Annotated in this window: 118 protein-coding genes, 1 tRNA gene and 2 pseudogenes (1 of these 121 running past the window's edge); 75 read left to right on the top strand and 46 right to left on the bottom strand. The window is 62.2% G+C overall.

Annotation, left to right across the window (positions count from 1 at the left end; genetic code table 11):
• Positions 1-19 precede the first annotated feature (19 nt).
• The 6 genes and pseudogenes from SSPSH_RS06165 to SSPSH_RS19845 all read left to right on the top strand — a co-directional run bounded on the left by SSPSH_RS06165 (position 20) and on the right by SSPSH_RS19845 (position 4953).
• Positions 20-988, top strand: a complete 969-nt coding sequence (locus SSPSH_RS06165) for a TRAP transporter substrate-binding protein (RefSeq protein WP_040607639.1) — start codon at positions 20-22, stop codon at positions 986-988.
• A gap of 90 nt (positions 989-1078) precedes the next feature.
• The gene (locus SSPSH_RS19155) at positions 1079-1477 is read left to right on the top strand and encodes a TRAP transporter small permease (protein ID WP_006912806.1); all 399 of its coding nucleotides are present in this window, start codon (positions 1079-1081) and stop codon (positions 1475-1477) included.
• Positions 1478-1663, top strand: coding sequence for a hypothetical protein (locus tag SSPSH_RS19160; protein ID WP_006912807.1), 186 nt, complete (start codon positions 1478-1480; stop codon positions 1661-1663).
• 1 nt (position 1664) lies between these two features.
• Positions 1665-2951 carry a TRAP transporter large permease gene (locus tag SSPSH_RS06175; RefSeq protein ID WP_006912808.1) on the top strand — a complete coding sequence of 429 codons (1287 nt, stop codon included), beginning with the start codon at positions 1665-1667 and terminating at the stop codon, positions 2949-2951.
• Between the two features lie 13 nt (positions 2952-2964).
• Positions 2965-3750 carry an enoyl-CoA hydratase/isomerase family protein gene (locus SSPSH_RS06180; protein ID WP_006912809.1) on the top strand — a complete coding sequence of 262 codons (786 nt, stop codon included), beginning with the start codon at positions 2965-2967 and terminating at the stop codon, positions 3748-3750.
• 17 nt (positions 3751-3767) lie between these two features.
• Positions 3768-4953: pseudogene (locus tag SSPSH_RS19845) on the top strand (CaiB/BaiF CoA transferase family protein).
• A 58-nt stretch (positions 4954-5011) separates the two neighbouring features.
• On the opposite strand, the gene SSPSH_RS06190 reads toward SSPSH_RS19845, so the two are convergent.
• The 7 genes from SSPSH_RS06190 to SSPSH_RS06220 form a co-directional block, all read right to left on the bottom strand.
• Positions 5012-6127, bottom strand: coding sequence for a DSD1 family PLP-dependent enzyme (locus SSPSH_RS06190; protein WP_040607640.1), 1116 nt, complete (start codon positions 6125-6127; stop codon positions 5012-5014).
• 13 nt (positions 6128-6140) lie between these two features.
• Positions 6141-6824 (bottom strand): GntR family transcriptional regulator, encoded by a 684-nt coding sequence (locus SSPSH_RS06195; protein ID WP_021031497.1) that lies wholly within the window; start codon positions 6822-6824, stop codon positions 6141-6143.
• A 102-nt stretch (positions 6825-6926) separates the two neighbouring features.
• Complete coding sequence (locus SSPSH_RS06200; protein WP_006912812.1) at positions 6927-9914, bottom strand: FAD-binding and (Fe-S)-binding domain-containing protein; 2988 nt, start codon at positions 9912-9914, stop codon at positions 6927-6929.
• Between the two features lie 227 nt (positions 9915-10141).
• Positions 10142-10948 carry an SDR family NAD(P)-dependent oxidoreductase gene (locus tag SSPSH_RS06205; protein WP_006912813.1) on the bottom strand — a complete coding sequence of 269 codons (807 nt, stop codon included), beginning with the start codon at positions 10946-10948 and terminating at the stop codon, positions 10142-10144.
• Between the two features lie 56 nt (positions 10949-11004).
• The gene (locus SSPSH_RS06210) at positions 11005-11466 is read right to left on the bottom strand and encodes a TspO/MBR family protein (protein WP_006912814.1); all 462 of its coding nucleotides are present in this window, start codon (positions 11464-11466) and stop codon (positions 11005-11007) included.
• Positions 11459-11740, bottom strand: coding sequence for a hypothetical protein (locus SSPSH_RS06215; RefSeq protein ID WP_006912815.1), 282 nt, complete (start codon positions 11738-11740; stop codon positions 11459-11461). The genes SSPSH_RS06210 and SSPSH_RS06215 overlap by 8 nt, the downstream gene beginning before the upstream one ends.
• Positions 11741-12124, bottom strand: a complete 384-nt coding sequence (locus tag SSPSH_RS06220; RefSeq protein WP_006912816.1) for a sirohydrochlorin chelatase — start codon at positions 12122-12124, stop codon at positions 11741-11743.
• A 100-nt stretch (positions 12125-12224) separates the two neighbouring features.
• Between SSPSH_RS06220 and sufT the strand changes: the two genes are divergently transcribed.
• The gene (gene sufT / locus SSPSH_RS06225; protein WP_006912817.1) at positions 12225-12776 is read left to right on the top strand and encodes a putative Fe-S cluster assembly protein SufT; all 552 of its coding nucleotides are present in this window, start codon (positions 12225-12227) and stop codon (positions 12774-12776) included.
• 95 nt (positions 12777-12871) lie between these two features.
• Positions 12872-14032: an MFS transporter gene (locus SSPSH_RS06230; protein ID WP_006912818.1), complete on the top strand. Its 1161-nt coding sequence runs from the start codon at positions 12872-12874 to the stop codon at positions 14030-14032.
• Between the two features lie 23 nt (positions 14033-14055).
• Here SSPSH_RS06230 and SSPSH_RS18365 read toward each other — a convergent pair whose 3' ends face one another.
• The 3 genes from SSPSH_RS18365 to SSPSH_RS06240 are packed head-to-tail and all read right to left on the bottom strand — an operon-like array spanning position 14056 to position 16095.
• Complete coding sequence (locus SSPSH_RS18365; RefSeq protein ID WP_006912819.1) at positions 14056-14202, bottom strand: DUF3096 domain-containing protein; 147 nt, start codon at positions 14200-14202, stop codon at positions 14056-14058.
• A gap of 58 nt (positions 14203-14260) precedes the next feature.
• On the bottom strand, positions 14261-14950 hold the full coding sequence (locus SSPSH_RS06235; protein ID WP_006912820.1) for an FFLEELY motif protein: 690 nt from the start codon (positions 14948-14950) through the stop codon (positions 14261-14263).
• Complete coding sequence (locus SSPSH_RS06240; RefSeq protein ID WP_006912821.1) at positions 14947-16095, bottom strand: SMP-30/gluconolactonase/LRE family protein; 1149 nt, start codon at positions 16093-16095, stop codon at positions 14947-14949. Before SSPSH_RS06240 ends, SSPSH_RS06235 begins: the two co-directional genes overlap by 4 nt.
• Positions 16096-16187: 92 nt before the next feature.
• Here SSPSH_RS06240 and SSPSH_RS06245 point away from each other — a divergent pair, with 92 nt between their 5' ends.
• Together SSPSH_RS06245 and SSPSH_RS06250 are read left to right on the top strand one after the other, a co-directional pair.
• Positions 16188-16664, top strand: a complete 477-nt coding sequence (locus tag SSPSH_RS06245) for a DUF4112 domain-containing protein (RefSeq protein WP_006912822.1) — start codon at positions 16188-16190, stop codon at positions 16662-16664.
• A 5-nt stretch (positions 16665-16669) separates the two neighbouring features.
• Positions 16670-17131: a peroxiredoxin gene (locus tag SSPSH_RS06250; RefSeq protein WP_006912823.1), complete on the top strand. Its 462-nt coding sequence runs from the start codon at positions 16670-16672 to the stop codon at positions 17129-17131.
• A gap of 19 nt (positions 17132-17150) precedes the next feature.
• Here SSPSH_RS06250 and SSPSH_RS06255 read toward each other — a convergent pair whose 3' ends face one another.
• Positions 17151-17522 (bottom strand): DUF423 domain-containing protein, encoded by a 372-nt coding sequence (locus SSPSH_RS06255; RefSeq protein WP_006912824.1) that lies wholly within the window; start codon positions 17520-17522, stop codon positions 17151-17153.
• Entirely contained in the window at positions 17519-18355 is an 837-nt protein-coding gene (locus SSPSH_RS06260) for a PhzF family phenazine biosynthesis protein (protein WP_021031498.1), read from the bottom strand. Before SSPSH_RS06260 ends, SSPSH_RS06255 begins: the two co-directional genes overlap by 4 nt.
• Positions 18356-18430: 75 nt before the next feature.
• On the opposite strand from SSPSH_RS06260, the gene ppk1 reads away from it, so the two are divergent.
• The 6 genes from ppk1 to SSPSH_RS06290 all read left to right on the top strand — a co-directional run bounded on the left by ppk1 (position 18431) and on the right by SSPSH_RS06290 (position 25601).
• Entirely contained in the window at positions 18431-20518 is a 2088-nt protein-coding gene (gene ppk1, locus SSPSH_RS06265; protein ID WP_006912826.1) for a polyphosphate kinase 1, read from the top strand.
• A 117-nt stretch (positions 20519-20635) separates the two neighbouring features.
• Positions 20636-21598 carry a lipid-binding SYLF domain-containing protein gene (locus SSPSH_RS17820; protein WP_006912827.1) on the top strand — a complete coding sequence of 321 codons (963 nt, stop codon included), beginning with the start codon at positions 20636-20638 and terminating at the stop codon, positions 21596-21598.
• A complete protein-coding gene (gene mtgA, locus SSPSH_RS06275) occupies positions 21595-22302 on the top strand; it encodes a monofunctional biosynthetic peptidoglycan transglycosylase (protein ID WP_006912828.1) in 708 nt (235 codons plus the stop codon). The genes SSPSH_RS17820 and mtgA overlap by 4 nt, the downstream gene beginning before the upstream one ends.
• A gap of 47 nt (positions 22303-22349) precedes the next feature.
• Complete coding sequence (locus SSPSH_RS06280) at positions 22350-23366, top strand: hydrolase (protein WP_006912829.1); 1017 nt, start codon at positions 22350-22352, stop codon at positions 23364-23366.
• Between the two features lie 5 nt (positions 23367-23371).
• Positions 23372-24397: a TIGR04283 family arsenosugar biosynthesis glycosyltransferase gene (locus SSPSH_RS17825; RefSeq protein WP_006912830.1), complete on the top strand. Its 1026-nt coding sequence runs from the start codon at positions 23372-23374 to the stop codon at positions 24395-24397.
• Positions 24398-24410: 13 nt separating this feature from the next.
• A complete protein-coding gene (locus tag SSPSH_RS06290) occupies positions 24411-25601 on the top strand; it encodes a phospholipase D-like domain-containing protein (protein WP_006912831.1) in 1191 nt (396 codons plus the stop codon).
• A gap of 17 nt (positions 25602-25618) precedes the next feature.
• Here SSPSH_RS06290 and SSPSH_RS06295 read toward each other — a convergent pair whose 3' ends face one another.
• From SSPSH_RS06295 to glnK, 7 genes are all read right to left on the bottom strand, one after another.
• Positions 25619-26416: an ABC transporter permease gene (locus tag SSPSH_RS06295; protein WP_006912832.1), complete on the bottom strand. Its 798-nt coding sequence runs from the start codon at positions 26414-26416 to the stop codon at positions 25619-25621.
• Positions 26407-27018, bottom strand: coding sequence for an ABC transporter ATP-binding protein (locus SSPSH_RS06300; RefSeq protein WP_006912833.1), 612 nt, complete (start codon positions 27016-27018; stop codon positions 26407-26409). The genes SSPSH_RS06295 and SSPSH_RS06300 overlap by 10 nt, the downstream gene beginning before the upstream one ends.
• Before the next feature lie 46 nt (positions 27019-27064).
• Positions 27065-27403: a P-II family nitrogen regulator gene (locus tag SSPSH_RS06305; RefSeq protein WP_006912834.1), complete on the bottom strand. Its 339-nt coding sequence runs from the start codon at positions 27401-27403 to the stop codon at positions 27065-27067.
• A gap of 69 nt (positions 27404-27472) precedes the next feature.
• Positions 27473-27589, bottom strand: coding sequence for an ammonium transporter (locus SSPSH_RS19660; protein ID WP_161627810.1), 117 nt, complete (start codon positions 27587-27589; stop codon positions 27473-27475).
• The gene (locus SSPSH_RS18970) at positions 27586-27735 is read right to left on the bottom strand and encodes a hypothetical protein (RefSeq protein ID WP_006912835.1); all 150 of its coding nucleotides are present in this window, start codon (positions 27733-27735) and stop codon (positions 27586-27588) included. The genes SSPSH_RS19660 and SSPSH_RS18970 overlap by 4 nt, the downstream gene beginning before the upstream one ends.
• Before the next feature lie 130 nt (positions 27736-27865).
• On the bottom strand, positions 27866-29152 hold the full coding sequence (locus SSPSH_RS06310; protein WP_006912836.1) for an ammonium transporter: 1287 nt from the start codon (positions 29150-29152) through the stop codon (positions 27866-27868).
• Positions 29153-29197: 45 nt separating this feature from the next.
• Entirely contained in the window at positions 29198-29536 is a 339-nt protein-coding gene (gene glnK, locus SSPSH_RS06315) for a P-II family nitrogen regulator (RefSeq protein WP_006912837.1), read from the bottom strand.
• A gap of 267 nt (positions 29537-29803) precedes the next feature.
• Between glnK and SSPSH_RS06320 the strand changes: the two genes are divergently transcribed.
• The 4 genes from SSPSH_RS06320 (at position 29804) to SSPSH_RS06335 (ending at position 34667) form a co-directional block, all read left to right on the top strand.
• Positions 29804-30049 (top strand): accessory factor UbiK family protein, encoded by a 246-nt coding sequence (locus SSPSH_RS06320; RefSeq protein ID WP_021031499.1) that lies wholly within the window; start codon positions 29804-29806, stop codon positions 30047-30049.
• A gap of 14 nt (positions 30050-30063) precedes the next feature.
• Positions 30064-31581: a YifB family Mg chelatase-like AAA ATPase gene (locus SSPSH_RS06325; protein ID WP_006912839.1), complete on the top strand. Its 1518-nt coding sequence runs from the start codon at positions 30064-30066 to the stop codon at positions 31579-31581.
• A gap of 229 nt (positions 31582-31810) precedes the next feature.
• Complete coding sequence (locus tag SSPSH_RS06330) at positions 31811-32548, top strand: TorF family putative porin (protein ID WP_021031500.1); 738 nt, start codon at positions 31811-31813, stop codon at positions 32546-32548.
• 115 nt (positions 32549-32663) lie between these two features.
• Positions 32664-34667 carry a UvrD-helicase domain-containing protein gene (locus tag SSPSH_RS06335; RefSeq protein ID WP_006912843.1) on the top strand — a complete coding sequence of 668 codons (2004 nt, stop codon included), beginning with the start codon at positions 32664-32666 and terminating at the stop codon, positions 34665-34667.
• 75 nt (positions 34668-34742) lie between these two features.
• Here SSPSH_RS06335 and SSPSH_RS06340 read toward each other — a convergent pair whose 3' ends face one another.
• Positions 34743-35210, bottom strand: a complete 468-nt coding sequence (locus SSPSH_RS06340) for a nuclear transport factor 2 family protein (RefSeq protein ID WP_006912844.1) — start codon at positions 35208-35210, stop codon at positions 34743-34745.
• An 83-nt stretch (positions 35211-35293) separates the two neighbouring features.
• Between SSPSH_RS06340 and SSPSH_RS06345 the strand changes: the two genes are divergently transcribed.
• A complete protein-coding gene (locus SSPSH_RS06345; protein ID WP_021031501.1) occupies positions 35294-35956 on the top strand; it encodes a TetR/AcrR family transcriptional regulator in 663 nt (220 codons plus the stop codon).
• Here the strand turns inward: SSPSH_RS06345 and SSPSH_RS06350 are convergent.
• Positions 35926-36417, bottom strand: a complete 492-nt coding sequence (locus SSPSH_RS06350; protein WP_006912846.1) for a c-type cytochrome — start codon at positions 36415-36417, stop codon at positions 35926-35928. The genes SSPSH_RS06345 and SSPSH_RS06350 overlap by 31 nt on opposite strands.
• A gap of 136 nt (positions 36418-36553) precedes the next feature.
• Between SSPSH_RS06350 and SSPSH_RS06355 the strand changes: the two genes are divergently transcribed.
• Positions 36554-36630: transfer RNA gene (locus SSPSH_RS06355), tRNA-Arg, on the top strand.
• A gap of 207 nt (positions 36631-36837) precedes the next feature.
• Here the strand turns inward: SSPSH_RS06355 and SSPSH_RS06360 are convergent.
• From SSPSH_RS06360 to SSPSH_RS06400, 9 genes are all read right to left on the bottom strand, one after another.
• On the bottom strand, positions 36838-38244 hold the full coding sequence (locus tag SSPSH_RS06360; RefSeq protein ID WP_021031502.1) for an OprD family outer membrane porin: 1407 nt from the start codon (positions 38242-38244) through the stop codon (positions 36838-36840).
• A 316-nt stretch (positions 38245-38560) separates the two neighbouring features.
• Positions 38561-40000 (bottom strand): amidohydrolase family protein, encoded by a 1440-nt coding sequence (locus SSPSH_RS06365; RefSeq protein ID WP_006912848.1) that lies wholly within the window; start codon positions 39998-40000, stop codon positions 38561-38563.
• A 12-nt stretch (positions 40001-40012) separates the two neighbouring features.
• Entirely contained in the window at positions 40013-41041 is a 1029-nt protein-coding gene (locus SSPSH_RS06370) for an ABC transporter substrate-binding protein (RefSeq protein WP_006912849.1), read from the bottom strand.
• A gap of 23 nt (positions 41042-41064) precedes the next feature.
• Positions 41065-41853: an ABC transporter permease gene (locus SSPSH_RS06375; RefSeq protein WP_006912850.1), complete on the bottom strand. Its 789-nt coding sequence runs from the start codon at positions 41851-41853 to the stop codon at positions 41065-41067.
• Positions 41850-42698: an ABC transporter ATP-binding protein gene (locus tag SSPSH_RS06380; protein ID WP_006912851.1), complete on the bottom strand. Its 849-nt coding sequence runs from the start codon at positions 42696-42698 to the stop codon at positions 41850-41852. The genes SSPSH_RS06375 and SSPSH_RS06380 overlap by 4 nt, the downstream gene beginning before the upstream one ends.
• The gene (gene allB / locus SSPSH_RS06385) at positions 42695-44137 is read right to left on the bottom strand and encodes an allantoinase AllB (RefSeq protein WP_006912852.1); all 1443 of its coding nucleotides are present in this window, start codon (positions 44135-44137) and stop codon (positions 42695-42697) included. Before allB ends, SSPSH_RS06380 begins: the two co-directional genes overlap by 4 nt.
• Before the next feature lie 12 nt (positions 44138-44149).
• A complete protein-coding gene (locus SSPSH_RS06390) occupies positions 44150-44944 on the bottom strand; it encodes an SDR family NAD(P)-dependent oxidoreductase (protein WP_021031503.1) in 795 nt (264 codons plus the stop codon).
• A 125-nt stretch (positions 44945-45069) separates the two neighbouring features.
• Entirely contained in the window at positions 45070-46128 is a 1059-nt protein-coding gene (locus tag SSPSH_RS06395; protein WP_021031504.1) for an ABC transporter substrate-binding protein, read from the bottom strand.
• Between the two features lie 22 nt (positions 46129-46150).
• Positions 46151-46921, bottom strand: coding sequence for a cysteine hydrolase family protein (locus SSPSH_RS06400; protein WP_006912855.1), 771 nt, complete (start codon positions 46919-46921; stop codon positions 46151-46153).
• A 210-nt stretch (positions 46922-47131) separates the two neighbouring features.
• On the opposite strand from SSPSH_RS06400, the gene SSPSH_RS19170 reads away from it, so the two are divergent.
• Both SSPSH_RS19170 and SSPSH_RS06405 read left to right on the top strand, forming a co-directional pair.
• The gene (locus SSPSH_RS19170; RefSeq protein ID WP_021031505.1) at positions 47132-47398 is read left to right on the top strand and encodes a LysR family transcriptional regulator; all 267 of its coding nucleotides are present in this window, start codon (positions 47132-47134) and stop codon (positions 47396-47398) included.
• Between the two features lie 35 nt (positions 47399-47433).
• The gene (locus tag SSPSH_RS06405; protein ID WP_021031506.1) at positions 47434-48033 is read left to right on the top strand and encodes a LysR substrate-binding domain-containing protein; all 600 of its coding nucleotides are present in this window, start codon (positions 47434-47436) and stop codon (positions 48031-48033) included.
• Between the two features lie 218 nt (positions 48034-48251).
• On the opposite strand, the gene SSPSH_RS06410 is transcribed toward SSPSH_RS06405, so the two are convergent.
• Positions 48252-48827: an LOG family protein gene (locus SSPSH_RS06410; protein ID WP_006912857.1), complete on the bottom strand. Its 576-nt coding sequence runs from the start codon at positions 48825-48827 to the stop codon at positions 48252-48254.
• A 326-nt stretch (positions 48828-49153) separates the two neighbouring features.
• On the opposite strand from SSPSH_RS06410, the gene SSPSH_RS06415 reads away from it, so the two are divergent.
• The 12 genes from SSPSH_RS06415 to SSPSH_RS06470 all read left to right on the top strand — a co-directional run bounded on the left by SSPSH_RS06415 (position 49154) and on the right by SSPSH_RS06470 (position 61781).
• A complete protein-coding gene (locus tag SSPSH_RS06415) occupies positions 49154-50284 on the top strand; it encodes a BMP family ABC transporter substrate-binding protein (RefSeq protein WP_021031507.1) in 1131 nt (376 codons plus the stop codon).
• A gap of 79 nt (positions 50285-50363) precedes the next feature.
• The gene (locus tag SSPSH_RS06420; protein ID WP_006912859.1) at positions 50364-51422 is read left to right on the top strand and encodes an ABC transporter permease; all 1059 of its coding nucleotides are present in this window, start codon (positions 50364-50366) and stop codon (positions 51420-51422) included.
• A gap of 1 nt (position 51423) precedes the next feature.
• Positions 51424-52359, top strand: coding sequence for an ABC transporter permease (locus tag SSPSH_RS06425; protein ID WP_006912860.1), 936 nt, complete (start codon positions 51424-51426; stop codon positions 52357-52359).
• On the top strand, positions 52356-53903 hold the full coding sequence (locus SSPSH_RS06430; RefSeq protein WP_006912861.1) for an ABC transporter ATP-binding protein: 1548 nt from the start codon (positions 52356-52358) through the stop codon (positions 53901-53903). The genes SSPSH_RS06425 and SSPSH_RS06430 overlap by 4 nt, the downstream gene beginning before the upstream one ends.
• 9 nt (positions 53904-53912) lie before the next feature.
• On the top strand, positions 53913-54257 hold the full coding sequence (locus SSPSH_RS06435) for a cupin domain-containing protein (protein ID WP_006912862.1): 345 nt from the start codon (positions 53913-53915) through the stop codon (positions 54255-54257).
• Entirely contained in the window at positions 54254-54922 is a 669-nt protein-coding gene (locus SSPSH_RS06440) for a cysteine hydrolase family protein (protein ID WP_021031509.1), read from the top strand. The genes SSPSH_RS06435 and SSPSH_RS06440 overlap by 4 nt, the downstream gene beginning before the upstream one ends.
• A 46-nt stretch (positions 54923-54968) precedes the next feature.
• Entirely contained in the window at positions 54969-55961 is a 993-nt protein-coding gene (locus SSPSH_RS06445) for a formamidase (protein ID WP_006912864.1), read from the top strand.
• Between the two features lie 58 nt (positions 55962-56019).
• Positions 56020-56670 (top strand): NAD(P)H:quinone oxidoreductase, encoded by a 651-nt coding sequence (gene wrbA / locus SSPSH_RS06450; protein ID WP_006912865.1) that lies wholly within the window; start codon positions 56020-56022, stop codon positions 56668-56670.
• Between the two features lie 418 nt (positions 56671-57088).
• Positions 57089-58021, top strand: a complete 933-nt coding sequence (locus tag SSPSH_RS06455) for an ABC transporter substrate-binding protein (RefSeq protein WP_006912867.1) — start codon at positions 57089-57091, stop codon at positions 58019-58021.
• A gap of 58 nt (positions 58022-58079) precedes the next feature.
• Entirely contained in the window at positions 58080-59171 is a 1092-nt protein-coding gene (locus SSPSH_RS06460) for an ABC transporter substrate-binding protein (RefSeq protein ID WP_244263495.1), read from the top strand.
• A 122-nt stretch (positions 59172-59293) separates the two neighbouring features.
• Positions 59294-60319, top strand: a complete 1026-nt coding sequence (locus SSPSH_RS06465; RefSeq protein ID WP_006912869.1) for an aromatic ring-hydroxylating dioxygenase subunit alpha — start codon at positions 59294-59296, stop codon at positions 60317-60319.
• A 112-nt stretch (positions 60320-60431) separates the two neighbouring features.
• On the top strand, positions 60432-61781 hold the full coding sequence (locus tag SSPSH_RS06470; protein WP_006912870.1) for an 8-oxoguanine deaminase: 1350 nt from the start codon (positions 60432-60434) through the stop codon (positions 61779-61781).
• A gap of 42 nt (positions 61782-61823) precedes the next feature.
• On the opposite strand, the gene atzD is transcribed toward SSPSH_RS06470, so the two are convergent.
• Positions 61824-62903: a cyanuric acid amidohydrolase gene (gene atzD / locus SSPSH_RS06475; protein WP_006912871.1), complete on the bottom strand. Its 1080-nt coding sequence runs from the start codon at positions 62901-62903 to the stop codon at positions 61824-61826.
• 388 nt (positions 62904-63291) lie between these two features.
• Here atzD and uraD point away from each other — a divergent pair, with 388 nt between their 5' ends.
• The 24 genes and pseudogenes from uraD to SSPSH_RS06590 all read left to right on the top strand — a co-directional run bounded on the left by uraD (position 63292) and on the right by SSPSH_RS06590 (position 86811).
• Positions 63292-63789: a 2-oxo-4-hydroxy-4-carboxy-5-ureidoimidazoline decarboxylase gene (gene uraD / locus SSPSH_RS06480; protein ID WP_161627811.1), complete on the top strand. Its 498-nt coding sequence runs from the start codon at positions 63292-63294 to the stop codon at positions 63787-63789.
• Positions 63786-64715, top strand: a complete 930-nt coding sequence (gene pucL, locus SSPSH_RS06485) for a factor-independent urate hydroxylase (protein WP_006912873.1) — start codon at positions 63786-63788, stop codon at positions 64713-64715. The genes uraD and pucL overlap by 4 nt, the downstream gene beginning before the upstream one ends.
• A gap of 3 nt (positions 64716-64718) precedes the next feature.
• Complete coding sequence (gene uraH / locus SSPSH_RS06490; protein ID WP_006912874.1) at positions 64719-65066, top strand: hydroxyisourate hydrolase; 348 nt, start codon at positions 64719-64721, stop codon at positions 65064-65066.
• Between the two features lie 96 nt (positions 65067-65162).
• Positions 65163-65588, top strand: coding sequence for an allophanate hydrolase-related protein (locus SSPSH_RS06495; RefSeq protein WP_006912875.1), 426 nt, complete (start codon positions 65163-65165; stop codon positions 65586-65588).
• Entirely contained in the window at positions 65585-67018 is a 1434-nt protein-coding gene (locus SSPSH_RS06500; protein WP_006912876.1) for an FAD binding domain-containing protein, read from the top strand. The genes SSPSH_RS06495 and SSPSH_RS06500 overlap by 4 nt, the downstream gene beginning before the upstream one ends.
• Positions 67015-69327: a molybdopterin cofactor-binding domain-containing protein gene (locus tag SSPSH_RS06505; protein WP_006912877.1), complete on the top strand. Its 2313-nt coding sequence runs from the start codon at positions 67015-67017 to the stop codon at positions 69325-69327. The genes SSPSH_RS06500 and SSPSH_RS06505 overlap by 4 nt, the downstream gene beginning before the upstream one ends.
• Positions 69328-69330: 3 nt before the next feature.
• Positions 69331-70299: an XdhC family protein gene (locus tag SSPSH_RS06510; protein ID WP_006912878.1), complete on the top strand. Its 969-nt coding sequence runs from the start codon at positions 69331-69333 to the stop codon at positions 70297-70299.
• Positions 70299-70739: an NUDIX hydrolase gene (locus SSPSH_RS06515; protein ID WP_006912879.1), complete on the top strand. Its 441-nt coding sequence runs from the start codon at positions 70299-70301 to the stop codon at positions 70737-70739. Before SSPSH_RS06510 ends, SSPSH_RS06515 begins: the two co-directional genes overlap by 1 nt.
• A 164-nt stretch (positions 70740-70903) precedes the next feature.
• Positions 70904-71599: a biuret amidohydrolase gene (gene biuH, locus SSPSH_RS06520; protein WP_006912880.1), complete on the top strand. Its 696-nt coding sequence runs from the start codon at positions 70904-70906 to the stop codon at positions 71597-71599.
• A gap of 31 nt (positions 71600-71630) precedes the next feature.
• On the top strand, positions 71631-73256 hold the full coding sequence (locus tag SSPSH_RS06525) for a gamma-glutamyltransferase family protein (protein ID WP_006912881.1): 1626 nt from the start codon (positions 71631-71633) through the stop codon (positions 73254-73256).
• A 233-nt stretch (positions 73257-73489) separates the two neighbouring features.
• Positions 73490-74287 carry a cysteine hydrolase family protein gene (locus tag SSPSH_RS06530; RefSeq protein ID WP_006912882.1) on the top strand — a complete coding sequence of 266 codons (798 nt, stop codon included), beginning with the start codon at positions 73490-73492 and terminating at the stop codon, positions 74285-74287.
• Positions 74284-74715 carry a cupin domain-containing protein gene (locus SSPSH_RS06535; protein WP_006912883.1) on the top strand — a complete coding sequence of 144 codons (432 nt, stop codon included), beginning with the start codon at positions 74284-74286 and terminating at the stop codon, positions 74713-74715. The genes SSPSH_RS06530 and SSPSH_RS06535 overlap by 4 nt, the downstream gene beginning before the upstream one ends.
• The gene (locus SSPSH_RS06540; protein WP_021031512.1) at positions 74669-76345 is read left to right on the top strand and encodes a CocE/NonD family hydrolase; all 1677 of its coding nucleotides are present in this window, start codon (positions 74669-74671) and stop codon (positions 76343-76345) included. Before SSPSH_RS06535 ends, SSPSH_RS06540 begins: the two co-directional genes overlap by 47 nt.
• Positions 76346-76404: 59 nt before the next feature.
• Positions 76405-77238 (top strand): ABC transporter ATP-binding protein, encoded by an 834-nt coding sequence (locus tag SSPSH_RS06545; RefSeq protein ID WP_006912885.1) that lies wholly within the window; start codon positions 76405-76407, stop codon positions 77236-77238.
• A 23-nt stretch (positions 77239-77261) separates the two neighbouring features.
• Positions 77262-78065, top strand: a complete 804-nt coding sequence (locus tag SSPSH_RS06550) for an ABC transporter permease (protein ID WP_006912886.1) — start codon at positions 77262-77264, stop codon at positions 78063-78065.
• A 46-nt stretch (positions 78066-78111) separates the two neighbouring features.
• Positions 78112-79482, top strand: coding sequence for an FAD-binding oxidoreductase (locus SSPSH_RS06555; RefSeq protein WP_006912887.1), 1371 nt, complete (start codon positions 78112-78114; stop codon positions 79480-79482).
• Positions 79479-80288, top strand: coding sequence for a creatininase family protein (locus SSPSH_RS06560; protein WP_006912888.1), 810 nt, complete (start codon positions 79479-79481; stop codon positions 80286-80288). Before SSPSH_RS06555 ends, SSPSH_RS06560 begins: the two co-directional genes overlap by 4 nt.
• 108 nt (positions 80289-80396) lie before the next feature.
• The gene (locus tag SSPSH_RS06565) at positions 80397-81758 is read left to right on the top strand and encodes an amidohydrolase family protein (RefSeq protein WP_006912889.1); all 1362 of its coding nucleotides are present in this window, start codon (positions 80397-80399) and stop codon (positions 81756-81758) included.
• A complete protein-coding gene (locus SSPSH_RS06570) occupies positions 81745-82950 on the top strand; it encodes an MFS transporter (protein WP_006912890.1) in 1206 nt (401 codons plus the stop codon). The genes SSPSH_RS06565 and SSPSH_RS06570 overlap by 14 nt, the downstream gene beginning before the upstream one ends.
• A 76-nt stretch (positions 82951-83026) precedes the next feature.
• Entirely contained in the window at positions 83027-84085 is a 1059-nt protein-coding gene (locus tag SSPSH_RS06575; protein WP_202962132.1) for an ABC transporter substrate-binding protein, read from the top strand.
• 197 nt (positions 84086-84282) lie between these two features.
• A complete protein-coding gene (locus tag SSPSH_RS06580; protein WP_006912892.1) occupies positions 84283-85302 on the top strand; it encodes an isopenicillin N synthase family dioxygenase in 1020 nt (339 codons plus the stop codon).
• Between the two features lie 230 nt (positions 85303-85532).
• Positions 85533-85877, top strand: a pseudogene (locus tag SSPSH_RS19850) (2-oxoglutarate and iron-dependent oxygenase domain-containing protein); the annotation flags it as partial.
• Between the two features lie 12 nt (positions 85878-85889).
• The gene (locus SSPSH_RS19410; RefSeq protein WP_244263497.1) at positions 85890-86516 is read left to right on the top strand and encodes an isopenicillin N synthase family dioxygenase; all 627 of its coding nucleotides are present in this window, start codon (positions 85890-85892) and stop codon (positions 86514-86516) included.
• A gap of 103 nt (positions 86517-86619) precedes the next feature.
• The gene (locus tag SSPSH_RS06590; protein ID WP_006912894.1) at positions 86620-86811 is read left to right on the top strand and encodes a rubredoxin; all 192 of its coding nucleotides are present in this window, start codon (positions 86620-86622) and stop codon (positions 86809-86811) included.
• A gap of 181 nt (positions 86812-86992) precedes the next feature.
• Here the strand turns inward: SSPSH_RS06590 and SSPSH_RS06595 are convergent, their stop codons facing one another.
• Positions 86993-89086: a putative bifunctional diguanylate cyclase/phosphodiesterase gene (locus SSPSH_RS06595; RefSeq protein WP_006912896.1), complete on the bottom strand. Its 2094-nt coding sequence runs from the start codon at positions 89084-89086 to the stop codon at positions 86993-86995.
• A 182-nt stretch (positions 89087-89268) separates the two neighbouring features.
• On the bottom strand, positions 89269-90129 hold the full coding sequence (locus SSPSH_RS06600; RefSeq protein ID WP_006912897.1) for a crotonase/enoyl-CoA hydratase family protein: 861 nt from the start codon (positions 90127-90129) through the stop codon (positions 89269-89271).
• 201 nt (positions 90130-90330) lie between these two features.
• Between SSPSH_RS06600 and SSPSH_RS06605 the strand changes: the two genes are divergently transcribed.
• The 3 genes from SSPSH_RS06605 (at position 90331) to SSPSH_RS06615 (ending at position 93924) form a co-directional block, all read left to right on the top strand.
• On the top strand, positions 90331-91239 hold the full coding sequence (locus SSPSH_RS06605) for an acyl-CoA thioesterase (protein ID WP_021031517.1): 909 nt from the start codon (positions 90331-90333) through the stop codon (positions 91237-91239).
• A 313-nt stretch (positions 91240-91552) separates the two neighbouring features.
• Positions 91553-93040, top strand: a complete 1488-nt coding sequence (locus SSPSH_RS06610; protein WP_006912899.1) for a SulP family inorganic anion transporter — start codon at positions 91553-91555, stop codon at positions 93038-93040.
• Positions 93041-93066: 26 nt separating this feature from the next.
• Positions 93067-93924, top strand: a complete 858-nt coding sequence (locus SSPSH_RS06615) for a universal stress protein (RefSeq protein ID WP_006912900.1) — start codon at positions 93067-93069, stop codon at positions 93922-93924.
• A 92-nt stretch (positions 93925-94016) separates the two neighbouring features.
• On the opposite strand, the gene SSPSH_RS06620 is transcribed toward SSPSH_RS06615, so the two are convergent.
• On the bottom strand, positions 94017-95180 hold the full coding sequence (locus tag SSPSH_RS06620; protein ID WP_006912901.1) for a zinc-dependent alcohol dehydrogenase: 1164 nt from the start codon (positions 95178-95180) through the stop codon (positions 94017-94019).
• Positions 95181-95354: 174 nt separating this feature from the next.
• Complete coding sequence (gene gfa / locus SSPSH_RS06625; protein ID WP_006912902.1) at positions 95355-95921, bottom strand: S-(hydroxymethyl)glutathione synthase; 567 nt, start codon at positions 95919-95921, stop codon at positions 95355-95357.
• Between the two features lie 192 nt (positions 95922-96113).
• Here gfa and SSPSH_RS17830 point away from each other — a divergent pair, with 192 nt between their 5' ends.
• Genes SSPSH_RS17830 through SSPSH_RS06640 form a run of 3 tightly spaced genes read left to right on the top strand, consistent with a single transcriptional unit; the run spans position 96114 to position 99056 of the window.
• Positions 96114-97298 (top strand): M48 family metalloprotease, encoded by a 1185-nt coding sequence (locus SSPSH_RS17830; protein WP_006912903.1) that lies wholly within the window; start codon positions 96114-96116, stop codon positions 97296-97298.
• Positions 97299-97326: 28 nt separating this feature from the next.
• Positions 97327-98112 carry a thiosulfate oxidation carrier protein SoxY gene (locus tag SSPSH_RS06635; protein WP_161627812.1) on the top strand — a complete coding sequence of 262 codons (786 nt, stop codon included), beginning with the start codon at positions 97327-97329 and terminating at the stop codon, positions 98110-98112.
• Entirely contained in the window at positions 98112-99056 is a 945-nt protein-coding gene (locus SSPSH_RS06640; RefSeq protein WP_006912905.1) for a quinoprotein relay system zinc metallohydrolase 1, read from the top strand. The genes SSPSH_RS06635 and SSPSH_RS06640 overlap by 1 nt, the downstream gene beginning before the upstream one ends.
• A 21-nt stretch (positions 99057-99077) precedes the next feature.
• Here SSPSH_RS06640 and SSPSH_RS06645 read toward each other — a convergent pair whose 3' ends face one another.
• The 7 genes from SSPSH_RS06645 to SSPSH_RS06670 all read right to left on the bottom strand — a co-directional run bounded on the left by SSPSH_RS06645 (position 99078) and on the right by SSPSH_RS06670 (position 103400).
• Positions 99078-99809 (bottom strand): hypothetical protein, encoded by a 732-nt coding sequence (locus tag SSPSH_RS06645; protein ID WP_021031519.1) that lies wholly within the window; start codon positions 99807-99809, stop codon positions 99078-99080.
• A gap of 2 nt (positions 99810-99811) precedes the next feature.
• Positions 99812-100324: a hypothetical protein gene (locus tag SSPSH_RS06650; RefSeq protein ID WP_006912907.1), complete on the bottom strand. Its 513-nt coding sequence runs from the start codon at positions 100322-100324 to the stop codon at positions 99812-99814.
• A 40-nt stretch (positions 100325-100364) separates the two neighbouring features.
• Entirely contained in the window at positions 100365-100961 is a 597-nt protein-coding gene (locus tag SSPSH_RS06655) for a hypothetical protein (protein WP_006912908.1), read from the bottom strand.
• A gap of 7 nt (positions 100962-100968) precedes the next feature.
• Entirely contained in the window at positions 100969-101712 is a 744-nt protein-coding gene (locus SSPSH_RS06660; protein ID WP_006912909.1) for a MotA/TolQ/ExbB proton channel family protein, read from the bottom strand.
• A gap of 86 nt (positions 101713-101798) precedes the next feature.
• Complete coding sequence (locus SSPSH_RS17835; protein WP_006912910.1) at positions 101799-102254, bottom strand: FCSD flavin-binding domain-containing protein; 456 nt, start codon at positions 102252-102254, stop codon at positions 101799-101801.
• On the bottom strand, positions 102197-103087 hold the full coding sequence (locus tag SSPSH_RS06665) for an FAD-dependent oxidoreductase (RefSeq protein WP_021031520.1): 891 nt from the start codon (positions 103085-103087) through the stop codon (positions 102197-102199). Before SSPSH_RS06665 ends, SSPSH_RS17835 begins: the two co-directional genes overlap by 58 nt.
• Positions 103077-103400 (bottom strand): c-type cytochrome, encoded by a 324-nt coding sequence (locus SSPSH_RS06670; RefSeq protein WP_051339773.1) that lies wholly within the window; start codon positions 103398-103400, stop codon positions 103077-103079. Before SSPSH_RS06670 ends, SSPSH_RS06665 begins: the two co-directional genes overlap by 11 nt.
• 303 nt (positions 103401-103703) lie before the next feature.
• Here SSPSH_RS06670 and SSPSH_RS06675 point away from each other — a divergent pair, with 303 nt between their 5' ends.
• Genes SSPSH_RS06675 through SSPSH_RS06705 form a run of 7 tightly spaced genes read left to right on the top strand, consistent with a single transcriptional unit; the run spans position 103704 to position 110087 of the window.
• On the top strand, positions 103704-104717 hold the full coding sequence (locus SSPSH_RS06675; protein WP_021031521.1) for an ABC transporter substrate-binding protein: 1014 nt from the start codon (positions 103704-103706) through the stop codon (positions 104715-104717).
• Complete coding sequence (locus SSPSH_RS06680) at positions 104698-105486, top strand: ABC transporter permease (RefSeq protein ID WP_006912914.1); 789 nt, start codon at positions 104698-104700, stop codon at positions 105484-105486. Before SSPSH_RS06675 ends, SSPSH_RS06680 begins: the two co-directional genes overlap by 20 nt.
• Positions 105483-106280 (top strand): ABC transporter ATP-binding protein, encoded by a 798-nt coding sequence (locus tag SSPSH_RS06685; RefSeq protein ID WP_006912915.1) that lies wholly within the window; start codon positions 105483-105485, stop codon positions 106278-106280. Before SSPSH_RS06680 ends, SSPSH_RS06685 begins: the two co-directional genes overlap by 4 nt.
• Positions 106277-107029, top strand: a complete 753-nt coding sequence (locus SSPSH_RS06690) for an ABC transporter ATP-binding protein (protein WP_006912916.1) — start codon at positions 106277-106279, stop codon at positions 107027-107029. Before SSPSH_RS06685 ends, SSPSH_RS06690 begins: the two co-directional genes overlap by 4 nt.
• Positions 107029-108027: a PQQ-dependent catabolism-associated beta-propeller protein gene (locus SSPSH_RS06695; protein WP_006912917.1), complete on the top strand. Its 999-nt coding sequence runs from the start codon at positions 107029-107031 to the stop codon at positions 108025-108027. The genes SSPSH_RS06690 and SSPSH_RS06695 overlap by 1 nt, the downstream gene beginning before the upstream one ends.
• A 2-nt stretch (positions 108028-108029) precedes the next feature.
• Complete coding sequence (locus tag SSPSH_RS06700) at positions 108030-109277, top strand: type 1 periplasmic-binding domain-containing protein (protein WP_006912918.1); 1248 nt, start codon at positions 108030-108032, stop codon at positions 109275-109277.
• A gap of 3 nt (positions 109278-109280) precedes the next feature.
• Positions 109281-110087, top strand: coding sequence for an ABC transporter permease (locus SSPSH_RS06705; RefSeq protein WP_006912919.1), 807 nt, complete (start codon positions 109281-109283; stop codon positions 110085-110087).
• Here SSPSH_RS06705 and SSPSH_RS06710 read toward each other — a convergent pair.
• Positions 110084-110710 (bottom strand): TetR/AcrR family transcriptional regulator, encoded by a 627-nt coding sequence (locus SSPSH_RS06710; RefSeq protein ID WP_021031522.1) that lies wholly within the window; start codon positions 110708-110710, stop codon positions 110084-110086. The two genes, SSPSH_RS06705 and SSPSH_RS06710, sit on opposite strands and share 4 nt — an antisense overlap.
• An 81-nt stretch (positions 110711-110791) precedes the next feature.
• On the opposite strand from SSPSH_RS06710, the gene SSPSH_RS06715 reads away from it, so the two are divergent.
• The gene (locus SSPSH_RS06715; protein WP_006912921.1) at positions 110792-111271 is read left to right on the top strand and encodes a hotdog fold domain-containing protein; all 480 of its coding nucleotides are present in this window, start codon (positions 110792-110794) and stop codon (positions 111269-111271) included.
• Between the two features lie 75 nt (positions 111272-111346).
• Positions 111347-111820: a DUF4442 domain-containing protein gene (locus SSPSH_RS06720; RefSeq protein WP_006912922.1), complete on the top strand. Its 474-nt coding sequence runs from the start codon at positions 111347-111349 to the stop codon at positions 111818-111820.
• A gap of 20 nt (positions 111821-111840) precedes the next feature.
• Here SSPSH_RS06720 and SSPSH_RS06725 read toward each other — a convergent pair whose 3' ends face one another.
• Both SSPSH_RS06725 and SSPSH_RS06730 read right to left on the bottom strand, forming a co-directional pair.
• Positions 111841-112158 carry a hypothetical protein gene (locus tag SSPSH_RS06725; protein ID WP_006912923.1) on the bottom strand — a complete coding sequence of 106 codons (318 nt, stop codon included), beginning with the start codon at positions 112156-112158 and terminating at the stop codon, positions 111841-111843.
• Between the two features lie 230 nt (positions 112159-112388).
• Positions 112389-112775: the 3' end of a TonB-dependent receptor domain-containing protein gene (locus tag SSPSH_RS06730; protein WP_006912924.1), read on the bottom strand. It continues 1683 nt past the right edge of the window; the window shows 387 of its 2070 coding nt (coding positions 1684-2070); the start codon falls outside the window, past its right edge — the gene reads right to left on this strand; its stop codon occupies positions 112389-112391.

Consider the following 112775-nt stretch of genomic DNA (forward strand, 5'->3'; position numbering starts at 1 on the left):
GAAACGGCAACACGCCCTAGTGGGCGTGGTTGCGGCATTGGGTGTTGCAACCGCGTCCATCGGTAACGCGCGGGCCGCCGAGACGATTAAGTTCGGGCATGTGGGCCAGCCTGGGTCGCTGATGGACAAGGTGGCCACCGAATTCGCCAAGCGCGCCAATGAAAAGCTCGGCGATAAGGCCGAAGTGCGGGTCTACGGCTCCAGCCAGCTCGGCAGCGATACCCAGATGCTGCGCAAACTCAAGTTGGGTACGATCGATATGTCACTGCCGTCTACCGTGATGAGTTCGGTGGCGCCGTCGTTCGCGCTGTTCGAAATGCCGTTCATGGTTGCCGATCGCGAGCACATGTCGCGTATCCGCGAAAGCGAGCTGATTCGCGGCAAGCTCGACGAGGCCGCCGAGTCCCAGAATTACAAGATCATTGGCATCTGGGAAAACGGTTTCCGCAACATCACGAACAACGAGCGTGCGATCAACACGCCGCAAGACCTGCGCGGCATCAAGCTACGCACGCCGAACGGCCAGTGGCGCGTGCGCATGTTCAAGTCCTACGGCGCCAATCCGACGCCCATGCCGTACTCCGAGACGTTCGTCGGACTGCAGACCGGCGCGGTCGACGGTCAGGAAAATCCCTTGGCCCAAATCTATCCGGCACGCTTCTACGAGGTGCAGGATTATCTGTCCCTGTCGCGCCACGTCTATACGCCGGCCTATGTGCTCACCGGCGCCAGCTGGCAGCGCCTGCCCGATGACGTACGCCAGATTCTGGCGCAGACCGCCGAAGATATGCAGCCGGTCGCACTCGAGATGGGCGCCCAGCTCGACGATGAGTTGCTCACCAAGCTCAAGGACGAGGGCATGAAGGTCAACGATATCGACCGTCAGGCGTTCGTCGATGCCTCGAAGCCGATCTATCAGGCGTTCGAGGAGGAGGTCGAAGACGGCGCGGCGATGATCGAAGAGGTCCGCAGCCTGAAGGACGAGTAGTCCGACTACGCTACACCGCGGCCTCGGCCCCACGGCCGGCCGCGGTGTGAGCCCCGCTGTGAATCGATCATCTGTTATGGAGTATTTCTCGTGAAGACACTAGCGGTCATTCGGGCGAGTCTCGACCGGGTGCTGGAAGCGATTGTCGTCGTGCTCATGATAGCGCTTGCGCTCGTGGTCACCGCCGGCTTTGCGTCCCGGTTGATGAATATGCCCATGTCATGGACGGGCGAAGTCGCCGCCACCGGCCTGGCGTGGCTGACGTACTATGGCGGCGCGCTTGCGGCGAGCAAGGGCGCGCATATCACCTGCCCCAATATCGTCAACATGATGCCACCGGCCCTGCGGGTACCGGTGATCGTCGTCGCTGAAGTTTTCACGATCGCGTTCTTCGTGCTGCTGGCCTGGACCGGCTATCAGGTGATGGTGATCCTCGAAGGAAGTTCGTTGGTCAGCCTGCCGTCGGTGTCGCAACAGTTGACCCAGTAGGTGATTCCGATCGCCTCCGTGCTGTTCATTGTGGCCGAGCTGCTGCGTTTCCCGGAAACGCTTGCCTGTGCTCGTGGCAACGGCTTCGTGCATGAGCCCGACCTCGAAGAGGAAATGCCGGAGTCCGCCGAGGCGATAGAAGAGAACAGCGCAATCGCGCGCCGCGACGCGACGCAGGAGCGCTGACATGGCGATTACTTTCATGCTGCTGGGCCTGTTGGCCCTCATTTTGATCAATGTGCCGATTGGCGTGGCGCTTGCCGTGGTCGGCGCCGCGGGCATGTACCTGAGCTACGGGGCGATGGCGCTGCCGAACGTGGCGCTGACCATGTACGACGGTGCGACCTCGTTCCCGCTGCTCGCGATCCCGCTGTTCGTGTTCGCCGGCGCGATCATGAATGCTTCGAGTATCGCGCGCCGGCTGATCGATCTGGCCTCGGCCATGGTCGGCTTTATTCGCGGCGGGCTGTCGCTGGTGACCATCGGTTCGTCAATCTTCTTTGCCGAGATCTCGGGCTCGGCGGTGGCCGGCGTGGCCGCGCTCGGCAGCGTACTGATCCCGGCGATGCGCAAGCGCGGTTACTCGCGCGAATTCTCGGCGGCGATCTCGTCGTCGGCGGCGAGCCTGGCCATCATCCTGCCGCCATCGATCCCGATGATTCTCTATGCCGTGATGGCGCAGGAGTCGGTGGTGAAGATGTTCATCGCCGGCGTTTTTCCGGGTCTGCTCGGCGCGCTCGGCCTGGCGTTGATGGCGTATTACCTGGCACGCAAGAACAATTATCCGGTCGAGGACAAGTTCCGCCTGTCACGGTTGCTGGAAGCGTTCAAGCACGCGTTCTGGGCGCTGACCATTCCGGTGATCGTGCTCGGCGGGATCTTCGGCGGTTTCGTGACCGCCACCGAAGGCGCCGCACTGGCCGTGGTCGCCGCGTTGCTCATCAGTGGTCTGATTTATCGCGAACTGAATCTGAGCAAGCTCTACAAGGCCTGCCTCGAGGGCGGCGTTCAGACCGCGGTTGTGATGCTTCTGGTCGCGGCCTCCGCGCTGGTTGGCGACTATTTCACCGAAGCCCAGCTGCCGCAGCAGCTCGCTGCCGGTATCGAGGGCATTACCACCAATACCTACGCGGTGCTGGCACTGCTGAATGTGTTCTTCCTGATTCTGGGCATGTTCCTGCACTCGGCCGCGGCGATCATCCTGGTCGTGCCGATCGTCATGCCGCTGATCCACGCGGTGGGTATCGATCCGGTGCACTTCGGCCTGATCGTGACGCTCAATCTCGCCATCGGCCAGCAGACGCCGCCGGTGGCCAGCGTGCTGATCACCTCCTGCTCGATCGCCAAGGCCGACGTCTGGCGTACCAGCCGCGTGAACCTGTGGTTCATCGGCGTGTTGTTCGCGCTGCTGATGATCAACACCTATGTGCCGACCATTGCGCTCGCGCTGGTGCACCTGGTCTATGGCTACTGATCGGGAGAAGATCATGGCAACCGACGAACTGCTGTTCGAGAAATCCGGCGCCAAGGCGTCGATCGTGTTCAACCGGCCCGACGTACACAACGCCATGAACTGGGCGATGTACGACCGGCTCGAATCGGTCTGTGACGAGATCGACGCCGACGACGATATCCGCGTGGTCACGCTGCGCGGCGCCGGCAGCAAGGCCTTCGTGGCCGGCACCGATATCGGCCAGTTCCGCGACTTCGAGTCGGGCGACGATGCCGTGGCCTACGAACAGCGCATCGATCGCGTGGTCGGCCGGCTCGAACGGCTCAAGCGCCCGACGATCGCGTTGCTGCAGGGCGTATGCGTGGGCGGCGGCGCGGCCATCGCACTGGCCTGCGATTTTCGCTATGCGGACCAGAACCTCAAGCTCGGCATCCCCATCGCCAAGACGCTCGGCAACTGTCTGTCGATGGCCAACTTCGCGCGGCTGGTCGATTTGCTCGGCACGCCCAAGGCCAAGGAGATGCTCATGCTCGCGCGGCTGTTCAAGGCCGACGAGTGCGTTGCCGCGGGCGTGGTCAACGATGTATTCGATGCTCGCGAAATCGAGGCCGAGGTCGACGCCATCGCCGAGCGCCTCACACAGATGGCGCCATTGACCGTGGCCGCCACCAAGGCCGCGATTCAGCGTATCCACGAAGCCCGACGTATCGCGCCGGAAGACGGCGAAGATCTGATTCGGTCCTGCTACACGAGCGCGGATTTTCACGGCGCAGTCGACGCATTCATGCAAAAGCGGCAGTACACCTGGCAAGGCCGCTAGATACGGAGAAACTTAAGATGAGTCTACCGCTGGACGGGCTGCGCGTGCTCGACATTTCGCAGATCATGGCCGGACCCTACTGCACGATGGTGCTCGCCGATATGGGCGCCGACGTCACCAAGATCGAAAAGATCAAGGGCGGCGACGATTCGCGCCAGATGGGTCCCTACATCGAGGACGAGTCGGCCTGCTTCATGCAGATCAACCGCAACAAGCGCAGTGTGGCGCTCAACCTCAAGGACCCGGCGGCGCGCGAGCTGTTCTATGACATGGCGCGCCAGGCCGACGTCATCATCGAGAACTACCGCCCCGGCGTGACCCAGTCGCTCGAGGTCGACTACGAAAGCATCAAGCAGATCAACCCGGGCATCATCTATGCGTCCATCTCCGGCTATGGTCAGACCGGGCCCTACGCCAACAAGGGCGGCTTCGACCTGGTCGCCCAGGGCGCAACCGGGCTGATGTCGATGACCGGCGAGCCGGGGCGGCGACCGCTCAAGACCGGCGTAGCGGTCTACGACATCGGCGCCGGCATCACTGCGGTCTACTCGATCCTGGCGGCTTATATCCATCGGCAGAAGACCGGCGAAGGCCAGCAGGTGGATGTGGCTATCGGCGAGTGCGGCATCCCGTGGTTCACCTGGGAGGCGGCCGCCTATTTCGGCGAGGGCCGCGAGCCGCAGCCCACCGGCTGGCGTCATCGAGTCTCCGCGCCGTACCAGGCGCTGGCCACGCGCGACGGCTATTTCATGCTCGGCTGCGCCAACCAGCGTACCTGGGAGCGCTTCTGCAACGATGTGGTGAACAAGCCGGAATGGATCGACGATTCGCGCTTTGCCACGAACAGCGATCGCGGACGTAACGTCGAGGAACTTGAAGCGCTCATCGAAGAGGCCTTTGCGGACGAGGACACGGATACCTGGCGCCAGCGCTGCGACGCCGCGGGCGTACCGACCGATCAACACCTTTTCGCAGGCCTTGTCGGACCCGCACTATATCGAGCGCGGTATGGTCCAGGAATTCGAACATCCGACGGCCGGCAATGTGAAGACGCTGGGCTTTGCGAGCAAGTTCTCGTCCACGCCGCAGCAGATCCGTCGCCCGAGCCCGTTGCTCGGCGAACATACCGAGGAAGTGCTGGCCGATATGGGTATCGACGCCGGGCGTCTGGCCGAACTGCGCGAGCGCGGGGCGGTCGGCTAGGCTCGTTGACTGGGCGGTGCGGCTCAATCCGGGCCGCGCTTGCCCGGTTCGGATTGCGCTACAGACTCATGCCGCGCGCGGTCACCGGCCAGAGTGCAACCACGCGGTCGCCGCGAAAGCCGACGAGCCAGTCGTGCATGTTGACCGTCGGGTCGCAGTGCCCGGGTACGAGGCGCAGCGTATCGCCGAGCGTGAGCGTGTCCCGTGGATCGTCGAGCTGGCCGTGCTCGTCGGAGGCGCCGGTGTAAGTCACGCCTGGCCTGTCGAAGACGGTCGGCAAGCCCGAATCCACGCTGTGCGATTTCAGCCCGGCATCGCAAACCGCGCGACCGGCGCGCGTCTTGCTGATCACCCGGGCCAGGACGAACAGGCTGTGTCGGAAGGGCAGGCCGGCGCCGTTGGTGGCGGCTACGCGCGCGTAGTCGGCGTCGAGAAAGACATAGGAACCGCATTGCAACTCGTTGTAGACGCCGCTGGCGGCTTCCATGTCGAAACTGCCGGTGCCGGCGCCCGCAACGATCTCGCAAGTCAGCCCTTCGCGCGCCAGGCGCTCGACGGTGTCGCGCGTGAGGCCGACCACCGCATCGATGGCCGCGCGTCGTTCGGCGTGGTCGCGGATGTGCTGGGCGGGGCCGTGGTAGGCCTGCAGGCCGGCGAAGCGCAGGTTCGTACAGGCCGCGATCGAGCGGGCGAGCTTACAGGCCGGCTCGCCCGGTGCGAGGCCGCAGCGTCCGGCACCGACATCCATTTCCACCAGCAAGTCGAGCCGGGTTGCGAAGCGGGCCGCGGCGGCCTCGAGAGCGGCCACGTTGTCGGCATCGTCGGCACAGACGATCACCCGCGCGTCACCGGCGAGTGCGGCCAGTCGATCGATCATGCGCGGCGCGACCACTTCGTTGGATACGAGTACATCACGCACGCCGGCGTGCACCATGGCTTCGGCCTCGCTCACGGTCTGGCAGCACAGGCCGACCGCGCCTTGGGCGAGTTGGCGCGCGGCGATATCCGCGCTCTTGTGGCTTTTCGCATGCGGGCGCAGGCGTACCCCGGCCCTTTGTGCGAAGTCGGCGAGATACGCGATATTGGCCTCCAGCGCATCGATATCGACCAGCAGACACGGCGTATCGACCGCGGTGATATGCATGCCGACCTCGGCCGGTATATTGAACGCCATGCTACGACCGCGCTCAGTTGGCGAGTGCGTCGGCGCTCGGATTGTCGTCGTCCACCGTGTCCGCGTCCACGCGGTCCAGCTTGTGCTTGAGATGGCCGCGCAGAATATTGCCCATCGCTCGGCTGTCGCGATTTTCAAGGGCGACGACGATCTGTTCGTGTTCGTCGACCACCTGGGCCCAGAGCTCGGGTGACATACGTTCGGAAAACCGAAAACGGCGAACGCGCTCGTTGAGGTTGTGGTACGTCTCCGCCAGCACCGGATTGCGTGCGCCGGCGACCAGGGCCTCGTGGATTTGCTGGTTTATCTCGAAATAGGCGGTTAGATCGCCGGCTTCGTAGTGGGCAATCATGCGCGCGTGTAGCTGGCGTACGGTTTCGATCTCTTCGGTGCTCACGTGCTGGCAGGCGAGTTCGCCAGACAGACCCTCGAGCGCGCTCATTACGTCGAGCGTGTCCTTGAGCATGCGACGCGTGAGCTTGACCACGCGCGCGCCGCGGTTGGGCAGTAGTTCCACAAAGCCTTCCGAGGCCAGCACCTTGAGCGCCTCGCGCAGCGGCGTACGCGAAATGCCGAACTGTTCGCAGAGCTGCTTCTCGGGCACCCGCGTACCGGGTTTCAGCTGGCCATCCTTGATCATCGCCCGGATGCGATGGGCCGCTTCACCGTAGAGAGAACCCTGTCTGATCTTGTCCATGCCGTAACTGCCAATACCGACCCTCGGCGCATATCTGCACCGAGGGTCGCGGGTGATTGTTTCAATTAGCGAGACGGTAACAGACCGTCGCCGCGCGGGCGTTCAGCTTGTTGCCCGCCGCTTGAGCTGGCGGGCGAGCAGTACCGCCACGTGTTCGGCCTCGCGCGCGGCGCCATCGCGGATCTGATGCCGGCAGCTGGTGCCGTCGGCCACCAGATGCACATCGTTGCCGGCTTCGCGGACGGCCGGCAGCACGCCCAGTTCGCCGATCGCCATCGAGGTATCGTAGTTCTCGGCCTGGTAGCCGAACGCACCGGCCATGTCGCAGCAGGTCGAGGCGATGGTTTCGATCTGCGCATCGGGGATGCGCTTGAGCAGCCGCTCGACATGGGATACGGCATTGAACGCTTTCTGATGGCAGTGCCCGTGCAGCAGCACGCGCTCGCCGCCCAGACTTTCCAGTTCGAGCGTGGCGCGCTCGGCGGCGCATTCGCGTTCCAGGAATTCCTCGAACAGCAAGGCGTTGTCGGCCAGGCGGGCGGCATCCGGCCCGGGTAGCAGCGAGTGGAATTCGTCGCGCAGTGTCAGCAGGCACGAGGGTTCCAGGCCGACCACCGGCACGCCGCGTTCGACATACGGCATGAGCGCGGCCATCGTGCGTTCGGCTTCGGCGCGCGCGTTGTCGGTATCGCCGGTCGAGAGATAGGTGCGGCCGCAGCACAGCGGTCGGCCGCCGTTCTCGGGCTGGGCCATATGCACGCGATAGCCGGCAGCGACCAGTACCTCGATCGCCGCGCGCAGATTGTCCGATTCCTGCCAGCGGTTGAAAGTGTCGGCGAAGAGTACGACCTCGCCGGCGGTGGCGTCGCCGACCGAATTCGTATCGCGAAACGGGCGAGCATGCCAGACCGGCAACGGGCGGCGTGCCGACATACCCATGATCTTTTCGCTGAGCTTGGCCAGCCCCGGAATACGATCGCGCAGATTCAGCAGCCAGCCGAGCCAGGCGATCTTGGGTGCATAGCGTGGCAGGTGGGCGATGAGTTTGTCGCGCAGGCTACGGCCGTGGCGGGCGTGATAGTGGTGAAGGAATTCCACCTTCATCTTGGCCATGTCGACGCCGGTCGGGCATTCGCGCTTGCAGCCCTTGCAGCTCACGCATTTGGATAGCGTGTCGTACATCTCGTGCGAGGTCAGCGCGTCGTCGCCGAGTTGGCCGGACAGGGCCAGACGCAGCGAGTTGGCGCGCCCGCGGGTCACGTCGCGTTCGTTCTTGGTCGCACGATAGGACGGGCACATCACCGCAGCGTCGAACTTGCGGCACGCCCCGTTGTTGTTGCACATCTCCACCGCCGAGGCGAAGCTGCCGTGCGCCGACCAGTCGAGCGCGGTCTTGATCGGAATGGTCTTGTAGTCGGGATTGAAGCGCATGAGTCGGGTGTCGTCCATGCGCAGCGGGTGCACGATCTTGTGCGGATTGAACAGCCCGGTCGGATCGAAAGTCTGCTTGACTTCTTCAAAGGCCGTGATCAGGCGCTTGCCGTACATCGACTCGTGGAATTCGGAACGGGAGATACCGTCGCCGTGCTCGCCCGAATGCGAGCCCTTGTACTCGCGCACCATAGCGAAGGCTTCTTCGGCGATCGCGCGCATCTTCGGCGCGCCTTCCGGGTCCTTGAGGTTGATGATCGGGCGCACGTGCAGGCAGCCCTCGGAGGCATGGGCGTACCAGGTGCCTTCGGTGCCGTGCTTGTGAAAAACCTCGGTCAGCCGCTCGGTATAGTCCGGCAGATCGGCGAGCGGTACCGCACAGTCCTCGATGAAGGACACCGGCTTACCGTCGCCCTTCATCGACATCATGATGTTGAGCCCGGCCTTGCGCACGCCCCAGATCTCGGTTTGCTGAGCCGGCGTAAGCGCTTCGACCACGCCGTCGGGATAGCCCAGGTCGCCCATCAGTTCGACCAGCTTCGCGAGATGCGCCTTCTGTTCGTCAAAGTTCTCGCCAGAAAATTCCACCAGGAGCACGGCTTCGGGGCGGCCACGGATATAACGCTCCATGACCGGGCGGAAGATATCGATTTCGCGCCCGAGCTCGATGAGCGTGGCGTCGACCAGTTCCACTGCGGCCGGATGGAGCGCCACGATCGGCGCCGCGGCTTCCATGGCGGCCCGGAAAGTCGGGAAATGACATACGCCCAGCACCTTGTGCTTGACCGTGGGCTGCAGGTCGATCTCGATCTGCTGGAAAAAGCCGAGCGTGCCCTCGGAGCCCACCAACAGCCGGGCCAGATTGGGCGCGCGATCCGGCCGGTTCGGGGCCAGCTCGTTGAGGTTGTAGCCGCCCACGCGGCGATTCACCTCGGGAAAATACTTCGCCAGCTCGTCGGCCTCGCGTGCGTAGAGCGCGCTCATCCTCTCGGCGAGCGCGCGGTAGGCGGGCTCGGCCTTGGCCATGGCCTCGGCGTCGTCGATACGCCCGAAGTGGTAGGCGCTGCCGTCGGCCAGCACCGCATCCAGCGCGCGCGTGTTGTGAACCATGTTGCCGTAGCGCAGGCTGCGCGTGCCGCAACTGTTGTTGCCCGCCATGCCGCCGAGCGTGGCGCGGGCGCTGGTGGACACATCCACCGGATACATCAGCCCGTGCGGGGCGAGTTTGGCGTTGAGCGCATCGAGGGTGATGCCCGGCTCGACCGTGGCGATGCGGTTTTCGACGTCGAGCGAGACCAGCGAATCCAGATACTTGCTGGTGTCGAGAACAAGCGCTTCATTGACGGTCTGGCCGTTCTGCGACGTGCCGCCGCCGCGGGGCAGCACCGGCACGCCTTCGCCACGCGCGATCCCCAGGGCACCGACGATGTCGGCCTGGGTGCGCGGCACGACCACGCCGAAGGGGCGCATCTGGTATATCGACGCATCGGTGCTGTAGCGCCCGCGCGAGAAATCGTCGAACAGCACCTCCGCCTGCAGTTCGTTGCGCAGGCGTCGTTCCAGCGGCGATTGCCGGTTGGGCTGCGATATGCGTGCGTTCCCGCGCTTGCGGACTGGAGTATCGGCGGCGTGTTCGCGCGCCAGTGTCTGTTCGGCCATTGTCGCTCTCGTTATGCTGCACTCCTCATTTTGAATTATGCATTCATAATTACGTTGAGCTCAATTCGATTTATGGCGTAGCCACTGGAATGCTTGGTCGAGGTAAGTCCGTGCGTGGGCGCGCTTTTGTCGCCTGAACGCGCACACGTTGCGGCAATTCGTTGCCGCACAATGGATTTGCGTTAAACGCACGGCCGCTTAATGCGGCCGTCGCGGGCGGTGCCCTGTCAGGACTTGGGCAGCGCGAAACGCATGACGCGATCGATCATCCACGGCGTGAGCGAGCCGGGAGACAGTCGCGACAGCCGCATGAGCATGCGATAAGACAGGCCGGGCACGACCTGCGAGTGTTTGCCAAGCCCTTTGAGTGCGGCCTTGACCACGTCTTCGGCGCTCATGATCGTGGCCCGCATGGGCGCGGGCCAGTTGCTCGGGTCGACGTTGACATGTTCGAAGAACTCACTCTGCGTTAGACCGGGGCACAGCGATACGACATCGACGCCGTCGCGTGCCAGTTCTTCATGCAGACCTTCGCCGAGAAAGCGGTTCCAGGCCTTGGTGGCGCTGTAGTTGGCGAACATCGGGGTGGGTACGATGCCGGCCACCGAGGCAAGCATGATGATGCCGCCACGCCGGTCGTCGCGCATACGCCGTCCGAAATGATGGGCAAGTACCAACGGCGCACGGCAGTTGAGCGCCAGCATCTGTAGTTCGTCGTCTAGATCGTGATCCAGAAATTCGCCGGTCATGCCGGAACCGGCATTGTTGACCAGCAGCCCGACATGGCGGGTACCCAGTGCCTCGGTGATCGTGCTCAGGAAATCGTCGCTACAGAGATCGGCGCCAATGGCCAGGCTGCGCACGCCGTATTCTGATTCGAGTTCTTCGCCGAGTGCTTCCAGGCGCTCGCGTCGCCGGGCGACCAGAGCCACGTTCAAACCCTTGGCGGCGATCTGGCGTGCGAATTCCGCACCGATGCCGGCCGATGCGCCGGTAATCAGAGCCCAGGGGCCGTATTTGTCGACAAAAGCCATGAACAACTCCTAGGTCGGTGAAAAGAACGACGCCAATAGGCGGTTTACAAGCTGTTTCAGTTCAAGAACAACAGTCCGGCGTTGAGATAGACGGCATAGCTGACCCAAGCCAGATAGGGCACGAGCAGCATGCCGGCGAGCCGGTCAATACGCCAGAATGCGGCGAGCGTGGCGGCGAGTACCAGCCACAGGGCGACGATCACTATCAGCGCCCAGACCAGCGCATGGGCACCGAATGCCACCGGCATCCAGAGTGCGTTGAGCAACAGCTGTGCCACGAACAGCGCCAGCGCACGGCCGATGCCGGCGGCGCGCCAGACCCGCCAGGCGGCGACGGCCATGGCGATATAGAGCAGCGTCCAGGCGATCGGGAAGGCGATATCGGGTGGCGTGCCGGCAGGCTGGTTGAGCTGTTCGTACCAGAGGCCGGGCGGAAAAACGGCGCCGGTCAGCGATACGAGAGCGACGGCGACGCCGCAAACCAGCGCGGCGCGTGTGGCATTGAACGACTCACGCATGAAAGACACCCCGTCGCGTGGGTACCCACCAGGTAAAGCCGAATATGAACGTCGCCATGATGGTGGTACCCCAGCCGACCTTGCGGCCCTGTACCGCAATGAAGGCCAGTGGGAATTCGAGGATATGAATCAGCAGTACGATGGCCCACAGCTGGGTAACCGGGTGGGCAAAGCCTGCGGCGACGTAGCAATACACGCCAAAGCCGTGCAGAACCAGCAGCAGCAGATTGAGCAACAACCAGAAACGACGGTTATCGGCGATACGATCCATCATCTAGACGCTGGTGGCCGCGCTATCGGCCAGCATGGTGAGCAACAGCCGCGGCATGGTTTCCGACGTACCCAGATAGGGCGCGATCTCGATATGCACATCCGGATGCTTGCTTTGGGTCGTGGACACTTCTTCGGGAATATCCTCGATCACGTGACGGCCGGCGGCCAGAAAATAAGGCAGCACCGTGATATGCGCGGCGCCGTCGGCGATCAGACGTTCCAGCCCATCCGGAATGGACGGTTCCGCCAGTTCCAGAAACGCGCACTCGATCGCCGCGAAGCGTTCGTTGGATTCCGCGCGCACGCGTTCGGTAAGCGCGCGTACTTCATCATTGGAGGCCTGACGGCGACTGCCGTGTGCCACGACCAGCAAGGATTTCTTCATAAGCGCAATCGTATCAGAGCAAACCGCGCTACAGGCTTTCGGACAGGTACCAATGCGGTTGGTAGACTATGTTGATATACATCAACGCAGGTATCGTGCCATGCAGATGCCCTCCAATGAACCTGTAACCTTCCAGCGCGACTGCGAGGCGGTGCTGATTCCCGCCGGCGATACGGTCGAAATCCCGGTGGGCACACACGGCAATATCACGCAGGCGCTCGGCGGCTCGTTTACGGTCTATATTGCCGGTAACCTGATTCGTATTGCCGGTGAAAACGCCGACGCCATCGGCCAGGAGCCCCCGGAACCGTTGCGCCTGCCTGAAGGTGCCGGCAACGATGATGTCGAAGCCATGGTCTGGGAACAGATGCGCACCGTGTTCGACCCCGAGATCCCGATCAATCTGGTCGACCTCGGCCTGGTCTATCAGTGTGATTTCGACCACAGCGACCCGCAGGCGCGGATCGTGGATATCGACATGACGCTGACCGCGCCCGGCTGCGGCATGGGCGATATCCTTGTCGACGACGTGCGCAACAAGGTGAAGATGGTGCCCACCATTGCCCAGGTGCGTGTCGAACTCGTATTCGATCCGCCGTGGACCATGGAAATGATGAGCGACGCGGCCAAGCTCCAGGTTGGCATGCTCTAACAAGCGCGCCCATGCGCGGGTCCTGGCCGTGGTTGCCTGAGGGCGCCGGCAAACGTAGGCTTCGCTGCATCATGCATTGGTAAAAGGCAGCGAGGGTGGCGTATACCATTGGCAGCGGCGATAGTGCCGATCGCCGCCTGTTGGGTTTGAGCTGGTCGCACTTTCTCAACGACGGTGCGGCGACTTTTCTACCCGGCATTCTGCCTGCATTGCTGATTCAGATGCAGCTGTCCGTGAGTCTGGCGGGCACCATCATGGCGGCCTTGCTGGTTGGTCAGGGATTGCAGCCTCTGGTCGGACTGCTTGGCGATCGATTCGGTGGGCGCACCTTCGTTGTGCTCGGCCTGTTGGGTTCGTCTGCCGGCGGCGCGATGATCGGTTTCGTCGAGACGCCGAGCGCCTTGATCGGCGTGCTCGTGCTCATCGGCATTTCCAACTCGCTGTTTCATCCGCAAGCGCTTGCCGGTGTGCGCCTACTCGCGCACGAGCGCCAAGGCAGCGCGATGTCATTTTTTCTGGTGGGCGGCGAAATCGGACGGGGCGTTTGGCCCGCACTGGCCAGCCTGGTAGTGGTTCATATCGGCATGGGCTACCTCTGGCTGCTATCGATACCCGCGCTATTCACCCTGCCTTTGCTGTGGCACTGGGCGCCGAGTCTGGCGCGGCGCCAGGCCGACACCACGCCGATCGCCTGGCGTGCACACGCCGGCCCGCTCACCGGGCTGGTGCTGTTCTGTGCGCTGCGCGCGCTGATCATCTTCACCGTCATCACGTTCGTGCCGGTGCTGTGGTCCCAGGCGGGCGGCGGCCTCACGGCGGGTGCGAGTTTCATTACCGTGCTCATGGTCGTGGGCGTGATCGGTAATCTCGGCGGCGGCCGCCTGGCCGATTCCAAGCCGACGCGCCCGATCCTCGTCGCCGCCATGCTCATATCGAGCGCGTTGCTTGTCGCGTTTGTCCTGCTCGACGGCGTTTGGCTGTGGCTGGTATTGGCGGCGCTGGGTGTTGCGCTGTTTTCGACCCTGCCGCTGACCATCCTAATCGCCCAGGATATATTGCCGGAGAATCGCTCTTTCGGTTCGGGCTTGGCCCTGGGGTTGGCGAACGCGATCGGTGCGCTTGCGGTCATCGCGCTGGGCCCGGTCGCGGCGCACTGCGGCGCCGCGGCGCCGCTAGAGGTGGCCGCCGTCTGTGGCGTGATCGCTGGTTTGCTCGCGCTTTGGTTGCCGCAACACAAGACGTCGGCAGCTATCTGAAAACGCGGGCGGCCCCGGATTGGCTAGAAGTGCACCAGCCCGAGTACGCCGATCAGGATCAGATAGCCGGCCACGATGTAGTTGAGCAGCCGCGGCACGACGAGAATGGCGACGCCGGCAGCCAGCGAGATGATCGGCACAAGACTGGCGTCGGAAATAGTGATGGTCATCGAATAGATGCGGTGATGAGTTTGTCGTGAGAATGCGGCAAGCTGCAGCCGAGCGCAATCACGCGCCCGAGGCGCTTCGGCCGGTCAGCCGATCGAGCTCGCGATGTTGAAGCGCAACCGCCTCGCGGGTCGCGCTTTCCAGGTCGCGGGTGCTGCGCATGGCCGAAAAACCTTCTGCGAGCAGGGCGTAGGTATGACCCATACCCAGCGCTTTCGCCGGCGAGCCGGCCAGCTTGAACGCCCAGTATGCCGCCCGATTGTCGGCAAAGCCGCCCAGCAGATCGACCAGCTCGCGTACCCAGCTGATCTGTTGTTCGCGGATATCGAACTGGCCGACGTCGCGAAAGGCACGAACGTAGCGCGTGGGCGTGATCGGCGCCTGCGGCGCCCGCGCGTCGAGTGCATCCGCGAGTTCGGCGTCGAGCGTGTCGGCGGTATGCTGTAGCCGAACGGCGATCACAAGCGGGCGGTCATCCTCGATGATACGGCCGATACGCGAGGCGATCTTGGCCGGGTCGGCGGTGAGTTCCGACCAGTCGGCTTCGAGATAGAAGCTGCGCGTGAGAAAGTGCAGCAGTTGCTCGCCGTTGTAGCGTTGCGCCAACCCCTTGTGCAGTTCGGCCGTGCAGGTCGATTGCCATTCGCGCACTGCCTGCAGGCGCGCATCGAAGGCTGGCGTACTGCGGCGCGCCAGTACATTCTGTGCCTCGCGCAGTTCGACGAGGGCGTCTTCCAGGCCCGAACTCACGGCGCGGTCTCGGGTTCGGGACGCGGAATACGGGCGAAAGAATCGGCGTTCAGACTACCCAGGTAGAGGGTGTCGCCGTCTTCCTCGACGCTGGTGATCGGCGCGAAGGCGTTCGTGGCATCGTCGCGTAAATCGGTGACGACCGTACCATCCGACTTAATGCCCAACAGGCTGCCCACATGGGCCGGCGCAGGCTGCAGTGCCTCGGGCAGACGAAACACGATCCGGCGCAGCCACGGCTTGTCCGCCGCGAAATCGAGCATCTGATTGCGGGGTGCAAACAACGCTACCCAGAAGGTATCGCTGTCGGCGCCGTGCGAAATGCCATCGGGAAAGCCGGGTAGCCGGTCGATGAAAATATCGCTCTGGCCGGCCTTGTCGCCGGTTAGCCAGTAGCGCAGCACACGGTAGCTGCCGGTTTCGGTGACCAGGACATATGAATCATCGGCACTGAGGGCGACACCGTTGGCAAACTGCAGGCCGCCAAGCAGTACCGTTACGGTGCCGGTGTTCGGGTCGTATTCCATCAATCGTCCGTGGCCGCCGTGTTCGAGAATATCGGTGCGGTAGGCGTTCTGGCCGTATTTGCTCGAGGCATCGGTGAAATAGATCGTACCGTTTTCCGCAACGTCGACATCGTCCGTGAACTTGAAAGGCAGGCCTTCGGCGCCGCTGGCCAGCATCTTGATATCGCCTTCGCCGTTGATCGCAAGCAGACCCTTGTCGGCATCCGCCACGATCAGCGTCTGGCCTTGCGGCGCATCGCTTTCGGCGGGCACGCCGTTTTGTGCTGTATTGTCAGGCGGCGCCACGGCTTTATCGGTGAAGGCCAGGCCCAGCGGACGGCCGTTGGTCGTGGCAAAGACCTCGCCGTTGCGCCCGTTTGCATCGAAACGGCGGATCGTTCCGTCGTCGTAACCGGCATACAGGTGACCTTCGTTATCCACTGCGACGTCCTCGGGGCCCGTGGCCACGCCTTGGGCCAAGCGCTCGGCTTGCCCCAGCGGCGCGCTTTTGACCGGCGCCGCGCCGGTCACCGCCGGCGGCGCGCTCCACGGCTGCGGCATGAAATCGCTGGGCCAGAACAGCGCAAAAGCCACGAAGGCCACGAGCGCGAGCAGCAGCAGGGTAAGCAGGTTCTTCATGTCATTCCTTGGCCCGAAAACGGGTTCGGGCGCCGATGATCATATGAATCGGCATACAATGATCGCAAATATCGTGGCCGCATTATCCATATATGAACGACGCCGTCTCGCCCACGCTGTTAGCAAAGCGCCGCGCCAGCCTCAGTCGTATCGATCGCATCGCGTGGTGGCTCGATGATGCGTTTGAAATTCCGGTTATCCGCAAGCGCGTCGGTATCGACGGTATTGCGGGTATCGTGCCGTTCGCAGGCGATCTGGTGGGGGCCGGGCTGTCGAGCCTGCTGGTAATCGAAGCATTGCGACTTGGGGCGCCTAAACGTGTCTGGATGCGCATGGGCGCGAACGCCGGCGTGGATTTCGTGGTGGGGCTGGTGCCGTTGTTCGGCGATATCTTCGATATGGCGTGGAAGGCCAATCGCCGCAACGAGCGCGTGCTACGACGTTGGCTTGAACAGGAGACCGCCGCTGAAAAAAAGCCGTCTCGCTGGGGCGGCCTCATAGGCGTTAGCCTCGGCCTGGCCGCTGCATTCATTGTCACCGTCGTGCTCTGGCGGGCGCTGTTCGGGTAAGTCGCATGAGTCATAAAGTCGATAAGGGCGATCGAGCGCCCACGATAGAGCGAAAAGCGCATGATGGTCGCGAGATCGATACCCGGGCGCGGATCGGCGCACGGCCGCTGGTGATCTATTTCTATCCGCGCGATGGAACGCCGGTGTGTACGCGTCAGGCCTGCAGCTTTCGCGATCAGCTCGAGGCCTTTAACTCGCTGGATGCCGAGGTGATCGGCATCAGCGCGGACGACGACGACAGTCATCGTGCCTTTGCCGAAAAATACGATCTGGACTTTGCGCTGGTCTCGGACCACGACGGTACGTTGTCCAAAGCGTTCGGCGTCGGTCGTGCGCTAGGCGTGCTCGGCAACCGGGTGACGTTCGTGATCGATTGTGATGGCATCGTGCGCTTGCGTTATCAGGCGCAGATGGCGGCCTCCCGGCATGTCGACAAGGCGTTGGCCACGCTGCGCGAACTGGGCTAAGCCAAGCGCCGGTCCTGGGTTAGCTGCGCACGATCGGCCAGAGCAAAGCCGCCCAGCCCACGATCAGCAATACGCCGCCGATGGGTGTGATCGCCCCGAGCCAGCGAATGCCTGAGAAGGCGAGCACATACAGACTGCCCGAAAAGATCAGCGTGCCCAGCGCAAAGCAGACGGTGGCGGTCATCATGCTGGCGCCGGCCATGCCTTGCCGGGCCAGCAGTCCGACCGCCAGCAGTGCGAGCGCGTGGTAGAACTGATACTGCACCGCGGTATGCCAGATCGCCTGCAGGTCGGCCGAGAGCTTGGATGCCAGTGCATGGGCGCCAAAAGCCCCGAGCAGTACGCCGATCAGCCCATAAAGACTGCCGGCTGCGAGCGCGAACTGGGTCATGGTTTGGCATCCTCGAGATCGATGAAAATACGGCTTTCGGCATAGCGTACGGCGTGCCCGCCCAGATGTACGCGTTCGCCGGCCAGACGACACATTACGGTGCCGCCGCGCTGCGAGATCTGGCGCCCGGCCAGTTCGGTCTTGTTCAGACGCGCGCCCCAATAGGGCGCTGACGTGCAATGGGCCGAGCCGGTGACCGGGTCTTCGTCGATGCCGTGGGCGGGGGCGAAATAGCGTGAGACGAAGTCGTGGACGCCGTCGTCGGCCGGCGCTGTCGCGATGACACCGCTATTGTCTTCGCGATTGCACTTCGCGAGCGCGCGCATGTCGGGATCAAGCGCGGCCACGGTGGCGGCGTCTTTAAACACGGCCAGATGATTGGCACCGACATACCACTCGACGCTGTTCGCCCCGAGCGCGGCTTCGATCGCTGCCGGCGCCTGTTCCACGGTCTGGGCCGGGCGCGCCGGGAAATCCAGCCATAGCATGCCGTCTGCCTCGTCGACGCCGAGTTCGCCCGCGCTGCGGCTGGCAAAGCGCAGCGGCGCGTTGAAACCGTGGCGGCAATGCAGCAGTACATAGGCACTGGCCAACGTGGCATGCCCGCACAGATCGACCTCACAGGTCGGGGTGAACCAGCGTAAGTCGTGCACAGCGTCCCCCGGCACCACGAACGCTGTTTCGGCGAGGTTATGCTCGGCAGCGATTGCCTGCAGCGTCGTATCATCGAGCCAGTTATCGAGTATGACCACCGAGGCCGGGTTGCCACGAAACACGCGGTCGGTGAATGCATCGATATGGTATGCGGTGAGTTGCAGCATTGCGTTTGTCATGGAACTGTCATCTGCTGTTGCTATCCGTTAAGCCCATTTTTTCAGCCGGCGCGGTGCGTCGCGAGTCGATTCAGCATGAGTGCAAATCCAGAAGCCGTCGCAGAGCGTCCGCTCGACGCCCCCGATCTGTTCATCAATCGCGAGCTGTCGCTGCTCGAGTTCAACGATCGGGTGCTGGAGCAGGCGCGCGATACGCGCGTTCCGCTGCTCGAACGGCTGAAGTTCCTGTGTATTTCCTCGACCAATCTGGACGAGTTCTTCGAAGTGCGCGTGGCCGGCCTCAAGCAGAAGGCCGAGCTGGTCAACTCGCCGACCGAAGCCGACAATCGTACGCCGACCGAAGCACTGCGCGCGATCAGTGCCCGCGCGCATGAGCTGGTGGCCAAACAATACAGCACCCTCAACGACGAACTCATTCCGGCATTGCAGGACGAGGGTATCCGCTTTTTGCGCCGGTCGGAATGGAATCCGGAACAGCGCGCATGGCTGGCCCAGTTCTTCGAAGAAGAGCTGCTGCCGGTGATCAGCCCCTTGGGGCTCGATCCGGCCCATCCGTTTCCGCGGATTCTCAACAAATCGCTGAATTTCATCGTTTCGCTGGATGGCACCGATGCCTTCGGCCGCAAGATCGACTATGCCGTGGTGCAGGCGCCGCGTGCGCTGCCGCGTGTGATCCAGCTGCCGTCAGAAGCCGGTAGCGGCGATCACGATTTCGTGTTCCTGTCGTCGATCATCCACCAGCATGTCGGCGATCTGTTTCCGAGCATGGGCACGCGCGGCTGTTACCAGTTCCGGGTGACCCGCAATTCCGATCTGTTCGTCGATGAAGAAGAGGTCGATGACTTGCTGCGTGCGGTCGAGGGCGAGCTGCCGTCGCGCCGCTATGGCGATTGTGTGCGCCTGGAAGTGGCGCACAACTGCCCCGATTCGCTGTGCAAGTACCTGCTTGACCGTTTTCTGCTCTCCAAGGAAGACCTGTTTCAGGTTGATGGGCCGGTCAACGTGAACCGGTTGATGTCGTTGCTGGATACGGTCGACCGCCCCGATCTGAAATACCCGGCCTTCTCACCGCGCCTGCCCAGTGAACTCGGGCCCAGCGGCGATCTGTTTGCTGAAATCCGGGCCTCGGACGTGCTGCTGCACCATCCGTTCGATTCCTTTCTGCCGGTGATCGATTTCGTGCGCCGCGCGGCCTCCGATTCGCGCGTGCTCGCGATCAAGCAGACGCTCTACCGCACCGGGCCGGATTCCGCTGTCGTCGATGCCCTGGTGGAAGCGGCACGGGCCGGCAAGGAAGTCACCGTGGTGGTCGAGTTGCGCGCCCGTTTCGACGAAGCCGACAACATCGAGCTGGCCAACCGTCTCCAGGCCGCCGGTGCGCACGTGGTCTATGGCGTGGTGGGCTACAAGACCCACGCCAAGATGACGCTGATCGTGCGCCGCGAGACCGACGGTCTGCACAACTACGTGCATCTGGGCACCGGCAATTATCATCCCAAGACGGCGCGGCTGTACACCGACTACGGTCTGTTCTCCTGCGATGACGATCTCGGCAACGATGTCCACGAGATGTTCCTGCAGCTGACCAGTCTCGGCAAGGTGTCGGGTCTGGAACGCTTGCTGGACGCGCCGTTTCGTCTGCACAAGGCGATCATCGAGAAAATCGATCGCGAGGCCGCGAATGCGCGTGCCGGCAAACCGGCGCATATCATCGCCAAGATGAATTCGCTGGTGGAACCACAGTCCATTCGGGCGCTCTATGCCGCATCGCAGGCCGGCGTGACCATCGATCTGATCGTGCGCGGCATCTGCTGTCTGCGACCTGGGGTCGCCGGTGTCTCGGAGAATATTCACGTGCGTTCAGTGGTCGGGCGGTTTCTCGAACACACGCGCGTGTTCTATTTCGCCAACGACGATGCGCCGGAGTTGTATCTGGCCAGCGCCGACTGGATGGATCGAAATTTCTTCCGTCGTGTCGAGACCTGCTTTCCCGTGACCAGCCCGGCGTTATATGATCGGGTACAGCGCGAACTCGCGCTCTACCTCGCCGACAACAGTCAGGCCTGGCTGCTCGGCAACGACGGGCGCTACACGCGAGCCGAGCCCGTCGGCGACGAAGCGCCGCTGGCCGCCCAGAAACGGTTGATGGAGGGCCCGGGCTGATCGCGGCACATGCCGCTGGTGTGAACCTGTGGTTGTTGCAGCGGTCTGATCGCGAGTAACACTCGATTCGAGTTGGCGCATTCGCCGACTTCAACTCCGTAAGCAGGGGAAGCATAGATGAAACAATGGATCACGGCGTTCGTGGCAGCGATTGCGTTGCTCTCGACCACGACCAGTGCACTGGCGGCCAGTGAACAGCAGCAAAAGCTCGACGATGCCACCACCGTCGTCCGGCAGTTCGTGGATATCCCCGAAAATGCCATTCCGCCGGCACTGCTTGGTCAGGCGTATGGCATTGCCGTCATCCCCAGTGTGTTCAAGGCCGGCTTCATCCTAGGCGGCCGCCACGGTGAAGGCGTTCTGTCCGTTCGTACCGCGGACGGCAGCTGGTCCAACCCCAGCTTCATCTCGCTGACCGGCGGCTCGATCGGCTGGCAGATCGGCGCGTCGTCGTCGGATATCATTCTGGTGTTCAAGACCCAGCGCAGCATCGACAAGATCGCAAACGGCCAGATCAACCTGGGCGCGGATGCGGCGGTCGCGGCGGGGCCGGTCGGTCGTAGTGCCGGTGCCTCGACCAACCTGGGCTTCGATGCCGAGGTCTACTCCTATTCGCGTGCCCGTGGCTTGTTCGCCGGCGTGTCGCTGGAAGGCGGCAAGATCAGCATCGATCGCGAAGCGAATTGGCTGTTCTACGACAAGGCCGGTATCGATGCCTACTCGATCCTGCGCAATGGCAACGAATCCGGTCTGCCGCAGTCCGGTCAGAAGTTCGTCTATACGCTGGATCGCTACATGCCGGCCTCGAGCGACTTCGATCGCGAAGCAGCGACCCGCGGCACGAGCATGGATTCGAGCAACAACGGCAATTCCGGCGGTAGCAATCCCCAGCAAGACGACTACAGCCGTGGCCAGGCCGTGCCTTATGACAGCGGCAACGGTGTCGAAGTGCGCCAGGGCAATTACGAGGCTCAGGACAATAGCGGCAACAGCGGCTATAACCAGAACAGCGCCAATGACGGCAGCTACAACCAGGGTGGTGGCAGTGGCGACTACGGTAGTGGCAACAGCAACTATTGAGCATCCTGTTTAAACGACCCTTTCGCTATGTCCTGATCGCTGTCGGCGTGCTCTTGCTCGCGCCGGCAGCGATGATTCTGGTCATGCGCTGGGTGAATCCACCGATCACGGCGTACATGCTGCGCGTGCATTTCGAAAGCCAGTCCAGCGACAACGGCCCGACGATCTTGTATCGCTGGGCCGATCTCGACGACATGGCTGCCTGTATGCCACTGGCGGCCGTCGCATCCGAAGATCAGACCTTTCCGAACCACCACGGCTTTATGTGGGAAGCCATCGGGGATGCGCTGGCCGACAACGCCCAGGGCGGCACCATTCGCGGTGCGAGCACGATCAGCCAGCAAACGGCCAAGAACCTGTTTCTCTGGCCGGCCAAGAGCTATATCCGTAAAGGGATCGAAGCGTATCTTACGTTTTGGCTCGAAGTGCTCTGGCCCAAGCGACGCATTCTCGAGGTCTATCTGAATATCGCCCAGTTCGACGATCGCATTTTCGGCGTGGGCGCCGCGGCCGAGCGGTTATTCGGCGTAAGCGCGAAGCAGCTCAGTACCAGTCAGTGCGCACGTCTGGCGGCGGTGCTGCCGAACCCGGAGCGCTACAGCGCTGCGTCGCCGGGGCCCTATGTGCAAGGGCAGGCGGCATGGATCATGCGGCAGATGCGCCAGCTTGGCGATGGTTATCTTGCTGAAACCATAACGCGCTAGATTGTCCGGAACGATATGAAGTCGACTCTGCCCAACCGATAGTTGTCATGCTTACTCGTAGCGAATTCGAACCCGCATTCTGGCTGCGCAATCCGCATGTTCAGACGGTCTTTGCTTCCAAGGTGCGGTCTTCGCCGCCGCTCGAGGTAGAGCGCGAACGCCTCGAGCTTGATGACGGTGACTTTCTGGATCTGTCCTGGTTGCCCGAGCGCGGTCTCGATGCCGATGCGCCGGTCGTGGTTATACTGCATGGCCTCAACGGCTCGCTGGAATCGAAGTATGCGCGTGGTCTGTTGCGCCAGGCCGATGCGCACGGCGCGCGCGGCGTATTGATGCATTTTCGCGGGGCCGCCGAGCCCAATCGCCTCGCGCGCAGCTATCACTCTGGCGAAACCGAAGATTTTCATACCGTCGTCTCGCATGTGCGCAAGCGGTTTGCGCGCGCGCCGCTGGCTGCGGTTGGCTACTCGCTGGGTGGCAACGTGCTGCTCAAGTATCTCGGTGAACAGGGGCGCGCCGCGCCGCTGGCCTGTGCGACGGCCGTCTCCGTGCCCTACGACCTCAAGCGCTGTGCGCAGGCCATTCAGCAGGGTTTGTCGCGTATCTACCAGGCGCATCTGATCAATGGTCTGCGCGAGGCCTACGAAACCAAGTTCAAGATGATCGAGGCGCCGCAGCCGTACCCGGACTTTCGTCGGCTACGGGATTTTCCATCGTTCGATAACGCCATTACCGCGCCGCTCAACGGGTTTCGCGATGCCGACGATTACTACGCGCGCTCCAGCAGTGGCCCGTTCCTCAAGCATATCCGGGTGCCGACGCTGGTAATCCATGCCGAGGACGACCCCTTCATGTCGCCGGATATCATCCCCACCCCCGAGGCGTTGTCGCCCTCGGTTCGCCTGGAAGTATCGCGTCACGGGGGCCATGTCGGCTTCATCAGTGCCGGGCGGTATGGGGAGCCGCTCTATTGGCTGGAGCAGCGTATTCCTGCGTGGCTGCGTGAGCGCCTGCCTGGCTTTGCCGCAGACGACACGGTCAACGAGGCCGAGGAAGCCGGCTGATCGCAATGCCGGCGTCGTTAACCGTCATCGTGCCCGCGATTGACGAGGCCGAGGCGCTGGCGCCGCTGTTGGCCGACCTCGCGGTACAGCGCGATGTGGTGCTGCAAGTGCTCGTCGCTGACGGCGGTTCGACCGATCAGACCGTAGCCGTCGCCGGCGCGGGACACGCCGAGGTGATTTCCAGTGCGCCCGGACGAGGTGTCCAGATGAATACGGCCGCCGCCCATGCCGATCATCCCTGGCTTTGTTTTCTCCATGCCGACAGCCGTCTGACCCATCCCCGTCAACTGGCCGCGGCGATCGATTGCCTGGCGGCGGATCCGGATCGTCGTGTGGCCGGCCATTTCGCGCTGCGCTTCATGCGCACAACACGCGGCCATGCGTTTTTCTATCGTTATCTGGAAGCCAAGAGCGCGGCATCACGCCGCTATACGATCAACGGCGACCAGGGCTTGATCATGCCGGCACGTTTTTTCAACGAGCTCGGCGGGTTCGATACGCGATTGGCATTTCTGGAAGATCAGCGCATGGCCACGGCCATCGACTCCAACGGGCAATGGCGCTTGTGTCCGTACCGGCTGGCGACTTCGGCCCGGCGCTTCGAGCGCGAGGGCGAGCGGGCGCGCTATCTGCTCATGGCGTTGATCATGGCGATGCATACGGCTGGCGTGTCCCGTTTTTTCGAGCGTGCGCCCGGCGTTTATGCTCGTCAGAGCCAGACCGAGCGTCTGGTGTTATCGCCTTATATCGATCTGCTCGTGTCGCTGTGGCGCGAATGCGGCATCCGCGCTGGCCTGGCGGTGAGCTGGCGTATGGCCGGCGTGGCAGTAACGCAAAGCTGGCAGCCGTTTCTGGCCATCGATGTAGCGATTGAACCGCTGCTGGGCGCGCGCCGTTACGCAAGCAGGTTGCACGATCGGCTGCTTCGTCATCTGTTGCAGAATCGTCTGCTGCAGGCCGTGTTGATGGTGGCGGGTTTGTTATGGGTTTTCGGGCTGTTACGGCTGTGGTGTAGGCTGCGAAACAAATAGTCGCGTCCTCGCCATGAACACGTCCAATTCTTCATCTCCGAGCCACGATCCCAGGGACTACCGACGCGCGCTGGAAGGCACGCTCGGAATCCCGTTCACTACCGGCAATCGTATCGAACGCCTGGTAAACGGCATTCGTATATTCCCGGCGATGATCGACACCGTCGCCGCCGCGCAGAGCTCGATCGATTTTCTGACCTTCATCTATTGGCAGGGCGAAGTGGCCGAACGCTTCGGCCATGCGTTGGCTGAGCGGGCGCGCGCCGGTGTGCGTGTACGCATATTGCTGGATAGTTTCGGCGCACACAGCATGCCCAAGGACGTGCTCGCCGAACTCGAACAGGCGGGCGCACAGATCGCCTGGTTCCGTCCGGCCGTGCGCTGGCGTTTCTGGCAGGCAGACAATCGCACGCATCGCAAGATTCTGGTCGTCGACAACCGCATCGGTTTTACCGGGGGGGTCGGTATCGCTGCAGAGTGGGACGGTGATGCGCGCGAGCCCAACGAATGGCGGGAAACGCATTTTCGTCTCACCGGGCCGGTGGTCGACGGCCTGCGCGGCGCGTTCCTGTCGAACTGGGTCGAGGCCGGCGAGCGCGGCTTCGATGACAGTTGGACGTTCTCTGATCCGGAGATCACCGAAGAGAAGAATGGCGCGCTCATCCAGGTGCTGCGGACCTCGGCGGCGGTCAATTACAGCGATATTGCGACCCTGTTCCGGCTGGTGATTTCGCTTGCACGGCATCGGCTTCGTATTACCACCGGTTACTTCGTGCCCGACACGGCCACTATCGACATGCTGTGCAACGCCGCCCGTCGCGGTGTAGACATCGAAGTGCTCATGCCAGGCCCGTATACCGACTCGCGGGTCGCGCGGGCAGCCGCCGACGATGCCTATCAACCACTGCTCGAGGCCGGCGTGAAGCTGTATCGCTATCAGCCGACAATGTTGCACGCCAAGATCGTGCTGGTCGACGATGTCGTGGCGATCAGCGGCTCGGCGAATTTCAATCACCGCTCTATGGGCAAGGACGATGAAATCGCCATTGCCATGATTGACCCGCCCACCTTCGCCGCGCTCGATACGGATTTCGATGACGACCGCGCGCGTTGTCATCAGGTCACGCTTGAGAATTGGCAAAAGCGCGGCGTCTTTCAGCGCATCAAGGAATATCTCAGCCGTATTCTCAAACCCCAGGCGTAGGTTCGGCGTGAGCCCCGTCAGATCCGGCGCAGCCGGTCGAGACGCAGCCGGTGGCGATCGTCGAACAGCCGTCGCGAGCCCAGTTCGACCGCAAGCAGGGTGCCGAAGCCCGTACCGGTCGCGATCAGGAACATGATCAATATCTGATATTTGACCGCTTCCCAAGGCGGGCTGCCGGCCAGAATCTGCCCGGTCATCATGCCCGGCAGGCTGATAATGCCGGCTGCGGCCATGGCGTTGAGCATGGGAATGAGCCCCGCGCGCATGGCATCGCGGCGCATATCGACAATCGCCTGCTGGCCGTTGGCACCGAGCGCGAGCCGGGTTTCAACGACGTTCGCGCCGCGCCAGACTTCCTGAGTGAGCCGGTCCATGGAGAGCGCGATACCCGTCATCGTGTTGCCGAGCAGCATCCCCAGCAGCGGAATCGCGTACTGCGGCGTATACCAGGGCTCGACCCGGATCACGATCACCAGTGTCGCCACCGCGGTCACGAACGATGATAGAAACATCGACGCGGTGCCGGCGAAAAAGCCATAGCCACCGACGAAACGCCGCTTTTGTCGTGTTGCCGCTTCACGTCCGGCCAGCAGCAGCATGACGAATGCCATCAGTGCGACCCAGAGCAGGCGCTCCTGCGCGAATACCGCTTCGAGGATCAGGCCCACCAGCGCGAGTTGTGCGGCGGTTCGTACGGCCGCCACGACGAGCGTACGCGTGACACCGAGCTTCATCGCCGCCGTCGTGCCGGCCAGCGCCAGCACTGCGCCAGCAGCGAGTGCGAGATCGAAAAACGATAACGAGATCAGCTGCATGGTGCATCGCACGGCTGTCCGTGGGCATCGAGTATGAGCAGTGAGGAGGCCACACGTTCGAGTTGTGCCCGATCATGGCTTACCCAGATACAACAGGCGCGGTGCGTGGTCAGATAGGCCGCGATCAGACGCTCTACGCGATCGATGTTCACGGCGTCGAGATTCGCGGTCGGCTCGTCGAGCAGCAGCACCTCGGGGGTGTGGGCGAGTGTTCGCACAAGCGCCATGCGCTGACGCTGGCCGGAGGAGAGTAGCTCGATCGGCATATCGAGCAGCGCAGAAGTCAGGTCGAGTGCATCGAGCAGCTTCTCGCAACCACGGTCGAAGTGCTCGCGCGGTGTATCGGCCCACCAGGCCGATTCCGCGGCAAGGAACGCCACCCGGCGCCGCCATTCGGGAGCCGGCATATTGGCGGCAGAAACACCGTCGAGCCGGCAATCGCCCTCGTGTAGGTCGAGGTCAGCCATCGCGCGTAACAAACGCGTCTTGCCGGCACCGGAGGGCGCGCTCAGGCCCAGGCAATGGCCAGCATCAACATCGATATCGATCGGCCCGATCGTGCCGGCCGCCAGGCCGATTGCCTGAAAGCGCGCTGCCGTCATGCCTGCGTCGCCATGCTGAAGCCGGGCGCGACGCAGGCCGTGGGGATCAGATCGCGTCGCGGTCCGTTTCGCCGGTACGAATCCGTACTACCTGTTCGAGGTTGTGCACGAAGATCTTGCCATCGCCGATCTGGCCGGTCTTGGCCGCTTCGATTATCGCCTCGACAACCGCGTCCACACGATCGTCGGCGACCGCGACTTCCAGTTTGACCTTGGGCAGGAAATCCACTGCGTATTCAGCGCCGCGATAGAGTTCGGTGTGGCCTTTCTGACGCCCGAAACCCTTGACCTCGGTCATGGTGGTGCCGTGTACGCCCACTTCGGCGAGTGCTTCACGAACATCGTCGAGACGAAAGGGCTTGATGACGGCGGTAACCATTTTCATGGTTGGAAACTCCTCATTTTTTGATGCCAGCGAGTCTAACAGCTGCCGCGGTTCATGCCATTAAGGAACCTAAAGATCGTACCCGCGCTCTTCGTGTTCGAGAATATCGAACCCGACCTGTTCGTCCGCCACGCCCACGCGTAATCCCATGCTCGTTTCGAGCACTTTGAGGATGATCCAGGTCAATAGACGAACACAGTCACGACGCCCAGCGCCTGGATACCCGCTTGGCTGGCGATGCCATCTGCAAACCCGTGGCCCGAGAAGGGGCCGAGATCGGGGGGATGCGAATACGCCAGCCAGGCGCGTGCCGATAATGCCGCCCATGCCACACGAAAATGCCGGTTTTCGCGTGGTCATTGCCGGCTAGTCGTCGCAGCGGTTCGTTTGTTGTTCGTGTCGCAGACAAAAAAAGAGGCCCCGTTGCCGGGGCCTCCAGATGCGCAATCGCTCGCGAGCGATTTAGGACATCGAGCGACGGCTGCCGCCGGAGGTGAACTCCGGATAGGCTTCCATACCGCATTCGCCCAGATCCACGCCTTCGACTTCCTCTTCTTCCGAGACGCGGATGCCGAACACGACCTTGAGAAGGCCCCAGACGATAAGGCTGGTCACGAAAACCCAGGCAAAGATCGTCAGTGCGCCGATGGCCTGGCCCGAGAAGCTCACCTCGGAGTTGGTGATCGGTACGACCATCAGGCCGAGCAGACCACAGACACCATGGACCGAGATGGCACCCACCGGGTCGTCGATCTTGATCTTGTCGAAGAATACGATCGACAGCACCACCAGAATACCGCCGGCTGCACCGAACAAGGTGGCGACGAGCGGGGTGGGGGTGGAGGGTTCGGCAGTAATGACCACCAGACCGGCCAGCGCGCCGTTGAGCGCCATGGTCAGGTCGCCCTTGCCGAACATGGCACGGGCCAGCAGCAGGGCCGCGACCAGGCCACCGGCGGCGGCCGTATTGGTGTTCAGGAACACCATGGCCACGGAGTTGGCGCTGGCGATATCACCGAGCTTGAGCACGGAGCCACCGTTGAAGCCGAACCAGCCCATCCAGAGGATCAGCGTGCCGAGTGCGGCCAGCGGCAGGTTGGCACCCGGAATGGCGCCGATGCTGCCGTCTGCGCGGAACTTGCCTTTACGCGGGCCAAGCAGCAACACGCCAGCTAGTGCCGCGGAAGCGCCGGCCATATGCACAATGCCCGAGCCGGCAAAGTCGGAGAAGCCGAGATCGCCCAGCGTGTACAGGCCGAACACGGCGTCGCCGTTCCAGGTCCACGAGCCTTCCATCGGGTAGATGAAACCGGTCATGACCACAGCGAAGGCAAGGAACGCCCACAGTTTCATGCGTTCGGCGACCGCGCCGGAGACAACCGACATGGCGGTGGCCACGAACACGACCTGGAAGAAGAAGTCGGATGCGTCGGCGTAGACCGAATCGCCGCCGAAACCGTTCTCTGTCGAGGCTGCGAGTGCGTCCTGGACCAGGGTGTCGCCGCCGGCGATCCCCGCGAGGAACAGGCCACCGTCATACATGATCATGTAGCCGCAGACCATGTACATGATGCAGGAGATTGAATACAACGCGATGTTCTTGGTCAGGATTTCGGTCGTGTTCTTGGCACGAACCAGGCCGCCCTCCAGCATGGAGAAGCCGGCGGCCATCCACATGACCAGTGCCCCGCAGATCAAAAAGTAAAAGGTATCGATTGCGTACTGCAATTCGAAGATATTGTTTTCCATGGCGTGGGATTTCCCTCGAAATTTAAGGCGTTACGCGGGCGCGGCTTACAGCGCGTCCTTGCCCGTCTCGCCGGTGCGGATACGGATGGCCTGTTCCAGCTCGGTGACGAAGATCTTGCCGTCGCCGATCTTGCCGGTATGGGCCGCCTTGGAAATCGCTTCCACGGCCGCTTCGAGTTCGGCTTCTTCGATCGCGACTTCGATCTTCACCTTGGGCAGAAAATCGACCACATATTCGGCGCCGCGGTAGAGTTCCGTATGGCCTTTCTGACGCCCGAAGCCCTTGACCTCGGTGACGGTGATGCCTTGCACACCGACCTCGGAAAGCGCTTCGCGGACCTCATCGAGCTTGAACGGCTTGATTACGGCTGCGATTAATTTCATATGACGTGCTCCTGTCATGCGTTATCGCACGCTCCGTTGCCTCGCATTCAAGCATTCGGGACGTGCAAGCGAGAGATTGCGATCCGGTCTAAGCACTCACCGTGCCAAGGCATAAAAAACAATAAGTTATACAGGTATGGCTAGAGGCCGAAAAATGCCGGGAACAGGCGCTGATAGCGCTGCACCAATAAAGTGCAGGGCGCCTTTGCGTAGCGCGTGGCTTCGCGTCATGCTGTGGCTTTAACCGCCGAGGTCGTCCAACCGCTTATGCGCTCTATCGAAGATATCGCCGCCCGTCTCGCTCAGGCGCTGCCGCCGCAGGTCGCGCCGTTACGCGACGAGTTGCACGCCAATTTCCGTACGATCCTGCAGGGGCAACTCGCACGGCTCGATCTGGTGCCGCGAGAGGAGTTCGAGGCAGCGCGCGAAATGCTTGCGCATACGCGTCGCAAGCTTGACGCGCTCGAAGCTCAGGTCGCCGCCCTGGAAGCTGAACGCGACAGCGGCGGCTAGCCAGAAGAGTTTTCGTGACGCTGGCGACCGTACACAGTCGAGCGCAAACGGGCCTGGAGGCGCCGGCGGTCACTGTCGAGGTGGATCTGGCCGGCGGCCTGCCGGCGCTTGCGATCGTGGGTTTGCCGGAAACCGAGGTCAAGGAAAGCAAGGACCGGGTTCGGGCGGCAATCGTCAACAGTGGTTACGAATTTCCGACCCGCCGTATTACCGTCAATCTGGCGCCCGCGGATCTGCCCAAGGAAGGCGGGCGTTTCGATCTGGCCATTGCGCTCGGCATACTGGCGGCGTCCGGCCAGATTCCTGGTACCGCCTTGACGGGTTACGAATTCCTTGGCGAGCTGTCGCTGTCCGGCGCGCTACGCGGCGTACGTGGCGCACTCCCGGCCGCGCTCGCGGCCAGTCAGGCGCAACGCACGTTGGTGGCGCCCGATGAGAACGGCCCCGAAGCGGCGCTCGCCGCACCGGATGGTGTGTTCGCAGCTGGGCATTTAGCCGATGTTGCCGCCAGTCTGGCCGGCGACGAGACGCCTTGGCATCGTCCGGAACCCGCGCCGGGGCATCAAACGTCGACCTATGAGGATATTGCCGACGTGCGTGGCCAACAGCAGGCCAAGCGCGCGCTGGAGATCGCGGCGGCCGGCGCCCATTCGTTACTGCTGATCGGCCCGCCCGGCGCGGGCAAGACCATGCTTGCATGTCGCTTGCCGGGCCTTTTGCCGGATATGACGTTAGAGCAGGCCATGCAAAGCGCAGCAGTCGCTTCAATAGGGCCGGGCGGTTTTTCTCCGGAAAACTGGGGTCGAAGACCGTTTCGGGCACCGCACCATACGGCCTCCGGCGTGGCCTTGGTGGGGGGTGGCTCGACGCCGCGCCCGGGCGAGATCACGCTGGCGCATAACGGCATTCTTTTCCTGGACGAGCTGCCGGAGTTCGATCGCCGCGTACTTGAAGTATTGCGCGAGCCGCTCGAGTCCGGACATATCGTGATTTCCCGTGCCGCACGCCAAGCCGAGTTCCCGGCGGCGTTTCAATTGATCGCTGCCATGAACCCGTGTCCCTGCGGCTATTTGGGCGATGCATCGGGGCGCTGTCACTGCACGCCCGAACGTATTGCGCGCTATCGGGATCGCATATCCGGGCCGCTGCTCGACCGGATCGATATGCATCTCAATGTGGCGCCGGTCGCGCGCGACGTGCTCATGGGTGGTGCGCAGGCCGAGCCCGCCGAGAGCAGTGCGACAGTGCGCCAACGCGTTATCGCGGCACGGCAGTTCGCGGCCGACCGCGGGCACGGCCCCAATGCCACTCTTGCGCCGGCAGAAATCGACATGCATTGCCTGCTCGAAAAAAGTGCACGCGCTATTTTGGAGCAGGCTATTGCGCGACTTGGTCTGTCCGCGCGCGCCTATCATCGTATTCTTCGGGTGGCTCGCACGGTCGCGGATCTCGCCGGCGCCGATACGATCTCTTCCGGGCATGTGGCCGAAGCAATCGGCTTTCGCCAGCTCGACCGCCGCGCCGCCTCTTAGTTTCGACAAGTTTGCCTGTATAAATAGTTTCGGGCCGCAAGCGATCAGCCGATTCGAGATCGTTTGGGTTAAATCTGTATGGCCGATATGGTGCGCGACACCTTCGCTCATGCATTTTCCATCCGGTTTGGCATGTCTCGTGCATCGATTCAACGCATCCCGCTCAAGGCCTAGGCTGCGTTTGGGGTTTCTCGTTACGAGACTTTTTGCAAAGGGAGCAAAAACCGAGATGAAAAAACAACTTCTAATGGGCTGTGCCGCAGCGATCGTTACCGTATCCAGTGCCAGCGCCGTGGCCGCCGAAGCCAGTGCCAATATTGCGTTCACGACCGATTATCGCTATCGCGGCGTATCGCAGACCGACCGTGATTTCGCCATTCAGGGCGGTTTCGACTATGCGCTCGAAAGCGGCCTTTATATGGGCACCTGGGCTTCGAACGTCGACAACTTCAACCCCAGCCCGGTCACCGGCGACAACGGTGCCCAGGCCGAGATCGATTTCTATGCGGGCTACGGGCTGGCGCTGAGCGATCACTGGGCGCTCGATTTCAACGTTCTGTACTACTACTACCCGGGCGCGAGCACGGCCGGCGACAATAACGAAATCGACTTCTGGGAATACACGCCGGGCATCGCCTACAGCGACGACAACATGACGGCTGCGTTGTCGGTGTCCTATAGCGACGATTTCTATAACGAATCGGGAGATGCCTTCTACTACAACACCAGCTTCGAGTTTCCGCTGGAAGAGTGGCTGACGTTGGGCGCACACGCGGGCTATCAGACCGTCGATGAAAACGATCTATACTTCGAAGACTATGCCGACTGGTCAATCTCGCTGGCCACGACGCAGTTCGGCCTCGATTGGTCGGTGGCTTATATCGATACCGATCTGGACGATACTGCCTGTGGCGGCTTGAACGTCTGTGGCGCTACCGCGGTCGGCACGATCAGCAAATCGTTCTAAAGAACGCGTCTTGTACTGAAGACGATGAGCCGGCCTTCGGGCCGGCTTTTTTGTGCCCACCGACAACTGACAGGCCGTCTGCCGGCGCCGCGCTAACTGCTAGACTCTGCCGCCCATGGCGACTCCCAAGCTCAACCCCGAACAGGACGCGGCCGTACGGTATCTCGACGGCCCGTTGCTCGTACTCGCCGGCGCCGGTTCGGGCAAAACCGGTGTCATTACGCGCAAGATCGCGCATCTGATCCAGCGTGGTTATGCCGGGGATCGGATCGCGGCGGTCACGTTCACCAACAAGGCTGCGCGCGAGATGAAACAGCGCGCCTCCAAACTCATCGACAGCGATGCCGCCCGTGGGCTGACCGTGAGTACCTTCCACAGCCTCGGCCTGCAGATGATTCGCGCCGAGCATGCCGCGCTCGGCTACAAGCCGCGCTTTTCGATCTTCGATGCCGAGGATGCAGACAAGCTGCTGGCCGATCTGATTGGCAAGGATGCCGAACTGCGCAAGACCGCACGGTTCACGATCAGCGCCTGGAAGTCGGCGCTTGTAGATCCCGAGGGTGCGGCGGCCACCGCAGCCGGTTCCGAGCAGGCGATCGCACGCGCCTATGCGGAATATCAGCGTCGGCTGAAAGCCTATAACGCCGTTGATTTCGATGATCTGCTCAGCCTGCCCGTGCAGTTGCTGCGTGAAGACGCCGCCGCGCGAGAGCGCTGGCAGAACCGTTTCCGGTATTTGCTGGTCGACGAATATCAGGACACCAATGCGGCACAGTACGAGCTGATGCGGCTTCTCGCGGGCGTGCGTGCGGCGTTTACCGTGGTGGGTGACGACGATCAGTCGATCTATGCATGGCGCGGCGCGCGGCCCGGCAATATCGCCGATCTGTCGCGCGATTTCCCCCATTTGAAGGTCATCAAGCTCGAACAGAACTATCGCTCGGTGGGCAACGTCCTGTCGGCGGCGAACACGCTGATTTCGTCCAACGCGCGGGTCTACGAAAAGAACCTCTGGAGCGCGATGGGCCCGGGTGATCGCATTCGCGTACTCGCCTGTGCGGATGAGGCCGGCGAGGCCGATCGCGTGGCCAGCGAAATATCATCGCACCGGCTACGCACGGGCAATGCGTTCGGTGATTATGCGGTGCTCTATCGCGGCAATTTCCAATCGCGGGCGTTCGAAAAAGCCATGCGCGAGCGCCAGATTCCGTATCGCGTGTCCGGTGGGCGCTCGTTTTTCGAACGCAGCGAGATTCGCGATCTGGCGGCTTATCTCAAGCTGCTGGTCAACCCGGATGACGACGCGGCGTTTCTCCGTGTGGTCAATCTGCCACGCCGCGAAATCGGGCCGGCCACTCTGGAAGCCCTGGCGCGCTATGCCGGGAGTCGTCATCTGAGCCTGTTCGATGCCGCGCGCGGTGTCGGTCTGGCCGGTGGGGTAGGCGATCGTGCCGGCCGGCGGCTGGCCGAATTCGTCGACTGGGCGAAAGGGCTGGCCCGCGACGGCGAGTCCACGCCCGCCAAGGCACTGGTGGTACAGCTGATCGCCGATATCGACTATCGCGAATGGCTACGCGATACCGCGGCCAATACGCGCGCCGCGCGCAAGCGCCTGGAAAATGTAGACGAGTTTCTTGCCTGGCTCGGCCATATGGAAGAAAACACCGACGGCACGCCGCGCGGACTCGATGAAGTCGTGCGTCGGCTCAGTCTCATGGACTTTGCCAATCAGAGCGAAAAAGACATCGAAAACCAGGTGCACCTGCTTACGCTGCATGCTGCCAAGGGCCTGGAGTTCGATCATGTCTTTCTCGTCGGCATGGAAGAAGGGTTGTTGCCGCACCATGCCTGCATGGACGATGAAAAGATCGAAGAAGAACGCCGCCTGCTTTACGTCGGCATCACTCGGGCTCGCAAAACGCTGTCGCTGAGCTATGCGCGACAACGCCGTCGCGGCGGCGAGAATACGGACAGCACGCCCAGCCGTTTTCTCGAAGAACTGCCCAAGGACGAGATCGAGTGGCCGCAATCACGCAAGCGCGACCCCAAGGCCGAAGCCGAGCATGGGCGCAACCAGCTCGCGGCTCTCAAGGCCATGCTGGGCGATTCAGCGGACTAACGAAAATCGTGGCCAGCGTTCGCGCTGACTAAGTTCGTGTTCCCGATCAACGATCGATAACGCCCAGGCGACGTATTAAAGTCCCAAATCGCTAAGTCCGGCATGGTCGTCCGGCCGGCGCCCCTGGGGCCAGAAAAACAGGCGTTGATCGTCGTTGATCGGACAGTCGTTGATGCTGGCAAGGCGCGTATGCATCAGCCCGTCCGCGTCGAACTGCCAGTTCTCGTTGCCATAGGCGCGATACCACTGGCCCGTATCGTCGCGATATTCGTAGGCGAAGCGAACCGCGATGCGATCCTCGCCATAAGCCCAGAGCGCTTTAATCAGGCGGTACTCGAGTTCGCGCTGCCATTTGCGTTGCAAGAACGCGTGAATCGCATCGCGCCCCGTAAAGCGCTCCACCCGGTTGCGCCAGCGGCTGTCAGGCGTATAGGCAAGCACCACACGGTCGGGGTCGCGGCTGTTCCAGGCGTCTTCAGCCAGGCGAACCTTGCGGATGGCGCCCTCCAGATCAAAAGGCGGTACAGGCGGTTTGGCAGTCATGGCATTCCCCGAAATGATGTAGACAGAATGGTCTACATAAACGCAGTCTGGCGTATGTAGACAGATCTGTCTACACTGCGGCGATGATCGAGGAAATATCGGTAGATGCCCAGGCGCCTGCCCGCCAACGCATTCTTCAAGCGGCTCAGCGGCTTTTTTATCGCGATGGCATTCGTGCGACCGGCACCAATGCGCTGATCTCAGAAGCCGGGGTAACCAAAGTCACGTTCTACCGTCATTTCGCCAGTAAGGACGTGCTGGTGGCGGCGTTTCTGCAGCAGCGTCACGCGCGCTGGATTGGCTGGTTTGAACAGGCGCTCGTGCGCCATGGCAGTGGCACGACTGCGATCGTACCGGCACTGGCTGAATGGCTAACTAGCGCTGGTTTTCGAGGCTGCGCGTTTCTCAATAGTGTGGGCGAGTACGGCGAGGTTCTGGCATCAGTGAACACGGTCGCGCGCGAACACAAACGCGACATGGTGGCCGCGGTAGCCGCGTGTATCGAGGGCGAGGGCGCACAAGCGCAAGCGCGCCAGATCGCCTTGGCTATCGACGGCGCGATCATGCGTGTTCAAAGCGGGGAGCCGGCACACGCTGTCCTGGCTGACCTCGATGCGTTGATCGCGTGCCTCACGGCCAACGTTACCCGTTGGACAGGCGTGCATAAAAAAGCCGCCCCAGCGGACGGCTTTTTCGAATGCGCTGGGCGTCGCGATCAGGTCGCGCCGGCTTCGCCGAGGATATGATCGACGGCCTTGTGCATTTCCTCTTCGGAAAGATCGGGGTTGCCGCCCTTGGCGGGCATGCCCTTGTAGCCGTTGATCGCACGCGAATAGAGCGTGTCCTTGCCTTGTTCATCCAGGCGTTTTTTCCATTCGGCGGTATCGGACGTCTTGGGTGCGCCGGCCACGCCGGAGGCATGACAGGCTGAACAGACGTTGGCATACACCTCGTCGCCTGACATCGGCTCGCCGCCGCTATCGTCGCCCGACGCCGCTATCGACGTGGCGTTCGGGTCCGTATTGACCGCGTAAGCCGGTTCGGTACGGTCCTGGACGCGCGTGAGCTGTTCAGGGCGCATCTCGCCGCTGTCACCAGAGCCCGAAATCAACCGTGCGCCAATGATGGCTGCGATCGTGATCAGGAATAGCGCGCCGAGTACGATCGTGAAAGCGCGAAAGAATGTCTGGTCGGTGTTGGCGGTCATGGCAAACTTTATATGGCGTGGTCGAACGGTGCGCGGAATTGCGCGCAGTATAACGGATTTTGTTCGTCACACGGATACGCCCATCATCGCAGGATGGACGCGAAGCCGGCGTGTGCGTATCCTTTGCGGCGCCGATGCGCCCGTAGCTCAGCTGGATAGAGTGTCGGCCTCCGAAGCCGAAGGTCGCAGGTTCGAATCCTGCCGGGCGCACCATATAAAAATGCCGGCCGCAGTGCCGGTATTTTTATATGGTTCATCGATAAGTTTCGAACCTGCGACAGATAAACAAGCGGGGGTCGAGGGACTCGCGCAGTCTTTGGCGATGCGCACAGCCGAGCCTTATTTTGTCACTGACTGCCCGGTTATCTGCCTTGCCCGGGCAGCCGCGACCGTTCCGCTAAGGCCTTGATCGCACGAAGATCAGAACGAGTACTCGATGGCCAGTCGGTTCTGGAGGAAGTCCTCTTCATACACGGGCGAAATCTGGTAACCCAAGAAATTGGCGATACTCAGCCCTTCCAGCGCGCCGTCGAAGTTATAGATCCCGTAGACGAGGTATTCCTGCTGGTTGATCGAGTCGCTGACAGCGGTCGGTTTCAGGTCCATGAACGAGTACCTTGCGCCCGCAAACACCTTGTCGAATGGCGCGCCCTTGATATCGAATGCGTAAGCGCTGCCCGAGCCGAGATCTTGCGTGCTGGTGAGGAACGGCTGTGCGTAGTATGGGCCTGACGACACATTGTGTTGATAGGGCGTGACCAGGGAGCCGTTCAGGAAGGTGCCTTCGCGGTGCGGAATATAGTCGTAGTTGAGCGTCGCGGTCAGTGAATTACGCTTTAAGCCCAGCTGTACGCCGTAGGTGTGATGATCGATCTCGCCGAGCAGGGCATCGCCTTCTTCCGTCGCACGAATGTACTGCAGTCCGATAAACGGTTTGATTGATCCTTCTGCCTTCGCGATCTGGCCGTCGACGTAGTACATGTTGGCGTAGTCCATATAGTTGAAGAACCAGGCCTGCCCGGTCAGGTCGACAGGGCCGGTGTTCATGGTATGGCCTGCGCCGGCAGCCCAGAAGCCGTCTGTCCTTTCCGTGGTATTGGGGCCAAATGGCGCGTATTTCTGATTGTAGGTCGTCGTACGGTCGAATTCGTCGTTGATATACGATTTGAACTGGGTGATGCGCATGCCGGTGACATAGCTGTCGTCCGTGCCGTAACGCATAGTCACCCCCTGGAAAAGCGGCGGGATGATGCGCCAGTCGGTGGTCGATGTGAACGGCGCATCCAGACGCTGGTTACCAGCCCGAATCTGGAACATATCGTCCGGGGTCTGCCATTGGATATAGGCCTCGCCGAGCGTTGAGACATCGTTACCGAGGACGCTGTCGTTACGGCTGGGGTCGTTCGATTCGTCGATCTGGCGTTGCGCATAGGCCGCAAGCTGTATCGTAAAACCAGCCAGTTCAGCGGTGGTGAAACGAAGGCGGCCACCAACAGAAACGGTATCCTGATCCTGATTGGGCGTGAAGAATGCATTGTCCGACGAGTAGTAGAGCGTACGCAGATTGCCGTCCACGGTGCCCTGTTCGAACATATCGCGGAGCGTAGCGACCTCGGGCTCGCTAGGGGGCGCATCTTCGCTTTCCGGCGGAATGCCTTCTTCGGTATCAGCCGGGGCTGCTGAGGGCTGCTCCTGATAATCGTCCGGCGTGGTTATTGTGTTGTCGTCCTGGGCGAACGCGCATGAGGTGCCGACGGCGGCCAAAACACTTGTCGCGGATGCGACATAGAACAAACCGAGCCTGAGCGTAGAAGAACAGCGAAGCATCGTGATAACCCCCGAGTAAATACATTGATGTATGCAACATCTCCTGCATGCAACGGGTGTGCCTAACTGGCTCAAGCGTTGGAATAATTCTTATATTTGCGCATACGTTAAATAAGATATTGATTTAATTATGTATATTAGCGTTTCGGCGTTCGTGCCTTATCCCGCACAGTGCCGAAAGAGGGCGCACTGGCGCTATTTGAAAGCTCGATTAACGTGCGGGGCTGTTGGAGTGCAACAGCTCAGAGCATTTTCCTGTTTGGCGTAGGCAGAAGCGGCGTCGGTCGAATTCACGCGCGATGGCGATGCGAACGAGTTAACAGCAGCCCGATTGCTGATACCAGCCATGCACATGCGCTTCGATATCAGACCAGACCGCTTGCAACGGACGCCGATCGGTCCAGCGCCGTCGATATTGGTCGATCAGTTCGTCGTGGACGGCAGCGATATCGAGATTGACCAGTGCCGCGTCGCACACGACCGGCTGTCCGCCCACCCAAAGCTGATCGATATGGGCCGCCGTGGTATGGCTGAACAGTGAGGCCGGAATCGGGTTGTCGACGAGATCGTAGCGTTGTAGTCGCGCCAGATCGAGCACCAGCCAGTCAGCTGGTTGACCGGCCGCCAGCCGACCATCGCCGGGCGCGCCGATGCAGACCCTGCCATGACTGGTCGCGCAGGCGAGCATGTCGCGATGTCCGGCCCATGATTCGAAACCCCGGTCAGCGTGCACCAGGCGCGTTAGCCGCATTTCCCGAAGCGCGTCGTCGTCCTGATCGAGCGCCGAACCATCGAGGCCCAGGGCGACCCGACAACCGGTATCGAGCATGCGCCGTAGTGGCGCGATGCCTGAGCGCAGGTGCAGGTTGGAGCTGGTATTGACTGCGATAGTCGCGCCGGATTCGGCAATGCGTTCGAGTTCGTCGTCGCGCGCCCAAACACAGTGCGCCAGTGTCAGCCGTGGGCCGAGCAGCCCGATCTCAGCCAGATGTTGGACGATGCCGTTCGGATACTGTCGGTCGGCCCACTCGCGTTGATAGCGGGTTTCGAGCAAGTGCATATGTACACGCCGCCCGGTATCGGCGCTCGCCTGCGCGATCGCGGCGAGGAGTGCATCCGAACACCATTGCACGCCGGTCGGCCCGTATTGTACGTCGAGGTCGCGGTCGGTCACCGCTTCGGCACAGGCATCGACGCTTTCCAGCATCGCGTCGATGGATTGATTCGGCACGTTGAAATATCGGTCGGCTACGGGGCGGGTTTCAGCATCCATTGCGGCGCGAATCGTTGCGTCGTCGCCGTAAACCAGCGGGTTGCGATCGCGCAGGCCTACTGCAAAAGCCGCGCGAATGCCGACGGTGTCTGCGGCGCGGGCAACTGCGGCCACTTCGGTGGGCAGATCGTTTAGCCCTTGCGCCCGCGTGCAGTGCATCATCACCGCGCCTGATCCGCCGAGTGCGGCCCGGCCGAAACTGGCACAGGCCGCGATATATGGATCGACCGAGGGTGCCACGGCCAGGCGCAACAACCAGGTTTCCAGCGGCTTGTCGACGGCGCCGAACGCCACCGTGGGTAGCGGTCGGCCGTGATCGTGGGCGTTGGCGAAACAGGGCATGACCAGCCGCCGCGGCCCGGCAGGTCTGGCGCCGAGCGGTTCGATGGCGGTGATTCGCCCATCATCATGCGTTATACGCACCGGCCCACGGCTATCGCAGCCGGCGCCGAGGAGCGCGTCGTGGGCAATGAATTCGCTCATGTTCGTGCTTGCCTACGGCAGGCGCTGATCACGCGGCGGCAAAAACCGATCGGTAAACACCGTTTCGGCGAGCGGTTTGCTTTCGAGATCGTAAAGATCGGCAATGGTGTCGATGGACCTCGACAAACGCTGCGTGCTGACATCGCCGATGCCAATTTCGCGGCTTTCGTCGGAGACGATCAGATGCGTCATTGCATAGTCGAGACGCTTGCGCTCGGCATCGGCATCGATAAACGCTTCGCGTTGCTTGACTGCGGCAATGCCGGCGTCCGGGTCTTGGATGATGTCCTGCATGGCATGGTTGATCGCTTTGACGAGCCCTTCGACTGCCTCGGGGTGATCGGCAATCATCGCCTGCGACACCATCACGCCGTTCGAGTAGATATCAAGGCCGTGATCGCCGTAGGCAAACCAGCGGTAATCGGCTTGCGGGTCGCGACCCTGCGAAACCAGGTTCATATAGCTGGTGACATTGAACACCAGTGCGGCGTCTACATCGCCGCGATTGAGCAACTGTTCCTGAAGCTGCGGCGCAACGTTGGTGATGCTGACCGAATCGGGGTTGATGTCGGAGGCTTCGAGCATTGCAGGAAACAGCTTGGTAGCGGCACTGCCGGCCGGGCCGCCGAATGTGTGGCCGGGAAAATCCGCTACCGATTCGGTCGGCCCGTCGGCGGTGGTCAGCACCGCAAACGGCGGCTGGTTGTAGATCTGGTAGACCATGACCGGCGCCCGGTCGGGCGATTTGGCCGCGGTCTGGATGATGGCATTCATATCGCCGAAGCCGGCATCGTAGGCGCCGGAGAGCACGCGGCTCACCGTCGCCGCTGAGCCTTCGCCCTGATCGATGGTCACATCCAGGCCCTGGTCCGCGAAGTACCCGCGCTGCTGGGCGAGATAGAACGGCGCATGCACGCCCTGGATCTTCCAATCCAGGGTGAACCGGACCGCTACGGTTTCAGCCGCGGCATTCGTGGCCGAAAAGAGCAATGTGCCCAGTATCAGGGTGCGTGTGAGCGTTCGAAAAAGTAGGTCAATCATGGTCGGTTCCCATTAAGCGAAAATCAGGCCAGTGGTGTGTCGGCGCCGCGCGATGCCCAGCCGCAGACACGGCGCTCGAGCAGCGAGAACAGGCCGTAGAGCACAACGCCCATCACGGCGAGCAGGAACAGGCCTGCGAACACCAGCGGCACGTCGAAATTGGATGTGGCGATCATCATCACGTTGCCGATGCCACGATTGGCGGCCACCGTTTCCGAGAGCACGGTGCCCACGAAGGCGAGCGTGATAGCAACCTTGAGTGCGGCAAACAGATAAGGCATCGCACTCGGCAGGCTGATGTTGAATAGAATCTCGCGCCGGCTTGCACCGAGCGCCTTGAGCACGTCCTGTTGTTCCGGCGACGTGGTAGCCAGTCCGGTGGCTACATTGACCACGATCGGAAAGATACAAATGACATAAGAGGTCAGAATCGCCGGCACTGTGCCACTGCCGAACCACAGTACGAAGATCGGCACCACGGCGACCTTCGGGATCGAGGAAAACCCGACCAGCAACGGGTAGGCCGTGTCGTAGGCGATTTTGGACGAGCCTACGAGCGCGCCGAGCACGATGCCGGTGAATACGCCCGCCGCAAAGCCGATCATCGTGGTCATAAGCGTCTGCACGATATGCGGCACGAGGGCAGGAAAACGTTCGATGAGCGTCATTAGAACCGCACTCGGGCGGGGCAGCACGAACGGCGAGATCGAAAAGACCACGCAGGCCGCTTCCCACAGCAAGAAGAAGCCGACGATGAACGCGATAGAGGCGGCGCGCTGCATCGCGCGCGGGCCGAGCAGGCGCTGTGTCATGACGCCGCACTCCCGACCGTATTCGGGCCGTCGTGGGTGATCAGGGCGCGCAGATCCTGCATGAGCTTTATGAAGTCGTTGTCGTAGGTCCGCGCAACGGTACGTGGCCGTTGGAAATCGACCGCACGGTCTTCGACGATGCGCCCTGGGCGCGGGCTCATGATGCATACCCGCGAGGCCAGATAGGCCGCTTCGCGCAGATCGTGAGTAACCAGCAGTACGGTCGGCTTCTTGTCCAGCCAAAGGTCCTGGAGAATGCCCCAGAGTTCCTCACGGGTGAATTGATCGAGCGCGCCGAACGGCTCGTCGAGCAGCAATACGCGCGGTTCGTGAATCAATGCCCGGCACAGCGAGGCGCGTTGGAGCATGCCTCCCGATAGCTGCCAGGGATATTTGTCGCCGAAACCGTCGAGCCCGACCTGGGCGAGCAGGGCATCGGCACGCTCGCGGTACTCGGTCGCCTTCTTGGACCGGTAACCGGCCTTGAACGGCGACACGATCTTGAGCGGCAGCATGATGTTGTCACGCACGCTCAGCCAGGGAAGCATGGTCGCATTCTGAAAGGCGATGCCCACGCGCGCGGCTCGTGCCGATATCTCGCGTCCGCCGACGAATACATAGCCTTCGGAGGCCGGCAACAGGCCGGCGGCAAGCTTGAGAATGGTCGATTTGCCACAGCCCGAGGGGCCGACGAGCGCAACGAATTCGCCGTCGCGCAGGACCAGCGAAGTGGTATCCAATGCGCGCGTTGCGGTCTCGCCGCGACCGTAGGTGACCGCTGTGTCTTCAAGCACGATAGCGGCATCGTCGAAGCGCCCCATCGGTGTGTTCTGAGCCGTGTTCATGACTTCTCCGGCGTTTTGGCGATTTCAGCGGCCAGCGTGCGATCCGCGTTTTGGATATTGGCTTTCGACATGTTTTGTATGCGTTTGACGTTGCGCCCGTGACCGCGCGCCTCGGCCACCAGGCGGCGTTTGCGCATGACGAATCGGCCGCCGACGAGCGTATGGACCGGCACACCGGTCACGGCTACGTCATGAAACGGCGAAATACGCGCGTTGACCGAATGCAGCTGATTCTGGTCTATGGTCTCGGTGCGGTTCATATCCACCAGTGCAATATCGGCATCGGCGCCTACGCCGATACGCCCCTTGGCTGGATACAGCCCCCAGGCCTTGGCTGGAGCGACCGACGAGATACGTACGTAATCGCACAGCGACAACCGCCCGGCATTGACCGAATCCAGCATCAGAGGCATCTGGGTTTCCACGCCCGGAAAACCGCAGTCGGCATCCCAGATCACGTCGTTGTGTTTTTCCTTGGGCAGATGCGGCGCATGATCAGTGGCGATCATGTCGAGCGTGCCGTCGGCCAGGCCGGCCCACAGCGCGGCGGCATCTGCGGGCTCGCGCACCGGCGGATTGACGCGGATCACGCTGCCCAGACGGTCGTAGTCTTCGGTGGAAAGACGCAGATAGTGCGGGCAGGTTTCGGCGGTGATATCCACGCCGCGCGCCTTGGCCTCGGCCATCGGCCGCAGCTCCGCAGCCGACGACACATGCAATACGTGAATTCGTGCGCCCGTCCATTCCGACAGGATCGCCGCGCGGGCAACGGCTTCGACAGCGACCACCGACGGGCGGGCGGCCACATGAGCGAGCGGGTCGTGACGCCCGGCTGCGCGCAGGCGCTCGTAGCGCCAAGCCATGATCGAAGCGGTTTCGGCATGCAACGAAGTGCGCAGGCCCAGCGGTGCGATACGTTCGAAGGCTTCCAGCATCGCACCCGTCGAAGGCGAGGGCAGATTGCCGAAGGTATTGCCCATGAAGCACTTGTAGCCGATCACCCCGGCCGCGGCCAAGGCTTCGAGCTGGTCCACATTGTTTTCCGCGAGCAGCCCGTAAACGCCAAAATCGACATAGGCATTGGCCTCGGCGCGTTCGAGCTTGTCAGCCACTGCATCCGCGGTCGCGGTGGGCGGGTGTGTGTTGGGCATTTCGAAGACCGTAGTCGTGCCGCCCATTGCAGCCGCGGCCGTACCGGTTTCCCAGGTTTCCTTGTAGTCGTAGCCTGGGTCGCGAAAATGCACGTGGACATCGATCGCCCCGGGCAACAGATGCAGGCCGGTCGCGTCGAAGCGTTCGTGGGCGCTGGGCATGGTGGCATCGGCCCCGACAGCCACGATCACGCCGTCGTCGACTGCCACGCTGGCAGGGAACTGGTGCGTGTCGGTGACCACGGTCGCGCCGTGGATCACGAGGTCGACGGTTTGTTGTTCGGTCATGGTCGGTAACTCCTAGACTGCGGCCCAGCCGCCGTCGACCGGCAGGTCCACGCCGGTGATCTGGCGCGCCCGGGCGCTGGCAAGAAACAGGCAGGCGTGCGCTACATCCGCACTGGTCGATACGCGTTGCAGGGCATAGTCGGCGGCATGGCGAGCGGCCGCCTGTTCAAGGCTGATGCCTTCGCGCGCGGCGATATCGGCACAGACCTTGTCGCGAAAACGCGGTCCGTCGACCATGCCGGGGGCGACCGTGTTCACGTTGATGTTGTAGGCGCCCAGTTCTAGCGCAAAGCTCTTGGTGATACCGCGCAGGCCCCATTTAGACGCTGAATAACCCAGCCGCCCGGCACGGCCGCGCATGCCGAATGTGCCGCCCACATTGACGATGCGTCCCGCTTTTTGCTCGATCATGCCGGGTGCCACGGCATGAATGGTGTTGAAACAGCCGGTCATGTTGAGGTCGACGATGTCGCGGAATTCTGCGGCGGTGGTGTCGGCGCCGGTCTTGCCGATCGGCCCCGAGCCGCCAGCGATATTGACGAGCACATCGATGGCCTTGCCGTAGTGTTGCGTTGCGGCCTGGATCGCGGCCTCGCAGGCGTCGGCATCGGTAATATCGCAGGCGGCGACGAAAACGGTGCGCCCATCGCTGCGTAGATCCTCGGCCAAAGCCTCGATGGGCGCGGTATCGCGGCCCAGCAGTACGAGCCGCGCGCCTTCGGCGGCGAACGCACGGGTGATGACCTCGCCCATGCCCTTTGCAGGACCGGTCAGGGCGACGATCTGGTTATCGAGTTCGAGATTCATGAGTCGTTTCTTGTATTGGGGCGGGGGTCAAGACAGGCGTGCTGCGCGCCGCTCGGCGTAGGGCCGAGCGGGCGCAGGGGTGTCGCGATGAAATCGGCGCGCCGCGGGCGACGCGAAGGAGGGATTTAGGGCGCTTCGTAATCGAGCGTGTAGATGCGCTTGTTTTTCGGCGGTAAAAAGCGCGTATCGAAGATTTCGTCGACCGTCGGCGTGCGTTCCAGATCCTTGGCGTCCACGACGATATCGATCGCCTTGGCGAAACGCTGTTCGTCGATATTGCCCAGCCCCAGATCGCCCATGTTGTCGAAATCAATCTCGTCGCGCAGCGTGGCAAGCAGGCGTTTGGTTTCCACGTCGCGGTTGAGTAGCGGCTCGCGCTGCATGACGGCATCGATGCCCGTATCGATATCGGCGAGCGTATCGGCGATGGCGTGATTGATGGCAGTAACGAGCCCACGCACCGCGTCCGGATTGTTCTCGACCAGCTCTTTGGAGACGATGATCGCATTGGAATACAGATCCATGCCGTAATCGCCGTAGCGGATGAAGCGGAAATCCTTGTTGGCGTCGATACCCGCAAGCATCGCCGAGAAACGGATCGTGTTCACATAGCCAAAGACGCCGTCAACGCGTTCACGAATGAGCATCTGCTCTCGCAGGCGCGGCTCGATATTGAGAATATCGATCTTCGAAGCATCGATACCGGTGATCTTGGCAAACGCCGGGAACAGCTTCAGTGCGCCGTCGTTGGCTGGTCCGGCGATGGTCTTGCCTTCCAGATCGGCCGGCGTTTTGATATCGCTATTGGCGTTGACGGCGATCGTGAACGGCGGCTGGTTGTAAATCTGGTAAACCGCGTAGGGGTGGTCGTCCGGGCTCTTGGCTGCGAATTCGATGAGCGTGTTCACATCGCCGAAGCCGGCATCGTAGGCGCCGGTGGCCACCTGCGAAACCGCCGCGCTCGAGCCCGAGCCCTGATCGAGGATCACGTTCAGGCCCTGATCGGCGAAATAGCCGCGTTGCTTGGCCAGAAAGAACCAGGCCTGCGGGCCTTCGTATTTCCAGTTCAGTACTATCCGGATCGTGGTGGTCTGCTGCGCGCTCGCGGTGCCAGCGAACATCAATGGGGTGCAGGCCAGCAGTAGCGCGGCTACTGCGTGGGTCAGCCAAGGTCTGGTACGCATGAATAAATCCTCGAAAAGGGGGTTATCGGGCGTCGACGAAGGCGTCGACAGTGGTGGTAAAACCATAGATCTGGCGCACGATCGTGCAGGCGGCCTCGCGTACGTCCGCCGGTGAGGGCGTGGCGGTGGCATCGTCGACGAGCGCCACGTCGTAGCCTGCGAACGTTGCGTCCATCAGGCTGGCGAGCACGCAGCGGTCGGTATTCACGCCGGTAAAACACAGCGTGGTGATATCCAGGCGACGCAGGACGGCGTCGAGTTCGTTATGCCAGAAGCCGCTGAAGCGGTTCTTGTGCACCACGATGTCGTTATCGGTCGGCGCGAGCGCATCGATCGTGGCCGCGCCCCAGGTACCGGTTACCAGCGCCGGCTCGCCACCGGCACGATACGGTTCGGCATAACCCGTGGCGCGGCCGAACATCTGGCCAAAGGCAAGCTGGCCGGGGCTCATGTCCAGCGCGTCGGCACGTACGCCCCAGTTCAGAAAGACGACCGGCATGCCGTGGGCATGGGCGGCGTCGATCGTGCGGCGTACCTGTGGCACCACCGCCTGAATCGCGGTGAGATCCACGCCGCGACTGGCGAACCAGCCGTCGTCGTGACAGAAATCGTTCTGCATATCCACCACGATTAAGGCCGTACGCGCCGCATCGATCGTGACGGGCTCTGGCGCAGCGGTCAGCCGTCGTGCCCGCGGCGCAAGCGCTTCGCGAACCAGCGAAACGCCATCCGCGTCGCTGGGCCACGCGGGTATGGCGTGACGGTGCTCTTTTGTCGTGTGGGAGTCAGCCATGACATGAGCCATCTGTGAGCGATGGGCACAGCCTCGCAAAGGTGAGCGTCGACGACTATTGCTTTATTTCTGCTAGCGTGTTGCAGAAAAGTCAACGCTATGGATGTGGCCGAGCTGCGTTGGGTAACAATGCATTGCCACGGCGCATGAGCTCGGCGAGTCGGGCTGTAAAGCGCCATTTTCGATGTAGTTACTTACCAAGAGCGTCCCATGAAGCATTTTCGTTATTTTCGTTATATGGACGCTGTCGTACGCGCCGGCTCGATCCGGCGCGCTGCCGAGCAGCTCTATATCACGCCCTCCGCGCTGGACCGGCGGATTCACGATCTCGAAAAAGAGCTCGGCACACCATTGTTCGAGCGCCACGCCCGGGGCATGCGGCTGCTCGCCGCTGGCGAGATATTTCTGGGCTATGTGCGCCGTCATCTGGCCGATCTGGACCGTATGCATCCGAGATTGAAAGTCTTAAAGGCCTAAAACGGGGTCATGTCGAAATTGTTGCGAGTCAGGCCGTGGCAGGTGGTTTTCTCCCCCATCAGGTACGCGCATTTCAACAAGACCACCCGGGGGTGTCCTTCAACGTGCGTATCACCGACCGCGGCGAAGCCATGCGCGCGCTTACCGCGTTTGAAGCCGATCTGGCGCTTGTGATTTCGCCGCTGCGCACGGCCGAGCTTCTGCCGCTGGTCGTGATCGCCCAACCCGTGATGGCGATGATGGATGCCGAGCACCCGCTGGCCGATCGTGCATCACTGCGTTTGGGCGATTGTCTGAGCTATCCGCTCGTTTTGCCGCGCGCCACGCTCGCCACGCGGGCACTCATTGATAACGTGCTCGATACGCGCTCGGTGCCGGTGACCGTCGCCGCTGAAACCGACTCCTTCGAATTGATGCGCGGCCTGCTCGCTCATACCCGCAACATCGGCTTCCAGGTGGCCATCGGCGCGCCTGACACCCAGGTCGATCCACGCCTGGTTGCCCGCCCCATCGACGAACGCGATATCTCGGCCGCACCCATGGTCTGTGCCCAGCTCAAAGGCCGCAGCCTATCGGTCGCCGCGGCTCGGTTTGCGAATCAAGTGGTGGGGGCGTTGGATGCGATGAAGCGGTGATGGCTGCTAATTCGACCCGTAGTAGCGAAGCGCTTAACTGTGTGAATAGGCCGAGACAACAAGGTCCGGTTTTGGCCAGAAGTGATGCTGGCAGCTCGAGCTACTCGCGCGGCAAGCCGCGTCTGAATAGTAAAGCGAGCGTTCGCATTCAGGCTAGAGTGCGCACGACGCCCTTATCGCTGCATGTGGCTTCGAAGATTATTCTTGGCCGGATTGCTTCAAAGCCATTTCGAAACGTTTACTCGCTCGAATTCCTCTAGATGGGTAATCAACGAGCCGGGGTCGCCATCGACGACGATGGATTCGCGATGAGCCGCGGGTAGGAAGGACTCTGCGATCATATGGTCGATCAGGGCCATGAGTGGGTCGTAGAAGCGGGCGATGTTATAGAGGCCGGCAGGTTTGTCGATCTCGCCGAGTTGGTTGAGCGTCCAGACTTCCATGAACTCTTCTAGCGTGCCGATGCCGCCGGGCAGGGCAATGAATGCATCGGCCAGCTCGGCCATTCGGGCTTTGCGCTGACGCATGGTGGGCACAATTTCGCTTTCGTGCAGGCGCGGATGGCTATGGCCCTTGTTATGAAGACGTTCGGTAATCACGCCGTGCGCATGGCCGCCGCCATCGATCACGGCATCTGCGAGCACGCCCATAAGGCCTTTGTGCGTACCGCCATAGACGATACCCAGGCCAGCTTGGGCGATAGCGCTGCCCAGGGCGGCGGCGGCGTCGGTATAGCGGTCGCCGCGGCCAGTGTTGGAACCACAGAATACGGCGATCGTCTGAATTCGGGGCATGGAGCGTCAGCCAGGAAATGGTGGGCGGCAGTATGCGTTGCGTATTGGCTCACCGCCAATGCGCGGGGATGGTGCGCTTGCCCGGTTATGATGCACGCAACGATGCGTCTCGATGGTGCTTCGAACAGAAAGCGCCCCGCCCCCGCTGTGTGCAGCACCTTGAGTAATCGTGCGAACCCAACCAGTGCCATGCCATGACGCTGTTTTGACTTGGGTGCGTTGTATGCAACGGGGCGATATTGGCACGCTCGATGCATCGTCTCTCTTATCGAATCGCGGCCGCCGCTCGGCGCGGCTCGCTCTATCGCTGTTTCAAGAGAGGCCTCATGAAAGACCATCGAACGAGCATTTCCCGTCGCCGCCTGCTGCAAGCCGCGGGTGGATTGGGCGGCCTCGGCCTGGTCGGCGGGCTGGTGCCCACCGCTGTATGGGCTGCAGATACATTGTCCATCGGTTTTATCTATGTCGGGCCGAAGGACGATTTCGGCTATAACCAAGCCCATGCCGAAGGCGCGGCGGCAATCGCGGCGATGGACGGCACGAAGATTTACGAGCAGGAGGGCGTGCCGGAAACGCTGGAAGTGCAGAAGGTCATGGAAAGCATGATCAACTTCGACCGCACACAGATGCTGTTCCCGACCTCGTTCGGTTACTACGACCCGCACATCAAGAAGATCGCGCCAAAATATCCGGACGTGAAATTCCTGCATGCGGGCGGCTTGTACGAAGAGGGCGACCCGGAAAACGCGAGCAGCTATTTCGGCTATATCGATGAAGCCCAGTATGTCGCCGGCACGGTGGCCGGGCATATGACCCAGACCAAGAAGCTCGGGTTCGTCGCGGCCAAGCCTATTCCGCAGGTGCTGCGCAATATCAATGCGTACACGCTCGCCGCTCGAAAGGTCGATCCCGAGATCACCACTCAGGTGATCTTTACCGGCGACTGGGCGATGCCCGTCAAGGAAGCCGAAGCTACGAACAGTCTGGTGAACCAGGGCGTGGACGTGATCACCTGTCATGTGGATAGCCCCAAGGTTGTGAGCCAGACCGCAGCGGAACGCGGCGCGTACGTGACCGGTTATCACGTCGACCAGTCGCCGCTGGCGCCTCAGCAATATCTGACCGGCGCGGAATGGAACTGGGGTGAAATCTATCCGCGTTTCGTGAAGTGGCAGAAGGCCGGCAAGGATTGGCCGCATTTGTATCGCGGCGGGCTCAAGGATGGTTTCGTGAAGACTTCGGACTATGGCCCGGCGGTAACCGATGCCGCGCGCAAGGCCGGCGACGAGGCCATCGCCTATTTCATGTCTGGCGAGGGCGTGATCTACAAGGGCGAGCTCAAGGACAACCGCGGCAATGTCGTGATCCCGGCCGGCCAGGAGCGCGAACAGACCGATATCCAGCTTGAGAAGATGGATTATCTGGTCGAAGGCGTGATCGGTTCCACGAGCGCTTGATCGCGATTGCCGTACACGGCCCGCGTGTTCCTAGGCGAGTGCGCGGGCGTCTTTTTGATCTATTGCAGGTTTCTAGTCGATGACGAGCCATCCCGGCCTGCGTCTGGCGGCAGAGAGCGTGGTGCTTATCTTGGCCACGTTTGCGGCCACGGCGCTGCTGTTCGCGTTGTTCGTGGCGGCCGCTGGCGCGCCGCCTACCGGCGTGTTCTACGATATCTATCTCGGCGCGTTCGGTAGCTGGTTCTCCTGGCAGAACACGCTCACACGGGCGGCCCCGTTCATGCTGGCGGCTTTGTGTACGGCGTTGCCGGCACGTCTTGGGCTGCTGGTGATCGGCAACGAAGGCGCGCTGGTGATTGGCGGCGTGGCCGCCGCGGCGGCCGGTATTTCGCTCAATGGTGTCGCGCCGTTGGCGGTCCAGGTCGGCATGTTTGTCGCGGCAGCCGTGGCCGGCGGGTTGTGGATCGCCGGCGCGTTGGCCTTGCGCCACTACCGCGGCGTCAATGAAACCATCAGCACGTTGTTGCTCAATTACCTGGCGATCGCGTTACTGCTGTGGCTCGTGGGCGGGCCGCTGCATGATCCGGCCAGTCTCAACAAGCCGTCCACGCCGTCGATCGGCAGCGCGAACATGCTGGGCGATATGCCGGGCATGTCGGTGCACTGGGGGCTGGCCTACGGTGTGATCGCCTGTGCGCTGTTGTTCGTGCTGTTTCGTTATACGACGTTCGGGTTTGCCGCGCGCATCATCGGCGGCAACGTGCGTGCTGCCCAGCTTAACGGCCTAGCTGTCGCCCGGATCACGTTGATCGTGGGTTTTCTTGCGGGTGCGGCGGCAGGCGTAGCCGGCATGGTGGAGGTGGCTGCGGTGCACGGTCGGGCCAATGAGTCTCTGGTTGCAGGCTATGGCTACGTCGGCATTCTGGTGGCGTTTCTGGCGCGCCAGAACCTGGCGATGATTGTGCCGGTCGCGATTCTGCTCGGCGGTATCGAGGCCAGCGGTGGCTTGCTGCAACGCCATTTCGAATTGCCGGATGCCACTACCACCGTATTGCAGGGCACGTTGTTCATGTTGCTGCTTGCCAGTGAAAGCTTGCGCGGGCGTATTTTCCCGATCCGCGTCCAGGAGGCGAACTGATATGGAAGGTGCAGCCGATCTGGGGTGGTGGGGCGTGCCGTTGGCGCTGTTAGCCGGCGCTGTGCGTGCCAGTACGCCGTTTCTGTTCGTGAGCCTCGGCGAATGCCTGACCGAAAAGAGCGGACGTATCAATCTCGGTCTCGAAGGCACGCTGGTCATGGGGGCGATGATCGCCTACGGCATTTCGTTTCTGACCGGCTCGCCGTGGCTGGGCGTAGCTGGCGCGGCCGGCGTGGGCCTGGTGATGGGTGCGTTGCACGGCGTGATCTGCGGGCTGCCGCGGGTCAACCATATCGCCGTCGGTATTGCGTTGATGATCTTCGGCGTGGGGCTGGCGTTCTTTCTGGGTAAACCGCTGATCCAGCCGAGCGCGCCCCAGTTGCCCGGCCTGGCCCTGGGCGCCTGGAGCGATTCGCGGGCGGTACGGGCCGCGCTCAACGTGAATGCGTTGTTCATCATCGGCGTGATTTTGACGTTCGTGATGGCCTGGATGTTTCGCTCGACGCGTATCGGCCTTGCCATTCGCACGGTGGGTGATAGCCGCGATGCAGCGCGCGCGGTCGGCTTGGATGTGAAACGCATCCGGCTATTGACCACGGCGGTGGGCGGCGCGTTCGCCGGCGTGGGCGGTTCGTTTCTATCGCTGTATTACCCGGGGAGCTGGAACGAGGGGCTGTCGAGCGGCCAGGGGTTGATGGCCGTCGCGCTCGTGATCTTCGCGCGTTGGGACCCGATCAAATGTCTGTATGCGTCGCTGTTGTTCGGCGGCGCCGGGGCGCTCGGCCCGGCATTGCAGGGGGTGGGTATATCCACCGGCTATTACCTGTTCAACGCTACGCCTTATCTGCTCACGCTGATCGTGATGATCGCCGCCAGCTCGCGCGATCGCGCGCTGGCCGGCGCCCCGGGCGATCTGAGCATCAATTCCTCGTCATGACGGTATCGAACGACAAACGAGCGGCCAGCCGAGCGATCCTGGAAACGCTGGGCGTGGGCAAAGTGTTCGGTGCCACCCGCGCGCTTGACGACGTGACGCTCCGGGTCGCGCCGCGCGGCATCCATGCATTGCTGGGCGAAAACGGTGCAGGCAAGAGCACGTTGGTGAAATGCCTGGCCGGCTTTCATCGGCCCAGCAGTGGCCAGATCATGATCGGCGGGCGCGAGCGCGTGCTACGCAGCCCGCGCGATGCGCATGCGGCCGGCGTGGGCATGGTGTATCAGCATTTCACGCTCGCCCCCAATCTGACCGTACTCGAAAACCTGGTCCTGGCCGTGCCCGATCGCAACGGCGTATCGGCAAGGCGCATCGACTGGAAGGCCGAGCGTGCACGCTTTGCCCAGCAGATCGATGAGCTACCGTTCGATGCCGATCTCGATGTTACGGTCAGTTCGTTGTCGAGCGGCCAGAAACAGAAAGTCGAGATCATCAAGCAGCTCTGCCTCGGCCCGCGGATTCTCATTCTCGATGAGCCGACGTCGGTGCTCACGCCGGACGAGGCCGACGAGGTGCTGGGCACGCTACACGAGATGACGCGCGATCAGGATCTCGCGGTGATTCTGATCACCCACAAGATGCGCGAGGTGTTTGCCTATGCCGATCGCGTCACGGTGCTGCGTGGCGGGCGTGTGACCGGCGACGACGAAATTGGCGCGCTCGATGCCGATGCGCTGTCCGAAATGATGATCGGCGAGGTCGAGATAGCCAAGAGCCCGGAGCGCGCGCCAACCGCTGCCGATAACGTGTTGCTGCGAATCGAAAATCTCAGCGCCGACAACGACCGCGGCGTGCGCGCGCTCGATGATGTGAACCTGACCGTGGCTGCGGGCGAGATCGTTGGCGTGGCCGGGGTGTCCGGTAATGGCCAGACCGAGCTGGCACAGGTGCTGGCTGGTCAACGCCGGGCCATGGCCGGGCGTATCCAGGTCCACGAGGAAGTCTATTCGGGTACCCGTGCCGAGATCTCACGTCACGGTATGCACTGTTTGCCGGAAGAGCCGTTGCGCAACGCCTGTGTGCCCGATATGAGCGTCGCCGACAATCTTGCGTTTCGGCATTTCGACCGGCCCGAATACAGTCTGGGCGGGCTGTTCATGCGCGGTGCGCCGCTTGCGCGGCGAGCCGCAACGCTCATGGAGCGTTTTAACGTCAAACCGCGAGAACCGCGCCTGCCCATGGCGTCGTTGTCGGGCGGCAACGTCCAGCGGGCCGCACTGGCACGCGAACTCGGCGAGGATGTCGACATTCTCGTGGTGACCAATCCCTGTTTCGGGCTCGACGTGGCGGCGGTCGCCCAAATTCATGCCCAGCTCATGGATGCCCGCAACGCCGGTACGGCCGTGTTGCTGATCAGCGAAGACCTGGACGAATTGCTCACCCTGGCCGACCGGCTGGTCGTGCTCTTCGAAGGTCGAGCGGTGCACGAATGCACGCGCGAGCAGGCCGATCGCCGCGGCATCGGCCAGAAAATGACCGGTTATTGAAAGATATCTATGACAGATCAACCCCAGACTTTCGTGATCCCCGATGTCGGCGAACGGACCGGCCCAGGTTGGCAGGTTCTGCGCGAGGGCGTGCATGTCTACGTGCTACAGCCGGGCTACGACGACACGCCCCGTATCGCGTTGCTGGACTACGAACCCGGCGCGAGCGTGCCTTGGCACCGCCATTCTGGCGACGAGCATATCTTCGTGCTTGAAGGCAGCCAGCAGGATGAATCGGGCGTATATCCGGCCGGCAGTTATGTCTACAACCCGAAAGGCACGGCCCATAGCGTGGCCAGCCCCGAAGGCTGTCGCGTGCTCATTCAGTGGTTCGCCCCGGTGGTGTTCGAATGATGGCGCCAGCACAAACGGCGTTGCGCGTACCGGCGGCGCCCTACGAGTGGCCGCCGTTCGGCCCGATCGAACGCGATCGGGCGGCGCTGCTGGTGATCGATTGCCAGCAGGTGCAAACGCAGCGGCTCGGCGCGCCTGGGATGGTCGATGTTGTAGAAGCTATAGAAACCGCCATCGCCGGCGCGCGCGATGCCGGTTTGCGCGTTGTTCATGCGCGCCAGGGCGAAAGGCCGGAAATCGTGGCGGCGTCCGCACGCCGTGCAGGTGCCGATCCCGCGGCCGGCATCGGCGAGGCGGCGCTCGTACGCGGTGATGATGCCTGGCAGTTCCTTTCCCGCTGCACGCCAGCCGCGGGCGAGGTGGTCGTCGAGCATCCCGGCCGTGATGTGTTTCATGCCAGTGATCTCGACCTGATCCTGCGTACGCTTGGAGTCACGCACTTGGTACTGGCCGGACTGTCGGCCGACGGTGCTGTGCACGCGACCATGCGCTCGGCCAACGACCGTGGCCTGGATTGCCTGTTGCTCGACGACGCCGTGCGCGCGACCGACCCGGGCCGCTACGGCGACGCCTGTATCAGCATGACGACCATGCAGTCGGGCATTTTCGGGGCAGCTTGTGCTGCCCGCACCTTCGCCGCGGCGCTAGCCGGGGCGAGCGATTGATCCAACCCAATGAATATGCCGGCGGTGGCCGGCCCGGAGTAGACACATGAGCGGACTCGGCGGACTCAATAAATCCCCCAACGGTGTGGTCGTCGGCGTGGTGCAGAAACAGCTACCCAAGGTCGAGACCAAGGCCCAACTCACCGCCGAGACAGAACGCGTCTGCGAGCTGGTGGCCAAGGCTCGTCGGCAGATGCCGACCATGGATCTCGTGGTATTTCCGGAATACGCGCTGCACGGGCTGTCGATGGATATCCGCGACGAGATCATGTGCGCTGTGGATGGCCCGGAAGTCGCGGCCATGCGTCAGGCCTGTATCGACAACGAGATCTGGGGTTGTTTTTCCATTATGGAATACAACCCGGACGGCAACCCCTATAACACCGGTCTCATTTTCGACGACAAGGGCGAACAGAAGCTTTTCTATCGCAAGTTGCATCCGTGGACCCCGGTCGAGCCCTGGGAGCCGGGGAATCTAGGTATCCCTGTGTGCGACGGGCCCAACGGCTCCAAGCTCGCGCTGATTATCTGCCACGACGGCATGTTCCCCGAAATGGCGCGCGAGTGTGCCTACAAGGGGGCAAACATCATGCTGCGCACGGCCGGCTATACTCAGCCGATCAACCATTCCTGGACAATCACCAACCAGGCCAATGCGTTCACCAATCTCATGGCGACCGCAAATGTCTGTCTGGCCGGCAGCGACGGCACCTTCAATTCCATGGGTGAGGGCCAGATCATCGACTTCGATGGGCGGCCGTTGGCCATGGGCAACGCCGTAGCCGACCATATCGTCACCGCCGAAATCCGGCCCGACCGGATTGACGAAGCACGTCGCCTCTGGGGCGTGGAGAACAATCCCTACCAGTTCGGCCATCGCGGCTATGTTGCGGTCGAAGGTGGGGCAACCGACTGCCCCTATACCTATATGAAAGACATGGTGGCGGGCGAATACCGCTTGCCGTGGGAGGACGAGGTTCACGTCACCGACGGCAGCGACTTCGGCTTCGAACGGCCGACCCGCCAGTACGCAGGTTAGGTTTGATGACGCGCCGCTCGAAAACAGCCGGTACGAAACCATCGGCTGAGCCCACCCGATGAGCCGGGCCGCGCCGCGCATCGCGATCGTGTTCGACTCGCGCTATGGCAGCACGCTGGCGCTGGCCCAGGCAATGCAGGCGGGCTGCGGCGACGAAAACGCCGATGGCGTGCTGTACATGGCCGCCGGGTTCGAGCCTGAAGTCGGCGTGGATAGCGAGCGTGATCAATACGTTCAGGCCCAGCGCACCATCGACGGTATTCCGGTGGCAAGCCTGGAAGATATTCGTGCCGCGGACGCGCTTGTGATGGGCTCGCCGACTCGTTTCGGCCATATGACCCGGCCAATGATGGCGTTTCTCGAACGTATCGGCCCGTTATGGCGTGAAGGCGCGCTCATCGGCAAGGTCGGCGCCGCGTTCACTTCCACAGGCGGGATGCATTCAGGGCATGAAACCACGCTGCTGTCGCTGATTATGACGATGTTCCAGCACGGCATGGTGGTAGCCGGCGTGCCACACAGCGTCGAAGCGCTGATCGAAACCCGCTTCGGTGGCTCGCCGCTGGGTGCAGGTGCGGTGACCACGTTCAACGGCCGGCGCGAAGTCGATGCCAACGAACTGGCGATTGCACGGGCACTGGGCGCGCGTGTGGCCAGGCTCGCACGCCAAGTCGAGCCGGAGCCTGCGCCGCTGATCGGGCCGTCTTAGGGGGCGTGTTGAAGCAGGATGATAAATAGATGTCAGCCTCCAGTTGACGCGGTGTTGCCGGCAGCAGAGATCGTCAGCTGCTTTGGTGCCGGATTAATAATCCATCGGTCGGGCGGGCATGGTGGCGACGATCCCCAGCATAACTGCCCTGTAGCTGCTGGCGCCCAGCTGGCACAGCCGTTGCATTAGGTGTCGCCATGTATACAACGTTGCGCATTGGCAGGGCTCTACATTGATCACTCGCAATAACTCTGGTCCGTTTTCGGTCATCATGTGCGGTCACAGCCTGGCAACTGCACTGTGTCTGTGCGTGCTCATATTGGTCGGGTGTGGCCCATCTTCTGATGAGGCCACAGCTGATACGAGCCCCTCAGCTGGCACGAACGCGGCAGAACATGCCGATCAAGCTTCCAGTGGCGTGGCATCGAAGAAAATCCGCCTCACCACGAATTGGTATGCGCAGGCCGAACACGGCGGTTTCTACCAAGCGGTCGCCGCCGGTATTTATGCCGATCATGGCCTTGATGTCTCGATCGACATGGGCGGGCCGCAGGTCAACAACCTGCAGCTCCTGCTCGCTGGCAAAACCGATTTCGTGGTGGGGTTCGGTATCCGGGCGATCAATTCGCTCAACGAGGATCTGCCGGTGGTTACGGTCGCCGCTTATTTTCAGAAAGACCCGCAGGCGATTCTGGCCCATCCCGACATCGAGTCGTTGGCCGATCTCAAGGGCAAACCGATTGCGGTGGCGGCCAGTGCCGATACGACGTATTGGCCTTGGCTGGAAGAAAAATACGGGTTTACGGGCGGTCAGAAACAGCCCTACCAGTTTAGCGTCGCGCCTTTCATCGCCAATCCCGATCTATCGCAGCAAGGCTATGTGACCTCCGAGCCTTATGCGGTCCAGCAGGCAGCGGATTTCGAGCCAGAAATTTTCTTGTTCGCAGATTACGGCTATCCCGCTTACTCCACCACCATCACGACCACGCGCGACATGGTCGAGAATCACCCGGATGTGGTGCAACGCTTCGTGGCGGCTTCGATTGAAGGCTGGCAATCGTTTCTCGATGACCCAGCACAGGCCAAGAAACTGATTCAGGAAGAAAATGCTGATATGGGCGACGGCCAATTCGACTTTGGCGTCGACAAGATCAGGGAATACGAGCTAGTCACCGGGGGTGACGCCGTCGAACAGGGCATCGGGATCATGACCGACGCACGCTGGCAACAGACGTTCAACTTCATGCGCGAAGCCGGCATGGTCGACGCCGACGTCGATTACAAGAAGGCCTACACGCTGAAGTTCGTGCAGCAGGCACACGCCGATGCCAATCCGGACGCCCCGCAATAAAACCGTCCATGAAAACGGGCCCACAGGGATTCATAGCGACATGCAGAACACTTCACCCATGAAAACTAAATCCGCTGCCTTTTCGAATCGATGCGTCCTGCGTCTTATCGTCATGGCGCTGCTGCTGACGTTGCTGGCCGGTTGCGGCGAGTCGTCAGATACCCAATCGGACGATCGCAATGCCAACTCGTCGCAAAGTGCGTCGGCCGAAAAAGACAAACCACTCGACAAGGTAACCTTCACCACCAGCTGGTATGCCCAGGCCGAGCACGGCGGCTACTACCAGGCCGTTGCCGACGGGACTTACGAAAAATACGGGTTGGACGTGACGGTCGATATGGGTGGGCCGCAGGTCAACAATCTGCAGCTGCTGCTCGCGGGGAAGGCCGATTTCATCATGGGCTATGGCGTGCGCGCGCTGAAGTCCGCCGGCGATGGTCTGCCAGCGGTCGTCGTCGGCGCCATCTTTCAGAAGGATCCGCAGGCGTTGCTCGCGCATCCGGATATCAAGACCTTGGCTGATCTCAAGGGCCATCCCATTGCGGTGTCGTCCTATGCGGATACGACGTTCTGGCCATGGCTACAGTCGAAATACGGCTATACCGGCGATCAGAAACAACCATATTCGTTTAGCGTGGCCCCGTTCATCAACAACCCGGAGCTGGCCCAGCAGGCTTATGTCACATCCGAGCCGTTCGCCGTGCAACAGCAGGCCGATTTTGAGCCGACCATTCTCTTGTTTGCCGACAACGGTTATCCGCCCTACGGCAACACGATTACCACCACCCGCGAAATGGTCGAAGAAAACCCGGATGTCGTGCAGCGTTTCGTGACCGCCACGATCGTGGGCTGGCAGCACTATTTGGATGATCCGACCGAGGGCAACAAGCACATCCAGCAGGCCAATGCCGATATGAGCGACGAACAGATTGCCTTCGGTATCGACAAGATGAAGGAATACGGTCTTATTACCGGCGGCGACACGGGCAATCCCGGCATCGGCACGATGACTGACGAGCGCTGGAAACAGACCTTCGATTTCATGACCAACGTGGGCATGGTGCCCGCCGATACCGATTACAAACAGGTCTACACGCTCGATTTCGTCAACAAGGCACAAGAGATGCTCGGCAACGACGAGCCCGACTGAAGCATGAGGCCGGCGCGCGGCACACCCGCGCCGGCCCGCGTCGCGAAGCGCAGATTCCGGCTTCGCGCAAAAACCCATCGCGTCCGGCACAGCGCGTATCCAAGCTCAAGAGGACCATCGAGATGCTTGTGACTCAACAACCGGTATTGCGCCGTTTCTGGTATCCCGTCATGCCGCTCGGCGAACTCGACGACGGCCCGAAACCCTTCACGCTGCTCGGCGAAAATATTGTGCTCTGGAAGAACACGTCCGACGAGCCGGTCGCGCTGGCCGATCGCTGCTGCCATCGCCATGCCCAGCTGTCCCGGGGCTGGGTCGATGGCGACCAGATCGTATGCGGCTACCATGGCTGGTGTTACGACGCGACCGGCGCCTGCGTGAAGATTCCGCAAACGCCTGACCGGCCGGCCCGTGGCAAGGTCGCGGCCTACCACTGCCAGGCCCGCTACGACTATGCCTGGGTCTGTCTAGACGAACCGCTCTTCGACATCCCTGAGTTCGAAGAGGCCGAACGCGAAGGCTATCGCATGTTCCACGAGTTCTACGAACCCTGGTCTTGTGCCGGGCTGCGCATCATGGAGAACTCGTTCGACAACGCACATTTTTCTTTCGTGCACCAGAACACGTTCGGCAAGGCCGAGGACCCGGTGCCGGCCAAGCTGGCCATCGACGAGGTCGTCGACGGTTTCCATATGCACGCCATCGCGCCGGTCAAGAACCCGGAAGCACAAAAGAAGGCGCTGAACATGGACAGCGACGAAACCGAGCGCGATATGCGCAGCCGCTGGTACCTGCCGTTCGGCCGCAAGCTCCAGATCACGTATCCCAACGGGGTGGTGCACGCCATCGTGACCTGGGCGACGCCAATCGACGATGCCACCTCGCAGATCTGTCAGTTCGTCTATCGCAGCGACAGCGAAGCCGACTCGCCGGCTGCCGGGATCATCGCCTTCGATCGTGAAGTCACCGGCGAGGACAAGTTCATCCTCGAGTCGACCAACTACGATGTACCCCTCGACACCGCCAGCGGTGAGGAGCTGCATATGCCCTCGGACAAGCCAGGGCTGGTCATGCGCCAGCAGCTCAAACGTCTGCTGGAGGCGCACGGCGAACCGGAAGCTCGGCTTAGGTCGTCTGCCGTTGCCTGAGTTGCCACGCTAGACCCAAGCGCCGGCCGTCGTCGTTCGTTGCTGCGAGCGGCGGCCGTTTTGCGTCATTTCATTATCGCATCGCCTGCGCGGTGCGCATTCAAGGAAAGTCATGTCGATCTGGATCAAGAATCCGTTATCCATTCTGGCCGAGAACGCAGGCGGCGGTATCGTTGTCGATGGCGCGCGTATAGTCGAACTCGTACCCAGCGGCCAGACGCCGCAGGCTCATGTAGACAGTGTCTACGACGCCGGTGAACACGTTGTGATTCCCGGAATGATTAATACCCATCACCATTTCTTCCAAACGCTCACACGGGCCTTTCCGCCGGCGCTGAACAAGGAGCTCTATCCGTGGCTGGGCTCGCTGTTCCCTTTCTGGAAGCACTTGACGCCGGAAATGATGCGTCTGGCTGTACGGGTCGCCATGGCCGAACTGTTGCTATCGGGTTGTACGACGGTGATGGATCATCACTACCTCTATCCGAAGGGGCTGGATGACAAGGCCGTGGATATCGAGGCCGAGGAAGCTCGTGCACTGGGTTTACGCGCAGTGCTCACGCGCGGCTCGATGGATCAGGCCGGTCGCCCAGGTGATGTGCAACCCGAAAGCGTGGTCCAACCGACTGAACATATCCTGCTCGAGTCCGAGCGGATACTGAACACCTATCACGAGACCGGCGACGGCGCGATGCTGCAGATCGCGCTCGCCCCCTGCACGCTGCTGTCCTGTACCCAGGAACTTATGCGTGAAAGCGCGCGCCTGGCCCGCCGCCACGGTGCGCTATTGCATACCCATATGGCCGAGACCACCGGCGAGGTCGATTACTGCGTCGAGCACTACGGCTGCCGCTCGGCCGACTATATGGAAGACGTCGAATGGTTGGCCAACGACGTCTGGCTGGGCCACGGCATCCATTTCGACGATCACGAAATAGCCAAGCTGGGTAAGGCAGGTGTGGGCATTGCCCATTGTCCGAGTTCGAACATGATTCTGGCGTCGGGCACCTGTCGCGCCACCGACCTGGAGCGCGCTGGCTGCTCGATCGGCCTCGGCGTGGACGGCTCTGCCTCGAACGATTGCTCGAACCTGATGCAGGAGGTGCGTCAGGCGTTTTTCCTGCAACGTCTGGCCACCGACGCTCAGACCGTGACCCATGCCGATGCCCTACGCTGGGCCACGCTCGGCTCGGCGAAATGCCTGGGTCGTGCCAATGACCTGGGTTCGATCGAAGTCGGCAAACAGGCCGACCTGGCCCTGTTCAAGCTCGACGAACTGCGTTTCTCCGGCCACGGCGATCCGCTGGCCGCGATCGTGCTGTGCGGTGCACACCGTGCGGATCGCGTGATGGTGGCGGGGCGTTGGGTGGTAGAAGACGGCGCGATTCCGGGTATGGATATCGGCCATCTCATCCACGACCACACTGCGGCGGCCAAGGTGTTACAGACAGCCATCGCATAACGCTCGCCGCGGACGCTGCATGCAGCCTCGGCTTGCCGAGGTCTAGCCGCGCGAGAGGATGGCCGCGATGACCCCGCCGCCGCTCGGGCCCTGATGCTCGGCGCCACCGGAGACATACACCGTCGGGTCGCCGGCCAGGGCCGCAATCACACCGCCCACCACTGCGCGTGCGTGACGGGTGTGATTGATATCCGAGTCGTTGATCATCGTATGCCGGCGACCGCGGATTTCGCCCGATGGGTCGGCTTCGGCTTTTGCGAACAGCTGAACGACGCGATCCCCGGGCGCATCGGCGGCCAGTGCCTGTCGTACCGCCTCGGCATCGATTGCGTCCTGCATGACCGCATGGCGGGCATACAGATCGCCGCTCGCGGAAAGCGTGTTGCCAATGACGATTACCTCGCAATAGTCGAGTTCGCTGCCGGCCGAGGCAGAAGCCACCGCGCTGAAGCAGTTCATGTCCTCGAGGACGGTTTCGTCCTGCGCCCGTTCGGCTTCGATCTCGCCGAGCGCGACTGCCACGCCGAGCGCACTGGCGCCGCGAGAATAGCCCATCGATTTGTAGGTATCCGTGGTTGCCACTGCGTGACCGGTCGTCTGGGCTTCACGGATTTTCTGGCTGGTTAGCAACGGGCATTTGACCTGCACGTAGTGCACATCATCGGGGTCGTCGATACCCGCCTGCTGCAGCGCCTGCGCCGTGGCAGTGGCCACGGCCTGGATCTGGGCACGTCGGCCGATGTCGTGTGCTGCCAGCTCGGGCGTTCGTGCGACGCCGACGGCGAGTGCCTGGGTGTCCACGGCGCTGGGTTGCGCACTCCGCTCGCGGCAAATGACGGTGAGGTGTGGGCTGATAACCCCTTCGGTACCGCCGGACATAACCATTGCGATGCGTCGCGCTGCATCGCTGCCGATATGCGATGCAAACAGATTCTGCAGGCGCTCCGTGGCATAGCCGCGGGTGAAATCGTTGACGCAGCCGTTGCCTTCGGTTTTGCCGAACACCGCGACAACGGTCGCGGGATCGAGGGCGTTGGATTCGATGAGTTGAACCAGGCCGCGGGTGTCAGCGGGAGAATCGGTCGCTATACGGTGGACAGTGGTCCGGGTTGATGTCGTCATGGCGTGAATAACTCCAGAGTCATTTAAATGGGCGAGCACGGAGGTCGTTGTATGCAACGGCTAGGCCACCATAGTAGAAGCGACCTCGCAGACGTGCGCTGTATGGCGGCGGCCACAACCAGTGCGCCATGTTCGAGCAGAGGGAGGGTCAATTGCCCGTATCGAGTGCAACGATCTATCGTCTAAGCATTTCGTTGGTGCGCCCGGGCTCGTCTGTTGCCTATAGCTGCCGGACCCATGGCGTGGCATGAGTGGCACAGAAGATGCTACGAGCCTGAGATGCAATGTTGTATGCATCTAGGGTAGTCACATTGGCTCTCATATATACCGGCAGCTTCGTTCGCCTGCGATTGAAAGGTCAGCCTCGGTGAGGTGGACACTCGACCGGTTGAACCGATTAGGGGCATCCGAATTCGAGGCTGCCCTTGGCGATATCTACGAAAACTCGCCGTGGGTCGCCCACGCAGGCGCCGAGGCGCGGCCTTTCAGCACGTTGTCCGCACTGCATGCGGCCTTGGCCGCACAGGTTGATGGAGCTGACGAGGCTGCACGACTGGCCTTGATTCGTGCGCATCCGTCATTGAACGCCGGGGCGTTTCGGGCAGCCCCGCTGAGCGCGGACTCGGGGCGTGAGCAAGCCGGCGCTGGCCTCGACTCGCTGGACGATCACCAGGCCGAGGTCTTGGCCCGGCTCAACCAGGCGTACGAAGATAAGTTCGATATGCCATTCGTCATGGCGGTGAAAGGCCATGGCGCGACTTCGATCGTGGCCCATATTGAAGCGCGCCTGAACCACACGTTCGCACAGGAAAAAGCCGCCGCTGTGGCTGAAATTCACCGTATCGCGTACTTGCGTCTGTGCGACAGGATAGAGGATTCACTTTGAATATTACCCATATCGAATACGGCAAATGTGCCGTCACGATGTATCGCAGCTACGCTGCGCCGTTGACCGGTATCACCCCGATTCCCGAGTCCGGTTTTACTGGTCGTGCCAACCGCTTGTTCGCGGTGGACGTCGAGGTCCATGTGCTCGGTGACCATTTCGAAGCCGCTTATACCAAGGGCGACAATCAGGCGGTCGTGGCCACCGACACGATGAAGAACTTCATCCTCAAGCAGGGGCTGGCGTTCGAAGGCGCGACGATCGAGGGATTGCTGCATTTCCTGGCCACGCGGTTTCTCGATACCTATGCCGATATGGCGGGTATGAAGATCCTCGGGCGTGAGCAGCCGTTCATGGCCGCCCAGGTGCCCGATAGCCAGGGTGGGCTAGAGGCGTCCGATCGGCTTTTTTCGCGCAGTCGCGACGACTTCGGCTATGCCGAAATGACCGTGATGCGAGGCGCGCAGGCACACGAAATCACCGCGCAACGCAGCGGCCGTTTGGGTATGCAGTTGATCAAGCTCACGGGCAGCTCATTCATGAATTTCCCGCGTGACGAACACACCACGCTGCCAGAGCGTCGCGACCGACCGCTGTTCATCTATCTCGACGTTTACTGGCGTTACCGACAGGCCGCGAATGCGGTGGCCAGCGACCATCGTGACTATGTCGATGCGCAGCAGCTGCGAGATCTGCTGCAGGTCGTGTTCCACGAGTTCAACAGTCTGTCGATTCAGCATCTCGTGCATGCAATGGGCGAGCGTATCTTCGCGCGCTATCCACAGCTGGGCGAGTTGCACTTCGAGGCGCAGAATCGCCTTTGGGATACCGCTTTCGAGGCCGACGACGGTCACGCCAAGACCTACTGCGACCCCCGGCCACCGTATGGGCATATCATGTTGACCGTCACACCTGACGACGGCTGAACCATGGGGGCGCTGACCACACACGTACTCGATACCACCCGCGGCGGCCCGGCTGCCGGCCTGCGCGTCGAGCTCTGGCGACTGGGCGACGACGTCGCGGCTGCGCCGTTGGCCGATTTCGTCACCAATGACGACGGGCGGGCGCACGGGCCGTTGTGCGAAGGCGAAGCCTTCATCGCAGGCAGCTACGAGCTGATTTTTCATGTCGGCGCCTATTTCGCCGACAGCGGCGCCACCAGGGTATTTCTGGATCGCGTGCCCGTGCGCTTCACGGTGGACCGGCCCGACGAGCACTATCACGTGCCGTTGCTCGTATCGCCGTTTGCCTACAGCAGCTACCGGGGCAGTTGAGATGCGGCCTCTGTGGCGCCGCGCCAGCCGGCGAGTGGCATCGATCTCGCTCGCCCACAGCTACGCCGTTTTTCTTGAGACCCATACCGAGAGCTTATGGTGACTGCTAAGACCACCGCGTTTTTTATTTGTGGCTCGGCGCTATCGGGCCAGCCGGACCATCACACGCTGGGCGAAGCGCGCTTCGTCAAGGCCGTACGCACCGCCGCGCTGTATCGTTTGTACGATGCCAACGATGGCTGGCATCCGGCGATTCGGCCGGCCCAGGCCGGCGAGACGGGCATTGCGATTCCCGGCGAGGTTTACGCGCTGAGTGAGGCCCAGCTCGTCGCACTGCTGGCCAGCGAGCCGCCCGATCTGGTGCGTTCGAGCGTCGCGCTCGACAACGGCGAGACGATCACCGCCATGCTGTGCCCGCAGGCCACGATAGACGAAAAAGGCTGGCCCGATATCTCCCATTACGACGGTTGGGCTGCGTACAAGGCCGCGCCGCACAACGATGCTGGCGACACGATGCCATGAGCGTTGGGATCGAGTTTCTGCTCAACGCGCACGTCGAACATGCGCACGCCGGCCCGACGTTGGCGCTGCTGGATTATCTGCGCGACCGGCGTCGGATTGTGGGTATCAAGGAAGGCTGCCACGAGGGCGACTGCGGCGCCTGTGCCGTGTTGTTGGGTCGCCCGGGTGCCGATGGCGTGTGGGTTTATCGTAGCGTGACCGCCTGTCTCGTACCCCTGGCCGATGTGGCCAGCTGCCATGTCATCACCATCGAAGGGCTCAACCGCGCCGATGGGGCAATGACGGCGATCCAGCGCGCGATCGTGGATGGTTACGGTTCGCAGTGTGGTTACTGCACGCCGGGCATCGTCGTCTCGTTCACCGAACTGGCCTTGAGTGCACAGCGCATGCCGACACGTGACGATATCCGCCGTGCACTCGGTGGCCATCTGTGTCGTTGTACCGGCTACGGCGGCTTGCTGCGCGCGGGCGATTTGATCGCCGAAGCGCTGGGTGCGCTGTCGCTGCCGGCCAATCGATCGGCGTTGGTTGCCGCCGATCTTTTGCCGGCGTGGTTCGATACCATTGATACGTTGCGCGAGGGGCTCGATCCGGCGCCGGCTCTTGTGTCCGAGGGGGTGCCGCTGGCCGGGAGCACCGATATCTATACCCGCGGTCCGGCCCAGGCCGCAGCGCCCGAGCGATTGCGTTTGTTATCGCGTGAGCCTGTGCTGCATGGCATTCAAGACACGGGTGACGGCCTGCGTATAGGCGCGATGACGACAACACGCGAGCTCATGGAGTCGCCGGCGATGGCCGCCATTGTGCCGACGGTTGCCAGCGATCTGTTGCCGGTCGCTGCACAGACCATTCGTAATCGTTCCACGCTCGGCGGCAACATAGTGACCGGTGCGCACAACGCCGATCTGGCCACGATTATGCTGGGCCTCGACGCCACGCTGGAGATCGTGGGCTCGGCCGGTCGTCGCGAGCTCGCGCTGGCCGATTTCTATCGCGATGCCACGCAGGTGGATTTGGCGGCCGACGAAATAGTGGCGGCGCTACATCTGCGCCGCGACCCCGGGCGCCGGGTGAACTTCGAGCGGGTCTCCAAGCGCAGCCATCACGACAAGGCGATCGTGAATACGTTCATGGCCTGTCGTGTTGTCGCGGGCCGTATTGAGTACGTGCGTCTGGCGGCCGCCGGTATTGGCGCGCGGCCACAACGGCTGCGCAACGTCGAAGCCTGGCTCGAAAAACGAACGATCGATCAAGACACGCTCGGTGGGGCGCTCGATCGCCTCGGCGTGGATATCGCCCCGGTCGACGACTATCAAGGCAGTGCGCGCTACAAGCGGCTGCTGTTGCGCCAGCTGGTGCTGGCGCATTTCTTAGTGCTGTTCGGCGATGCGGTGGATATGGAAGCGCTGACGCCGGAGGTGGCCTCGTGAGCCGTCATTTGGACGCCGAATTTCATGTGCGTGGCACCTCGCGCTATGTCGACGATCATCCGCGCCCGGAGAATATGCTGCATCTGGCGGTGTTCGGCTCGCCGGTCGCCCACGGCCGGATTCGGTCGATCGATACCCGCGCAGCGCAGGCCGCGGACAACGTCGTGGCGGTTTTTACTGCCGACGATATTCCAGGCGACCCCTGGCATGGGCCTGTGGTTCAGGATGAAGCGCTGCTGGCGGTCGGCGAGGTCCGTTATATCGGCCAGCCCATCGTCTTGATCGCGGCCACCGATACCGCCAGCGCCCGCCGAGCCGCCGCGCTTGTCACGGTGGATATCGAAGCCCGCGAGATCGTCACCGATCCGCGCGTGGCGCATGCACGCGGCGACCTGTTCGGCGTGGAGCGTACCTTCGCTCAGGGCGATGTCGATGCCGTCTGGGCCGCCTGCGCCACGGTCGTCGAGGGCACGGCTGAACTGGCCGGCCAGGAACACGTGTATATGGAAACCCAGCGCGCCCGGGCCTATCCGCGCGAGGACGGCGGCGCCCAGGTCATGGCGTCGACGCAGGGCCCTACGATGGTGCAGAAGTGTGTCGCTCGCGCCCTGGGTGTGGCGCTGCATCGGGTGGAAATCGATGTGGTGCGGTTGGGCGGTGGGTTCGGTGGCAAGGAAGACAACGCCAACTCGATCGCCAGCCTCGCGGCGGTCGCGGCCCGCTTGACGGGCCGGCCGACCGAGCTGGTGCTCGATCGGGCCACCGATATGCGCATCACGGGCAAGCGTCATCCCTATTCCTCGGATTATCGGCTGGGTTTGTCGGCAGACGGCGATATCCTGGCCTTCGAGGCCCGCCACTATCAGAACTCGGGCGGTTATACCGAACTGTCGCCTGCGGTGCTCGAGCGCACGTTATTTACCAGCTGCAATACGTATCGCATCCCGAACTTTCGCGTGCACGCGGCCTGTTGCCGTACGAATATCGTGCCCAATACTGCGTTTCGCGGTTTTGGGGCGGCACAGGGGCTGTGGGTCATCGAGTGCGCGATTCACCATGCGGCCGAACGGCTGGGCATCGCGCCGGAGACACTCAAGCGACGCAATCTCGTGCACGACGGCGACTGGTTTCCCTACGGCCAACAGGTCAGCCACGAGCATGCGCATCTTTGCTGGGAAGCGGCCGACATGCAGTTCGACCTGGCCGGCATACGTACGGATATCGAGGCTTTCAATGCCGACAATCGCTTGGTCAAGAAAGGTATGGCAGTGCTGCCGATCTGCCACGGCGTGTCGTTCACCAAGATTCCGCTCAACCAAGGCCAGGCGCTGGTACATATCTATCAGGACGGCAGCGTGACGCTGTCCAGCGGCGGCATCGAAATGGGGCAGGGCCTGTCGACCAAGCTGGCGGCGATCGCCGCGCGTGCATTCGGGCTGCCGGTCGAGCGCATTACGGTGCAATCCACGAATACGCTGCGTACGGCGAACATGGGCCCGTCCGCGGCCAGCGCGACGACCGATCTCAATGGCAACGCGGTGCTGGTGGCCGCACAAAAGATTCGTGATCGTTTGCTCGCGTTCGCGGCCGATCGGCTCGGCGTGGCCGTCGATACGCTAGATATCGTCGATGCCCGTGTCACGCAAGACGGCACTGATGCCGCCTGGGCTTGGGATGATCTCGTCGCCCAGGCGTTTCTCAACCGCATCAATCTATCGGATCATGGTTTCTACGCCACGCCCGGTATCGCCTTTGACCCGTCCGTGGAGAAGGGCCAGGCCTTTGCGTACCACGTATACGGCACGGCGGTGTTCGAGGTCGAAGTCGATTGTCTGCGCGGCACCTATAGGATCGAACGTGTCTCGGTCGCCCACGATATGGGGCGGCCGCTCAACGAGGCCGTCGATATCGGCCAGATCGAGGGCGGTTTGTTGCAGGGCATCGGCTGGATGACCTGCGAAGACCTGCGCTTCGATCGCGAAACCGGGGCGTGCACGACCGCGACCCATGCCAGTTACAAGGTGCCGGGTGTCTACCTCGTGCCCGACGATATCCGTATCCATCTGCTCGAGGACCCGGGTAACAGCATTGGCCCGTATTCCTCGAAGGCCGTGGGCGAGCCGCCATTTCTGTATGCGCCCGGCGTGTATTTTGCGCTGCGCGAGGCGATCCGTGCCTTCAACTCCGATGCCGAACTTGGCTTCGATGCGCCGATGACCCCGGAAAAGACGCTTATGCAGCTCTATTCGGGCCGAATCGATGCGCTGCTCGGCGACACGCCCGTGCCCCAAGCACGCACACGCACCTAGCCGATGAGCGTGCCCGCGTTCTGGCCGACGGTGGTCGAGCGTCTGGCGGCAGGGCGCGCGGTTTTCGTGGCCCTGGTGGTCGCCAATACCCGCGGCTCGCCCGGCACCCGCGGCGCCCGTCTCATGCGCGACGATAGCGGCAAGACTGTGGGCACGATCGGCGGCGGCATCATGGAGCGTGATCTGTTGGAGCGCAGTCGTCGCACCCTGGCCGATCGCGGCCCGGTGGCGGTGCTGCAAAGACGGGTGCATCGAAAAAATGCAGGTGACGACGCCTCGGGGCTGATCTGTGCCGGTGAGCAGACCAATCTATTGCTCTATCTGGATCCGGCGCGCGACGTCGCAGCTATTGCCGCGCATGCCCAAGCGCAGGCAGTCGACTCGCCCGGCACGTTGCTCGTGCAGTCGTGCGGCGTGCGCTTCGTCGATACGCTCGATGGCCACGAGGGGCTGCAACAAGGGCATGGCGCCGATTGGTGTTATCGCGAGCACAGCCCGGCGGCTCAACGGCTGGCGATCGTCGGCGCCGGTCATTGTGGTCTGGCTGTAGCGCGGCTGGCGCGTGATGTCGGCTATGACGTCACGCTGTTCGATCATCGTGCCGAGCGTATAACGGCAATCGAGGGCATACGTGGTGAATATGTGGCCGATTACAGGGACGTCGCTGCACGGTTACGGCATGCGCCGATGACCGTCGTGCGTGTCATGACGTCGTCGATACGCTCGGATATCGCCGCCCTGGGACCGCTGGCCGCGATCGGGACCCGCAGTCTGGGCGTAATGGGCAGCCGCCAGAAGATTCAGGCAATTCGCACAACGCTAATCGAGCAGGGCGCCGATGCCGATGGGGTTGCCCGTATTGCGGGTCCGATCGGGCTGCCGATCAAGAGCGATACGCCCGCCGAGATCGCGGTCAGCGTGGTCGGCGAACTGCTGGCCCACGCAAAAGACACGGCCGGGCAGAGCGCCTGATGAAAGAAACCGCAGGCCAGCCCGGCGCCGAGGTTCGCTGGCTCACGGTCGCTGCACTGTGTCTGTTCGATGGCCGAGGTCATTTGCTGTTGGTGCGCAAGCGTGACACGTGGGCGTTCATGCTGCCAGGCGGCAAGATCGAGCGCGGCGAAACGCCGCGGGCTGCGGCCTGTCGTGAAGCGCGTGAGGAGACCGGCTGTCTCATCGAGCCGTCGGCTTGCCGGACATTGGGTGTATTCGAATGTGTGGCCGCCAACGAAGCCGACACACGTATCGTTGCCCACGTGTTCGAACATCGTTCGGCCCTGGTGACGCCGCCCGCCGCCCATGCCGAAATCGCCGAATTGCACTGGTTATCATGGGCGGACACGACGACCACGTTGCCGCTAGCCCCCTTGTTGGATGTGGCTGTGTTGCCGGCGCTTCGGCGCGGCGATTAGCGCGGCGGTGTCATCAGCGGCGGCCGTTTGCGCGACGCCGGTGCCATTCTCGTCGCTGGCATGTCGATTGCATGTATACAACGTTGAATTTTTGATGGTGGCCGTTTGCGATGCGTCGGTAGTGGCGTGCGAGCGGGCGCACGTTTTTGTACCGAGGAGTATCGATGATCGATTTGCCGATAGACGCACAACCGTATCATTGGCCGTTCGATGGCCAGGTGCCCGCCGAGAAGATCGCGGTCATGGTGATCGATATGCAGGTCGATTTCTGTGGCAAGGGCGGCTACGTGGATTCGATGGGCTACGACCTCGCGCTCACCCGCGACTGCGTGGCGCCGATCGGGCGTCTGCTGGACGCTGTGCGCACGACCGACATGATGGTCATTCATACCCGCGAAGGGCATCGGCCGGAACTGGTGGATCTGCCCGCAAACAAGCGTTGGCGCAGCGAGCAGGTATCGCCCGGTATCGGCAACCCCGGCCCTTGCGGTCGTATTCTCACGCGCGGCGAGCCCGGCTGGCAGATCGTGCCCGAGCTGGCACCTGTCGAAGGCGAGATCATTATCGACAAGCCGGGCAAAGGCTCGTTTTATGCCACCGATCTGGAGCATGTGCTGCGCACCCAAGGCATCACCCATATCGTGCTGACCGGCATCACTACCGATGTGTGCGTACACACCACCATGCGTGAAGCCAACGACCGCGGCTTCGAATGCCTTTTGCTCACCGACTGCACGGGCGCGACCGAAATCAAGCATCGCGATGCCGCAATCACCATGATCGGCATGCAGGGCGGCGTGTTCGGGGCGACGACGACCTCCACGACGTTTATCGAGGCGATCGAATCCGCGGGTCGATAACGCGACCGCGTTTTGCCACCCCGGTGTGCCCATGACGATCGATGCGCGCTTTCATGCCTACGGCCGGCGCGGCATGGTGGTTACGCCGGACGCGCGCGCCAGCCAGGCCGGCGCCGACGTGCTGGCCGAAGGCGGCAACGCGCTCGAAGCCAGCGTGGCCGCCGCGGCGGTGCTTGCCGTCGTCTATCCGCATATGAACGGCCTTGGTGGCGACAGTTTCTGGCTCAGCGCAGCGCCGGGCGAGCCACCGGCCGTGATCGATGCCAGTGGCGGGGCCGCCGCGTTGGCGACTCGCGGCTTCTTTGCCGACCATGGCTACGACAGGATTCCGGCACGCGGGCCGCTTGCGGCCAATACCGTGGCGGGCAGCGTGGCCGGCTGGCAGGCCGCGCTCGAACGTGCTGCCGAGTGGGGCGGGACGATGCCGCTGGATCGACTCCTGGCGCCGGCGATCGATTATGCCGAGCGCGGCGCGGTGGTCGCCCCGCATCTGGCCGAAACCAGTGCCCAGGGCTGGAACACATTGGGCGACATCGACGGTTTTGCCGAGCAGTTCGGCGGTGCCGATAGCGGCTTGGATGGCCGGCGCAGCCCACTACAAGCCGAACAGCAGCTCAAGCTGCCGGCGTTGGCGCAAACGTTGAAACGTGTTGTCGAAGCGGGTTGCGACGACTTTTATCGCGGCGATCTGGCGGCGACTATCGCGCGCGATCTGGCGGCCGCCGATAGTCCGTTACGGGCGTCGGATCTGGCCGCCTATCGGGTCCAGTATCCCGAGCCGATCGCGCTGTCTCATGGTGCCGGCCAGCTTTATAACGTCGGTGCGCCGACCCAGGGCGTGGCGTCGTTGATGATTCTCGGCATCACCGACCGGCTCGGCTGGCCCTTCAATACCGACGACGCCGACCTCGTGCATGCCATGGTCGAAGCCACGAAGCGGGCCTTTGCCTGCCGCAACCGGCTGGGCGGCGATCCACGCCATGTGAGCGCAGAGTTCCATCATCTGCTCGACGACGCCACGCTCGACGCGCTGGCTGGCGAAATCGACCGACACCACGCGCTCGCTCCCGACGCTGGGCGCACCGGCGATACGGTATGGGCCGGCGTGATTGATGCCCACGGCAATGCGGTCAGTGCCATTCATAGCGTATTTCAGGATTTCGGCAGTGGCCTCGTGCTGCCGGGCACCGGTATCTGGTGGCATAACCGGGGAGCGGCGTTTTCGCTCGACGCCGCCCACCCGAGCCGCATCGCCTCCGGCGCGCGGCCGCTGCATACGCTCAATCCGGCGATGGCTGATCTTAACGATGGCCGGCGTCTTATTTATGGGGTGATGGGCGGCGACGGCCAGCCGCAGTCGCAATCGGCCATCTTTAACCGCATCGCCGCACAAGGCATGAGCCTCGGTGCTGCCGTCGATGCGCCGCGCTGGCTGCAGGGCCGTCATATGGGCCAAGGCCCGGACAATCTCAAGCTGGAAACGGGATGGTCGCCGTCGACGGCCGCCGAATTGACCCGTCGCGGCCACGACGTTGCCTGGCTGCCCCGTCATAGCGCGGTATTTGGCCAGGCCGGTGCGATCGCCATTGGTAGCGATGGTTTGATCGAAGGGGCGAGCGACGCACGTAGCGATGGCCAGGCGGTTGCACTGACCTAGGGCTGCATCACGGTGCTGCGAGGTATTCGCGGCCGCGTCTGCACCGTTGCGTAGCAAGCCTGTGTCCCCGGTCAGCGCATGAGCGCTCGCGATGTGACCGATACAAGCAGGCCGCGGCGTCGCGACTGGCACGAAGTTGGCAGATGCGTCGAAGTTGGCACACGCCATGCATCGTGATGCATGCAACGTTGTGCGCTATAGGCGCACCGGTTTCGAATCGAGTTCTAGCCACGATGAAGGACACTGACTACAACGCCAGCCTGGGCCATGCGCCGGCGACGGCCTGGCATGTCAACGCGCAGCAGGTGGATATGACCCGTACGCCGCCGCCACCGCGCCGCGTCGCTATCCAGGCCGAGCCGCAGCACATCGTTGTCGATGCGAACAAGACGGCCATCGTCGTCATCGATATGCAAAATGATTTCTGTCACCCCGATGGCTGGCTGGCCCATATCGGTGTCGATGTATCGGGACCACGCCAAGCTATCGAGCCGTTGGCTGATCTGTTGCCGGTGCTGCGTACGGCCGAGGTGCCGGTGGTGTGGGTGAACTGGGGCAACCGGCTCGACCGACGCAACATCAGCGCGGCGTTGCTGCATGTCTATAACCCCGACGGACAGAGCGTGGGTCTGGGCGACGCGGTCCCGGCCAGCGGCGCGCCCGTTCTCGAGCGCGACAGCTGGGGCGCAGCCACGGTCGATGAGCTGGTCGCCGCACCCGGCGATATCCATGTCGACAAGTACCGTATGTCCGGGTTCTGGGATAACGAACTCGACAGCGTGCTCAAGAACGCGGGCATCACCACGCTGCTGTTCGCCGGCGTGAACAGCGATCAATGCGTACTGCACACCCTCGCGGACGCGAATTTTCTGGGCTACGACTGTGTGCTGGTCGACGACTGTGCGACCACCGCATCGCCCGAGTTCTGCCGCGAAGCCACGCGCTACAACGTCAAGCAGATCTTCGGATTCGTTGCCCACAGCGCTGACGTGCGCGCCGGCTTTGCCCAATCTTCTGGAGAGTCCCAATGAACCCTATCGCCCGCAGTCTGGACGATTTCGAAACCTATCGAATCGAGGCCGACGCCACCAACCGGCTCGCCATCATCCACGACCCGAAACGCGACGGCACGAACTTCATCGTGTGTATCGAGATTTTCGACGTGGACGGCCGCCAGCCGCCGAACCTGCACGAGCACGGCGACGAATGGTTCTACGTTTTACACGGCGAAGGCACCTGCACGGTCGATGGCAATCCCTGTGCGCTCAAGAAGGGCGATGCAGTACTCATTCCGAGCGGCGGTGAGCATTTCATCCAGAACACGGGCAGCGAACGGCTGTACATGATGTGTCTGATGGTGCCGGACGACGCATTCGGAGATCTCATCCGCTCGGGCGTGCCGGCCGAGTTGGATGACGAAGACCGTCGTGTTCTCAGCGGGCTCGTTCATGCCGCTTGAGCCGCTATTCGAAGTCGCTGCGGTCAGCGTCGAATCCATGCACACGCGCGATGGCGTGCGCCTGGATGCCGACGTCTATCGGCCGATCACCGACGAGGCGCTGCCGGTGCTACTCATGCGTCAGCCCTATGGCCGACGTATCGCCTCGACCGTGACCTATGCCCATCCGAGCTGGTACGCCGCCCGTGGCTACGTCGTGGTCATCCAGGATGTACGCGGGCGCGGTAGCTCGGCGGGCGCGTTCGATCTATTGGTGCACGAGCGCGACGACGGCGCAGATACGCTCGATTGGGTCGCCAATCTGGCCGGTTCGAACGGCCGGGTTGGCATGTACGGTTTTTCCTATCAGGGGCTGACCCAGCTGCTGGCCGCTGCCAGCGGTCACGAAGCCCTGGCCGCGATCTGCCCCGCTATGGCGCCGTTCGACCTGCGCGCCGATATGGCCTATGACAACGACGTGTTTTGTGCGGCTCGCAATATCGGCTGGGCCGCCCAACTGGGCGCCGAGAGCGCACGTCGTAGTGGCGATGACACGCGCTATCGCGATCTCTATGCTCTTGGCCATGCCACGCCGATCGTGGATTTGATCGATCCGCGCAATACGGCGCTGCGCGAGCGCCTGGCCGGCACCCACTACGACGACTGGCTGAATGCGCCGGCCGACAGCGACTACTGGGCTGCGCGCAGCCCGTCAGCCCAGCTCACATCGCTCGATCAGCCGGCGCTGTTCATCGGCGGGTGGTTCGACGGCTTTCTCGGCGGCACGCTGAAAGCGTATCGAGACCTGCCGGGTGACGCGCCGCGCCAGCTGCACATCGGCCCCTGGGGGCACTTGCCCTGGACACCGCATGTGGGCGATCAGGACATGGGCCGGGCTGCCGACGGCATGGCGATCGATGCCCTGCAGCTGCATTGGTTCGACCGGTTCCTCAAGGATGCAGACAACGGTGTGGAGCAGTTGCCGAACGTGCGTCTGTTCGATCTCGCACGGTGCGACTGGCAGCGCTTCGATGCCTGGCCGGCCGATGCGACCGAAAAACACTATCTGAATACCGATGCCCTGCGGCGGGATGGGGGGCATCTGCATGATCAACCCGGCACCGGCGGCTGCCGGATCGTACACGATCCGTGGCGTCCGGTCAGCGATAGCGGCCATTACGCCTCGAAAACGCCCGGCCCGCGCCAGCGCAACGCCATCGAGGCACAGCCAGACGTGGCCTGCTATGTATCGGAGCCGCTGACCGCCGATCGCATGCTGGCCGGCGATGTGTGCCTGTCGATCGTCGCCGACGCCGATACGCCGTCGTTCGATGTGCACGCGACGCTGGCACGTGTCGATCGCGACGGCGTGTCGCGCAATATCGCCCACGGCGTACGACGCGGGTTTTCAGGCGATACCGGCGAACCGATCGTCATCGATCTGCGAGCCGTGTGTGCCCGCTTTGCGGCCGGCGATCGCCTGGCCGTGTCGCTGGCCGGGGCAGCGTTTCCGGCGCTGGAACTCAACGACGGCCGCGACAGCGGCGCCCAGGGCTGCGCGGATGCCGCAGCGCTGTCGATCATCACGCTCGCCTTCGCCGATGGCGAACACAGCTTTGTATCGCTGCCCTGGGTCGGGGCCGAGGCCTGATGCGGCGTGCCGTTTCTTACCCTCTTTTCAATGCTTTTCCCGTACCGGGAGTCTGACTCATGGATGCCGAAACCCAAACTTCACCCGAGCCGACGGCGCAAGCCCCGGGCGGCCCTGTTCCGGGCGGCAAGCGTCCGGTCGTCGATATCAGTCAGGTCGACAAAGTCTATGGTAACGAAACCAGGGCACTGGACCAGGTCGATCTGACCGTCCGCGAGGGCGATTTCATCAGCCTGCTGGGGCCGTCGGGCTGTGGCAAATCCACGCTGTTGCGCATCGTCGCGGGGCTGTCGAAAGCCACGTCGGGTGAGGTGAAATGGTGGGAACAGGATTACGGCGTGGTCGGCCAGCCCGGGCGCGAGCTGTGCTTCGTGTTCCAGTCACCTACGCTCATGCCCTGGGCGCGCCTGGACAAGAACGTGCGCCTGCCGCTTGATCTCAAGCACGTCAAGAAGTCCGAGAGCATGCCCAAGGTGCGTGACGCATTGACCATGGTGGGCCTGGGGGACTTCGAAGGGGCCTATCCACGTGAGCTGTCGGGCGGCATGCAGATGCGCGCGTCGATTGCCCGGGCGCTGGTTACGGAGCCGAGTCTGTGCCTGATGGACGAGCCGTTCGGCGCCCTCGACGAGATGACCCGAAACCGGCTCAACGACGACATTCTGCGGTTGTGGAAAGAACGCGGCTGGACGGTGATCTTCGTCACCCACAGCGTTTACGAGGCGGTCTATCTATCCAACCGGATCGCGGTGATGGCACCACGCCCGGGACGGATCGCTGAAGAGCTAACCATCGAAGCGCCGTATCCGCGCGGCAATGAGTTTCGCAATTCCGACGAGTACGCCGAGTACTGCCGGCGTGCCTCGCACGCGCTGGAAAAAGTCTCCAGCTGATCGCTCGCCGTGAGGAACATTTTATGAAAGCTCCCTTGGTTCATAACGAACGTTTCGTACAAATCTTCGCGCCGCTGATGGTGGGCGTGTTCGCGCTGGTGTGCTGGCAGGCGGCGGTGGTGGCCTGGGATATCAAGCCCTATGTGCTGCCGTCGCCGCTGGCGGTGGGCGTGTCGCTGATTGAAAACTTCGGCGTGCTGATGCATGCGCTCTATATCACGCTCACGATTACGGTCATCGCGTTTCTGATCGCTGTGGTGTTCGGTTCGGCGCTGGCGTTGTTGTTCGTCCAGAGCAAGTGGATCGAAATCAGTCTGTTTCCCTACGCGATCATCATGCAGGTCACGCCGGTGGTCGCGATCGCGCCGCTCATCATCATCTGGGCCGACGACACCACCACGGCGCTGATTATCTGTGCCGTGATCATTGCTATCTTCCCCATCATCTCGAATACGACAATGGGCCTGCGCAGCGTCGATCCGAACCTGATGAATCTGTTCCGCATGAACCGCGCGAGTCGTTGGCAGATTCTCACGCGTCTGCGTATACCCAGCGCATTGCCGTATTTCTTCGGCGGGCTGCGCATCAGTAGCGGCCTGGCCCTGATCGGCGCGGTAGTGGCCGAGTTCGTCGCCGGCACCGGCGGTGCCAAGGCCGGGCTAGCCTACATGATCCTGCAATCGGGTTACACGCTCCAGATTCCGCGCATGTTCGCCGCACTCTTTCTGATCACGCTGACCGGTATCGCGCTGTTCGCGCTCATGGTCTGGCTGTCGCGCCTGGCGCTGGCTAGCTGGCATGAAAGCTATCTCGAGAACGAGCAATAAGCCGGTAACGCCGATCGATTCGCGAATCCAAACAAAGGCAATCAACATGACACAGGCCGTCGATTTTTCGATCGAGACGTTTTCGTCCGAGCTGGGCGACGTCGAGATCATTTCCAACGAAAAACAGCGCAAGCGTCTGTCCAAGGACTTTTCCTGGTTTTCGCCCGTGCTCAAGGATTTCTTCGAAGGTTATGAGGCGGACGTGGTCGTTAAACCCACGACCGAAGAACAGGTCGCCCAGGTGGTCAAGACCTGCGTTGCCCATAGCGTACCGCTGACGCTGCGCGGTAGCGGCACCGGCAACTATGGGCAGTCCACCCCCATGTTCGGCGGCGTGGTCATGGACATGAGTGCCTACAAGCAGCCGCTATGGCTCAAGGGCGGCGTGGCACGCATGCAGGCGGGCATGCGTCTGGCCGAGGTCAACAAATGGACGGTGCCCGAAGGCTGGGAAATGCGCACCATGTCCTCGACCTTTCGTCTGGCCACAGTGGGCGGCTTCTTCGCCGGCGGTTTCGGCGGTATCGGTTCGATCACCTACGGGCGCCTGGGCGAGCGCGGCAATGTGCTCGGTGCCAAGGTCATGACCGTCGAGGCCGAGCCGCAAGTCATCGAACTGCGCGGCGACGATGCACTGGATCTGCATCATGCCTATGGCACCAACGGCATCCTGCTGGAACTCGAATTCGCCATGGCGCCGGCGCTGGCCTGGGCGGAAGCAATCGTCGTGTTCGACGATTTCATGGACGCGGCCCGTTTCGGTCAGGCATTGGGCGAGGCCGGCGGCGTGGTCAAGAAACTCGACACCGTGCTGGCCGATCCGATTCCACAGATGATCGAACTAGGCGACTATGCCAAGCCCGGCCAGCATGTGGCCCTCGTGATCATCGCCGAGAACGCGCTTCAGCCCATGGCTGAGATCGCGGCCGAGCACAACGGTACGGTCGCCAAGCAGGTGGCTCCGGAAGAGGTAAGCGATTCCAACACCCTGATCGAATACACCTGGAACCACACCACGCTGCGTGCGCTCAAGCAGTACAAGGATGTGACGTATCTGCAAAGCGGTTTTCGCGCGGGCAAGAATCTCGAGCAGATCGAGCATATGTACCAGCACTTCGGCGACGAGGTGCCCATGCATCTGGAATTTCTGAATATCGGCGGGATGATGACCTGCAGCGGGATCCAGATCGTGCGCTATACCACGCGTGAGCGCCTCGACGAGATCATCGCGTATCACGAAGCCCACGACGTGCATATCGCCAACCCGCATACGCATATTCTCGAGGATGGGCACAACAGCGGTGAAGCCGACCCGCGCCAGCTGGCGCGCAAGAAAGCCTACGACCCGAAAGGGCTGCTCAACCCCGGCAAGATGCGCGCCTGGGGCGAAGTCACCGAACTGGATAACGTCGGATGAATCAGTCGAATCTCAATGGCCCGGTGCCGGATCATCGCTTCCTGCCGTTTCTGGACTGGCACAGCGTGCGCGATCTCGAAGACAAAGCGAACACGCCGATAGTATTGCCAGTGGGGGCCACCGAACAGCACGGCCCGCACCTGCCGACCTATGTCGATACCGTGATTCCCAGCGAAGTCGTCGGGCGCGCGCTCGCGCAGCTCGACGATGCGATTCCGGCCTATGCGCTGCCGGCGGTGTGGTGTGGCAAGTCCAACGAGCACAACCGTTTCCCCGGTACCATCGCGCTGCGCGCCGAGACGCTGATCGCGATGCTCACTGATATCGGTGAAAGCCTGTATCGGTCGGGTTTTCGCAAACTCATTTTCGCGAACGGGCACGGCGGCCAACCCCAGGTGCTGGATATCGTTGCGCGTGACCTGCGCGAAAAATATCCGGACTTCATGGTCTTTCCCTGGTTCGTCTGGACGCTTGCACCCGAAGCCCGCGCCGAGCTGCCCGAAAAAGAGCGCGAACTGGGCATGCACGCCGGTACGGCCGAGACCGCGATCATGTGGGCGCTGATCGAGCGCACCGTAAAAATGGACCGGGCTGTCTGCGAGTACCCGCCCGAGACCGTCGGCGGGCTTACGCCCGAGGGTGCGCTGCCCTATGCCTGGCTCGCTCACGACGTATCGGAAAGCGGCGTGGTCGGCGATGCCACGGCCGCGACCCGCGAGAGCGGCGAACGCATGGCCGAGCTGCTCATCGATGCCTGGACGCGGGCGATTGCCACCATCCATGAATTCCGCATGCCGCGCGAATAGCGACAGCGCTCCGGGTTGCTCCCTTGGCCGCGTGCGAGTGTGCGCGGCCTTTTCTATTCACTTGGGCGACGTCGAACGACGCGGCCCGCTCGCGTTATGGAATGACTCATGACGAATTGGCTGATCAAGAACCCTATCGATGTACTCAACGGCGCGCCCGGACGCGACGCGCGCGTCGGTGGCGTGGATATCCGTGTGCGCGACGGCGTGATTGCCGAGATGGCGCCTGGCCTCGCGGCTGCGGCCGATGAGACGACGGTCGATGCCAGCCGATGCGTCGTCTATCCAGGCTGGGTTAACACGCATCATCATCTGTTTCAGGCGGTGCTCAAGGGTGTACCCGAGGGTATCGACAAGCGCTTGTTCGACTGGCTGCGGTTGGTGCCGTATCCGCGGCTGACGCGCTTCACACCGGAATTGCTGCGCGTGGCCGCGAAGGTGGGCCTGGCCGAGCTGGCGCTGTCGGGCACCACCACCTGTGCCGATCATCATTATCTCTATCATCGCGACGGCGATCCGACCATGGCCGACGTGTTATTTGAGGTGGCCGAGGAAATGGGCCTGCGGTTCGTGCTGTGTCGCGGCGGTCAGACCCAGCCCGCCGCGCATCCGGGCTATCCGAAGGATCTCGCTCCTGAGACGCTGGATCAGTTTCTTGGCGATATCCAGCGCTTGCACGGTCGTTTCCATGACCCGGCGCCGAATGCCAAACAGCGGGTGATCATCGCCCCGGCCACGCCGACGTTCTCGGTCTCTCCCCAGGATCTGCGTGTGATCGCGGCCGAGGCACGGCGCATGGGCCTGCGCCTGCACTCGCACCTGTCGGAAACCGAAGGCTATGTCGATTACTGCGCCGAGCACTACGGTATGCGCCCGGTGGAATTCGTCGCCGAGCACGACTGGGTCGGCGAGGACGTCTATTACGCGCATATGGTGCACGTGGACGAATCTGAATTCTCGATCCTGGCGCAAACGAAAACAGGCATTGCCCACTGTCCACAGTCCAATGCCCGCCTCGGCAGCGGCATTGGCCCGATTCCGGCGATGGCCGAACGCGGTATTCCCATTTCCATCGGCGTGGACGGTGCGGCCTCCAACGAGGCGGCCGACATGATCAGCGAAACCCACGAGGCCTGGCTGGTACATCGCACGCGCATGGATGCCGCGGCCACCCACGTCGAGGACGTGGTGCACTGGGGCACGCGCGGCGGCGCCGAGATTCTAGGCTTGGATGCGATCGGTACGCTCGCGGTCGGCCAGGATGCGGATTTGGTGCTCTACGATCTCGACGCGCCGCGCTATTGTGGTATGCACGATCCGGCGATCGCGCCGGTTACTTGTGCTGGCACGCCGCATATCAAGCTGTCCATGATGCAGGGCCGCACGATTGTGGATGACGGCGTTATTCCCGGGCTTGATATGGGCGAACTCGCACGCGAGGCGGCGGCCGCGGTACGTGAACTCGTCTGAATTCGCACAAACCGATCGTGGCTCGCCGGGTAAAGACGGCTGGCGACTGGCGGCGATCTTCGCGGTCAGCTCGCTCACGGTCATGTCCAGCGCCTGTATCGCGCCGGCCTTGCCCGGTATCGCTCGGGCCTTCGGCAATACCGATACGGCTGCCTTCTGGGTACGGTTGTCGCTAACGTTCCCGACGTTGTTCAGTGCTATTGGCGCGCCGCTGGCCGGCCGTGCAATCGACCGTTTTGGGCGTCGTCAGCCGTTGATACTGGCGCTCGTGTTCTACGCGCTCGCGGGCACGTCGGGCGGCCTTGCAACGAACTTAGTCTGGCTGATCATCAGCCGCGCGCTGCTGGGTTGTGCGATCGCGGTGATCATGGTCACCGCGATCACTTTGATAGCGGATTATTACGACGAAGCGGCGCGCCGACGCGTGCTCGGCTGGCAATCCGGGGTGATGTCGGTCGGTGGCTTCATCTATCTTTGCCTGGGCGGGGTACTGGCCGATATCAACTGGCGGGTGGCGTTCGCGATCTATGCGGCATCATTGGTCATCTTGCCGCTGGTGCTATGTCATATTCGCGAGCCCCGGGCCGAGTCGCGCCGCGATGCCAGCCAAACGACTGGCGGGCAGCTGCATTTTCGGCTGCTGGTGCCGACGATGCTGCTGGCATTCGCTGGCATGGTCGCGTTCTATATGGTTCCGGTGCATCTGCCGTTCTACCTGCACGAGCTCGATCCGGATATATCGGCCTTTGCTACCGGTTGGGCGGTCGCCTTCATGCCGTTGTCGGTCGGTGCAGGTGCCATGGTCTATGTGCGTGTGCGCCGTGTTCTAGAGGCGACGGCCACCTTCGTGCTGATCTTCGTGCTGGTGGGGTTAGGCTACCTATGGATTGCTCAGGCGCCCGGTTACGGGTCGATTCTCATCGGCTTGGTGATCGGCGGCAGCGGGGTCGGGCTGTTGTTTCCGCATCTGTCGAATACCGCCAGCGATTGCGCCAGCGGTAGCCAACGGGGCCTGGCGCTGGGTCTGGTCAATACCGGTATTTTCACCGGGCAGTTCGTCTCTCCGCTTGTGACACAGCCGCTGCTCGAAACGGTGGGGGTTGACGGCGCCTATGGCGTCGCCGGCACGACATGCCTGGGTATTGCTCTTTTGTGCTGGTTCGGTGCGCGGTCGTCGGGCCGAGCACGGTAATAGAGCAGGCCAGCATGGCGTCTGCTCACCAGGCCTATGAAGTATCAGCTGCTGGGACACGGGACGATCAAATCCGATGGCACATGGTTTGCATGCAACGTTGCATTGGGTAACGCTGGGATTGATGATGAAGTACAACTTCGAGTGGCTGCGTTTTCGTCGCAACCGCGTAATGGTTCAAGGCGCGATCGCTGTTTTGTCGCTTAGCGCGGTATCTGCGGTGTCGGCACAGGAGCTCGACGAAGTCACGGTCGGGATGAGCTGGTATGCCCAGGCCGAGCACGGTGGCTTTTATCAGGCCAAAGCCGAAGGGATTTATGAGAATCACGGCCTCGACGTGACGATTCGTGACGGCGGGCCGAACGTTAACGGCATGCAACTGCTCATGGGTGGTGCGACTGATTTTCAGACCGGCTACAGCCTGAATACGCTCAATGCTGTCAAACAAGGTATTCCTTTGGTCACGATCGCAGCGATCATGCAAAAGGACCCGCAGACGCTGGTCGCCCATAAGGGCGTAGGCCACGACAGCCTGGAGAAACTCAAGGGCGAGCCCATCAAGATCCCAACGGCCGGGCGCGTTGCCTATTGGCCCTGGCTGAAAGCCAAATATGATTACAGCGATTCCCAGCTGCGACCTTATGACTACAACTTCGGTCCGTTCGTGGCTGACGAACAGGCCATCCAGCAAGGCTATATTACCAACGATGGTTATTTCCTCGCGCAGGCAGGTGCCGAGGCTCAGAGTATTTTGCTGGCGGACAACGGCTGGAGCCCATACGCCTATACGATCGATACCACGCAACAAACGATCGATGCTCAACCGGAACTCGTCCAGCGCTTCGTTGACGCCACCGTCGAAGGGTACCGCCGCTATTTCGAGAACCCCGCGCCCGGTAATGCGCTGATTCAGGAGCGCAACGCCGATCAGGCCGACGCATTGCTTGTCTATTCGCTCGACAAGATGAAGCAATACGGCATCGTTAAGTCCGGCGACGCCGAACAATACGGCATTGGCGCCATGAGTGACGCGCGCTGGCAGACATTCTTCCAGCAAATGGTCGACGCCAAGGTGCTGCCCGCCGATCTCGACTATGAAAAAGGCTACGCGCTCGAGTTTATCGACCATCCTTGAGCTACGGCATCCATGCCAGAACGGGCGAGGCAGATGGGGCAAAGTGGACTAGGTGTGTCCGCCTGTTCGCGTTTGCCCCCGGTTCGCCGATCCCGGAGGAGATGGGGTAGCGACATGCCGCTCGATGCACGAATCACAGTCCTGGCGGAACAGCGCCTGGCGGCCATATCGACCCTCGAAATAGCGAGAACAAGCTTATGAGTCGTTCCATATCGCCGGCCGACGACATGCACGCTCCTGGGCGCAAGGTAGGCCTCGACGAAGTGCCGATAGTCGACTTCGCGCCGTATCTGAGCGGAGACCCGGACGGTGAGCGCAGGGTCGTCGCTGAAGTCGATCACGCCCTGCGCGAGATCGGTTTCATGTATGTACGCAACGTCGGCTTTCCGGCGGCCCTGCGCGATGACACCTTCGCGGCCATGCGGCGTTTCTTTGCCCGCGATGCGGGCTATAAGCAGCGATTGGCCTGGCTGACGCCCGAGTCGAACCGCGGCTATGTCGGTCCAGGTGTGCAGGCGCTGGACCCTCGTCGGCCGGGTGATCTCAAGGAAGCCTTTGATACCGGTGCCGAAGCGCAAGGCGCCGACGCCGCGCATGTGCCGTCGAATCGCTGGCCGGCGGATGATCCGTCGCTTCGCGCTACCGTGCTGGCGTACTACGAGGCATCGCTGGCGGCTGCGAAGATCATCCTGTCCGCAATGGAGCGAGCGCTGTCGATCGCGCCCGGGACATTTACCGCAACCCACGATGCCTATGCCAATACGCTACGACTTCTACATTATCCGCCGGTGCCGCATGCCGGCCCGCAAGAAAATCAGATTCGTGCTGGCGCGCATACCGATTTCGGCAGCATTACCTTGCTGAGCCAACACGGTGAAGGCGGGTTGGAAGTACGCAACAAGCGCGGTGAATGGTTGATGGCCCCGGCGATCAATGACGCGATGATCATTAACACCGGCGACTGCATGCAGCGTTGGACCAACAATGTATTCCGCTCGACCGGCCACCGCGTCGCGCTGCCAAATGGTGTCGATACGAATACCTCGCGCTATTCGATCGCCTTCTTCTGCTCGCCGGCAGCGGACACCACCATCGAGTGCCTACCCGGCTGCGAGCGCGCCGACGGCAGCGCGATATACCCGCCAATCACGGCCGGTAAGCATATTCTCAAGCGGCTCAACGAGACCTACGGCACACGCGACAAGGCGCGCAAATGAAGCCGATGGCCGCTGCCGCGCCGGGGTGTCGTCGAACCACGAAACAGAAGGAGTCTTCGACTTACTGACGCTCAAAACTCTTGCGCGCGTCGCCCGGCGCGATTTCGGCGTGGCCGATCGAATCAAACTATTCGATAGCACGCCTTTTATTCCACCGATCCGGTTTCGGCGGCCAGAAGGCAGGCGACTGCTTTCGAAAAACCGGTTCCTATATGCCAGGAGTACAGACGATGGCAACCGCCAATGCCCACCACGCTGTTACCGATCTGCCGGTACCGGTTATCGATTTTTCTGCATTTACTGGCGGCGATACTAGCCGCCAGGCAGAGACTGCTGCCGAAATTTCGCGCGCCTGTCGCGAGATCGGATTCTTTTATCTGAAGCATCATGGCGTCGATGCTGCGCTGCTCGACGAGATGTTCGCCGCGTCGGCCGAATTCTTCGATCAGCCGGCCCAGATAAAGCAGGACGTTGCCTGGCAGTCTGCGGAAGAAAATCTCGGCTACGTCGCTATCGGCCGTGAAAGCCTCGATCCGAATCAGCCGGGCGATTTCAAGGAGGCGTTCAATATCAACGAAGATGATGCCATGAGCGGCGAGCACGCCCAGCGTCATCCCGCCAACCGCTGGCCACCGCGACCGCAAGCTTTCCGGCCCGTGATGGAGCGTTTCTTTCATGCCTGTGTGAATACTGCCGATGCGGTATTGCACGCCTTCGCCATCGCGCTGGAAACGCCCCGGGAATTCTTCGTCGAAAAACATGCAGCACACGACCACACCATGCGGGTGCTGCACTATCCGGCGTTGGGCAAGGCAGGCCAGGACGATGCCGCGAAGCCGCGTGCCGGCGGGCATACCGATTACGGCAGCATCACCCTGTTATTCCAGGACGATGTGGGGGGGCTGGAAGTGCGTACCCTTGACGGTGAATGGCGCTTTGCGCCGCCGATTCCGGGCACCGTGCTGATTAACACCGGCGATCTCATGCAACGCTGGACCAACGACGTGTTTCGCTCCACGCCGCATCGCGTCGGTGCATCGTTGGCTGAAAATGCTGAGCGCGATCGCTATTCGGTGGCGTTCTTCTGTCATCCCGATATGGACGCCGAAATCGCCTGTCTGGACAGTTGCCACGGCGAAAGCAAGCCGGCGAAATATCCGCCCATCACGGCGCACGAACATCTCATGGAGCGCCTGGGTGCAACCTACGGCTGAGGCCTGACGCACGTTTTCTAAAGTGTAAGCATCTCTGCCCATGGTCGGCCTTTGTCGATTGCGGGCTTACTGCGGCCTTGCCGTCGACCAACAAATTATTGCTATGAGTAAAACCCCGAACGCCGAGGATCTCGGCGGCAAATGGATCTGTATCGTCTGTGCCTTCGTTTACGATCCCGTCGAAGGCGACCCGGACTCGGGTATTGAGCCGGGCACGCCGTTCGCGGATATCCCCGATGATTGGGAATGTCCGGACTGTGGCGTGACCAAAGATGATTTCGAGCCAATGGATTAGACTCTGTTGCGCGCTGCACTCTTCGCGCTCGAACCGAACGATTATCTCGGCGTCGCGGCCGTACCACTTGCGCTGCTGATAGGCCTAATACCGATCGCTGTCGGGTAGTTTGGATTCGGCGTTTTGGTCGATTTCGTTAGCTGTCGCACTGCAATTGATCAGTTCGCGCAACGCGCGTTTTCTATTGCTGAGGCCGGGTTCTGATACGCGTTGAGCGGTTTAAAAAAGCCGAAAAGGCATCCGCGTCGACGGCCGGGCTGAACAGATATCCTTGCACCTGGTCGCAATGAAGCTCGGCGAGTGTGCTCAGCTGTGATTCGAGTTCCACGCCTTCGGCGACGACGTCGAGCTTGAGGGAGTGGGCAAGATCGATGATCGACCGCACGATCGCATTGCCATGATCGACGTTTTGGCCCAGGCGTGCGACGAAGGCGCGATCGATCTTGAGCTGGTCTATCGGCAGGTCCCGCAGGTACGACATGCTCGACAAGCCCGTGCCGAAGTCGTCGATCGATATACGAATGCCGAGGTTACGCAATGTGCCCAGCGTATCCAGGGCCTGTTCTATCTCCGGAACCGCAGCGGTTTCGGTGATCTCGCAGATCAGATCTCTTGCGGAAAGCTCGAATTCAGACAGCATCGAGGCGATGAAATCGGGCAGGTCGGGGTCACGAAGACAGCTGGCCGACAGGTTGAACGCAATCGGCGGCACCAGCAGTCCCTTGCTGCGCCAGTCGCGCATGTCGGAACAAATAGCACGCAACATGCAGTTTTGTAGATCACTGATTTGGCGAGATCGTTCGGCGATGGCGATAAACCGATCCGGCGGGACGAAACCCTCGGTCGGGTGCTGCCAGCGCGCTAATGCTTCGGCGCCGACCAGTCGGCGTGTACGTACGTCGTACTTGGGTTGGTAATACGGCAGGATCTGCCCGCGATCGATCGCGTTACCTAGCTCGTTCTGAATCGTGACATCACGCTCTACGCGCTGGGCCAGCTCGGAGGTGAAGAACGCATATTGATCGCGGCCGGCCCGTTTGGCGCTGTACATCGCCATGTTGGATGCCGTAAGTAGGCCGGACGCGTCGTAGGCATCGATGGGGTAGCGGGCCACGCCAATGCTGCCCGAAAGACGTGTCTGCCCGTAGTCGATTTCTCGGATGAGCGCGAGCAAACGCTCGCAGGTCCGATGTAACGTGCGGCTGCCGACATCGCCTGTCATCAAGATCAGGAACTCGTCGCCGCCGACACGAGCAACCGTATCGCTTGGCGGTGCGGATTGGCTCATGGCATGGGCCAGGCGCGTGAGCAGGGTATCGCCGGCGTCGTGCCCCAGGCTGTCATTGACCAGTTTGAAACGGTCCAGGCCGATATGTAGGAGTGCGACCCGCTGACGATCCGTGTGCGCTGACTCGATCGCCTGTTCCAGGCGTTCGCGCAGTAGTTGTCGATTGCCGAGGTTGGTGAGCGGGTCGTGACGGTTGGCGTGGTGCAGTTGCACATTGGCCATCTGAAGCGACTGCACAAGTTGTGCGGTTCGATTTTCCATGCGTCGATCCAGCGCGATGGCCACGAGCATGGTTGCGAGCAGAAGCAGGCTTGTATTGCAGATCAACAAGGCAAGCCAGCGCCAGTCCAGTTCGCTGGCGGCCGCGCTCGTGCTTGAGGCCGGGAAATCGGCAGCCTGCATGCCCGTGTAATGCATACCGGCGACGCCGATACCCAGCAGCAGCGCGCCGGCAGACTTGCGCCCGAACTCGCTCAGCCCCCCGGATGTCGGCAAAGCGAAGCCGATGCGTAAAGCCCAGGCACAGGCCGCCAGCACGATGGCGATCGACACCGCGACCCACGCTCGGTCGTAGAGGACGGCCGGCGTAATATGCATGGCCGACATACCCAGGTAGTGCATGGTGACGATCGCACCGGCCAAGGACAGGCTGCCGCCGAGCAGCCGGGCCAGGGTCAACCGTTGATGGGCCAGCAGCGCCAGCGCCACGAGCGAACCCATGACACTCAAGAGCCAGGACAAGGCCGTCATGTCGGCTCGGAAGCCGATATCGATGGGTAGCTCGAAGGCAAGCATGCCAATGAAGTGCATCGACCAGATGCCGGTTCCCATGGCAATAGCGCCGGCGGCGAGCCAGCCATAGAGCAAAACACCCTGCGTCGAGCGTATGCGGCCGACCAGATCGAGCGCCGTATAGGAGGCCACGACCACGATCACAAGTGACGCCGCAACCAGTCGATCGTCGTAAGTCCCGATTAAAAAATCCATCCCCGCCCCCACAGCGCGTCGCAACATTTGTCTGGGCTGTCTTCCGGTTCGTGCGGCTGCGACTCATCCGTTTATAGGGAGTACGACTTTTTTTGTCTACAACGCATTGGAATCGAGCCCGGTGCGGACGCACCGGGTCTTTCGCTTGGCTTATCGGCTACGACCACGTTTGCGCTCTGGATTCATTCGAACGGCGGCTCATGCTGCCAATCGAAAAAATCCGGCATATCAGTCGATACACGGTTGGGGAACTTCGCCGGGCGCTTTTCCAGGAATGAAGAAACCCCTTCCTTGGCGTCGTCCGAGCGACCGCGGGCGCGAATGGCCTGGCTATCGATACGGTGGGCATCCATCGGATGGCCTTCGGCGTGCATGCGCCATAGCAGCTGGCGTGTCATCGCAATCGATACCGGCGCGCTTTCGTCGGTGAGTTCATGGGCGAGCGCTACGGCAGCACCATAGAGATCGTCGGGTGCATGCAGCGAACGCACGAGGCCTCGCTCATGTGCTTCGGTGGCGGGGAAAACGCGGCCGGAGTAACACCATTCCAGGGCGGTCGAAAGCCCGACTGTGCGCGTGAGAAACCACGACGAGGCGGCTTCGAGTGTGATGCCGCGGCGCGCAAACACAAAGCCGAACTTTGCGTTGTCGGCGGCGATACGGATGTCCATGGGCAGCTGCATTGTCGCACCGATGCCGACGGCGGCGCCGTTGATTGCGCCGATCACGGGTTTGAGGCTGCGAAAGATACGCAGGGTCACCTGCCCGCCGCCGTCGCGCCGGCCGTCCACGCCCTTGCGTTTGTCGTAGTCGAAGGTATCGCCGCCCGACGACAGGTCGGCGCCTGCACAAAAGGCGCGGCCCCGCCCGGTGACAATCACGGCGCGCACGTCGTCGTTGGCGTCGGTGTGATCGAAGGCCGCGATCATTTCGTCTTTCATCTGCGGCGTGAATGCGTTCATTTTCTCGGGCCGATCCAGCCAGAGGGTGGCGATTCCGTCTTCGATGTCGAGTGAAATCGTGGTGAAATCCAAAGAGCTCATGGGCTATCAGCCTCCTTTTTATACGCTTGTTCTACCGGTAAGCGGCGGTGTCGGCATCATCGCATCGCCACGGCCTAGAGCCCATGCCGGTTAATGGAAAAATCGCGATATTGCGCGAGCACGACATGCAAGCGGTGTCGTTGTCGGGTGATAATCACGGGTTTTCAAGCGCTGAAACGGCTCGGCACCAAGGAATCGATCGTGAAATTGCAATCCTGGCAAAGCGACCCTGAGCGCTACGATTTCCGCCATACGCTTGTGCCGCAATACAGCCATATGGATACCATTCGCCACGTCAATAACGTTGCGGCGCATGGTATGCATCTCGAGGTCCGGGTGCGTCATCAACTGGCGGTGCTTGGCCAGGAGAGCCTCTTCTCGGACGACGTGTTGCTGCGCCCGCAACGCACGGTTACGCATTTTCTGCGTGAAACCCATTTTCCGCACGATGTACTGTGTACAGCGCGTCTCATCGCCGTCGAGCGCGACGGGTATCACGTGGCTACGGCTTTGTTTCAGCAGGGTGAATGCGTTGGCGTACAGCAGGCTTGGATTGGGGCATGGGAACGTGATGGCTGGCGGGCGCTGCCGCCTGCGACTTACGACGCGCTCGTAGCGCCGCTCTCGGCTACGCCGGCAACGATAGACGACTGGCCTGAGAAGCCGCTGACGCAGGTCGATATGAGCGACTATCCGGTGGCCGCCGAAATTTCCGGTCGCTATGCCGATCTCGATCCGGATGTCGTGATCGGCGAACTCGCCATATCGCGTTTCGCCGAGCAATCCCGAGCCGGCACGCTCAAGCCGATTCGTAACGACCCTGCGCTGGGCCTGCTGGTGGCGAGTGTCGATCTGAGCTATCACCACTGGCGCCGTGGGGCGGCGGCTGCGCAGGTCACCTGCGGCGTTGAGCGAATCGGCAACAGCTCGTTTGCGCTGGCTGGAGCCGTCGCCGTAGATTCGGTGCGTCTGGCCAGCGTGCGCAGCACGATGGTGCTGATCGATCGTGCGCAGCGCCGACCGACACCGATCGACGCGCCGCTGCGGCGAGCGATGGGACCTTTATCCATCGATACGCACGCGGTTCAAGCGTGTATGGGCGAATCGTGAACGACAGCGTGGCCCGTTTCAGCAGCACGCCGCACGGCCTGCCTCGCAGGAGTCGGGCGGCTTCTGCTAATATCCGCGCGCTCGGCGCGCCGGCCTCGGTGCCATATCGTATTCAGGTTGGCCGACCCGACCGAGCATAGCCGCGCCAACGCATTCGCGATTGTCAGCTCGTGCGCCCACGGTTGCTGGCTCGGCGCTTGCTTACCCGAGAAGAAGACATACGCCCGGCGCTGTTAGATCCAGCGCAACGACACCGTCGCCGCGCCACACGGCCGTGCGGGCGCGCCGTGTCGTCACGCCAGCACGAGACACGATGATTCAATCGATACGACAAACCTGGTTTTCCAACATTCGCGCCGACGTGCTCGCCGGTACGGTGGTCGCCCTGGCGTTGATCCCAGAGGCGATTGCCTTTTCCATCATCGCCGGGGTCGATCCGAAGGTCGGCCTCTATGCCTCCTTCTGTATCTGCGTGGTGATTGCGTTCGCCGGCGGGCGCCCGGGCATGGTGTCGGCGGCCACGGGGGCGATGGCGCTGCTCATGACCACGCTGGTGGCTGAGCACGGCCTGCAGTATCTGCTGGCGGCGACCCTGCTTACCGGCGTGCTGCAGATTGTTGCTGGCGTACTACGCTTGGGCGAGCTGATGCGGTTCGTGTCTCGCTCCGTAGTCACGGGCTTCGTCAACGCACTGGCCATTCTCATCTTTATGGCGCAGCTGCCGGAGCTGACCGGCGTGACCTGGCATGTGTATGCCATGACCGCGGCCGGTCTGGGCATCATCTATCTGTTTCCCTACGTGCCGGTCATCGGGCGCATGCTGCCGTCGCCGCTGATCTGCATTCTCGTGCTCACCGGCGTGTACATGGCCAGCGATCTGGGTATCAACACGGTCGGCGACATGGGTGAGCTGCCGGATACGTTGCCGGTCTTCCTGTGGCCCGACGTGCCGCTGAATATGGAAACGTTCTGGATCATCCTGCCGTATTCGATCATGTTGACCGTGGTCGGCCTGATGGAATCGATGATGACGGCCACGATCGTGGACGATCTCACCGATACCGGCAGCGACAAGAACCGCGAATGTCGCGGCCAGGGCATCGCCAACATCGGCGCCGGCCTGCTGGGCGGCATGGCCGGTTGCGGCATGATTGGCCAGTCGGTGATCAACATCAAATCCGGCGGGCGGACCCGTCTGTCCACGCTCACCGCCGGCATCGTGTTGCTCGTCATGGTGGTGTTTCTTTCCGACTGGGTGTCGCTCATTCCCATGGCCGCACTCGTGGCGGTGATGATCATGGTCTCGATCGGCACTTTCAGCTGGGAGTCGCTGCGGGACATGCGCAAGCACCCGATGAGCACGAATGTGGTGATGGTTACGGTGGTCGTCGTCGTGGTGGCGACCCACAACCTGGCGATTGGCGTGTTCGTGGGCGTGCTGCTGTCGTCGCTGTTCTTTGCCAACAAGGTCGGCCGGCTGCTTTATATCGGCAGTACCGAAACTGACGATGGGCGGTCGCGCGAATATGAAGTGGTCGGGCAGGTATTTTTCACCTCGGCCGAGCAATTCGTGGCCGGCTTCGATTTCAAGGAAGCGCTCGATCATGTGCGTATCGACCTGCGGCGCGCGCACTTCTGGGATATCACCGCGGTCGGCGCGCTCGACAAGGTCGTACTGAAATTCCGGCGCGAAGGCGCCGAGGTCGATGTGGTGGGGCTTAACGAGGCCAGTGCCACGCTGGTCGATCGTATTGCTGTGCACGACAAACCCGACGCTGAGAAACTGCTCGGCGGCCATTAGCACCCACAAGAAATCGAGGAGATGTCATGAGCGAGCGCCACGTCACCGCATGTATTGACGGTTCGGCTTATTCGCCCGCGGTGTGCGACGCAGCCGCCTGGGCCAGTCTGCGCCTGGGTATCGGGCTGACTTTCGTGCACGTCATCGACAAGGCCGGCCGAGTTGCCGAGTCCGATGTGAGCGGCCAGATCGGCCTGGGTTCGCGCGAACATCTGCTGGCCGAGTTGGCCCAGCTCGATGAACAGCGTGCCCGCCTGGAACGCGAGCAGGGCCGGCTCATGCTCGAAGCCGCCTGTGAGCGCGCTGCTGCGGACGGCGTTGCCAATGCCGCATCACGCCAGCGCCATGGCGCGCTCGCCGAAACTCTGGTCGAACTCGAGGGTGCGACACGCCTGCTCGTGATCGGCAAACGCGGCGAGACGGCAGACACGGCGCACGAGCATCTCGGCTCGAATCTCGAGCGCGTGATTCGTTCGTTGCATTGCCCGATGCTGATCACGCCGCCCGGCTTTACCGCGCCCAAGCGGATTGTCGTCGCGTTTGATGGCAGTCGGACCTCGAAGGCGATGATCGAACGTATTGCTGCCAGTCCGCTGTTTGCCGATGTGGTGTGCCATCTGGTCTTTGTCGGTGAGGCCAGCGACGAATGCCGAAAGAAACTGGACGACGCCAAGGCTGCGCTCGACCGTGTGTGTGCCCAAGTGACCATCGCCGTCCTCGACGGGGAAGTGGAAGCCAGTCTGCGAGCCTATGAGCAGTCCAACGATATCGACATGCTGGTTATGGGCGCCTATGGCCATTCGCGTATTCGGCATCTTCTGGTTGGCAGTACGACCACCGAGATGATTCGCCGCGCGACGCTGCCGGTGCTGATTCTGCGCTAGCGTGCGTTAGCCGCAGGCAAGAAAAAGGGGCGATTTATCGCCCCTTTTTTATTTAAGCCGCAAGGCTGTGCTGCTGTGTCACGTAGCCTTTATCACGGCGTCATCACCACCTTGATGCAACCGTCCTGTTTGGCATTGAAATTGGCATAGGCCTCCGGCGCTTCGGTGAGACCGTAGCGATGCGTGATGATGAAGGACGGATCGATCAGGCCTTGTTCCACAGTGTTCAGCAGCGGCTTGAGATAACCCTGCATATGGGTTTGCCCACCTTTGACCGATAGCGACTTGTTCATCAGCGCGTTGATCGCGAAGCCGTCGACTTTATCGGTATAGACGCCGGGTAGGGACAGCCGCCCGCCCTTGCGAACGGACATGATCATTTCGTTGATCGCATGCGGGTGGTTGTCTTCGGTGGAATCCGCGGTGCGGCGTACCGCCTCTGGATCACCCTGACCGTGGGCCTCAGCGCCGACACAGTCGATGCCGCAATCCGGGCCGCGCCCACCGGTCATGTCCAGCAGCTTGCTGTAGACGTCTTCTTCTTCGAAGTTGATCACCTCGGCGCCGGCTTTTTCACTGGCCAGCTTCAGGCGCTCGGGTACGCGATCGATCGCGATCACGCGGCCCGCGCCCATCATCCAGGCGCTGCGAATCGCGAACTGGCCGACCGGGCCGCAGCCCCAGATGGCGACCGTGTCGCCGGCTTCCATGTCGCACTGGTCGACCGCCTGATAGCCGGTCGGGTAGATGTCCGACAGGAACAGCAGTTGGTCGTCACGCAGGTCGGACTCGACCTTGATCGGGCCGATATCGGCATAGGGCACACGCACGTATTCGGCCTGGCCGCCGGGAATGCCGCCCAGCAGGTGCGAGTAGCCGAACAGCGCTGCCGGCGAATGCCCCATTACTTCGGCCGCCTGATCGGCGTTCGGGTTGGAGTTGTCGCACAGCGAATACAGATGCTTGTTGCAGAAAAAGCAGCTGCCACAAGAAATGGTGAAAGGTACGACCACGCGGTCGCCTTTCTTCAGGTTGTTCACGGCCGAGCCGGTTTCCACAACCTCGCCCATGAACTCGTGGCCGAGAACGTCACCTTCCTGCATGCCGGCCATCAGACCGTTGTAGAGATGCAGATCGGAACCACAGATCGCAGTGGCGGTAATCTTGATGATCGCGTCGCGATCCTGCTGGATTTTCGGATCGTCGACGTTGTCGACGCGGACGTCGTGGGTACCGTGCCAGGTCAGTGCTTTCATGATGCGCTCGTTAGTTTCTCGAAACTGCAGGCATTCATCGTACACGCGGCGACTAGGGTCGGGAATGCGGATAGTCACTGAACTGCCGGAAGTAAAAGACTTTTGCGCGTTCGGCAGTAGTGCGCGCCGGGCGATACCGCCGGCCCGCATGAACGCGGGCCGGCGATCGGTTTGCTAGAGCACGCCTTTTTGTTTCGCGGTATGGGTGGCGATCACATCCATGAGCGTGGGTGATAGGCAGTCGTACGGTTCGAGGCCCTGGTCGTGCAGATGGCGCCGGATTTCGCCCATCTTGTTCGGATCGGTACCGGCTTCGATAATCGACGATACGAATGCCGCGAACTGCGGCGGTTCCCAGCCGTCCTCATCGGACAGTTCGGTATGGATGAAGTCGAGACCGTAGAACGGGTGCTTGCTGTCTTCGATATGCCCGTACATGTGGGCGCCACAATCCGTACAGGCGTGGCGCTTGATGGCCGCGTCTTCGTTGACGACCTTGAGTTTTTTCTCGTTCTCGCTGACCTTGACGCTGTCGCTGGGTACGACCGCAATCTGGGCAAACGTCGCACCTTCGGGTTTCCAACACATCGTGCAACCGCAGACATGGTTATGCGCACACTGCGATGAAACCTTGACTTGCACCGGATCGCTGCTGCACTTGCATTTCAGCGTGCCGCCGGAAAAATTGTCGGCGGCGGGCTTTATGCCTTTGTCCACGCTGGGATGTATCGTGATGCTCATGAATATTCCTCGTCTCGCAATGAATTCGAATTCGTTAATGGGCGTATTGCCTGTTATTGACCGGCGCGTACGCCGGTTTGCGATTCACACTACGCCGCTGGTCGATCAGGTCAAATACGACGTAAGCCGGGTGCTGTCTTTGCTTGCACCGGGTGAGGCGAGTGCCGGCAGGCGGCGGGGCGAGCGATAGAGATGGCGCACACGCCCTTGTTTTTGCTTGTTGCGACCTGGCTGTTGGCCGGGTTGTTGTTCGAGGCCGTGGTCTGTGCCCGCCAGTGGCGGCATCTCGCCGGCGACGCGCCGGGTACGGGGTCGCGCAGCCGTTACGGCCAGCAGCGTGCGCTGTTTCAGTGGCTGGCCGGCGTCGAACGTATCGTACGTGTGGTCCTGTGGCTTGCGACCGGTGCGCTTGGTGCTCTGTATGCAAGCGTCGAGGCCTATGGCGAAGCGGGTGCGCTGGTGTTCGTGGCCGTCTTCGCTATCGCCGATCAGCTGCTGTGCGAGGTACGTGCCTGGGCGCGCTGGTGGTTTGCCGAGCGTGCGGGCGGCATGTCGCGAAGTGGTATGGCCACCGTAGCCCTCGATAGCGGCCGCCGAGTCGCCCTCAACACCGTCATCGCGACGCTGGCGGCTGCATGGGTACTCTGGCCGTTTTCGTTCTGGGCATTCGGCTGGGCCTGGCCGATAAGCGGCGGGCTGTTGATTGCGGGGGCTGCGCTGTTGTTCTGGGCGCGCCCGAATCTGATCGCGCCGCTGTTCGAACGCTTCAAGCCGCTCGAGGCCGGCGAATTACGCCAACGCCTCGAGGCCATGATGCAGCGCTGTGGCACGCATCTGGAGCAGGTGCTGGTTGTCGATACCTCGCGTCGTTCACGTGTTGCCAATGCGTATTTCACGGGCCTGGGGCGCAGTAAACGGGTGGTGCTCTCGGATACGCTGATCGCGCAGTTGTCGGCCGCCGAACTGGAAGCCGTGATGGCCCACGAGCTGGGTCATTACCGCTGTGGTCATCTGCAGCGCTTCTACGCCAGCCAGGCTGCGTTGTTGTTCGGCGCTTATCTGGCGCTCGGAGCTGTCGCGGCGATGATGAATCTGTCGCCAGCGCCGGCTGAACTTGTGGTTGCAGCATATTTGCTTCTGCCTGCGCTCGGCTGGCCGCTGCAGTTTTGGCAGTCGGCCCGTCGGCGGCGCTATGAATACGAAGCCGATGCCTATGCAGCCGAACATGCTGATGCCGCAGCGCTGATCTCGGCTTTGGAGAAACTGCTCGCCAACAACCTGACCGCGCCGACCATGGATCGCTGGTACGCCGCGCTGTTTGCGACCCATCCGCCGGGCGCGTCGCGTCTGGCACGGCTGCATGCGATCGATGGCTGATCGCGGCCGACTACTGTCGCGGCCTGCTGTGTGCATCTTGCTGGCGGGGCTGTATGCGCTGAGTTGTGCGTCGGTTGCAAGCGCGGCCGGGGTCGATACGATCGTTCACGATCCGCTGGAGTCATCGCGGTGGCGCTATATGGTGGCCCAGCATTTTCGTGACGCGCCGGTGGTATTCGACGAGCGCGTGCAGGTTCTCGTTCCGGATCACGCACAGGACCCGCAGGCCACCCCGGTACAGATCCGTGTGCAGGGCCTGAACGATGTCACCCAGATCCGGGTGATCGCCGACGCCAGCGCCCATAGCAGGGTGCTGGATTATTTTCCGGCGAATGCCGCGCCCTCGATCGGCTTCAGCTTCGAGGTGGCCCAGGCCACGCCGCTGCGCGCGGCAGTGCGCACGGGCGACGGCGTATGGCATATCGGCGGCGCCTGGGTGGACGGGCAGGGCGGCGGCTGTGCCGCGCCCAGCGTTACGCCAGCGGCGAGCGCCGATCTTGCATTCGAGGGCCGTATTGAAGCGCGCAGCTGGGCTCGTGCCAACGACCGTCAGCGGCTCAAGTTGCGTGTCGTTGTGCCCAGGCAGACATCGGATATCGCGACGCGCAGCACGGCCGTTGTCGAGGAAATCACCGTTCGCGATACGCAAGGCCGGCTTCAGGCGCGCCTCGTGCCCGGCAGCCCGCTTGCCCGCGCCAGCCTGTTCACGCTGGATATACCCAGCCGTGAGGCGTTGCGAATCGAAGCCCGCGACGACTGGGGCAATCGCTATCGAACACACGTTGCCATGAATGCCGAAGACGAGGCGCCGTAATGCGTGTTTTTCTCGCCTGTCTGCTGCTTGCCCTGAGCCCCGTTGGCGCCTGGGCCAGCGATTATTATGCGTTGACGCCACAACAAATCGCCCCCGATACCTATGTGTTCATCGGCGCGCTTGAAGGATTCGATTTCGACAATCACGGCGCCGTGGCCAATAGCGGCTTCATCGTCAGCGAAAAAGGCGTGGTGGTGGTCGATACGGGCCCGTCCCGGCTCTATGGCGAAGCCATGCGCACGGCGATTGCAGAGGTTACCGACCAGCCCGTTGTACGGGTCTATATCACCCATGCCCATGCTGACCACTTTCTCGGCAACAACGCTTTCGAGGATGTGCCGATCGCGGCACTACCGGCCACCGAAGAGAGTATTCGCAGTGCCGGCGAGGACATGGCGAGCCATCTCTACGATCTCGTCGGCGCGGCCATGCGCGGCACCGCGCCCGTGGTGCCGAACGAGACGCTCGCGCTCGACGCGGCCACGAGCACGCGTATCGACTACGGTAATCACCGGCTCGAACTTATCGCCGCGGCGGGCCATAGCCCGGCCGATCTGATGATTCTGGATCGAACGACCGGCGTGCTCTTTGCCGGCGACGTGGTTTTCAATAATCGGGCGCCGGCCACGCCGCATGGCGATATCGCCGGTTGGCAACGGGCGCTTGCCGCGGCGGGCGAAAGCGGCTTCAGGATCGTGGTCCCCGGTCATGGGCCGGTCGCATACGATACGGCGCCGTTGGCCCAGACCGCGGATTATCTGGCCTGGCTGAAAGATCGGCTGCAACAGGCCGCCGCGCGTGGCGAGAGTGCTGCCGAGGTGATGTTCGAACCGCTGTCGCCGCGCTGGGCTGCGTTGGCAGTACAGCCGGCCGAGTATCGGCGTTCGGTAAGCTATCTCTATCCGGCCCTGGAGCGAGCGACGCTCGACCCGTCGCAAGACTGACGAGTGCTGCCCGTTTGCCGTTCAGCGGCCCGGTGCACGGGTGAGCTTCATGCTGATATGCCCGCCGGTAATCATGCGCTGTTCGCTGGTCAGGCGTTCGTCGCGCTCCAGGCGGGCCAGGCCCACGCCCGGGCAATACCATTCGCGTTGCTCGATAGGGACCTCGGAGGGCGCGAACCCGGCACCGGCGCCCAGATGAAAATGCGCGGTGCCGACAGCCAGCACGCAGCGCTGGAAGCGTCCGGCGGGTACGTCCACGGCAACGTCGTCGGCCTCGATACGGTAGTCCAGCGTGACCGTATTGCCCGGCGCGTGTTCGCTGATGAAGGTCCGGGCGCGATCCAGCAGATAGGCATGGGCCGGCTCGCGCCAGCTCGTACCCACCGTCGCCGGTAGCGGCAGGATCTTGGTTTCGGGTTGATCCATGATCGGCGTGTGGCTGGCGACCGATTTAACGGCCACGCGGTAATAACCGTCATCACGCTCGGCCAGGTAGTAGCGGCTGCCGTTTTCGTTGCGACGGATCGCGATGCCCGGCTCGCCGGCAAAGCGGCGGCGCTCGACGTTCTCCATGGTGCGCGTGCTGCGTTCGGGGGCGGCCCCCTTGCGTTCGGTCACCACGCTGTACTCCCAGCGCAGGCCCGGTTCGAGCGGGTAAAGCGCATCGGCATCGGGCTGGGCGCCGCAGCCGACCAATACGGTGCCAAGCCATGCTGCGGACAATACGTTTGCCAGTCGGAATACAGCGCGCACGGCTATTTCTCCGGCAGCATGGGTTCGGGCAGATCGCGCAGCTCGATGTTCTGATGATCGGGCGCAAAGGTATTGTCTTCGCTGACCACGCGCTCGCCGTCGCTGCGATCGGCCGTACCCATCTGCAGCTGGCCGTTGCGCATGGCGTCGCGTGCCCGCTCCAGCCGCGTATGCAGCTCACGGTCGTAGGGCAGGGTGAAGGCTCGTGGTATGCCGCTGGGCTCGTCGTTGACGATCGGTGTGATCCATAGATAGATCCGCCCGGCCGCGCCCTGGCTTTCATCCGGCTCGAGCACCGACGATGCATTGAGCAGAAAGTGATGCGGCAGCGACATACGCGCCGGCCAGCCGCGTAGATCCTGCAACGAATGCCAGGTGACGAAATACAGGGCGCTCACCAGCACGATACAGCCCAGGCGCACCCACAGTGGCCAGCCGCTGCGGATATTGAGCGCGAGCACCAGTACGCCGAGAGCCACATAGGCGCCGCCGAGCAGCCAGAGAGTCTGTGTCATCGTCGGTCCTCGTTGTGTGTTGGCGCGTGCGAAGCGGGTGTCATTGCACGATCGACTTGGCCAGTGTGTTCACATTGCTCACCGAACCATCGGGGTTCACGGTAAAACGCACCGCCGTATGTTCCTGGCCGGGATAATCGAGCGCGACCTGATCCTTGAAGACAATCTGCAGGCGTGGGTTGATCCGGCTGACCACCACATCGGCGAGGATCGGCTGCCCGGTCTTCGAGTCGTAATACTGCAGATTGACCACATATTCGCCCGGCGCCCGCCCGCGGATGGTCACGATTTCCTGGTTGAGTTCGTTGGTGATGCGCTGGCCGTCGACGATCATTTCATCGTTGATCAGGCCGCGGTCGTCGCGATCGAGATTCATCATCCCGGCTTCCGGATTCAGGTACCACACCTTGTCGCCGCCGGGGCCCTGCACCCACAGATCGACATCATCCGGACGCCCCGATTCCCAGGTTGCGGTGATGATGTATTCCGCCTTGGCGGGGATTTCGCCGGTCTTCGCGGGCGGGTTCAGGAAGAACACCGCGATCAGGAACATGAAGGTAAAACCCAGCAGTGCATTGAACAGCAGATCGGTAAACGGGTCGGTATCGCTATGGCGGCGTTTGCGCCGAAAGGCCATGGCGCAATCAGCCCAGGCGCTGGTCTTGGGCGAAGGTCACAATGCGGGCCTGCAGGCGGTCGGCGGCGCGGTCGAGCAGCAGGTATTGCAGGCTCAGCACCATGCTCGTGGTCAGGCCGACGAGGGTGGTATAGAGCGCCACGCGCATGCCCTGGCTCATACCGACGAGCAATTGCTGAATCGCGGCCACATCGAAAGACTGGGTGCTGTTAACCGTGGCCAGCATGACGATGAAACCGATCACCGTGCCCAGCAGCCCTAGCTTGATGAGGGCGCCGCAGATGAACCAGCCCATTTCGTGGGCGCCGGCCAGGCGCTCGCCCAGCACATCGACCACCGTATCCGGCGGTGGGCCATCGCGGTGGGAGCGCAACTGCAGCAGCGACGCAAGATAGGCGCTGGCGGCGCTTTCGGGCTGGATGCGGTCATCGACGGTGAGCGCGCCCGTATCGCTGCGCTGCAAGCGCGCGCCGTTGTCCACGTCACGTATCACCCGCTCGAAGCGCGCGGTCTCGCGCGAGAGCCAGGCGCTGCGTATGCCGCAATAGCCCCAGGTGACGATGAATATCAGGCTGATGAGCAGGCTCACGCGGGTCATGTCGCCAGCGACGAGCGTTGTCAGCACGTTGTATTGCTGGGCCACCCACAGCACGAAGACCAGCACGCCGGTCATGATCAGCCATTGCTGGAATACATGGCCCGAGCCGGCCCCGGGCCGAGCGGTTTTGAAGCGGGTCAGCGATACCGCCATGGCTCATCCTCTCGCAGCGTTGTCGCGCCGAGCGCGCGATCTTTTGTTGTTCTCGTAAGCACGATGTTCTATCGAGCAGGCACCGGTCAGCCGAAGCTGTCGTGCACGATGTTGTGATACCACGAGCGCGCATAATCGGCCTCGGCCGCGCGCGTGTCGGGGTCGGCGGCCAGGGCTGAAATACCACCGGCGTTGGCAATGGCGGTCAGTGTATCGCCGTCGAGCGTATACACCTCGGTTACGCTGATGCCGTAGTCCGGTGCCACCAGGCTGTAGCAGGCGTTGATCAGTCTTGTCTCAGCGGCGGGTTCGCCGGCCAGTTGTCGCGCTATCGCATGCGCACACAGCTTGGCCTGCATGTTGGCCGCGTAGGCCGATTTGGGCATGGGCTCGGCGCGCGCAGCATCGCCAATGACATGCACGCCCTCGTGGCCCGGCACCGAAAAATCGTGGCCGGCGACCGGCACCCAACCGGCGGCATCGGTCAGCCCGGCATCGGCTGCCAGGCGGCCGGCTTTCTGGGGCGGAATGATATTGAGCACATCGGCTGAGTATTCGTCGCCGCCCGCGGTACGCACACGCTTGCTTGTGGCATCCACTTCGACCACCCGCGCCCCCCCGCGCGGCGCCCGCCGCGCCATTGCACGCGTTCGCCGTAGCGTGCGCCCCAGCCGGTGCGAAACAACGGTTCCTTGGAAAAATGATCCTTCGCATCGAGGATCAGCACATCGGCGTCGGGTCTGTGCTGCTTGAGGAAATGGGCAATCAGGCTGGCGCGCTCGTAGGGCCCGGGCGGGCAGCGATAGGGGTTGTCCGGCGTGCTGATAATCACGCGTCCGTTGTCGGGCATCGCGCGTAGCTGATCGCGCAGTGTGCGCAACTGGCGGGCGCCGCCGGGCCAGGCATGGGGAATGCGCTCGACATGGTCGGGGCCATAACCGTCGATTGCGTCCCACTCGAAATCGATACCGGGGGCGATAATCAGCCGGTCGCCGGCAATCGTTCGACCATCGCCCAGGCGGATACGGCGTGCCGTCGGCTCGACGCCATCGATATCGGCATGCACGACTTTGACTCCCGCCGCGCTTAGCCCCTCGTGGGTCTGGGTGATCGCCGACACTGGGCGTAGCCCGGCGATGACCGTATTGCAGAAGGGTCCGGTCACAAAACTGTCCTGGCGATCGACGAGCGTCACGCGAACCGACGGCGCAAACCGGCGCAGTGCAAGTGCGCAAGTGGCACCCGCGAAACCGCCGCCCGCGATGACCACCTGGGGTGGCGCCGCGCCGGCGCGACCTACCGGTAGGCCGAGCACACTCAGTGCAGCGGCGCCGGCGAGCCCGCGCAGCAGGCGTCGCCGGTTGTTACGGGGCACGACGATGTTCTTCGGCCGCGCTATCGGTAGCGGCGAAATAGTCGGCGAGCGCCGTGATCTGGGCGTCGTCGTAGGCTGGCGCGATTCGATTCATGATCGTGCCGGCGCCGTCGCGAAACGCCTGCATGCGTGCGATGAACATGGGTTTGTCCAGGCCGGCCAGAGACGGCACCGCGCCGGTGGACTGGCCTTGCGAGCCGTGGCAGGCGGTACAGGCGCCGGCAAGCGTTTCGCCTTCGGCAGCGGCTGCACCGGCGCGCCCTACGCTGAACGCGATCAGCATCATTGTCACGGCGAGTACGCGATAGCTCATCGTTTTGAAACTACGCTCGCCGCTGTCGCCCGGCAAGAGAGGGCGCTGTGCTTGGCAGTGCATCGTTGTCGGCGTTCGTGGAAGATCGTGTCGTCAGCCGCGTGCGCCGGCTGCCATTGTCCGCCTGCGACTATCCGCGGGCTTGCGTGCAGCAACCGTTAGCGGGCAATTTAGACTTGCAAACAACAATATATCCGCGTCCTGCGATCGAGCGTGGCGGGATTGCTAATAACTCGGTCGGCAAAACGTCGACCATGGCGACGGTGTCGAGGCGGTGCGACCGGGATACCGGCAGGAGATTCCATGACTACACCCGCGCGTGTTGCAACGCGTTTGTGGCTGGCAGGTTTGATCCTACTGGCGGCGTGGCTGGTCGGCTGTTCCGCCGATACGCCAGATAATGCGGCTGACCCGCTGCGTGTCGGCGTGCTCAAGTTCGGCACCGTGAGCTGGGAGATGGAGACGATCCAGCGCAACGGTCTGGCTGAAAAGCACGATGTGGCGATCGAGGTCGTACCTCTTGCTTCGGAGAACGCGCTGGCCGTGGCGCTGCAGGGCGGGCGCGTCGATCTGATCGTGTCCGATTGGCTGTGGGCGGCACGCCAGCGTGCCGAGAACCGCAACTATCAGTTCGCGCCGTATTCGCTGGCTGTGGGTGCAGTCATGGTCAATCCGGCTTCGGGCGTGGAAACGCTCGCCGATCTCGCGAACAGAAAACTGGGAATCGCGGGCGGGCCGGTCGACAAAACCTGGTTGTTGCTACGCGCCTATGCGCAGAAAACGCAGGGTATGGATCTCGAACGCGTCGTCGAGCCCACATTTGCGGCGCCGCCGATGATCAATCGCTTGCTGCTCGATGGCGATCTGCCGGCTGCGGTGAATTTCTGGCACTACAACGCCCGGCTATCGGCGCTGGGCATGCGGCCGCTGCTCAGCGTTGAGCAGATGCTCGCAGGGTTGGGCATCGACACCGTACCGCCGCTGCTGGGCTGGGTTTTCGCCGAAGACTGGGCCGACGAACATCGCACCGAACTGCAGCATTTTCTGGCCGCCAGCCAGGATGCCAAGCGCCTGCTGAACGAGTCGGATGAGGCCTGGGCGCCGCTCGAGCCGATGATCAAACCGGAAAGCGAGGCCGTGTTCGCCGCGATTCGCGACGGCTATCGCGCCGGTATCATCAAGCGCTACGGCGCGCCCGAGATTGCGGCGGCCGGGCAGTTGTTCGACCTGCTTGCGACCGAAAGCGATGGCCAGTTGACCGGCGGCGTCACGCAGCTGTCGGCCGATGTGTTCTGGGATGGATATCGCCAGCCATGACATGCCGCTGGTGCGCTTTCGCATGAGGCGGCAACAGACGCTTGTGCGTGCCGCATCGCTGGTCGGTCTCGCGCTGCTGTGGCAGATCGTGGCGCTGATCGCGAACAGCGATGTGCTGCCCGGCCCGCTGGCCGTTTTCTACAAGCTGATCGTGCATACGGCGTCGGGCGAACTGCCGTACCACCTGGCAATCACCCTGGCGCGCGTGGCGGTGGCGTTTGGGCTGGCGATGGCCATCGGTACCGCAGTCGGCATCGTGATGGGGCGCTATCAGCAGCTCGATCTCGCGTTCGACGGCGCGCTGGTATTGGGACTGAATATCCCAGCGCTGGTGACTATCATCCTCTGCTATGTATGGTTCGGTTTGAACGACGTTGCCGCGGTACTTGCCGTGGCCCTCAACAAGATTCCGACCGTGGTGGTGATGGTGCGCGAAGGCGCGCGCGCGGTGGACCCGAAACTGCTCGCCGTGGCCCAGGCGTATCGCGTGCCCCGGATCGTAACCTTGCGACAGGTGTTCCTACCGCAACTCTACCCTTATCTCATGGGCGCGGCGCGCAGCGGCCTGGCGCTGATCTGGAAGATCGTGCTTGTCGTGGAGCTGCTCGGGCGCAGCAACGGCGTGGGCTTTCAGCTACACCTTTACTACCAGTTCTTCGATATCGGCAGCATTCTGGCTTATACGCTGGCGTTTGCCGGTGTGGTGTTGCTGGTCGAAGGGCTGGTCATGCGCCCGCTCGAACATCGGCTCACCCGGTGGCGTACATGAGCGGGCTGCGTATCCATATTCGCGAGAAGCGCTTCGACGGCGCGCCGGTGCTGGGTGAATGCACCATCGACGCCGCGCCGGGCGAGTTCATTGCGCTGGTCGGCCCGTCCGGCTCGGGCAAGAGCACGTTGCTATCACTGGTCGCCGGTCTCGATGCAGACTACGACGGCGACATCACCTGGAACGGCGCGCCGCTATCCGCAGTCGGCGAATCGCCTGCGCATATGGGGATGATGTTTCAGGAACCGCGGCTCATGCCGTGGTTGAACGCGCTCGATAACGTGAGGCTCGCCGAAGCCGAACGTGTGGCCCGCGAGCCGGGCTATCAATCCAATGCGCCGCGGCTTCTCGAAGAGGTGGGGTTGGGTGAAGCGCAACACGTCTGGCCGAATCATCTATCGGGCGGCATGCAGCGGCGCGTGGCGCTCGCACGTGCGTTCGTCGTCGAGCCGCAGCTGTTGCTCATGGACGAGCCGTTCGTGTCGCTGGACATGCCCACCGGCAATCGCCTGCGGCGCTCGTTGCTGCGCTTGTGCGAACGTCAACGGCCGCTGGTCTTGTTCGTGACCCACGATTTGCGTGAAGCGTTGGCCCTGGCCGATCGCGTGCTGTTCTTTGGCGATACGCCGGCCCGCGTTCTGCTTGATCACCCGGTCGAGGGCGCTCGCGGCAAGGATCTGGAAAGCGCCGAGGTGGCCTCGGCCCAACAGGTGCTGCTCGCGCGTTATCCGCAGCTGCTCTCCGGCATACTCGACCCAAGCCAGGTACAGACTTACGACGAGGACACCGCATGAGCCAAGCCGCCCTCAAAGTCGACGCGGTCAGTAAATCCTATGGCGCCGTGAAAGCCCTCGATACGCTGTCGCTGGCTGTCGAGCAGGGCGAGTTCGTGGCCCTGCTGGGGCCCAACGGCGCGGGCAAGAGCACGCTGTTTCAACTGCTCACGGGGCTTTTCGTGCCGGACGAAGGCGCGATCGAAGTGGCTGGATACAACATGCGTCGCGATTCGCGTGCGGCGCTGGCCAAACTCGGCGTCGTCTTTCAGCAACCCACGCTCGATCTGGACCTGAGCGTGGTCGCCAATTTGAAGTTTCATGCTCGCCTGCACGGCATGGGCGCCAAGGCGAAAGCGCGTATCGATGACGAGCTGGCACGCATCGGCCAAGCCGAACGCGCGAAAGACCCGGCGCGGGCACTGTCCGGCGGCAATCGACGCAAGATCGAGCTGGCGCGTGCGCTGCTGCACGAACCGGCGTTGCTGCTTATGGACGAGCCGACCGTGGGCCTCGATCCCGGCTCGCGCGAGCTGTTGGTCGATTATGTACACAAACTCTGCGCCGAACGCGGCATGGGTGTGCTGTGGGCGACCCATCTGGTCGACGAGGCCGAGCGTGCGCACCGCGTGATCGTGCTGCACAAGGGCCAGCGCATTGCCGTGGATACGCCGCGTGCGTTGTGTGAACAAACCGATACCACTTCGCTGGGCGCAGCGTTTCTCGCCCTCACCGGCGAGGCACCCAAGAAAAAAGAGGAGACCGTTTGATGCGTTTCAATCGATACAAACAAGTCCAGCTCGCCGTTGCAGCGGCCGTTCTTTCTGCCAGCCCGATGCTGTTTGCTGCCGGCACCGGCAATGTCTATGTTTCCAGCGAAGACGACGACGTGGTCACCGTCTTCGACGGCCAGAGCATGGACAAGATCGACACCATCGCGGTGTCGGAGCGCCCGCGCTGGCTGGCGTTTTCGCCCGATCACAGCACGCTCTACGTGGCGTGTGGCGATGAGGATTCGATCGATGTGATCGACGTTGCCCAGGGCAAGGTCACCGACCGGCTTACCGATATCGATGATCCGGAAATCTTCGCCATTGGCCCGGATGGCAAGCATCTGTATATCTCCAACGAAGACGATGCCCAGTTCACCGTCTACGACATCGGCGCCAAGAAAGCCGTCACCCAGATCGGCGTCGGCCAGGAACCGGAAGGCGTGCTGGTCACGCCTGATGGTAAGGCGGCCTATGTGACGTCCGAAGTGGCGAACATGGTGCATCGTGTGAACCTCGACAGCCATGAGATCGACGCCAATATCGTGGTCGGCAACCGGCCGCGGCGTTTTGCCCTGTCCGAGGACGGTCACACGCTGTGGGTGACCAACGAGCTGTCCGGCTCGGTATCGCTGATTGATACGCAGACCAACAAGGTCAGCGACACCATCGAGTTCAAGCCGCAGGGCTTTCGTCCGGAAGACGTCACACCCGTGGGTATCAAGTTGTCCGAGGATGGGCAGCACGCGTTCGTCACGCTCGGGCGGGCGAATCACGTGGCGTTCGTGAACGCGAAAACGCATGACGTGGAGGACTATGTGCTGGTCGGCGACCGGGCCTGGGGCATTGCTCAGAGTCGCGACGGCAAACAGCTTTATGTCACCAACGGGTTGTCCGACGATATGTCGATCGTGGATATCGGCCAGCGCAAGACACTGCGATCGATCCCGGCCGGGCGCGTGCCGCATAGCGTGGTCATCGACACGGTCGCCGAGTAATCATGGCGCACGGTGAAACGCTTTCGATAAACGCAGTATTGCGGCGTGCCGTGTTGCTGTGTCTTTGGGTAGGCGCAGCGCTGTGTCTGTTGCCAAGCGTTGCTGTCGCCCAGCAGGATCTCAAAACCTTCGACCTGGGCTATATCGGCTGGAACGACGACCCGCGCTATTCCGAAGCCCGGATCGAGCGCGAATACCAGGGCGAACCCTGGGGACGGCCGATCGACGGCGCGCGGGTAGCGATCGACGAAGCACGCTTTCCGGGGATTGCGGCCGGGGTGCAGTTCGGTCTCGATGAAGCGCTGGTTTCCAATACCCGCGAAGTGCTGGAGAACGTGCGCCGTATGCGAGATGCGGGTACGCGTTTCATCCTGCTCGATCTGCCCGCCGGCACCGTTTCGCGGGTGGCCGCCGAGTTCGCCGGCGACGACCTGACGTTGTTCAACGTGGCGGCGCACGACGATCGCCTGCGCGGTGCCCACTGCCAGGCGAATCTGCTGCATACGATCCCCTCGGATGCGATGCGCAACGATGCGTTGGCGCAGTATCTGGTTTCGCGGCAATGGAAGAACGTGTTGCTGCTGGTTGGTCCCGAGGCCGCAGACAAGGTGTTGGCAAAGTCGTTCGCGCGTTCGGCCAAGCGTTTCGGTTTGAATATCACCGGTACGCGTGAATTCGTGCTGGGCAACAATCCGCGTGAACGCGACAAGAACAATCCCAAGCTGCTGACCTCCGGTATCGATTACGACGCGGTCTATATCGCCGATACCCAGAGTGAGTTCGCCCGCAACGCCAATTTCGCCATCCAGAAGCCGCGGCCGGTGGTGGGCAGCGGTGGTCTGGTGCCACAGGCCTGGCATTGGGCCTGGGTACGCCACGGCGCACGTCAGCTCAACAACCGGCTGGAAAAGAAGGCCGACCGGCATATGACCGCCTACGACTGGGCCGCCTGGGTAGCCGTGAAAGCGGTCGTCGAAGCGGTGCAGCGCACCGACAGCACCGACTATGCCCAGCTTGCGGCCTATGTCCGCGGCGACGACATCAATCTCGATGGCTTCAAAGGGTATCGCATGGGCTTTCGTGATTGGGACGGCCAGCTACGCCAACCCATCTTGTTGGGCAGCGGCAACTGGGTGGTCGCTCGTGCGCCGCTCGAGGGGTTTCTGCACCCGGACAATTATCTCGACACGCTTGGCTTCGACCCACGCGAATCCGCCTGCAAACTCACGACCGGCAACGAAGGTTCCTGACCCATGGCCCGTATCGCCCACGTGTTCCAGGCGCTGATGGCGGTTTCGTCACGCGAAACGGTCAAGTTCATGCACCAGCGGGGCCGGCTGGCGTCGGCGGTGGTTCGCCCCAGTCTGTGGTTGCTGATCTTTGCCGCGGGCTTCAAGAACGTGTTCGGCATCTCCGTGCTGCCGCCTTACGAGAGCTATATCGAGTACCAGGTTTATGTCGTGCCGGGGCTGCTGGGCATGGTGTTGCTGTTCAACGGCATGCAATCGTCGCTGGCCATGGTCTACGACCGTGAAATGGGACTCATGCGTTTGCTGCTCACCGCACCCCTGCCGCGCTCGGTGCTGCTGGCCTGCAAGCTGCTCGCGGGTACGTTTTTGTCGGTGCTGCAGGCCTACGCGTTTCTTGTCGTCTGTGCCTTGTTCGGTGTCGATCTGCCGTGGTGGCCGGGCCTGCTCACCGTACTACCCGCGCTGATTCTCACTGGGCTCATGCTCGGCGCGTTGGGTTTGTTGCTGTCGGTGTATATCAAGCAGTTGGAAAACTTCGCCGGCACCATGAACTTCGTGATCTTCCCGATGTTCTTTCTGTCGCCCGCGTTATATCCGCTCTGGCGGCTGCAGGAGTCGGGCGCGACCGTCATCTATCAGCTGTCGCGTATTAACCCGTTCACCCACGGCGTCGAGCTGGTGCGTTTCGCTTTGTATGGGCAACTTAATGCCGTATCACTGGCGGTCGTTGCCGGTACGCTGGTCGTGTTCTTTGCGGCGGCTGTTTGGGGGTATGACCCGCAGCGCGGTCTGGTGCGGCGCCGCGGCTAATCGATTGGCGACGTGCTGATTGCGCGCCAGGCTGCTTCGACGAATACGTCCGTGTGATCTACCGGTGCGCCTGATACGCGATCGGACAGCCAGGCCCGGCAATAATTTTCGCTCGGGCCCACGAGTAGCGAGGCGAACGTCTCGCGTGGCAGGGAACGAATGTCGCCCGACTCGACGCCGGTCTTGAGCACGGCCAGCAGCGGACCGAAGCGTTGCTTGTTCTTTTCCTTGAGCGACCCAGCGCTTGAACTCGTGGCGACTTCGCTGCGCGCCGCATACATGAAACGTGCCTCGACCGGGTGATGGGTGACCCAGTCCAGATAGCCGTGAACAAGTGCGCGTACGGTTTGCCGTGGCGTGGTCGCGGCATCGATCTCGGCGCGGGACCGGGCTATCTGGTCGTCCAGCAGTTGAAGAAAGAGCGCCGCGATCAAGCCCTCGCGATTGCCGAAATGGTGATACATCGAGCCGACGCTACTGTTTGCGTGACGACGTATCTGCTCGATGGTCATACCCGTCAGGCCATGTTCATCGAAACAGGCGATCGCGCTATCCAGCAATTTATCGCGACTGGATCGAGGCGCCTGTACGGAAGTGGCGGAGGGAGAGCTTGCATCGGTCATATTAGAATAATATTCTAGAATTGTATTCTAGTTGCTATGGCGCCCAAGAAAGTGGCGCTCTTTTACATCAGGCGACAAGTTATGGCCAAGGCATCCAAGCTACTCCAAATGTGGCGTCGGCTCGAAAACCGGCCGGGAGGCCGCTGGCTGTTCAGCCGTGCCGTAAGTTGGCAGGCCCCTTATTTTTCCACCATTCGTCCGACGGTTCGTCTGCTTCAACCGGGCAGCTGCGAGGTGGGCATGCGCAAACGCCGGGCGGTCACGAATCATATCGGCTCGGTGCACGCTATCGCGATGTGCAACATGGCCGAACTGGCGGGCGGTTTGATGACCGATGCCACGGTTGCTCCCGACTACCGCTGGATCCCCAAGGCCATGTCGGTCGAGTACCGGGCAATCGCGAAAAGCGATCTGATCGCGCATGCCTACCCGATCGATCGGGCAGCGGTGCTCGCGCCAGACACGGAGTATCCGGTCACCGTCGACGTGCGCGACAGTGCCAGCCGTATCGTTCTGCACGCCGAAATCACGATGTGGCTGTCGCGCCCGAAGCCGCGCTGAATTCGCTTACGGTTTGAAACGATGCCTTGCGCTAGCCAGACGCCTAGTACTCCGCCCGTCTAACAATGGATCAACATGAAGCCTGAAACCCTGCGTCGCGTAATGAATATCTGGCCGCCGTTTCTGTTCAGCGGTATTCGGATCAACAAGGTGTCGCGCGATTGGCGTCACGTCGAGGTGCAGCTCAAATTGCATCGCTGGAATGCCAATTATTTCGGCACCCAGTTCGGTGGCCATATGTTCAAGATGTGTGATCCGTTCTGGGCCATTCTGGCAACCGAGCGCCTTGGCAAGGCATATCACGTATGGGACGCAGCGGGCGATATCGAGTTCATTTCACCGGGCCGCGAGACGGTGTATGCGGTGTTCGATTTCGACGATGCGGCACGTGACGAGATCGTCGCAGCGACCGCGGACGGCGAAAAACACCTGCGCTGGTTCGAAAACGAAATCAGAACCGCTGCGGGCGTGCTCGTGGCGCGGACCCGAAAGCAGCTTTACGTGCGTCGCAAGGACAAGGGGCGTCAGAACGTGGCCGCAAGCGCCTGAGGCGTCATTGAACGAGCCACTCAGCGGGTGAAGACGATCCGCCAGAAGCTCATTCGTGCACGAACGAACAGCGCCGCATCATGGTCGTGCATCGTATCGCTGGCGCCCAAGCCGGCCATATCGGCTGCGAGCAAACGGCCGAAGCGTCGCAGGCGGTGGCGTGCGGCAAACGACAGCATCGCAATCGCACCGAATACCAGGCCGCTTGCCGGTTCGCCGTGCAGCATGGCGAGACTCAGACCCAGACAGATCACGCCGTTGAGTACAAGCACGCTGCCATATTCCCGGATATTGGCCAGCCGTTTCTGAACCAGGCGTCGGGCGTCGTTCACGTTCATCGATTGATCTCTCGTGCCGGGGAATCCCGGCAATGCCAGAGTATCGGCGCCGACAAACGCGAATGAAGCGGTTATGTCGATATATTTCGTGTTTTTTTGGGGGGCTACTCGGCAGCCGTCGAGGTCAATACTGCACGCGTTACCGGCTGTGATGAATCGGGTCGGTTTCACCGCCTCTACAACACGCAATGACCGGTCGCAGGCAGCCAGAACCTGCGACCGGTATCGGGCTAAAACGACAGGCGCGCGCCCACGTTGAAGCGCCGGCCGTCGAGTAGCCGGCCATAGTTTTCAGGGGCGATGTTTTTGTCGAGCAGGTTGTAGATGCCGCCGTAGATATCGAGTTCATCGGTCAACTGATGGCTCACGCCTGCATCGACGAGCGTGTAGCTCGGGTAGCTGATGCTCAAGCCGCGCCGGCTGGCGACTTGCTCGGTATCGCTTTTATAACGTGCCTGCGACCAGAGCCGGGTGGCGCCGGTTACATCCCAGTCCAAGCCGAGCGTGGCCCGGTGCTTGGGTTGATCGCTCAGCGGAAGGCCGGCGTTGTCGCCGGTTTCCTGCTCGCTTTCGGTATAGGTGTAGCTGGAAGTCGCGCTCAGGCGTTGCGTGATCGG

Origin of the sequence: Salinisphaera shabanensis E1L3A (assembly GCF_000215955.2) — a bacterium.
In the GTDB taxonomy this organism is placed as follows: Bacteria; Pseudomonadota; Gammaproteobacteria; order Nevskiales; family Salinisphaeraceae; genus Salinisphaera; species Salinisphaera shabanensis.

Coding starts and splice junctions, on each gene's coding strand:
- SSPSH_RS06175 (WP_006912808.1), top strand. CDS start 1,665: ATGGCGATTACTTTCATGCTGCTGGGCCTGTTGGCCCTCATTTTGATC.
- SSPSH_RS06180 (WP_006912809.1), top strand. CDS start 2,965: ATGGCAACCGACGAACTGCTGTTCGAGAAATCCGGCGCCAAGGCGTCG.
- SSPSH_RS06190 (WP_040607640.1), bottom strand. CDS start 6,127: ATGGCGTTCAATATACCGGCCGAGGTCGGCATGCATATCACCGCGGTC.
- SSPSH_RS06195 (WP_021031497.1), bottom strand. CDS start 6,824: ATGGACAAGATCAGACAGGGTTCTCTCTACGGTGAAGCGGCCCATCGC.
- SSPSH_RS06200 (WP_006912812.1), bottom strand. CDS start 9,914: ATGGCCGAACAGACACTGGCGCGCGAACACGCCGCCGATACTCCAGTC.
- SSPSH_RS06205 (WP_006912813.1), bottom strand. CDS start 10,948: ATGGCTTTTGTCGACAAATACGGCCCCTGGGCTCTGATTACCGGCGCA.
- SSPSH_RS06210 (WP_006912814.1), bottom strand. CDS start 11,466: ATGCGTGAGTCGTTCAATGCCACACGCGCCGCGCTGGTTTGCGGCGTC.
- SSPSH_RS06215 (WP_006912815.1), bottom strand. CDS start 11,740: ATGATGGATCGTATCGCCGATAACCGTCGTTTCTGGTTGTTGCTCAAT.
- SSPSH_RS06220 (WP_006912816.1), bottom strand. CDS start 12,124: ATGAAGAAATCCTTGCTGGTCGTGGCACACGGCAGTCGCCGTCAGGCC.
- sufT (WP_006912817.1), top strand. CDS start 12,225: ATGCAGATGCCCTCCAATGAACCTGTAACCTTCCAGCGCGACTGCGAG.
- SSPSH_RS18365 (WP_006912819.1), bottom strand. CDS start 14,202: ATGACCATCACTATTTCCGACGCCAGTCTTGTGCCGATCATCTCGCTG.
- SSPSH_RS06240 (WP_006912821.1), bottom strand. CDS start 16,095: ATGAAGAACCTGCTTACCCTGCTGCTGCTCGCGCTCGTGGCCTTCGTG.
- SSPSH_RS06245 (WP_006912822.1), top strand. CDS start 16,188: ATGAACGACGCCGTCTCGCCCACGCTGTTAGCAAAGCGCCGCGCCAGC.
- SSPSH_RS06250 (WP_006912823.1), top strand. CDS start 16,670: ATGAGTCATAAAGTCGATAAGGGCGATCGAGCGCCCACGATAGAGCGA.
- SSPSH_RS06255 (WP_006912824.1), bottom strand. CDS start 17,522: ATGACCCAGTTCGCGCTCGCAGCCGGCAGTCTTTATGGGCTGATCGGC.
- SSPSH_RS06260 (WP_021031498.1), bottom strand. CDS start 18,355: ATGACAAACGCAATGCTGCAACTCACCGCATACCATATCGATGCATTC.
- ppk1 (WP_006912826.1), top strand. CDS start 18,431: ATGAGTGCAAATCCAGAAGCCGTCGCAGAGCGTCCGCTCGACGCCCCC.
- SSPSH_RS17820 (WP_006912827.1), top strand. CDS start 20,636: ATGAAACAATGGATCACGGCGTTCGTGGCAGCGATTGCGTTGCTCTCG.
- SSPSH_RS06280 (WP_006912829.1), top strand. CDS start 22,350: ATGCTTACTCGTAGCGAATTCGAACCCGCATTCTGGCTGCGCAATCCG.
- SSPSH_RS17825 (WP_006912830.1), top strand. CDS start 23,372: ATGCCGGCGTCGTTAACCGTCATCGTGCCCGCGATTGACGAGGCCGAG.
- SSPSH_RS06290 (WP_006912831.1), top strand. CDS start 24,411: ATGAACACGTCCAATTCTTCATCTCCGAGCCACGATCCCAGGGACTAC.
- SSPSH_RS06295 (WP_006912832.1), bottom strand. CDS start 26,416: ATGCAGCTGATCTCGTTATCGTTTTTCGATCTCGCACTCGCTGCTGGC.
- SSPSH_RS06300 (WP_006912833.1), bottom strand. CDS start 27,018: ATGACGGCAGCGCGCTTTCAGGCAATCGGCCTGGCGGCCGGCACGATC.
- SSPSH_RS06305 (WP_006912834.1), bottom strand. CDS start 27,403: ATGAAAATGGTTACCGCCGTCATCAAGCCCTTTCGTCTCGACGATGTT.
- SSPSH_RS06310 (WP_006912836.1), bottom strand. CDS start 29,152: ATGGAAAACAATATCTTCGAATTGCAGTACGCAATCGATACCTTTTAC.
- glnK (WP_006912837.1), bottom strand. CDS start 29,536: ATGAAATTAATCGCAGCCGTAATCAAGCCGTTCAAGCTCGATGAGGTC.
- SSPSH_RS06320 (WP_021031499.1), top strand. CDS start 29,804: ATGCGCTCTATCGAAGATATCGCCGCCCGTCTCGCTCAGGCGCTGCCG.
- SSPSH_RS06330 (WP_021031500.1), top strand. CDS start 31,811: ATGAAAAAACAACTTCTAATGGGCTGTGCCGCAGCGATCGTTACCGTA.
- SSPSH_RS06335 (WP_006912843.1), top strand. CDS start 32,664: ATGGCGACTCCCAAGCTCAACCCCGAACAGGACGCGGCCGTACGGTAT.
- SSPSH_RS06340 (WP_006912844.1), bottom strand. CDS start 35,210: ATGACTGCCAAACCGCCTGTACCGCCTTTTGATCTGGAGGGCGCCATC.
- SSPSH_RS06345 (WP_021031501.1), top strand. CDS start 35,294: ATGATCGAGGAAATATCGGTAGATGCCCAGGCGCCTGCCCGCCAACGC.
- SSPSH_RS06350 (WP_006912846.1), bottom strand. CDS start 36,417: ATGACCGCCAACACCGACCAGACATTCTTTCGCGCTTTCACGATCGTA.
- SSPSH_RS06360 (WP_021031502.1), bottom strand. CDS start 38,244: ATGCTTCGCTGTTCTTCTACGCTCAGGCTCGGTTTGTTCTATGTCGCA.
- SSPSH_RS06365 (WP_006912848.1), bottom strand. CDS start 40,000: ATGAGCGAATTCATTGCCCACGACGCGCTCCTCGGCGCCGGCTGCGAT.
- SSPSH_RS06370 (WP_006912849.1), bottom strand. CDS start 41,041: ATGATTGACCTACTTTTTCGAACGCTCACACGCACCCTGATACTGGGC.
- SSPSH_RS06375 (WP_006912850.1), bottom strand. CDS start 41,853: ATGACACAGCGCCTGCTCGGCCCGCGCGCGATGCAGCGCGCCGCCTCT.
- SSPSH_RS06380 (WP_006912851.1), bottom strand. CDS start 42,698: ATGAACACGGCTCAGAACACACCGATGGGGCGCTTCGACGATGCCGCT.
- allB (WP_006912852.1), bottom strand. CDS start 44,137: ATGACCGAACAACAAACCGTCGACCTCGTGATCCACGGCGCGACCGTG.
- SSPSH_RS06390 (WP_021031503.1), bottom strand. CDS start 44,944: ATGAATCTCGAACTCGATAACCAGATCGTCGCCCTGACCGGTCCTGCA.
- SSPSH_RS06395 (WP_021031504.1), bottom strand. CDS start 46,128: ATGCGTACCAGACCTTGGCTGACCCACGCAGTAGCCGCGCTACTGCTG.
- SSPSH_RS06400 (WP_006912855.1), bottom strand. CDS start 46,921: ATGGCTGACTCCCACACGACAAAAGAGCACCGTCACGCCATACCCGCG.
- SSPSH_RS19170 (WP_021031505.1), top strand. CDS start 47,132: ATGAAGCATTTTCGTTATTTTCGTTATATGGACGCTGTCGTACGCGCC.
- SSPSH_RS06410 (WP_006912857.1), bottom strand. CDS start 48,827: ATGCCCCGAATTCAGACGATCGCCGTATTCTGTGGTTCCAACACTGGC.
- SSPSH_RS06415 (WP_021031507.1), top strand. CDS start 49,154: ATGAAAGACCATCGAACGAGCATTTCCCGTCGCCGCCTGCTGCAAGCC.
- SSPSH_RS06420 (WP_006912859.1), top strand. CDS start 50,364: ATGACGAGCCATCCCGGCCTGCGTCTGGCGGCAGAGAGCGTGGTGCTT.
- SSPSH_RS06425 (WP_006912860.1), top strand. CDS start 51,424: ATGGAAGGTGCAGCCGATCTGGGGTGGTGGGGCGTGCCGTTGGCGCTG.
- SSPSH_RS06430 (WP_006912861.1), top strand. CDS start 52,356: ATGACGGTATCGAACGACAAACGAGCGGCCAGCCGAGCGATCCTGGAA.
- SSPSH_RS06435 (WP_006912862.1), top strand. CDS start 53,913: ATGACAGATCAACCCCAGACTTTCGTGATCCCCGATGTCGGCGAACGG.
- SSPSH_RS06440 (WP_021031509.1), top strand. CDS start 54,254: ATGATGGCGCCAGCACAAACGGCGTTGCGCGTACCGGCGGCGCCCTAC.
- SSPSH_RS06445 (WP_006912864.1), top strand. CDS start 54,969: ATGAGCGGACTCGGCGGACTCAATAAATCCCCCAACGGTGTGGTCGTC.
- wrbA (WP_006912865.1), top strand. CDS start 56,020: ATGAGCCGGGCCGCGCCGCGCATCGCGATCGTGTTCGACTCGCGCTAT.
- SSPSH_RS06460 (WP_244263495.1), top strand. CDS start 58,080: ATGAAAACTAAATCCGCTGCCTTTTCGAATCGATGCGTCCTGCGTCTT.
- SSPSH_RS06465 (WP_006912869.1), top strand. CDS start 59,294: ATGCTTGTGACTCAACAACCGGTATTGCGCCGTTTCTGGTATCCCGTC.
- SSPSH_RS06470 (WP_006912870.1), top strand. CDS start 60,432: ATGTCGATCTGGATCAAGAATCCGTTATCCATTCTGGCCGAGAACGCA.
- atzD (WP_006912871.1), bottom strand. CDS start 62,903: ATGACGACATCAACCCGGACCACTGTCCACCGTATAGCGACCGATTCT.
- uraH (WP_006912874.1), top strand. CDS start 64,719: ATGGGGGCGCTGACCACACACGTACTCGATACCACCCGCGGCGGCCCG.
- SSPSH_RS06495 (WP_006912875.1), top strand. CDS start 65,163: ATGGTGACTGCTAAGACCACCGCGTTTTTTATTTGTGGCTCGGCGCTA.
- SSPSH_RS06500 (WP_006912876.1), top strand. CDS start 65,585: ATGAGCGTTGGGATCGAGTTTCTGCTCAACGCGCACGTCGAACATGCG.
- SSPSH_RS06510 (WP_006912878.1), top strand. CDS start 69,331: ATGAGCGTGCCCGCGTTCTGGCCGACGGTGGTCGAGCGTCTGGCGGCA.
- SSPSH_RS06515 (WP_006912879.1), top strand. CDS start 70,299: ATGAAAGAAACCGCAGGCCAGCCCGGCGCCGAGGTTCGCTGGCTCACG.
- biuH (WP_006912880.1), top strand. CDS start 70,904: ATGATCGATTTGCCGATAGACGCACAACCGTATCATTGGCCGTTCGAT.
- SSPSH_RS06525 (WP_006912881.1), top strand. CDS start 71,631: ATGACGATCGATGCGCGCTTTCATGCCTACGGCCGGCGCGGCATGGTG.
- SSPSH_RS06530 (WP_006912882.1), top strand. CDS start 73,490: ATGAAGGACACTGACTACAACGCCAGCCTGGGCCATGCGCCGGCGACG.
- SSPSH_RS06535 (WP_006912883.1), top strand. CDS start 74,284: ATGAACCCTATCGCCCGCAGTCTGGACGATTTCGAAACCTATCGAATC.
- SSPSH_RS06540 (WP_021031512.1), top strand. CDS start 74,669: ATGACGAAGACCGTCGTGTTCTCAGCGGGCTCGTTCATGCCGCTTGAG.
- SSPSH_RS06545 (WP_006912885.1), top strand. CDS start 76,405: ATGGATGCCGAAACCCAAACTTCACCCGAGCCGACGGCGCAAGCCCCG.
- SSPSH_RS06550 (WP_006912886.1), top strand. CDS start 77,262: ATGAAAGCTCCCTTGGTTCATAACGAACGTTTCGTACAAATCTTCGCG.
- SSPSH_RS06555 (WP_006912887.1), top strand. CDS start 78,112: ATGACACAGGCCGTCGATTTTTCGATCGAGACGTTTTCGTCCGAGCTG.
- SSPSH_RS06560 (WP_006912888.1), top strand. CDS start 79,479: ATGAATCAGTCGAATCTCAATGGCCCGGTGCCGGATCATCGCTTCCTG.
- SSPSH_RS06565 (WP_006912889.1), top strand. CDS start 80,397: ATGACGAATTGGCTGATCAAGAACCCTATCGATGTACTCAACGGCGCG.
- SSPSH_RS06575 (WP_202962132.1), top strand. CDS start 83,027: ATGGCACATGGTTTGCATGCAACGTTGCATTGGGTAACGCTGGGATTG.
- SSPSH_RS06580 (WP_006912892.1), top strand. CDS start 84,283: ATGAGTCGTTCCATATCGCCGGCCGACGACATGCACGCTCCTGGGCGC.
- SSPSH_RS19410 (WP_244263497.1), top strand. CDS start 85,890: ATGAGCGGCGAGCACGCCCAGCGTCATCCCGCCAACCGCTGGCCACCG.
- SSPSH_RS06590 (WP_006912894.1), top strand. CDS start 86,620: ATGAGTAAAACCCCGAACGCCGAGGATCTCGGCGGCAAATGGATCTGT.
- SSPSH_RS06595 (WP_006912896.1), bottom strand. CDS start 89,086: ATGGATTTTTTAATCGGGACTTACGACGATCGACTGGTTGCGGCGTCA.
- SSPSH_RS06600 (WP_006912897.1), bottom strand. CDS start 90,129: ATGAGCTCTTTGGATTTCACCACGATTTCACTCGACATCGAAGACGGA.
- SSPSH_RS06610 (WP_006912899.1), top strand. CDS start 91,553: ATGATTCAATCGATACGACAAACCTGGTTTTCCAACATTCGCGCCGAC.
- SSPSH_RS06615 (WP_006912900.1), top strand. CDS start 93,067: ATGAGCGAGCGCCACGTCACCGCATGTATTGACGGTTCGGCTTATTCG.
- SSPSH_RS06620 (WP_006912901.1), bottom strand. CDS start 95,180: ATGAAAGCACTGACCTGGCACGGTACCCACGACGTCCGCGTCGACAAC.
- gfa (WP_006912902.1), bottom strand. CDS start 95,921: ATGAGCATCACGATACATCCCAGCGTGGACAAAGGCATAAAGCCCGCC.
- SSPSH_RS17830 (WP_006912903.1), top strand. CDS start 96,114: ATGGCGCACACGCCCTTGTTTTTGCTTGTTGCGACCTGGCTGTTGGCC.
- SSPSH_RS06640 (WP_006912905.1), top strand. CDS start 98,112: ATGCGTGTTTTTCTCGCCTGTCTGCTGCTTGCCCTGAGCCCCGTTGGC.
- SSPSH_RS06650 (WP_006912907.1), bottom strand. CDS start 100,324: ATGACACAGACTCTCTGGCTGCTCGGCGGCGCCTATGTGGCTCTCGGC.
- SSPSH_RS06655 (WP_006912908.1), bottom strand. CDS start 100,961: ATGGCCTTTCGGCGCAAACGCCGCCATAGCGATACCGACCCGTTTACC.
- SSPSH_RS06660 (WP_006912909.1), bottom strand. CDS start 101,712: ATGGCGGTATCGCTGACCCGCTTCAAAACCGCTCGGCCCGGGGCCGGC.
- SSPSH_RS06670 (WP_051339773.1), bottom strand. CDS start 103,400: ATGAGCTATCGCGTACTCGCCGTGACAATGATGCTGATCGCGTTCAGC.
- SSPSH_RS06675 (WP_021031521.1), top strand. CDS start 103,704: ATGACTACACCCGCGCGTGTTGCAACGCGTTTGTGGCTGGCAGGTTTG.
- SSPSH_RS06680 (WP_006912914.1), top strand. CDS start 104,698: ATGGATATCGCCAGCCATGACATGCCGCTGGTGCGCTTTCGCATGAGG.
- SSPSH_RS06685 (WP_006912915.1), top strand. CDS start 105,483: ATGAGCGGGCTGCGTATCCATATTCGCGAGAAGCGCTTCGACGGCGCG.
- SSPSH_RS06690 (WP_006912916.1), top strand. CDS start 106,277: ATGAGCCAAGCCGCCCTCAAAGTCGACGCGGTCAGTAAATCCTATGGC.
- SSPSH_RS06695 (WP_006912917.1), top strand. CDS start 107,029: ATGCGTTTCAATCGATACAAACAAGTCCAGCTCGCCGTTGCAGCGGCC.
- SSPSH_RS06700 (WP_006912918.1), top strand. CDS start 108,030: ATGGCGCACGGTGAAACGCTTTCGATAAACGCAGTATTGCGGCGTGCC.
- SSPSH_RS06705 (WP_006912919.1), top strand. CDS start 109,281: ATGGCCCGTATCGCCCACGTGTTCCAGGCGCTGATGGCGGTTTCGTCA.
- SSPSH_RS06710 (WP_021031522.1), bottom strand. CDS start 110,710: ATGACCGATGCAAGCTCTCCCTCCGCCACTTCCGTACAGGCGCCTCGA.
- SSPSH_RS06715 (WP_006912921.1), top strand. CDS start 110,792: ATGGCCAAGGCATCCAAGCTACTCCAAATGTGGCGTCGGCTCGAAAAC.
- SSPSH_RS06720 (WP_006912922.1), top strand. CDS start 111,347: ATGAAGCCTGAAACCCTGCGTCGCGTAATGAATATCTGGCCGCCGTTT.
- SSPSH_RS06725 (WP_006912923.1), bottom strand. CDS start 112,158: ATGAACGTGAACGACGCCCGACGCCTGGTTCAGAAACGGCTGGCCAAT.